Raw genomic sequence first — 114,997 nt, forward strand, 5'->3', positions numbered from 1 at the left:
CCCCAAAACCCGCAGCGGCAAAATCATGCGCCGCCTCCTCCGCGACATCGCCGAAAAACGCGAACTCGGCGACACCTCCACCCTCCTCGACCCGAAGGTGTTCGAATCGATCGCCCGCGGGTAACCACGCAGAGCGGCGGACCCGGCCACGACAGATGAGGGGGTCCGGGTCCGCCGCTCGCCCTCCTCGGCCCGTCCGTACCCTCCCCACCGCGGCCACGACACGCCGGACAGCGACGTTCGAGCACACCGAATTGAACCGCGGGACGGGCCTGCTCCGTTGACGAGACGGAAAGCGGCACCGGCGCAACGCCGGCCGCGCCGCACAGCCGCACCACGGCCTCGTCTTCGGAACGGAACGCGACATGACATTCGACGAACAACTCCGCACCCGGCGCAGGGTGGTCATCGCCGGTGCGGGTATCGCCGCCGCGGCGGCGGTCACCGCCTGCACCGCCTACGGCAAGGGCGATTCCGCGCCGGAAACCGCATCGACCGCTCCGGGAGACCGGCCGATCGAGGCGGATCGACCCGCGAACGCGCTCGCCGAGACCGCCGACATCCCCGTCGGCGGCGGCGTGATCGTCGGCGACACCGTGGTGACCCAGCCCACCGCGGGCACCTTCGTCGGGCTCTCCTCGGTGTGCACGCACGCCGGTTGCAAGGTCGCGACGGTGTCCGGCGGCACCATCAACTGCGTCTGCCACGGCAGCAAGTTCGCGCTGGACGGCACGGTGGTCGGCGGCCCGGCCACGCGTCCGCTCGCGCCGAAGAGCGTCCGGGTCGCCGGTGGTTCGGTGGTCGCCGGATGAGCCGTCCGGCTCAGGAACCACCGAACAAGTCGGCCATCCGGCGGTCCATCTCGTCGGGTGGCACGTCCTCCACATGGGTGGCCACGGTCCACCGGTGCCCCCACGGATCCTCGAAGGCGCCGCTGCGATCACCGTAGAACTGGTCGGTCATCGGTGTGAGTTCCTTGGCGCCCGCGGCCAGTGCGGCGGCGAAGGCGGCGTCGGCGTCCTCGACGTACACGTACAGGTTGACGGGGGTGCCGCCGACCGTCTTGGGATCGAGGAAGTCCATCTCGGGCGCCGGATCGCCGAGCATCACGACGGAATCGCCGAACATCAACTCGCAATGCGCGATCTTGCCGTCCGGACCGGGCATCCGCATGCGCTCGGTGGCGCCGAAGACGTTCTTGTAGAAATCGATCGCCGCCGCCGCGCCGTCGATCGCCAGCCCCGGCGAAACCACCGGGTATCCGTCGGGAACGGGTTTGACATCAGACATGGAAAACCTCCGGTCGAGGCGTTGTGTCGGACCATGCCGAGCCTATTCCGGCGAGGGGCGCAATTGGCCGGATCTTCGGAAATCAGGGACCCGCGACACCCTGCAGGCGGCGCACCTGAGCCGCGGTGAGCGCGCCGAGCACACCGGGGTCCACCGCCTCCGGTGCGGTCACCGCCACTTGTAACAACGTGCTTCCCACCTGCACGATCGCGACCGACGAGCCCAGGGTGAGTCCTTCGCTGGTGGCGCGGACCTGGAAGGCGGTGGCGGCCGCGCCGGTAGCGGGCCGGGCGAGTCCGCCGATCCGGTAGTCCACCGCGATATCGGTGGCGTCGTCCCCGGAATAGCGCGTGCACCGGCGCAGGGTCTCCTGCACAGCCGAGAACGCGCCCGCCAGCGCCTCCTGCGGATAACTCGCCGCATCGATATCGATGCTGGAGAAATTCGGCCCGGCGTATTGCGTGGCGGCCCGGGCGAGTGCGCCGGGGTATTGCGCGCCGAGCGGACTGAGGATTTTCGCGCATTCCGCCGGATTCGTCGCCGACGCGCCGGCCGGGGTGGTCCCGAGATCGGAGCGCGGCGGCAGGGCGGTGAAGCCGGGCGGCAGGTCCGCGTCACCGAGCAGCCGTGCGGCCAACACCCCGGAGTCGGTTTCGGGTGCGGACGTCACCGGGGCAGCGGTCACCGCGGGCCCCAGCGGCGACAGCTCCGGCGCTTTCTCCGCAGACCCGGAGGACCCGCACCCCACCGCGACAGCGACGGACGCCACCACGATCGGCAGGCCGTACGCCCGGTTCACTCGGCCCACGACACCTGCGTATCGATCGTCTGCTGCAGCGTGCTGTCGCTGTTCGGATCGCGGTAGGCCTGGTGACCGCCGACGGTGATGGACCCGGCCACCGGCAGCGGCAGACCGAGATCCACCGTGATGGTGCCCGCGCCCTGCATGACGTAGTCCCGGATGTCCAGCGTGCCCGCGTTGTTCGGCAGGTGCCACACCGGCGACTTGGGCTTCTGGGTGACGTGCAGCTCGATGGTGAGCCGGTCGCCGTCGCGTTTGCTCAGCGTCGCGGTGGTCACCTGGTCGAGCAGGACGCCGCTGCTCACCTCTTGGCGCACCGTCCACACCGCCCCCTCGCCGACGGGCTCGTCAGGGAACGCGATCGACCGGTAGACGGCCTGGTAGAACGCCTGCTCCAGCGCTGCGCGGGCGGTGTTGGACGCGTCCGGCGCCGGCTCCAGACGCAGCGCGGTGATCGCGCCCAGATCGCTGAGGTCGAAGCCCGCGTGCGAGCCGCCGATCTTGGTGAGCGCTTTGGCCATCGTCGGGTCCGGCGAGGTGACCGTGCCCAGGGTCAGGTCGATGCCCTCGGCGGTGGTCTGCGCGGTCATCGGGATGGTCAGCGCGGGGGTGGAGAAGTCGCGCTTTGGTTGTTCGTCGATCTGCTGCTCGATGTGGTGGGCGGTGTAGAGCGTGACCCGCTGCACAGTGCCCGCCGGATACTCCGGCCGCAGCAGCGAGCGGGGCTCCGCGCCGGCCGATTCGACCGTGGCCACCGCGGCCGCGATCGGCACGGTCACTTCCTTGCCGATGCCGAGCGGCTCGGTTCCGTCGGCCTCGCCGGTCGACTCGGCGCCGTCACCGCAACCGACGCCGAAGGCCGAGAGCCCGAGCGCGAGCACCATGAGCAGCACACCCGAGCGCGCGCTCCGTGCGAAGCCGGCGCTCCGATGAAGGCGGGGGGAAGACAACACCGTCACGAGCATCAGGGTACGACCGCTTCCTGAGTGTCAGCTGGGATGTCCGGCTGCGCCCCTCGGCGTGCCCGCGAAGCACGTGCGCCGGGCGGGCAATCGGACGCGCGCACCGGGCCCGATTCCGCTCGAGAGATGATGGTCGGTGTGAGTGACGACCGGCCGCCCGAGGAAAACCCAGCGAACACCGCCGATCCGACGACCACGTCGGCTCCCCCCCAGCGCCTGCGGACGCTGCTCGTCCTCGCCGCGGTGGTGTTCTGGCTGGATCTGCTCACCAAGACCATCGCGGTGGCGAAACTGACACCGGGCGAGCCGGTATTTATCGTCGGCGACTTCGCGCGCCTGAGCCTGGTACGCAACCCGGGCGCGGCGTTCTCCATGGCCACCGGCATGACCTGGCTGCTGACCCTGGTCGCCGCCGCCGTCGTCATCGGTGTGGTGCGCATCGGCCGCACCCTGCGCTCGCTGTGGTGGGCGATCGGACTGGGCATGGTGCTCGGTGGGGCGCTGGGCAACCTGGTGGACCGGCTGTTCCGCGCGCCCGGCCCGCTGCAGGGACACGTGGTGGACTTCGTGGCGGTCGGCTGGTGGCCGGTGTTCAACGTGGCGGACTCCGCCATCGTGTGCGGCGCGATCCTGCTCGTCGTGCTCACCGTGCTCGGCTTCGAACCGAACGGCACCCGGGTGGGCCACGGCAAGACCGGCGGCGCGAGCGAGGGCAGCGCGGCATGAGGGAGACCAGGACCATGCCCGTCCCCGACGGGCTCGACGGCATGCGCGTCGACGCGGGCCTGGCCCGGCTGCTCGGCCTGTCCCGCACCGCGGTGGCCGCGCTCGCCGAGGAGGGTTCGGTGCAGCTCGACGGCATCGCCGCGGGCAAGTCCGACCGGCTGACCGCCGGGGCGTGGCTCGAGGTGATCTTCCCGGAGCCGAAGCGGGAACTGACCATCGAGGCCGAACCGGTGGAGGGCATGAAGATCCTCTACGCCGACGACGACATCGTCGCGGTGGACAAGCCGGTCGGCGTGGCCGCGCACACCGGTGTCGGCTGGACCGGCCCTACCGTCGTGGGCGGCCTCGCCGCGGCCGGCTATCGCATCTCCACCTCGGGGGCCCACGAACGGCAGGGCATCGTGCACCGCCTGGACGTCGGCACCTCCGGAGTGATGGTGGTCGCGCAGTCCGAGCACGCGTATACGGTGCTCAAGCGCGCGTTCAAGCAGCGCACCGTCGACAAGCGGTATCACGCCCTGGTGCAGGGACACCCGGATCCGAGCAGCGGCACCATCGACGCCCCGATCGGCCGGGCCCGCGGCAACGACTGGAAGTTCGCCGTCACCGCCGACGGACGGCCCAGCGTCACCCACTACGACACCGTCGAGGCGTTCCACGCGGCCAGCCTGCTCGACATCCATCTGGAGACCGGCCGCACCCATCAGATCCGGGTGCATTTCTCCGCGATCCGCCACCCGTGCTGCGGTGATCTCACCTACGGCGCCGACCCGCGCCTGGCCGAGCGGCTCGGGCTGCAACGCCAATGGCTGCACGCCCGGTCGCTGGGCTTCCAGCATCCCGCCGACGGCCGCTATCTGGAGATCACCAGCGAGTACCCCGATGACCTGAGACACGCGCTGGACGTCCTGCGCGATGCCTGACCGCCGGGTGCCGCCGTGGCGCGCGATCGTCCTGGGTGCGGCGGCGCTCGCGCTGATCGTGCTGATCTATGCCCTCGGGGCGCTGCAGCCGCCGTATCGCCCCGCGGTGTCCACCGACCGGCTGGGACCCGATCAGGGTGAGCAGGTCGCGGACTACCTCGCCCGATCGCGCGATTCGCTGAACGCGGGCGGCGACGAACCGCGCTGGGCGCTGGTGTCGTTCACCGAACCCCTCGTTCCCGGCCGGATCCCCGCGCACAGCGACGGCTTGCGCGTCGCCCAAGTGCTCTTCCGGGTGCCGATCGACCGTGTGCAGACGCCGCTGGTCGCCGTGCCCGTCCCGGAAGGCGTTGCCGCCGTGGTGGATTCGGCGCGCGACGCGGCCTGGCTGCTCCCCCGCCCCGCCGACGATCGCGCCGCCGCGGTGGTCGCGTTCTCCGCCGCCCGGCTGCGGGACGGTTGCGGCTGTGTCGTCGGGCTCGTCGTCCGCGGCTCCCCGGCGCGGTTGCGGGAACTGGCCGGGCGCGACGGCATCCGCGCGGTCCAGGCGCTGCCCGCCGACGCGGTGGCGGGCGGCTTCGCGGTGGCCCCGCTGCTGCCCGAGTACCGGGACGTCGTCGCGCCCGGCCCTGACGACGGACCGGTCCCACAGCCGTGAGCGCCCGCGCGCTCAGTACGGCAAGGTGACGACGCCGTCGAGGTAGCGGCGGCACCGCCCGAACAGCAGCACCCGCTCGCCCGCCAGTTCGCAGCGCAGGCTGCCGCCCCGGCGCGAGAGCTGCCGGGCCCGCAGTTCGGTGCGCCCGAGCCGCTCACTCCACAGCGGAACCAGCTGCGCGTGTGCGGATCCGGTCACCGGGTCCTCCGGGACACCCACGCCAGGGCCGAAGAACCGGGAGACGAAATCGACCGAGTCGCCGGGCGCGGTGACGATCGCGGCGCGCGGCAGCGCGGGGAACGCCGACAGCACCGGCGCGGCATCGCGCACCTCTTGTTCGGTCGCCACGACGATCACCTCGTCGGTGCCGGAATACGCGCGCACCGGACGCACGCCCAGCGCCGCGACGAGCGCCGGATCGGGCTGCACCGGAATGCTCGGCACGACCGGCAGGTCGAGCACGAACTCGTCGTCGTCGGTGCGGTCGACGTGCAGCCAGCCGCTGCGCGTGTAGAAGCTCACCCGGTCCTCGCCGGGATGCATGTCGACCAGGATCTGCGCGGCGCTGGCCAGGGTGGCGTGCCCGCACAGCGCCACCTCCACCGTCGGCGTGAACCACCGCAGGTGGAAGGCGGGCCACTCGCCCGGCGGCACGCCCGCCTCGGGAGGTAACCGCGAGGTGTAGAACGCGGTTTCGGCGAGGTTGTTCTCCTCGGCCAGCTGTTGCAGCAACGCATCCGGCAGCCACGACGGGAGCGGCATCACCGCGGCCGGGTTGCCCGAGAACGGTGCGTCGGCGAACGCGTCGATCTGGTGCAGCAGTACCTCCATAATCTCCAGAAGGTACTCCAACTCTGAATGCCCGCTTCGCACAAGGCTTCTCGTGGCGCGGCGAGTCAGGCGTCCAGTCTGTCAGACGGCCCCGCCGGGCGAACTGGGCAGCAGTTGCCGCTCGTCGCCGAGCAGCGCCGCGCTCACCCACCACGCGGCCTCGACCAGCACGATGCCCACCACGCCGCAGGCCACCGCCGCGCCGGTGAGCCTGAGGTTGGAGGGGTCGAGTTTGAAGAACTCCTGGGTGAACGGGACGGTGAACAAGAAGACGTACGCCGCCACCGACACCGCGATCAGCACCACCTTCCACCAGACGTACGGCCGCGCGACGATGGCCAGCACCCACACCGCGATCATGATCAGCGTGATGAGCGCGGTGGTGCCCGCCTGGATCTTCTGCTCCTCGGTGGCATCCGGCCCCGCGTAGGCGATCAGATACGCGACGAAGGTGGCCGCGCCGATCACCACGCCCGACGGGATGGCCAACCTCATCACGCGCCCGACGAAGCCCGTGCGGGCCCGCTCGTTGTTGGGTGCGAGCGAGAGGATGAACGCCGGGATGCCGATGGTGAACCAGGCCGCGATCGTGACGTGGCGCGGCAGGAACGGATACCCGATGGGCTCATAGTCGAAGATCTGGGAACCGACTCCGGCGACGCCGACCAAGAAGGCGAGCAGGACGGAATACACGGTCTTGGTGAGGAACAGATTCGAGACGCGCTCGATGTTGCCGATCACCCGGCGCCCCTCGCCGACCACGTACGGCAGCGTGGCGAACTTGTTGTCCAGCAGAACGATCTGCGCTACCGCCCTGGTCGCGGGGCTACCCGAGCCCATCGCCACGCCGATGTCCGAGTCCTTCAACGCGAGCACGTCGTTGACTCCGTCGCCGGTCATCGCCACGGTGTGGCCACGCGACTGCAGTGCCGCCACCATGGCGCGCTTCTGGTCCGGGCGGACCCGGCCGAAGGTGGTGTTGCCGTCCAGCGCGTCGGCCAGTTCGTCGTGGTCCTCCGGCAACTTCCGCGCGTCGATCGGGTGCTCGCCGCCCGGCAGATCCAGCGAGGACGCCACCGCGCCGACCGAGACGGCGTTGTCGCCGGAGATCACCTTGATCGCCACGTGTTGGCTCGCGAAGTAGTCGAGTGTGTCGCGAGCGTCGGGCCGCACCTTCTGCTCCAGCACCACCAACGCGGCGGGCCGGACCACGCCGGGAGCGTCCGCCGCGTCCACCGGACGGTCACCGCGCGCCAGCAACAGCACGCGCAGACCGGAGGCGCCGAGCTCCTCGGCGACCCGCGCGTCCGCGGAGCCCGGATCGAGCAGCACGTCCGGCGCGCCGAGCAGCCAGTCGCCGTGCTCGCCGTAGGAGCAGCCGCTCCACTTCTTGGCCGAGGAGAACGGCGCGACCGCGGTGCGCTGCCAGCCGGGGCCGTCCGGCAGGGCCTCGGCGATCGCCTGCACGCTCGCGTTCGGGCGCGGATCGTCGGCGGCCAGCGCGGCCAGCGCGGTGCGCACCTCGGTGTCGTCGAAGGTGGCCAGTGTCTTCAGGTCCGACAAGCGCATGCCGTTCTCGGTCAGCGTGCCGGTCTTGTCCGCGCACACCACGTCCACCCGGGCCAGCCCCTCGATCGCGGGCAGCTCCTGCACCAGGCACTGACGCCGGCCCAGCCGCACCACGCCGACCGCGAACGCGATCGACGTCATCAGCACCAGTCCCTCGGGCACCATCGGCACCAGCGCGGCGACCATGCCGGTGACGGCGGGCCGCCACGACTCCCCGCTGGAGACCAACTGGTTGTAGATGCTCAGCAAGCCGGCGGGGATCAGCAGGTAGGTGATGAACTTCAAGATCTTGTCGATGCCACTGCGCAGCTCGGAGTGCACAAGAGTGAACTTGCTCGCCTCCTCGGCCAGCCGCGCGGCGTAGGCGTCGCGGCCCACCTTCGTCGCTCGGTACGCACCCGACCCGGACACCACGTAGCTACCCGACATCACCGTGGCGCCTGCGGCCTTGTCGATCGGATCGGCCTCACCGGTGAGCAACGACTCGTCCACCTCGAGCTGCGCGGACTCCTCGACCGTGCCGTCCACCACGATCTGGTCGCCCGGACCGAGCTCGATCAGGTCGTCGAGCACCACCTCGTGCGGCGCCACCTCGACGGCCGTGCCGTCCCGGCGGACGGTCGGCTTGGCCTGGCTGACGATGGCCAGCTGATCCAGGGTGCGTTTGGCGCGGATCTCCTGGATGATGCCGACCGCGCTGTTGGCGACGATCAGCAGGCCGAACATGCCGTCGATGATCGATCCGGTGGCCAGCACCAGCACGAAGAGCACACCGAGGATGGCGTTGATCCGGGTGAAGACGTTCGCGCGCACGATGTCGCGGACCGAGCGGCTCGCCCGGTCCGGGACGTCGTTGGTCAGACCGTCGCGGCGGCGTTGCTCGACTTCGGCCGCCGTCAGTCCGGTGGCGCCGGACGCCTGCACGGTAATCGACATGACCGCAAGGCTACGGGACAACTACGTTCGTGATCGTGCGGCGAAGCAGGTCCATCCCCGGTGTAGCGTTCGGAGCGAGCGCGTACTTCTTGTGGGGACTGTTCCCCGCGTTCTTCGGATTGCTGGCCTTCGCCAGTCCGGGTGAAGTGGTCGCGCAGCGGATCATCTGGACGCTGGTCGTCGTGTTCGCGGTGCTCGCCGTGAGCGGGCGGATCCGCCAGTTGCGCGGTATCGGTGCCCGCGTCTGGCGTCTGGCGGCCGTCGCCTCCGCCGCGATCGCGCTCAACTGGGGCGTGTACGTCTACGGGGTCACCTCGGGCCACGTCGTGGAATGCGCGCTCGGATATTTCATCAACCCGCTGGTCACCGTCGCGTTCGGAGTGGTGCTCTTTCGCGAACGGCTGACCGGCGCCCAATGGGCCGCCCTCGGGCTCGGCGCGGCCGCGGTGGCCGTGCTCACGGTCGACTACGGCAGACCACCGATCATCGCCCTCGCCCTGGCCTGCTCCTTCGCCACCTACGGCCTGGTGAAGAAGGTGATCCCGCTGGACGCGCTGCGCGGCATCGCCGCCGAGGGCATCGTCGCCGCACCCTTCGCGCTGGCGTTCGCGATCGCTCTCGCGCTCGCCGGGCACAGCGAATTCGCCTCCGGCCCCGCGCATACCGCCCTGATGGTGGCGACCGGACCGGTCACCCTGGTTCCGCTCCTGCTGTTCGCCGTCGCGGCCCAGCGCGTCGCGTTGTCCACCATGGGCCTGCTGCAATACCTCACCCCCGCGCTCCAGATGGCCTGGGGCGTCGCGGTCGCGCACGAGCCGATGCCCGCCTCCCGTTGGGCCGGTTTCACCCTCATCTGGGCGGCGCTGGCGATATTCACCGCCGACGCCCTGTTACGCGCCCGGCGTGCGCGGCGCACCTCGCGCACCGCCACCGCAGAATCCGGCGCTCACGCGAACGAAACGCAGTCCGGCATGGCCACCTGACGGCGATGATTGCTACGACTGTAGCAGATGTTCTACGCTTGTAGCATGACTGCGCTACCCGCTCGTGACCTGCGAAATCACACCGCCGAGGTATTACGTCGCGTCGAGGCCGGCGAAGAGATCGAAATTCTCAAAAACAACCGGCCGGTCGCCAAGATCATTCCGATATCTCGGCGGCGTCAGTGGGTGCCCGCCTCGGAAGTTCTTCGCGAACTGGTTCGCCTAGGCCCGGACACCACGGGTCTCCGAGATGAATCACGCGAGACCCTGACCGACACGACGGACGACCTGCCGTGGTGAACAGTCAACGCGCGCTGGCCGATACGTCGATATTCATCGGTCTCGAGGCGAAACGTTTCGATCCGGCACAGTTCGACGGGTACGAATGGGGCGTCTCCGCGGTCACCCTGGGTGAACTGCGCCTTGGCGTACTGCGGGCTTCGAGCCCCGAAGTGTCGGCACGCCGGCTGGCGACCTATCAGCTGGCACAACGATTTCAGCCACTCGAAGTGGATGAGACTGTCGCGGAGCACTGGGCGCTGCTGGTTGCCCGCCTTCGGGCCGCCGGACGCAAAGTGCCGATCAACGAGTGCTGGATCGCCGCGACTGCACTGGCCCATGACATCCCGATCGTCACACAGGACGGCGATTACGACGCGATGCCCGACTTGAAGGTGCACAGACTGTAAAGAGTTCGTCGGAAATGGTCGCAAAAGTGTCGGATCCGACGCTTCTGCGGGCTCAGGCTTCCTCGTAGCGTCGACACATGACCGCGCTCAGACCCCTTCGCCCCCGTACCGACACCGGGCAGCCACCGGCCGAGACCACTCACGACCTGCTCGGCATGACCGGACGGGAAATCCTGCAAGGAACGCTCGACGGACGCTTCCCGAGCGCGCCGATCCTGAGCGCACTCGGTTTCCGGCTGGCCCAGGTCGGCCACGGGACCGTGGTGTTCGAGGGCGAGCCGGGCGATCAGTTGCTCGGCCCGGCGGGCGGGATGTATGGCGGCTTCATGGCGACACTGCTCGAATCGGCCCTCAGCGCGGCAGTGCTGACGCGATTGGCGAGCGGGACTCGTTCCACTTCGGTCAAGATCGGTATCGACATCCACCGTGCCGTGCGCGGCGATGCGCGCAGGCTGCGCTGCACGGGGACCGCGATCCACGTCGGCTCCACCACGGCCAGCGCGGAGGCCCGCTTGATCGGCGCCGAAGACGGCGAGCTGTACGCGCAAGCCACCTCGATGTACGCGATTCTGCGCATGCTCTGACAGCGAGCCGGCGCTGGGGGCGCGCGAATTACTCGTTGCGGCAGAGCATTACGCACAACGACCGGCCGGTCGCCGAGAAGAGCGCGGCGACCGGCCGGTCGAGTGAACTCAGCTGCAGGCCGCCGACTGCTGGCCGAGGTTGGTCAACATGGTGCAGGCCCACTGCTTCTGGATCTTCCACTTGCCGTTGTCGGCGACGAACGGCACGTCGACGATGTTCTCCTGGCCGTTGAGGATGAACTTGGCCTTCGCGTTCACGCTGTCGCCGAACGAGGTGACGTCGGTGACCTCGATCTTCACGTCGGCGCCCGACGCGGCCTGGGACAGGCGGTCCGGCAGCGTCGGATCGGCCTCGGCGCCCTGGACGTTGTCCAGCTTCTCGGCGGCGGGCACCGACGGATCCAGCGCACGGGCGAGGGCGGTGTTCAGCTCCGCGGGCGTGGGGACCGGCGGCAGGTTCGCGCTCGCGGTCGCCGACGCCTTGGCGCTGGTCGACGTCTTGGCGGCGGGCTTGCTGTCCTTGTCGTCGCCACCGCAGGCGGTCAGGCCAAGCGCGGCGACGATGGCCAGCCCGGCGATCGCGATGCGTCCAGTCTTACGAAGCTTCAACTGCTCGTCCTTTGCGTTCGAGAGGTCCGTGTCGGGTTCCACCGTGGCAGCCGCCCCCGAACCGGCGGCGCTGCACGAGGTCCCAGGCTACCGGCACCGGGCGGCGCCGCTCGGATCCACACGGACCGTCGATGGTCGTCGGCAGCGAACGTACGCGCCCGGCCGGGCGATGTCGAGCCGCGGGCTGCGCCCGTCAGAGCAGGCTGCCCAGCGGATCGGCCCGGGTGAGCGCGGCATCGTCGGCGGCGAAGGTGTACGCGGGACCCGGACCGGTGGACCGGGTTTCGAAGCGGACGGTCACGACGCCGAGCCCGGAGCCCTGCACCCAGCCGTGGCCGTGCTCGGGGTGCGTGACGTCCATACCGGGATGCCAGACGGCGACGGGCAGGACCGGCGCGGCAGCGTCGAGGTCGGCGGAGTGCGCCGGCTCGGATTCGGGTTCCACCGTGGCGATCTCGGTGGCCGGTCCGCGATCCAGTTCGGGGAACAGCGATTCCTGCCGGACGGTCGACAGACCGCCGTAGCCGACGCCGACGAGGCGGATCGGACCCAGTTCCCTCGGGTCGAGCGCCGAACGCTGCGCCGCGGCGGCGAGGGTGGCCAGGTCCTCGGTGGCGTAGGGCAGTGTGAAGGAGCGGGTGACGATGCTCATATCGGACTTCTTCAGTTTGAGCACCACGGTGCGCGCCGCACGCCCGTCGCCGGTCAGGCGCCGGTGCGCGGCGGCGGCCATCTCCTCGATGGCCGGACGCAGCTGCGCGAGGCTGACGATGTCGGTCTCGTAGGTGGTCTCCGCGCTGATCTGCTTCGCCTCGGTGCGTTCGGCCACCGGGCGGTCATCGATGCCGCGCGCCAGCCGGTGCAGCGCCGCGCCCACGCTGCCGCCGAGAATCGACATGGCCTCCGCTTCCGGCAGGGCCGCGAAGGCGCCCACGGTCTCGATGCCCAGCGAACGCAACCGGCTCTCCGCGACCGGCCCGATGCCCCACAGTTTGCGAACCGGCAGCCCCGCGAGCAGGCGCGGCTGTTCGACCGGCGATATCACTCGAACCCCATCGGGTTTCGCCAGGCCGGAGGCGATCTTGGCCAATTGCTTTCCGGTGCCCGCGCCCACCGAGGCGGTCAACCCGGTCCGTTCGCGCACCACCGCGCGCAGTTCTTCGCAGAACGCGTGCACCCGGGCGACCGTCGCGCCGGCCAGTTCGGCGGGCTCGCCGAACGCCTCGTCGAACGACAGCGTCTCCAGCACCGGGATCCGGCTGCGCAGCGCGTCGAAGACCTGCCCGCTGACCACGCCGTAGACCGCTCCGCGCGGCGGCACCACCACCGCGGTGACACCCACCAACCGGCGCGCCTGATGCATCGGCATCGCCGACCGGGCGCCGAACACCCGCGCCTCGTAGCTGGCGCCGGCCACGACCCCGCGCCCGCCGATCCCGCCGACCAGCACCGGCCTGCCGCGCAACGTCGGCCGGGTCAGCTGTTCGACGGAGGCGAAGAACGCGTCCATATCTATGTGCAGCACCCAACGCCGAGCGGCGCTGTCCGCGTCGGCGAGCACCGGATGATGCCGCGGAGGCACCGCGCCGTCGCCGCGTGCCGTCCCGGTCCCGGTCGGCCGTGCGATCACCCGCTCGACGATCGGTTTCTCGGTACGCACGGGTGCAATGTACGCCCGTCCACCGACAACCGGAGCAGGCGGCGACGCTGTCGGATGGCTGTGCGCTAGCTGTCGGTTACCTGCCGGTATCGGCGTCGGCTCCGGCTCGGCCGCGGCGGCCCCTTCGCCCCGTCACTACGGCTGTGATCTGCCCCTTTCCCCCGGCGGACCATGTACGCGACAGTCTCGAAACACCCGCCGACGTGCCGTGGGCGCGGAGCCGGGCACGCGGTCCGATATGTGATGATCGGACCCATGAATATCCGCAAGGCCGTCATCCCGGCCGCCGGTATCGGCTCCCGGCTGCTTCCGCTGACCAAGGCGATCCCCAAGGAGATGCTGCCGGTCGGCGACAAGCCGGTCATCGAGCACACGGTCCGTGAGCTGGTCGCTTCGGGCATCACCGACATCACCATCGTGGTCAGCGGCGGAAAATCATTGATCCAGGACCACTTCCGCCCCAACCCCGCCTTGGTGGCCCAGCTGCGCGCGGACGGCAAAACCGCCTTCGCCGACGCGGTCGAGGAGGTCGGCGAGCTGTCCCGGCTCGGCCACATCACCTACCTCGACCAGCACGGGCCGTACGGCAACGGCACCCCCGTGCTCAACGCCGCCCGTAACCTCGGCGACGAGCCGATGCTGGTGCTGTGGCCGGACGACGTGTTCGTCGCCGAGGTGCCGCGCGCCCAGCAGCTCATCGATGCCTACGAGGCCACCGGGGCGCCCGTCCTCGCGCTGATGCCGATGGACCCCGCCGAGTCGCAGCGCTACGGCGTGCCGGTGGTCGCCGACGACCACGGCAGCGGCCTGCTGCGGATCACCGGGCTGCGCGAGAAGCCGAAGCCGAAGGACGCGCCGTCGTCCTTCGCCGCGATCGGCGGCTACGTCGTCACGCCCGGCATCATCGAGGAACTGCGCAGGCAGACCGAAGCGTGGTACGAGCACCGCACCGGTGAGGTGTATCTCACCGACGCGATCAACGTGCACGCGGCGAACAACCCGGTCTTCGGCCAGGTGATCCGCGGCCGGTGGTACGACACCGGTAACCCGGCCGACTACTTGGTGGCGCAATTCGCCTCCGCCCTGGCCCATCCGCAGTACGGACCCTCGCTGCGCGACCTGGCCGACGGCCTCGACCGGTGACCTCAGGGCCGCACCGCCACGGCGACCGAACCGGCAGCGCGGCCCGGCTCGACCGACGGCAACCGCCGCGGGACCGTCCGCCTACCAGGACGGGAGGCCGTCGTCCTCGACGTGACTTCCGGTGATCTTCGGCCGGAGTGCCGGCGGCAGGAATCGCGGCACCACCGAACAGCGGGCTGCCGACCGGCCGCCGCGTTATCCGGCGTCGTCGTGGTCGACTCCTGGTGGTTCAAGCCTCGTGACACGCGGTACGCCGCGAACGGCATCGCGATACTCCGGTGCCACACGCGCCGTGGAGGTCTGGTGCTCGGTCCCGGCCGACGTCGCTCTCGCGCGATTTCGCAGCCGCGCCCGGGCGGACCTGTACCAGGACGACGCGCATCTGGCGTCGACTGTTCGCCGGGCAGCGCCGAGCCGGCACGGCCCCGACCACACTGCTGGTCGGGGCCGTGCCATCCCGGAAGCAGCCGCGATCGCGTCGCCTGCCCTCGACGGGTGCGTGCTCAGAAGCGGCGGATGGCGTAGATGTCGAATTCGTCGAGCGGGGTGTAGCCCACCGGCACGCCCCAGTCGTACGCGTTGAGTACTTGTCCGTTACCCGCGTAGATACCGACGTGCGAGCCATCCCGATTCAGCACCACCACGTCGCCGAGCGACAGCGAGCCCATCGGGACCGGCGCACCCGCCTTGGCCTGCTGCCAGGTGGTCCGCGGAATGCTCACGCCGACTTGGCGGTAGGCCCACTGCACCAGACCCGAGCAGTCCCAGCTGTTGGGGCCGGTCCCGCCCCACTCGTACGGCTTGCCGATCTGCGTCGTCGCCGCGGCCAGCGCGCCGACGCCGAACACACTGGGCACCGGCAGGATGCCCGAGCCGCTGGCGCTGCCGGAGTCGCCACCGGGACCGCTACCCGAGGCCGAACCGGAGGAAGCGCTACCCGGCCCGCTGCCGGAGGCGCTGCCGGTGTCGGCCCAGCCGGGTCCGGCGAGCAGAACGATTGCGATGATCGAGAGCAGGAATCCGAGTGCGATGCGGTGCAACGATTTTCTCGGCACGTGCTCGCCCCTTCCATGGGCGCAGTTGACTTGGCCACCGATCGGCAGCCTGGCTAACACATGGCATCGACAGCGGTCCCCGATACGGAGCCGCGGCCACCCGCGCCGGACCTGTTTCCAGCACGGCCAAATTCCACGTACGACACGCCGAAAAGAGAAACTGCCGCCCCGGAGATCACCTGGGTAACAGCAGCGACATGGCAGATTGTGCCTGGGATATCGGCGATTTGTCGGGAATCAGCAAACTATCAGCATGTGATCTATATCACTAGAAATGCCGAGAGGGCGGCGCGGGAAGTCGATCGCGCCTTGCCATCGATTTGCCCTTCGATAGCGCACGATGCGCGACCGGACCGACGCCACGGACACCTCGAAATGTCGGGGAGCAAGCCGACCGTGTCCGGCCCGGCCGAGGACATCACCTCTGTTAGGCAGGCGCCGCACGACCTTCGCCGATCGCTGCCGCGGTCCGCCCGCGCGGCACAAGGCCGTTCGGAACAGCAATCGGGGCGGAACCCCCCAGGTTCCGCCCCGATTCACCCGGTGCCCGGCGCTCAGGCCTTCGCGATCCTCGCGCGCACACCGCCGACCAGATCGGCAGCCTGCGAACCCGCGTCGCCGAAGGTCAGCGTCGTGGCGAGGATCTCGCCCGCGATCAGATCACGGTGGGTCCGCGCCCACTCGGCCCGGTCCGCGGGAACGTCCAGGACCACGGTGATGCGGTCGGAGACGTCCAACCCGGCGGACTTCCTGGTCTCCTGGAGGTCGCGGATCAGGTCCCGCGCCCAGCCCTCGGCCTCCAGCTCCTCGGTGACCACCGAATTCAGCACCACCAGACCGGCGTTGCCCGGCAGCGCCGCGGTCGACTCCGGTTCGGCCGCGACCAGGCGCTGGGTGTACTCCTCGGGCAGCAGGGCGATGCCGGCCGCCCGGACCGTACCGTCCGCGTCCTCGGACCACTCACCGGCCTTGACCGCCTTGATCACCGTCTGGACGTCCTTGCCCAGGCGCGGTCCCGCGGCGCGGGCGTTGACCACCAGCTCGAAGCGGCCGTGCGTGTCCACATCGGTGGTCAGGTCCACCTTCTTGACGTTGACCTCGTCGGCGACGATGTCGGCGAACGGCGCCAGCCGCTCGGCGTCGGCAGCGGCGATGGTGACCTCGGCCAGCGGCAGCCGCACCCGCAGGTTCTGCGCCTTGCGCAGGCTCAGCACCGTCGAGCACACCACCCGTACCTCGTCCATGGCGGCGACCAGCTCCGGATCGTCCGGCAGCTCCCCCTCCTTCGGCCAGTCGGCCAGGTGCACCGAGTCGCCGCCCGTCAGCCCGCGCCAGATCACCTCGGTGATCAGCGGCAGCAGCGGCGCAGCCAGCCGGGAGACCACCTCGAGCACCGTGTGCAGGGTGTCCACCGCGTCGCGGTCCTCACTCCAGAACCGCGAGCGCGAGCGACGCACGTACCAGTTGGTCAGCGCGTCGGCGAACGAGCGCAGTTCCTCGCAGGCGCCCGCGATGTCGTAGGTCTCCAGCGCCTCGGTGATGACATCCCTGGTGCGCGCCAGCTTCGCCAAGATGTAGCGATCCAGCACGTGCGGCGAATCGGTGCGCCACACTCCGGGCTTCGACGCGTACAGCTGCAGGAACGTCCACGCGTTCCACAACGGGCGCAGCGCGTGGCTCACACCCTCGCGGATGCCGCGCTCGGTGACGATGAGGTTGCCGCCGCGCAGGATCGGCGAACTCATCAGGAACCAGCGCATCGCGTCCGAGCCGTCCCGGTCGAACACCTCGTTGACGTCCGGGTAGTTGCCCTTGGACTTGCTCATCTTCAGGCCGTCGTCACCGAGCACGATGCCGTGCGCGGCAACCGTCTTGAACGCCGGGCTGTCGAAGAGAGCCGTCGCCAGCACGTGCAGCGTGTAGAACCAGCCGCGAGTCTGCCCGTTGTACTCGACGATGAAATCGCCCGGGAAGTGGCTGTCGAACCACTCCTTGTTCTCGAACGGGTAGTGCACCTGGGCATACGGCATCGAGCCCGACTCGAACCAGCAGTCCAGCACCTCCGGCACCCGGCGCATCGTCGACTTGCCGGTCGGGTCGTCGGGATTCGGCCGGGTGAGCTCGTCGATCATCGGACGGTGCAGGTCGGCCGGGCGCACGCCGAAATCGCGCTCCAGCTCGTCCAGCGAGCCGTACACGTCGACGCGCGGGTAGGCCGGGTCGTCGGACACCCATACCGGGATCGGGCTGCCCCAGTACCGGTTGCGGCTGATGTTCCAATCCCGCGCGCCTTCCAGCCACTTGCCGAACTGGCCGTCGCGGATGTGCTCGGGCACCCAGGTGATCTGCTTGTTCAGTTCGACCATGCGGTCGCGGAACTTGGTGACCGCGACGAACCAGGAGGGCACGGCCATGTAGATCAGCGGCTGCCCGGAGCGCCAGCTGTGCGGGTAGGAGTGCTCGATCGTCTCGTGCCGCAACAACTTTCCCGCGGCCTTGAGATCCTTGATGATCACCGGGTTGGCGTCGAACACCATGAGGCCCTCGTAGGGCGGCACCATGGAGGTGAACTTGCCGCCCGGATCCAGCGGCTGCACCAGCTCGATGCCGTGCGCGGAGGCGACGTCCATGTCCTCCTCACCGAAGGCGGGCGCCAGATGCACGATGCCGGTGCCGGAGTCGGTGGTCACGTAGTCGGCGGTGAGCACCCGGTGCGCGTTGGGGTGACCGACGAAGAAGTCGAACGGCGGCGCGTAGGACAGCTCGGCCAGCGCGGCGCCGTCGAACTCGGCGAGCACCTCCGGCTCCTCGCCGAACTCCCGCGCGTAGTGCGAGACCCGTTCGGCCGCGAGCACATAGCGTTTGCCGTCGGCCCCGCGCAGGTGCACGTAGCGGACGTCGGGGTGCACCGCGATCGCCAGGTTGGACGGCAGGGTCCACGGCGTGGTGGTCCAGATCAGCGCGTTGGCGCCGTCGAGTTCGTGCAGCGGATGCTCGGCCGGCACGCGCAACGCCATGTCGACGGTCACGGCCGGGTCCTGGCGCATCTTGTAGGCGTCGTCCAGGCGGGTTTCCTGATTCGACAACGGCGTCTGCTCGTACCAGCTGTAGGGCAGCACCCGGAAGCCCTGATAGATCAGGCCTTTGTCGTACAGCGTCTTGAACGCCCACATCACCGACTCCATGAAGTCGGTGTCCAGCGTCTTGTAGTCGTTGTCGAAGTCGACCCAGCGGGCCTGGCGCGTGACGTAGTCGCGCCATTCCCCGGTGTAGCGCAACACCGACGTTTTGCAGGCCGCGTTGAATTCCGCGAGGCCCATCGCATCGATCTGTGATTTGTCCGTGATACCGAGCTGCTTTTCGGCTTCGATTTCGGCGGGCAGTCCGTGGCAGTCCCAGCCGAATCGCCGGTCGACCCGCTTGCCGCGCATGGTTTGGAAACGCGGAACGAGGTCTTTGACGTATCCGGTGAGCAAATGTCCGTAATGCGGCAGACCGTTGGCAAAGGGCGGCCCGTCATAGAAGACGAATTCCGCTGCGCCGGAACGGTTTTCGATGCTGGCGCGGAAGGTGTCGGCGGCCGCCCACGCGTCGAGCACGCGGCGCTCCATCTCGGGGAACGACGCCCCGTTGCCGACGCTCAGGTCGACGCGCGGGTACGCGCTGTTGCTGGAAGTCTGGTCCGCCATGGCGGATACGTCTCCTCGTGCCGAGTCGTTGGCACGGGGACGACGACGGCGCCCGGTGCGCCGAAACCGCGGTACCACCCCGCTTGTCCGGTGTGGCGGACACCGGACCTCTCATTCCTGAGCTGTGACGGGCTCACCCGTTCGGTTCTACTGAGCGCCCGGCCCGCAGGCCGTGCCGCCGTTCTTCCGAAGACTCCCCGGTGATGGCCGGATCGACGCCGTATTCATGTTTGATTCTAGCCGGAGCGGTCAACTCACTTTGTCAGGCAGGTCAGCGTTTGGCATGACGACCAGGAGGCGGCGGGGAATCACCATCCGGACTCCGCATGGACAAAGCACTCACCAGCAAGAGCATCGCGCCGATGACGCACACCACGATGCAGCCCCACGCCCAGATCACCGATCCGGTGGTGAGCGCGGCCACGAGGAGGGCGAAGCCGATCGCGGCAAGGACGAGTGTCAAGACGAGCATGATGACCCCCAAGGCATGCCGGGCGGCTCGACAGTTCCTCTAACGGTATGCGAACTGCTGTGCTGGGGCGAGACGCGTTACTTGCCGCCCTTGGCGAAGGACGCCGGCGCGAGGTTGTTCGCCGTGTTGGCATCCACGAAGGCGTCGCCGCCGTCGACCGGGACGGCAGAGCCACGGTTCTCCAGCTCCTCGAGCTGCGACTCCAGGTACGACTTCAAGCGCACCCGATACTCCCGCTCGAACGTCTTGAGCTGCTCGATCCGGCTCTCCAGCACACTGCGCTGCTGCGTGATGGTCGCCATGATCTCGGTGTGCTTGCGCTCGGCGTCCGCCTGCAGCGCGTCGGCCTTCTCCTTGGCCTGGCGCAGCTGGCTGTCCGAGCGGCTCTGCGCGTCCGACAACATCGCGTCCGACTTCTGGCGGGCGTCGGCGATCATGGCCTCCGACCGGGTCCTGGCGTCACCGACCAGTCGCTCGGAATTCGCCCGGGCATTCGACAGCAGGCTTTCCGCCTCGGCCTTGGCATCGCTGGTCAGCCGGTCCGCCATCTCCTGGGCGAGGCTGAGCACCTTGGCGGCCTGCAGGTTGGCGTCCGCGCCGGGCGCGTCCTTGGCCACCGGCGCGGCGGGCATCGGAGCGGGCGGCGCGGCGGGCACCGGCGGCTTGATCGGTTCCGGCGGAGGCGGCGGGGCCTGCGGAATCGGCGCCTTCACGGTGTTCGCCACGGCCGGGCCGCGGTTCTTCTTGGCGTCGGCCAGTTCCGCGTCCAGTTCGGCGACCCGCTGGCGCAGATCGGCGTTCTCCTCGATGAGGCGCGAGAGCTCCTGCTCCACGAGATCCAGGAACGCGTCGACTTCGTCCTCGTTGTAGCCACGCTTCCCGATCGGCGGTTTGCTGAACGCGACGTTGTGCACATCGGCTGGGGTCAGCGGCATGGAAGGATCCCTTCACGCGTCTTTTGGAGATCTAGCAGATCTAGCAAGCTGTCTTCACGGCCCATTCTGTCACACCGGAGCTACCGGTTGCCCGAGCCTGCCCACGATCGACATCAGGATGAAGACAATGAAAAGCAGGACCATAATCGACAGATCCAGGCGAATTCCGCCCAGCGACACCGGGGGTATCAACCGCCGCAGCAGTTTCACCGGGGGATCGGTGATCGTGAAGATCACCTCCAGGACGACGACCACGACACCGGTAGGACGCCAGTCTCGGGCAAAGCTACGGATGAACTCGACGATCACCCGGCTGATCAGCAACAGCCAGAAGATGAACAGTACGAAGTACAGCACCGCGAACAAGGCCACCCGTTCACTCTGCCGTAAAAATCGCTTCGCGCAAAATGACCGCGCCGCACAACCGGCGCCAGGTCTGCTCCACCCCCCAGATCACGACCTTATTTCTGGTTGTAGAAGCCGGTTTCCGCGATGCGCCTGCGTTCTTCCGCCGATACGTCGACATCGGCCGGTGAGAGCAGGAACACTTTCGTCGCGACCTTGTCGAACGATCCGCGCAGCGCGAAGGCGAGACCCGCGGCGAAGTCGACCAACCGCTTGGCGTCGGCGTTGCTCAGATCCACCAGATCCATGATCACCGGATTGCCCTCACGGAAGCGTTCGCCGATGATCCGGGCCTCGCTGTAGTCGCGCGGGCGCAGCGTCGTGATCTTGGACAAGGGGCCTCCGTCCTCGAAGATCCCGGGCCGCCGCACCGGGGCGGGCTCGGGACGCACGCGCTCCTCCAGCCTGCGCTCCTCGGCGTCGGGATCGACGGCGAGCGCGCCTCGTGTCGCACCGCGCAGCGGCGGCGCGCTCCCGCCCGCCCGGAACCGGCCCGACGGAGCGGACTCGATCCGCGTGGGCCGCCGGGGCGCGTCGTAGTCGCCGTAGGGCTCGTCGACGTAGTCGTCGCGGCGCGACACCGAGTAACCCGGCTTGTACGGGGACTTGTAGGCGGGCTCGGGGTAGTCGACATCCTCGAAACGGCCTGCGCCGTACCGATCCTCGCCGTAGCGGTCGACGTAGCCGTCGCGGTCGGAGTAGTCACGGGGCCGGGGCCGGCGAGCACCGCGCTCGTCTACGCCTCGGGGGGCGCGATCGTCGACGTAGTCGTCTTCGTAATCCTCGAGCGGAACCATGCCGAAGTACGCCTTGAACTTGTGCAGCGTGCTCATTGGTCGACCTTCCTTCGGCCCCGGTGGCGGCCGGGTGTTGAAGTCTTGCTCAGCCCTCGTCAGATCCCAGCATATGTGTCGAATGTGACTGATGAGGTTTCTTTGCTAGCCCGAGGTTATCGGGCGTATACCCATCAAGGCGGTACCGACACGCACAACCGTCGAACCGTGTTCGATCGCGCATTCCAGATCGCCCGACATTCCCGCGGAAAGCTCTGTCGCGTCCGGATGATCGGCGAGCAACAACGTGTGCAACGTCGCAAGTCGCGCAAATGCGGCATCAGCCTTCGCGTCCAACGGAGGAATGGCCATCAGACCCGACAAACGTAATCCCGGAGCGTCCGCAATCCGTTCGGCGAGCGCGGGAAGATCGCCCGCCGGGACACCGCCTCGGGCCGGGTCGTCGTCCAGGCTCACCTGGAGCAACACCCGCAGCGGCTCGGTGCGCTCGCCCGCCTCCAGCGCGGCCACGGCACCGGCGTCCAGAGCGGTTGCCAGACGTTCGCTGTCGACCGAGTGGACGGTGTGCGCCCAGCGGGCGACACCACGCGCTTTGTTCCGCTGCAACCGCCCGATCATGTGCCAGCGGATGCCGGTGAGGTCTTCCTCACGCAGGGCCGCCACCTTGGCCGCGGCTTCCTGCTCGCGTGACTCGCCGAACTCGCGCCGGCCCAGCCGGTGCAGGATCGCCACGTCCGAGGCGGGGAAGAACTTCGTCACCGGCAACAGACGCACGGAATCCGGCGCCCGCCCGGCCGCGCGACACGCCGCCTCGATGCGGGCGAGAAGGCCCGACAGGTTCTCCGACAGTTCGGCGGTCCGGACCGCGAGCGCACCGTCCACCGCGGTCTTCGCGTCGGCGCTCATGCCCGCACCTCGGCGACGCTCCGCGGCATCGGCCCAGCGGCGGCTCGCGCGCTCATGCTGTATCTCTTGTGGGCACGAGCGGGGCCCTGCGTGGTCACGCTGCGCTGCCGCCTCCGGGCCTGACCGCTCATGCCGTATCTGTTGTCGGCATGAGCGGGGCCCTGCGTGGTCACGCTGCGCTGCCGCCTCCGGGCCTGACCGCTCATGCCGTGGCCTCCATCCAGATCACGCCGCCGATCCGGCCGGTCGGCGCGCCACGGCGATGGCTGAACAAGGTGTGGTCCTCGATGGTGCAGCGCGGGTCGACGGCGATCGCCCCGACGCCCGCCTCGGTGAGCTGCCGGGAGATGCCCGCGCGCAGATCCAGCCCCGGGGTGCCGCGGACCGTGGTGGTCGCGCTTCCGGGCAGGTGCGCTTCGACATCGGCGCGCATCGCCGCCGGGACCTCGTACTGACGGCCGGAGGCGGCGGGACCGAGCAACGCGCCCACCCGCTCCAGCCGGGCGCCGACTGCCACCATCGCCTCGAGCACGCGCGGCACGATGCCGATGCGCGCGCCGATCCGCCCCGCGTGCACGGCGGCGATCACGCCCGCCTGGTCGTCGGACAGCAGGATGGGCACGCAGTCGGCGGTGAGCACGACCAGCGCGAGTCCGGGCACGGTGGTCACGAGCGCGTCGGTGGCCGGGACCGGTTCGGCGCGCGGGCCGTCGACGATCTCCACATTGCGGCCGTGGATCTGTTCCATCCAGACCAGGCGCTCGGGCGGCAGGCCGATGCCCTCGGCCAACCGGTCGCGGTTGCGCCGCACGGCCGCCGGATCGTCGCCGACGTGGTCACCCAGATTGAACGAGTCGTAAGGGGGCGCCGAGAAGCCTCCGGACCTGGTCGTGGTGACCCGTCGGACAGTGATGGTCGGCGCGATAGTCATGGCGACGAGCGTAGTGGCGCTCCGCGAGCGGCGTCGAAATGCCCAGGTAGAGAGCGGAACTTCGGCCGGTGTCGGGACAGTTGCGTCGCATCGGGCACCCGAAGCCCGGTCACCCCCGGCCGGCCCCCGCGCCGGCGTCCCCCGTATTCGTCGCATCGATCGACGGTCGTACTCCGGGACACCACTCCCCATGTCCCTCCGACGCGTCCCGGCGCGGGCCGGGATCGCTCTTTCCAGCTCGGTCCCGGCCTGCGCCGGAACCGGACTCCAGCGCTCAGCCCCTCCGCATGAACGACGGCACGTCGACGTCGTCGTCATCGTCGCCTGCGTCCGGCGGCGTGATGTGCGATCGCGTGTTGCTCGTCACCGTCGGCTCGCCCAGGGTGCGCGGCCGTTCGGTGTCCCGGTAGCTCGGCAGCGTGCCGCGGCCCGCCGTACCGGTAGGAGACGTGCTCGGGGTGCTGTCGCTGCCGCGCGAGGTGATCTCACTGGTGCGGCTCTGCCCGATCTCGCCCGAGCGAGCCGTGCCGATGGTGCCGCGGCCCGCACTCTCGAAAGTGCGCCGGGCCGGGCCGCCGCCGTCGAAGCCCGCCGCGATCACGGTGACCCGGACCTCGTCGCCGAGCGAATCGTCGATCACGGTGCCGAAGATGATGTTGGCCTCGATGTGCGCGGCCTCCTGCACCAGCGACGCCGCCTCGTTGATCTCGAACAGGCCGAGGTCGGACCCGCCCGCGATCGACAGCAGCACGCCGTGCGCACCGTCCATGGACGCTTCCAGCAGCGGCGAATTGATCGCCGCTTCCGCCGCTTTCACCGAGCGTCCCTCGCCGCGCGCCGAACCGATACCCATCAGCGCGCTGCCCGCGCCCGACATCACGCTCTTGACGTCCGCGAAGTCGACGTTGATCAGACCGGGGGTGGTGATCAGGTCGGTGATGCCCTGCACACCGTTGAGCAGCACTTCGTCCGCGGAGCGGAAGGCGTCCATCAAGCTCACCGCCGCGTCGCCGAGCTGCAGCAGCCGGTCGTTCGGGATGACGATCAGCGTGTCGCACGACTCGCGCAGCAGGTTGATGCCGACCTCGGCCTGGTTCCCGCGCCGCTTGCCCTCGAAGGAGAACGGACGGGTCACCACGCCGATGGTGAGCGCACCGAGCTTGCGCGCGATCTGCGCGACGACCGGTGCGCCACCGGTGCCGGTGCCACCGCCCTCACCCGCGGTCACGAAGACCATGTCGGCGCCCTTGAGCACCTCTTCGATCTCGTCCTTGTGATCCTCGGCGGCCTTGCGCCCGACCTCGGGGTCCGCGCCGGCGCCGAGCCCGCGGGTCAGCTCACGGCCGACGTCGAGCTTGACGTCGGCATCGCTCATCAGCAGCGCCTGGGCGTCGGTGTTGACCGCGATGAACTCGACACCTTTGAGTCCCTGCTCGATCATCCGGTTGACGGCATTCACACCGCCGCCGCCGATACCGACGACCTTGATCACCGCAAGGTAGTTGTGCGGGGGCGTCATGGGCTCTCGCCTTCCTTCGATCTAAAGCCTGTCGTTTCCGGATGCTCGGCACGCCGCTGCGCGGCCCGCGCCGGGGGTCGGGTCGCTGCGAGGAGCGAACCGCGGCTCGGGCAAACCCTAAAGCTCAACCATAGGGTTAGCGTTATGTCAAGTATCCGACTGGTGCGGAACGCTATTCGCAGCCGACGCGATACGCGCGCAGGCGCGCCGAAACGAGAGCCAGAATCTTGCGTGATCCCGCTCGTCTCGCCGCTCCACACGTCGTATGGTGAACGGTTGCCCCCCGGCCCCCTTCTCCGCGCCGGAACTACTCCCGGACCGCCGAAAAATATCTGGGCGCAATGGGTGTGGATCACTTTACCGTGACCAGATTGGGACTCGACACATCGAACACCGTTCCGGGGCGCGTCAACAACGGCAACACCACCGCCGCCTTTCGTTCGGCGTCGTCGCTCCCGCCCCAGAGTACCGTGCGGCCGTCCTTCAGATTCAGCGAAATGTCCGAAAGGGACCGCGCCGCAACCTCACTCACCTGAACTGCCAGCGCAGGCGGCACGATGGCGAGCACAGCGACCGCCGCCCTGGTCAGCGGATCGGCGCGGCCGGGATGATCGGTGATCAACTTCGGCACGCCGATCGGCGCGGGCTCGACCGCGAATTCCACGCCATCGGCATCCAGCAGATGCGCGCCGTCCTGACTGTCGTAGAACAACACCGCAGCGCGTTCGACGACCGTCACCCGGACCGTGGACGGAAATATCCGCTGCACCCGTGCCGTGCGCACCTTCGGAATGCTCGCCACCCGCCGCGCCATGGCGTCGGTGTCGATTCTCAGTATCGAGCGGCCGGACGGAATTTCGAGCAGATCCCGCACTTGTTGCTCGGGCACCGCTACCGCCCCGTCGATGCGTACCGTGCGCACCGACAGCGCCGGAGTGAACCACGCGATCGCGGCGACCACTGTAAAGACGCACACGCCCAGCAATCCCCACAGGCGGATCCGGCGCCATTCGATCTCACCGAACCGATCGCCCGCGCGACGCCCGGCCGCGCGCGCCGACCCGACTCCGCGCACCCCCGGTCACCGTCCGTGCTGGGGACGCGCCCGTAATCCGTCGAGAATCTGGCTGCCGAGCATCGTCACGTCGCCCGCGCCCATGGTGATCACCACGTCGCCCGGCAACGCCAACCCCGCGACCTGGCGTCCGACCCGCGACATGTCCGGTTGGTAGTGCACCGGCTTCGTCACCGACTGGGCGACCAGCGCTCCGTTCACGCCCGGCAGCGGCTTCTCCCGCGCGCCGTAGACGTCGAGTACGACGACCTCGTCGGCCAGGCTCAGGGCGGCGCCGAAGTCCTGCGCGAAGGTCGCGGTCCGGCTGTAGAGGTGCGGCTGGAAGACCACGATCACCCGGCCCTGCCTGGAGCGGGCGCCGTCGCGGGCCTCCTGCTGGACCAATTCGGCGGCGGCGCCGAGTACGGCACGCACCTCGGTGGGATGGTGGGCGTAGTCGTCGAACACCCGCACGCCGTTCTCCCGCCCGGCGAACTGGAATCGGCGGTGCACGCCGCCGAACCCTTCCAGGCCTTGGACGATCTCACCCACGTCGGCGCCGGTGGCCTGAGCGGCGAGCAGGGCCCCGAGCGCGTTGAGCGCCATGTGCCTGCCCGGCACCGACAGGCGCAGCGTGCGCGGCGCGGCCTCGTCGGCGAGCTGGAATTGCGCGAGGCCGCCGACGTCCCGCGGTTCCCAGCTGTGCAACCGGGCGCCCACCGGGACCGGCGCGTCCGCGAGGTCGCCGGAGCCGTAACCGAGGACGCGCACGTTCCGCTCGGTCAAGCGCGCGCCGACCCGCTCGGCCAGCGCCCGCGAGCCCGGATCGTCCAGGCACACCACCAGCAGGCCGCCCGCGGCGAGCCGATCGGCGAAGTCGTCGAAGACCTGCACGTAGGCCTCGTCGGAGCCGAAGAAATCCAGGTGATCGGATTCGATGTTGGTGACCACGGCGACGTCCGGGTCGTATTGCAGCAGCGAGCCGTCGCTCTCGTCGGCCTCCGCCACGAAGATGTCGCCGGTGCCGTGATGGGCGTTGGTGCCCGCCTCGTTCAGCTCCCCACCCACCGCGAAGGACGGATCGAGCCCACAGTGCTGCAACGACACGATGAGCATCGAGGTGGTAGAGGTCTTGCCGTGCGTTCCGGACACGAGCAGGGTGCGATGCCCCCGCATGAGCGAGGCCAGCACCGTGGGCCGCAACAACACCGGGATATCCCGCCGCCCGGCCTCGACCAGTTCCGGATTGGTCTTCGGGATGGCCGCGTACGTGGTGACCACCGCGGTCGGGCCGCCGGGTAGCAGATCCAAGGCGGTGGCGTCGTGGCCGATCCGCACCTGTGCACCCCGAGCGCGCAACGCGAGCACGCCCCGGCTCTCCTTCGCGTCCGACCCCGACACGGCGCCGCCGCGAGCCAGCAGGATCCGCGCGATGCCGGACATCCCGGCCCCGCCGATGCCGACCATGTGGACGCGCTCCAGCTCCGGGGGCAGCCCGGTCCGTTCGGCGCCGGTGTCCGGGGCCACCCGGTCGGCGGTGGTGTCGCTCATCGGCGCGCCACCTCCATCGCGATCCGCGCCACCTCGTCGGCGGCGTCACGGTGCCCGGCGCCTGCGGCGGCCCGGCCCATCTCGATCAGCCGTTCGGGGTCCATGAGCAGCGGAATCACCTCATCGATCACGTACTTCGGCGTCAACTCGGAATCGGGGACAATTCTGCCACCGCTCTGGCGCACCACGGGGCGGGCGTTGAGTTCCTGCTCCCCGTTGCCGTGCGGGAGCGGCACGTAGAACGCCGGCAGCCCGACGGCGGAGACCTCGGCGACGGTCATCGCGCCCGATCGGCAGACCACCGCGTCGGCGGCGGCGTAGGCGAGGTCCATCCGGGACAGGTACGGCACCGCCACGTACCGGGCGCCGTCCCCCTCGGCCCGGTCCACGTCGAGGGTGTTCTTGGGGCCGTGCGCGTGCAGCACCGAGATGCCCGCGGCGGCGAGCTGGGCAGCGGCACCGGAAACCGCCTCGTTCAGCGTCCGAGCACCTTGGGAACCGCCGAAGACCAGCAGCACCGGCCCGTCGGCCGGGAGACCGAAGTGCGCCCGCGCCTCGGCGCGCAGCGCGGCGCGGTCCAGTGTGGTGATCGAGGCGCGCACCGGGATGCCCACCACCCGCGCGTCCGGCAGACCGGAGTCCGGGACCGCCGCGAGCACTCGCGCGGCGCGGCGAGCGCCGACCTTGTTGGCGATACCGGCCTTCGCGTTCGCCTCGTGCACCACCACCGGGACCGGACGTCTGCGGCGCAGCACGCCCGCACCCGCCGCCAGATACGCCGGAAGCGCCACGTAGCCGCCGAAACCGATGATCACGTCGGCCTCGACCGCATCGATGATCGAGCGGGTGGCGGCCACCGAGGCCCGCACCCGGCCGGGCAACCGCAGCAGATCGGCGGTGGGTTTGCGGGGCAACGGGACCGGAGGGATGAGCTCGAGCGGATAGCCGCGTTCCGGGACCAAGCGGGTCTCCAGGCCGCGTTCGGTGCCCAGTGCCGTCACTCGGATGCCGTCGTCGAGCCGCCGCAACGCGTCGGCCACCGCAAGCGCCGGTTCGATGTGGCCCGCCGTGCCGCCGCCCGCGACGATTACCGAGATCACCTGGATCTTCCCCGTTCTCTTGCGTGATTGACCGGATAGCTGGGTTCCCAAGCCCGGGTGGCGCGCGCCGAGCTGGTGCCGCGGCTCTCCGGCGAGCGACGCCGCGCCGGTTCCGCGCCGAACCGGCCGCCCCGCCCCCGCGGGAGCGCCGACGGTCCGCGGTCGGCCTGTCGTGGCGCCCGGCCGCGGCGGGCCGCGCTCGCCCGAGCCGGGGCGTACACCTCGGGTTTGGGCAACCGCAACAGCCTACTGAAACGGCCGTCCTGTCCGGCGTGCAGCGCCGCGACGGCCTCCGGTTCGTGTCGCGCGGCGTTCGCGATGAGCCCGAACATGAGCAGGGTGATCGCGAGCGACGAGCCACCGGCCGACACCAAGGGCAGCTGTAGGCCGGTGACCGGCAGCAGACCCACCACGTACCCGATGTTGATCATGGCTTGTCCGGCGATCCACGTCGTCGCGGAGGCGGTCAGCAATTGCAGGAACGGATCAGCCGACCGGGCGGCGATACGCAGTCCGGTGTAGACGAACAACGCGAACAGTCCCAGCACCAGTGCGCAGCCCAGGAACCCCAGTTCTTCACCGATGATCGCGAAGATGAAGTCGTTGTGCGCGTTCGGCAGGTAGCTCCACTTGGCCCGGCTCTGTCCCAGCCCTCTGCCCCAGATGCCTCCGTCGGCAAGCGAATACAGGGCCTGTCGTGCTTGATAATTGTCGCCCTGCGGATCGGAGCCGGGATTGAAGAACGACCGGACCCGATTCGACCGATAACCGGCCGACATCGCGAGCACGCCCGCGGCAACGACACCGGAGATCGCGATCGTCACGAACAGCCGCACCGGCAGACCGCCGAACCACAGCAGGGCACCGAGGATGATGCCCACCGCGACTGTCGTGCTGAGATTCGGCTGGACCACGATCAGCAGGCACACCAGCACGCCCGCCGGGACGAGCGGCACCAGGATGTCCCGCAGACTCGACCCGATCGCGCGCCGGGAAACGAGCAGGTGCGCGCCCCAGACGATCAAGGTCACCTTCACGACCTCCGACGGCTGCACCGAGACGGGGCCCAAGATCAACCAGCGACGCGCACCCTGCACCTGCGTGCCGATACCCGGGATGAGCACCAGGACCAGCGCCAGCACCGACATCGCGAACAGCGGGAACGACGCCTGGCGCAACAGGCGCAGCGGAACCCGCAGGGCCAGGTAGAACAGCACGGCGCCGATCGCCGCGAACAACGTCTGCTGGATGAACAGGGAATACGCCGACCCGCCCTCCGCGTACTCCACGACTCCGGATGCCGACAGGACCATGACCAGCCCGAGCGCCGTCAGCAGCGTGGCGATCGTCACGACCAGATGGAACGACGCGAGCGGCCGCGCCAGCCACGACGCGGGACCTCGTCCCGCCCCGCCGACGCGCGGCGCTTGCGGGCCGGCTTTTCGCGCGGCCGATGTCCGGGCTGCCCTACCGGTCCAACGCCTGCCGTTACCCGAAGTCACGAAACGTTCTCCCGCCCTGCCCGCTGTCGTCGCTCTCGGAGGGCGTCCTGGCCGCGGCCGCAAGCGCGGCGACGGCGTGCACCGCTGTGGCTGCCGCTCGGTGCGGGGAGATGACTGGGCCGACCGGGGCGGGCCTGGACACCGCACCCGCCCCGGTCGGCGGTCACCGCAAACCTCCGGCGTCGGTGGTCCCCATGTCACCGTCTTCCAGGGCGTGCACCGCAGCGGCGAAGCTGCGGCCCCGATGGGTGTAATCCTCGAACATGTCCAGCGACGCGGCGGCGGGGGCCAGCAGCACGGTGTCGCCGCGGCGGGCGAACCCGGCGGCCGCTCGCACCGCACGCGCCATCACGGCGTCGGCCGCGGCGGCTCTCGACGCTTTGTCACCCATCCCTGCATCGTCTCCCGCGACCAGCTCCACCACGGGGACCTCGGGCGCGTGTCGCGCCAGCGCGGCCGCGATCACCGGCGCGTCCGCGCCGATCAGCACCGCGGCGACCAGCCGGTCGGCGACCTCCTCGACGAGATCCTCGACGTGCGCGCCCTTGAGCTGGCCACCGGCCACCCAGACCACCTGCGGATGCGCCAGGATCGATGAACGCGCGGCATGCGGATTGGTGGCCTTGGAATCGTCGACGAACTCGACGCCGGCCAGCTCGCGCACGAACGCCGATCGATGCGGGCCGACCTTGTGCTCGATCAAACCTTCCCGGACGAACTGCGGCGCGACGTCGATCGCCCTGGTCAGCGCGGACGCGGCGAGCGCGTCGGCGACGCCGGCGGGGCCGGGCGGGCTGATGTCGCCGACCTCGGCGAGGATGGCGGCCTTGGTGAACGCGCGATCGAGCAGTTTGCCGTCCACGACGCCGAGCTCGCCGTCGGCGGGCACTCCGACGCGGAAACCCACGGTCCGGCGTGCCTTGGATTTGCGGGCCAGCGAGGCCGCGACCGGATCGTCCAACCCGACCACACCGACCCGGCCGACCAGCGCCCTGGCCTTGGCCGCGGCGTAGGCGTCCAGGCCGCCGTGCCAATCCAGATGATCCTCCGCCACGTTCAGCACGACCCCAGCCTCCGGGCGCACCGACGGCGCCCAGTGCAGCTGGAACGACGACAGCTCGACCGCGAGCACTTGCGGGCCGGGGTTGCGCCGCAGGGCGTCCAGGATGGGAAGGCCGATGTTGCCGCAGGCGACACTGGCGATGCCCGCGGCCCGCAGGATCGCGTGGGTCATCTGCGTGGTGGTGGTCTTACCGTTGGTGCCGGTGACGACCAGCCATTTGCGGACCGGACCGTAAATCCTGGCCTGGTCGACCCACCAGGCGAACTCCACGTCACCCCACACCGGCGTGCCCTCGGCCACCGCCGACGCCAGCACCGGCGAGTCCGGCCGCCAGCCCGGACTGGTGATCACCAGCGCGAACCGGCTCCAGTCCGCGTTCTCCAGCTCCGTGGTGGTGGCCACGTCGAGCCCGAGCCCGGCCGCCTCGGCCAGCGCGGCGGCGCCGCCGTCGGTGACCACCGGGCGCGCGCCGATGTCGAGCAGCGGTTCGACCAGCGAGCGTCCCGACACTCCCCAGCCTGCGACCAGAACGTCGCGACCGCGCAGGAATTCCAGCATCGGGCCAGGTGAGCGCAGGGCCCGCGGCGAATGTTCGACCATCTCGCTCACCCGACCGCGGAGAGGTATTCGCTGTAGAACAGCCCGAGCCCGACGGCGGAGGCCATCGCGGCCAGCAGCCAGAACCTGATGATCACCGTCGTCTCGGCCCACTTGCTGAGTTCGAAGTGATGGTGGAACGGAGCCATCTTGAACAACCGGTTGCGCGTCGTGCGGAAGACCGCGACCTGCAACACCACCGACGCCGTCTCCGCGACGAACAGCGCGCCGATCACGATCATCAGCAGTTCGGTCCGGGTGGTGATGGACAGGCCCGCCAGCAGGCCGCCCAGCGCGAGCGAACCGGTGTCGCCCATGAAGATCTTGGCCGGCGCGGCGTTCCACCACAGGAACCCGACGCACGCCGCCGCGCCCGCGGCGCAGACCAGCGCGAGGTCCAGCGGATCGCGCACGTTGTAGCAGCCGGTCTCGGGCTTGGTCTCGCACGCGTGGTAGTACTGCCAGAACGTGATGATCACGTATCCGCCCAGCACCAGGCTCATCGATCCGGCGGCCAGCCCGTCGAGACCGTCGGTGAGGTTCACCGCGTTGGACCAGGCGACCACCACGAAGCAGACGAACACCAGGAACACGACAACGCCCATGGTCACCGTACTGATGTCGCGCACGTAGGACAGGTGCCTGCTGGCGGGGGTCAACCCGCTCGCGCCGCGGAACTGCAAGGCGAGAAAGCCGAAGATCACGGCCGCGGACAGCTGGCCGATGTACTTGCCCGCCGCGGTCAGACCCAGGTTGCGTTGCTTGCGGATCTTGATGAAGTCGTCGACGAAACCCACCGCGCCCAGGGCCGTGGCCAGGCCGAGCACCAGCAACGCCGACGCCGACGGACCGTCGGCGTCGTAGCCGATGCCGATCAGATGGGAGCCGAGGTAACCGGCCCACATGCCGACCAAGATGGCGACGCCGCCCATCGTGGGGGTTCCGCGCTTGGCCTGGTGGCTGGCGGGTCCGTCGACCCGGATCTCCTGTCCGAAGCCCTGCTTGGCGAACAACCGGATCAGCAGCGGGGTGAGCAGGATCGAGACCGTCAGCGCGATCGCCGCGGCGAAGAGAATCTGCCTCATCCTGCTGCCTCCGTGTCCTGTCCCACCCCGCTGTTCGCCGCGCCGCCACGGGCGGCCGGGTCGGTCAGATGCTCGGCGACCGCCCACAAGCCGACCGACTTCGATGCCTTCACCAGCACCACGTCGCCGGGCGCGACTTCCCGTTCGAGCAGCGCGATCGCCGCGCCGATGTCCGGTACCAGGACCGATTCCTCACCCCAGGACCCTTCCATCACCGCGCCCTGGTGCAGCGCGCGGGCGGGCCGCCCGGTGCCGACGACGACCACCCGGCTGACGTCCAACCGCACCGCGAGCCGCCCGATGGCGTCGTGTTCGATGACGGATTCCTCGCCGAGTTCGGCCATCTCGCCGAGCACCGCCCAGCTGCGCCGCGGCGAGTCGGCCGCGCGCGCCATGCTCACCAGCGCCTTGAGCGCGGCGCGGACCGAATCCGGGTTGGCGTTGTAGGAATCGTTGACGACGGTGACGCCGTCCGCGGTGGTCCGTACGTCCATCCGGCGCGCGGACGCGGCGCGCGCACCGGACAGCGCCGCGGTGACGGTGTCCAGATCGGCGCCGCACTCCAGCGCGACCGCGATCGCCGACAGCGCGTTGCCGACCTGGTGCTCGCCGTGCACGGCCAGGCGCACCGGCGCGCTGCCCGCGGGGGTGTGCACCGTGAACGCGGCCCTGGCCTGGTCGTCGAGCCGGATGTCGGTGGCCCGCACGTCGGCGGTGGCGGCTTGCCCGACGGTCACCACTCGCGCCGACGTGCGCGCGGCCATCGCGGCCACCTGCGGATCGTCGACGTTGAGCACGGCGAGCCCGGTCGGCGGCAACGCCTCGACCAGCTCGCCCTTGGTCTTCGCGATGGCCTCGCGGCTGCCGAACTCGCCGAGATGCGCGGTGCCCACGTTGAGCACCACGCCGATGCCCGGCGGCGCCACCTCGGCCAGCGCGGCGATGTGCCCCGGCCCGCGCGCGGACAGCTCGAGCACCAGGAAACGGGTGCCCGCGTCGGCGCGCAGCGCCGTCCACGGATGCCCGAGTTCGTTGTTGAACGATCCCGGCGGAGCCACCACCGTGCCCAGCGGCGCCAGGACGGCGGCCAGCAGGTCCTTGGTGGAGGTCTTGCCGGACGAGCCGGTGACGCCGACGACGGTGAGCCCGCCCGCGGCGACGAGACGCGACACGCTGGCGCGCGCCAGCGCGGCGAGCGCGGCGAGCACCGCTGCGCCGGAACCATCCGAATCATGGCTGAGCGCAACCGACCTCGACGGTACGGCGCCACGGGTGGGGGTGACCACGATGGCGGGCACGCCCACCGGCCGCGCCGCGAGTACCGCCACCGCACCCGCGGCGATCGCCGCGCCCGCGTAGTCGTGGCCATCGGAGCGCTCGCCCGGCAGTGCCAGGAACAGGTCGCCGGAATCGATTCGGCGCGAATCGAATTCGACCGCGCCGGTCACTCGCACCTCCGGGTCTGCGACGTCGTGCAGCGTGCCGCCGACGACCTCCGCGATCTCCCGCAGTGTCATCTCGATCATGAAACCGTCAAGTCCTCCGCGTGGTCACCTTGCGGACTGCGTCTTTCCAATACGGCCGCGAGTACGTCGCGGTCGTCGAAGGGGTGCTTCACGCCCTGGATCTCCTGCCCTGCCTCATGTCCCTTGCCCGCGATCAGCACCACGTCACCGGGGCGCGCCCACGCCACCGCTGCCGCGATGGCTTCCGCTCGGTCACCGATCTCCCGCACCTCGCCGCGCTCGGCTTCCGGGACCTCCAGCGCACCGGAGCGCACGGCGGCGCGAATGGCCGCCGGGTCCTCGGTGCGCGGATTGTCGTCGGTGATGACCAGCAGGTCGGCCCCGCGCGCGCTCACGGCGCCCATCAGCGGCCGCTTCGCCGCGTCCCGGTCGCCACCCGCGCCGATCACCACCGCGAGCCGTCCCGCGGTGTCCGCCGCGAGATGCCCTCGCAGCGTGGCGATCACGGACTCCAGCGCCGCGGGCTTGTGCGCGTAGTCGACGATCGCCAGGAAGTCTTGTCCGCGCTCCACCCGCTGCATCCGGCCGGGCACGTCCACGGTCGCCAGGGCGGGCGCCGCGACCGACGGCTCGACGCCCGCCGCGGCGCACACCGCCACCGCGAGCAGGCCGTTGGCGACGTTGTAGTGGCCCGGGAGCCGCAGCCGCACCGGGATCTCCCCGTGCGGACCGGCAGCGGTGAAGTCTTGTTCGCCGCCGTGCGCCGCCACCGCGCCGGTGACGCTCCACGCGGCGGTCCTGGTGGTCGCCACGGTGACGGGGTTCGGCAGACCCGCGGCCAGCCGCCGCCCCCACTCGTCGTCCACACAGACCACGGCGGTGCGCGCCGCGACCGGCGAATCCGGTTCGAACAGCTTGCGTTTGGCGGCGAAGTAGTCCTCGAAGTCGGCGTGGAAGTCGAGGTGGTCCTGGGACAGGTTGGTGAACGCGCCCACCGCGAACCGCACCCCGTCCACCCGGCCCAGCGTCAGCGCGTGGCTGGACACCTCCATCACCACCGCGTCCACGCCCTGCTCGACCATCAGCGCGAACATCGCGTGCAACTGCGGCGCCTCGGGCGTGGTCAGCGCGCTCGGCACCCGCCTGCCGCCGATCCTGGTCTCGATCGTGCCGATCAACGCGGTGGACAGCCCCGCCGCGGCCAGGCCCGCCTCCACCAGATAGGAGGTCGTGGTCTTCCCCGAGGTGCCGGTGATACCCACGATGCGCAGCCGCTCGGACGGATTGCCGTAGATCGTCGCCGACAGCTCGCCGAGCACCGCTCTCGGGTTCTCCCGCACCAGCACCGGCACGTCCAGCGGGCCGGCCAGCTCCGCGCCCGCCGCGTCGGTCAGCACCGCGACCGCACCCCGGGCGACCGCGTCCCGCGCGAAGCGCGCACCGTGCGCGCGGGCGCCGGGCAGCGCGGCGAACAGGTCACCGGGCAGCACGGCGTTCGAGCGCTGCTCGATGCCGGTGACCGACACTCCGCGCACAGCCGATTCGGGACTCGTCGCGGCGTCGATGACGGCGGCCAGCGACGCCAGCGGCGTCGACGGCGAACGCTCTGGCCGCAATGCGCGCGGTTGACCGGACTGCACAGAAACCAGGCTCCTTTCGGGGGCGGCGATCGACGTGTCAGGTTACCGGCGACCGGTCACGGCGGGACCATGCGCCCCATCGCAAGGCCGGGGAGGTCGCCCACCGCACCCTACGGGTTCGCCCGCCCGCTCCGGACCGCGCCACGCGGCATCGGGACGCCACCGCACGAGGACGCGACGCGCGCGGCGGTCCTGCGGGCGTCTCCGACCCTCGAATACCGCGCTCACCTGCAATTTCCTCCGCACAGATCCGATGTCTCGCTAGCGATCGCAGCCCCGGCGCACCGGGCGGGACAACCCGTTCATCCCGCCTGCAGGACGAATTGCCGGGACGGCTGCGTGGACGGTGGAATGCGGTCGCGCTGCAGGGCCCACGAGGCGATGTTGTGGAACAGCGGAGCGACCGAACCGCCGCCGGAGCCGTCGGAACTGCGGACCGGCGCGTCGAGCATGAGCCCGATCACGTACCGCGGATTGTCCGCGGGAACCATGCCCGCGAAGGTGATCCAGAACGACGACGTGGAGTAGCACCGGCAAGCGCGATCGACCTTCTGCGCGGTACCGGTCTTGCCCGCCACCTGATAGCCCGTGATGGCCGCGGGCCATCCGGTGCCGTTCTGGTTGGCGTTCATCGGGTCACGCTGCACCACCGCCTGGAACATGGTCCGCAAGGTGGCGGCGGTCTGCCTGCTCACCACGCGCACGCCGTCCGGCTGGATCTCCTCGGTGCGCATGCCATCGGGCGCGACCTTCGCCCGCACGATCCGGGGTGCAATCCGGACGCCGTCGTTGGCGATCGCCTGGTACATGCTCGCCATCTGCAGCGTCGTCATCGAAAGACCCTGCCCGATAGGGAGATTCGCGAAGGTGCCGCCGGACCACTGCTCCCGGTCCGGCATCAGGCCCGCGCTCTCACCCGGCAGGCCGATGCCCGTGCGCTGCCCGAGCCCGAACCGGTGCGCCATGTCGGCGAAGCGATCCTCGCCCACGCGCTGCGCGAGCATCAGCGTGCCCACATTGGAGGACCGGCCGAAAATGCCCGTGGTCGTGTAGGGCTCGACGCTGTGCGACCACGCGTCGTGCACCGTGACGCCCGCCATCTGGATCGCGCCGGGCACCTGATGCACCTCGTCCGGATCGGTCAGGCCGTAGTCGATGGCCGCGGCCGCTGTGACGATCTTGTTCACCGAGCCCGGCTCGAACACGTCCGTGACCGACGGGTTGCTCAATTGGGCGTTGGCCCACTTCTGCGGGCCGAGGCTGGGGTTGAAGGTGTTGTCGTTGGCCATCGCCAGCACCTGCCCGGTTCTGGCGTCCAGGACGACGGCCGAGGCGCTGCCCGCACCCGACACGTCCTTGGCCTGCTGCACCTGCTGCTGCACGTAGTACTGCAGGTCCGAGTCCAGGGTGAGTTCGACGGAGGCCCCATTGACCGCGGGCTGCTCGTCGCGCCAGCTGCCGGGGATGACCGCGCCGTCGGAACCGCGATCGTAGGTGTGCGAACCGTCGGTACCGGCCAGCACCGAGTCCAGCGACGACTCGAGCCCGACCTGCCCGTGGCCGTCCCAGCCGACCGCGCCGACGACATTCGCCGCCAGCGACCCGCCGGGATACACCCGCGGACTCTGCTGATCGGCGCCGACTTGCGGGAACTTCTCGGTGATCTCGTCCGCGATACGCGGGTCGACGTTCTGGGCGAGGAACACGAATTGCTCGTCGCTGTTCAGCTTCGCGAGCAGGTCCGATTCCGCGGGCGCGTCTTTGCCGAGCTTCTCGTGGAGGGTGCGCGCGATGTCGCGCAGCCGCTGATCCGGATCCGGCGCCTTGTCGCTCTTGGCCCTGGCGTCCGCCAATTCCTTCCGGACGGCGACCGGCCGGAAGTGCAGCGCCTTGGCCGAGACGGTGAAGGCCAGCGCCTTGCCGTTGCGGTCGGTGATCGGCCCGCGGGTGGCCGGATCGGGCTGATGGGTGGTGCGCTGGCTGGCCGCTTGCGCGGACAACCCGGGCGCCGCGACGCTCTGCACCCACAGCAATTGCAGCGCCACCACCGCGAGCGCGACGAGCATGACCACCCGGCCGACGCCGAGGCGCAACCGGAGCGGACCGTCCGGGACAGCCGCGGCGGATGGCCGCGGCCTGCCCGTGGCACGGGGTGCCGCAGGCCCGCGTCGCCGGCGCGGCGCGGGCCCGGGATGGGTCACTGCGGCACTCCCTGGGGCGCCTGCTGCGACGCTTCCGGGTCGGTCGAGGTCGCGTCCGCGGGCGGCCGCGGCGCGGCGGGGGGCGGCGTGGGCGCGGGCAGTCCCGCCTGCGGCGGAACGACCGCCGCGGGCGCTGCCGGGACCGGGCCGGCCGGCGCGTTCACCTGGGCGTCGGCCCGCGGCCCGGTGTTCGGCCTGCCCGGTATCGGAGCTCCGGGCGTGGTGGTGACCGGAACCACCCGCTCGCCTTGCGGCGAACGCGCCGACGGCCCCGCGTTCAGCGGTGGCACGGGAGTGCCCTGCGCCGGGGTGGGCTTGCCGATCACGGTGACCGAGCCGTCCGGTCCGATCAGCAGACGGGCCGGGTCCTTGGCGGGGATCATCCCCAGTTCGCGGGCCCGCAGAGCCAGTTCCGGCGCCGAATCGGCAACCTCGACCTCGCGCTGCAGGGCCGCGCGCTCGTCGGCCAGCCGCCGGTTCGTCGCCCGCGCGTCACCGAGCTGGTAGCTGTCCTCGGCGGCGCGGGTGGTCAGCAGCAAGGTGAGCGCGAGGCCGCATCCGAGCAAGGCGATGATGGCCGTGACGAACGGGATGCGAGTGGCCATCGCCGAGCGCCGCACGGTAGGCAGGAAGGTGCTGTCCGACCCGGTCTCGGCACGCATCCGCCGCCGCGCGTAGGCGCGCTGCGCCGCGCCCGATTTCACCCGTTCGGCATCCTGGACCCGCCGGGCGACCCGGCCCGGCGCTTCGACGGTCCGCGTCCGCACGCTCATCGATTCCCCTCCTCTGTCCTCCCGGGACGCCGGATCGGCACAGCGCGCCGCTGTCTCATCCGGCCTCCGCCGGCTGCGCGGGACATCCGCGCCCGGCCGGGGCGGCGGAGCGCCGGGTACTGCTCGCTCACCGCGCCTCCTCGATCCGCTCGGCGGCGCGCATGCGTACCGGAGCCGCCCGCGGGTTGTCCTCGATCTCCTGCTCGGTCGCCTTCTCCGCGCCCCGCGTCAGCATCCGGAACTCCGGTCCCATGCCGGGGAGTTCGACCGGCAGGTCCACCGGTGTCCGGGACGCGGTGTGCGCGGCGAGCTCGTGCTTGACCACCTTGTCCTCCAGCGATTGGTAGGACATGACGACGATGCGGCCGCCCACGCGCAGCGCGGCCAGCGCGGCGGGCAGCGCGGCCCGCAGCGAGTCGAGCTCCCCGTTGACCTCCACCCGCAGCGCTTGGAAGGTGCGCTTGGCCGGATGCCCGCCGGTGCGGCGCGTCGCCGCGGGGATCGTCGCGTACAGCAGTTCCACCAGTTCGGCGCTGGTACGGAACGGTTTGACCTGGCGACGGCGGATCACCTCGGCGGCGATCCGGCCGGCGAAACGTTCCTCTCCGTAGGTCTTCAGCACCCGGGCGAGGTCGCCGTGGCTGTAGGTATTGAGCACGTCGGCGGCGGTGAGCCCGCTGGTGGGGTCCATCCGCATGTCCAGCGGGGCGTCGACGGAATAGGCGAACCCGCGGTCGGCCTCGTCCAGCTGCATCGACGAGACACCGAGGTCCATCAGGATCGCCGAGACCGAACCGGTGGCGGGCAGCCCCGCCTCCCGCAGCGCGTCGGCGATGCCGTCATAGCGGGTGTGCACCAGCGTGATTCGGTCCGCGAAGGGCGCGAGCCGCTCGCCGGCCAGCTGCAGTGCGGTGGTGTCGCGGTCCAGCCCGACCAGATGGAGGCCGGGATAGGTGCTCAGGAAGTGCTCGGCGTGCCCCCCGAGGCCGAGCGTCGCGTCGACGTAGACCGCGCCCGGCTCGGACAAGGCCGGGCCGAGCAGCGCGTCGGCTCGCTCGAGCAGAACCGGAACATGGCGGGGACCGCGCTGTTCACGGTTCACCTCGACCTCCCGGAATCTGCCTCGCGTCGTCGCGCACCGCACACGGGTCGCCTTGATACACAGTGCTTTCGATAGAAGTGCGAATGCCCCGTGGTCTCTGACCGAACTTCGGCACCTGGCGTCGGGGAAGTACGTCAGGGTCCGCGTCCGGGCAGAGACCGCGTGGCACTCGCGCGCCCGCGGCTAGAAGATTCCGCCCAGCGACTCGTCTCTGGCTTGCGAGAAGTCCTCCTCGTGCTCGGCGAGGTAGGACTCCCACGCCTGCTTGTCCCAAATCTCCAGGAAGTCGACCGAACCGATCACCACGCAATCCCTTTGCAGGTTGGCGTAGCGACGATGGTCGGCGGACAACACGATCCGGCCCTGCGCGTCCGGACGCTGCTCGTCCGTTCCGGCCGCGAGGGCCCGGACGAACGCACGGGCCTGCGGATTGCTTCGAGACGCGGCCGCGGCTCGCCGGGCGAGCGCGGTGAACTCCTCTTTCGGGTACACGGCAAGGCTGTGGTCCTGCCCCTTCGTGACCATCAACCCTCCCGCCAGATCGTCTCGAAACTTCGCAGGCAACGTGAGTCGCCCCTTGTCGTCCAAGCGAGGTGTGTAGGTACCGAGAAACATCTCGATACCTCCCTAACGATCACCTCGATGGTCGGCCCTTCAGTACTGCGCGCTCCACATTACCCCACTTTCCCCCACTTTCAATCGAAACAAGCGGTGATCTGGCTCCCGACCCAGACGATTCCGCAGGTCATGCCAGCTATCACCGCCGTGGAGAACTTTCGCGAGTTCTGCCGACACGCGCCACCCCCGCGGACAAAGGCCCGAAAACACCCAGCAAACACCCTGGCGCGCGCAGTGAGGGGGGCGCGGTGGGGGAACTTTGTGGGGAGGTGTGGGGGAAGGCGGAAGCAGGGCCCGAAGATCGTTCACGACACGGGGGCCACATACGCGAACCGGCGACGCCGCACCATTGCGGTGCGGCGTCGCCGGTCTGCTGAAATTGTCAGGCTACGGGCGAGCTACTCCTGCTCGAACCGCCGCCGGAAGCGATCCTCCATGCGCTCGGAGAAACCGCCGGTTTTCCGCTGGCGACCCCGGCTGCCCGAGCCGCCGGACGCCGCCTGGCCACCGGACCGATCGTTCTTGGCGATGCTCTTGGAGGTGCCGAGCAGCAGCAGCACGCCGGCGCCGAACATCACGATGAACCCGATCAGGCTGATGATCGGGAAGCCGCCGGGCTTCACTGGTGCGGCGATGCCTGCGACGAGGAGAAAGAGGCCGAGGACGAACAACGCCGCGGCCTGGAGTCTGCGACGACTCGAGGTCGAACGTAGCCGTCCGCCGCGGACGGACGAGGCGAACTTGGGATCCTCAGCATAGAGAGCGCTCTCGATCTGTTCGAGCATGCGCTGCTCGTGCTCGGAGAGTGGCACGGTACCTCCCCCGGCACTAGGACGTGGCTGTCGTCTCCGGGTAGACGACAGATAGCCGACCTTGGCGGCCATCTGACACCAATGATACGAGTTCGATCAGGGCCAGACCACCTAATGTGCGCAGTCGGACGTAGTCCGTCTTCAGCCCGTTAACTAAGCAGTCATCCCGCCGGACAATCCAGGGGCGGGCCGCAACCGAGCCGATGCCGCGAGGAGATCTTCCACGTCGTGCAGGAATGCCGCCACGCGCGAAGAGAACTCGTCCGCCTCGTTTTCGCCGACATTCCGGTCCAGCCCCGCCTCCAGCGCCGCCCGGAGTTCCGAGCGCGCGCTGAAGTAATCCGCCCACATCACGAATTCCGGCGCGGCGCGCTGCATCAGCACCCACGCGTTGCGTGAGCGCGCCCGGGGTGCGGCATCGGCGCCCGTGAGGGCGATCACCGCGCCCGCCCCGCGCAGCGCCGCCAGGTAGGCGGTGCGGAACCGCTCGCGCGGATCCCGTTCCCCCGCCGCCTGCATGAGCAACCCGTCCGCGCGCTCCAGCAGTTTGCCGGCCCGGCCGGGCCGGCCCGGTTGTTCCACTCGACCAGACATCGCCGTCCCTCCACCATCGCGTACCTTGGCCGGTATCCGCGCTGGAGGCGGCGTGCCCCACCGCTTCCAGCAACCGCCCGGACCGAACAGGTATTCGAACGTTTGAATTGAGCTTCAATATAAAGACGCCCACCGACAAACTTCCGCGTCCGCGCGACCGACGAGAGCCATGACCGCCGTCAAGCCCAATCACACTCCCGCACCCGCCGTCATCGATCTCTCGGTGGCGGCTCTGCGCTCCCGGCTGCACGACGCGCTGGCGGTCTACGTGGCCGCCATGGACTATCCGCGGGGAACCGAGAACCATCGCGCGCCGATGTGGACCGAGCACACCACCAGGCCCGGCTGGCAGGCGGTGGCCGCGGTGCTGCCCGACGACTCCGGCCGGATCGATCTGCGCACCGCGCCGATCGTGGCGATCGCCTATGGCTATCGCGGCGCCGCGCATCAGTGGTGGCACCAGCAGGTGCACAGCGGGATGCGCCGCTCGGGCTGGCCGGAACACTCCGTGCGGGAACTGCTCTCGGACTACTTCGAGCTCACCGAGCTGCACGTGCATCCCGCCGCGCAGGGCCGCGGCATCGGCGGCACGCTGCTGGAACGGCTGCTGCGCGATCGCACGGAGCGCGCCGTGCTGCTGTCGACGCCCGAGGTCGCCGGTGAGGACAACCGCGCCTGGCGGCTGTACCGCAGGCAGGGATTCACCGACGTGGTCCGTAATTTCGTCTTCGCGGGCGACAACCGGCCCTTCGCGATCCTCGGCAGGCGGCTGCCGCTGTGAGGGTCACGTGACGGCGATCGTCGTCGGCTCGGGTCACAACGCCCTGGTCGCCGCGTGCTATCTCGCCCGCGCCGGACACCGGGTCGAGGTGCTCGAACGCGACGAGGTCCTCGGCGGGGCCGTATCGACGGTCGAACGGTTCCCCGGCCATCGCGTCGATCGCGGTTCGTCGGCGCATATCATGATCCGCCACACCGGCATCGTCGAGGAGCTCGAACTCGATCGCTTCGGCCTGCGGTACATCGATTGCGACCCATGGGGTTTCACTCCCGCCCACGGCGGCCGTCCCGCCCTGGTGTTCCATCGCGACCTGGACGCGACCTGCGCGTCGATCGCGGCGGCCTGCGGTCCGCGCGACGCGGACGCCTACCGCCGCTTCGTGCGGGTATGGGGCCCGCGCAGCGCCCGGGTGATGCGGGCATTCGGCGGCGGTCCGACGCCGGGCAGACTGGTGCGGTCGTTCTGGGGTCTGGAGGCGAAGGACGGCGGCAGCGCCCTGTCCAGGGAGTTCCTGCAATCCGGTGACGCGCTGCTGGACGCTTGCTTCGAGGACGAGCGGTTGAAGGCGTCGCTGGCGTGGTTCGGCGCCCAGTCCGGTCCGCCGATGTCGGAGCCGGGCACGGCGCCGATGGTGGGGTTCGCCGCGCTCATGCACACACTGCCGCCGGGGCGCGCGGTCGGCGGCAGCGGGGCGCTGACCACGGCGCTGGTGGCGCGGCTGCGGGCCGACGGCGGGGTGGTGACCGCGGGCGACGCGGTGTCCGCGCTGCGCCGCGACGGCGAGCGCTGGCGGGTGCGCACCGTGTCGGGGCGAGAGCTGCGCGCGGACATCGTCGTCGCGGGCTGCCATGTGCTGACCACGCTGGAGCTGCTGCGCGCCGACGGCTTCGACGGCGCGCTGCTCGACAGTTGGCGCAGGCGCATCCGCGTGGGGCCCGGAATCGGGATGGTGGTGCGGGCCGCCACCACGGCGCTGCCTCGTTATCCCGGCAGCCCGGTCGACCAGTCCGCCCGCGGCCTGCAATTCCTGGTGTCCGATCGCGCGCAGTTGCGGCGAGCGCACGGCGCGGCGCTGGCCGGGGACCTGCCGCCGCGACCGGTCGTCCTGGCCATGAGCTTCAGCGCCCTCGACCCGACCATCGCGCCGCCCGGCGCGCATCAGGTGTCGCTGTGGGCGCAGTGGCACCCCTACCGCCTGTCCTCCGGCGCCGAGTGGGCCGATCTCGCGCAGCGCGAAGGCGAGCGGATCATCGCCGAAGTCGACTCGTACGCGCCCGGTTTCGCGGACACGGTGACGCACACCCACGTGCAGACGCCGGTGGCGCTGGAGCGCGAACTCGGACTCATCGGCGGCAACGTCATGCACGTGGAGATGTCGCTGGACCAGATGATGCTGTGGCGCCCGCTGCCCGAGCTGGCGGGCCAGCGGGTGCCCGGCGCGCGGGGGCTGTATCTGACCGGCGCGTCCACCCACCCCGGCGGCGGCGTCTCCGGCGCGAGCGGCCGCACGGCCGCCGCTCTCGCGCTGCGCGATCTGCACCGGCGCGGCCTGTCGCGATGGCTGCGCCGATGACGGGTCCGGGTGACCCGCCGCCCGCCGCCACGAATCGGGCGGCATCCGGCCGGTCGGCGGACTCCCGGTCCCCGTATCGCTCGGCGGCCTTCTTCCTACCGCTGGTCCTCGTCGTCCTGACGGTTGCCGCGCAGATCGGATATCCGCTGGCCACGGGTAGCGCGCGGGACCGCGTCACCGTGGCGGTCGTGGTGCTCTCCGCCGCCGCCGCGCTGGCGCACGCGACCGCGACCAGGGGCTTGCGCTACGCCGTCGGCTTCCTGGTCATCGTCTCCGGCATCGGGCTCACGGCGGAGGTGATCGGCACCGCGACCGGCGTTCCGTTCGGCTGTTACCAGTACGCGGCCGACCGGCTCGGCCCCGCATTGCTCGAGGTGCCGCTGCTCGTCCCGCTGGCCTGGACCGGCGGGATGTATCCGGTGTGGGTGGTGGCGGGGATGGTGTCGCGCCGCACGGCCGCACGGGTCGTGGCGACGGCGGCGGGCGCGGTGGGCTGGGACCTGTTCCTCGATCCGCAGATGGTGGCCGACGGACAGTGGACCTGGTGCGACACCAGCTCCGGACTACCCGGACTGGAGTGGATACCGGTGACGAACTACCTGGGCTGGTTCGCCGTCGCGCTGCTGATGGGCGGATTGCTCGCGATCTGGGAGCGGGCCGCGCCGGATCCCGCGCCGGCGCGCAGCCGCGCTGTCGCGCTCACCGTCCCGGTGGCCTTGTTCCTGTGGACCTGGATCGGATCCGCGCTGGCCCACGCGGTGTTCCTGGACCTTCCGTCGTCCGCCGGGTACGGCTTCGCCGGCATGGCTCTGCTGGGCGTCCCCCTGCTGGTCGTCCTGGCTCGCGCGCGCCGCTGACCGGGCCCGCATAGCCGCGTGGGGCACGCCGACGCGCGCTGCGACTGGCGCGTTTCATTACCGGCGGTTGGCCTGGCACGATGTCACCCGTGCAGCCGAGTCCCGTCACCACGAAATCCGATGCCACGGACCTCGCGCCGCGGCGGGCCCGACGCCGCCGCGCGCGCGTCGCTTCGGTCCTCCTGCTCGCGGCGATGCTGGTCCCGATGCTCGCAGGCTGCCTGCGGGTGCAGGTCTCAATGGGGGTCTCGTCCAACGACCGGGTGTCCGGACGGATCGTGGCCGCCGTGGTGCCCGCCGACCCCGGCGACAAGGGCCCGCAGCTGAAGGCCCCCGAAACGCTGGCGGCCAAGGTCCGGGTGGAGCAGTACGCCCAAGACGGATACGCAGGCAGCCAGGTCTTCTTCGAGGACTTGACCTTCGGGGAGGTGCAGCAGCTCGGGCAGCTGTCCGAGCAGACCCAGGGCATGTTCCAGTTGCAGTTCCAGCGCACCGGCGACCTGGTCAGCCTGAGCGGGCGGGTCGATCTGAAATCCGTGCCGCCGCACGGCTCGGACGTGCAGTTCACCGTCGCGTTCCCGGCCCGCGTGGCCAAGACCAACGGCAACCGCGAGGGTGACAATGTCGTCTCCTGGAAGCTGCCGTCGGGCGACGTCTCCAAGCTGCACGCCGAGGTCAGCTACGCCGACCCGAATACCCGCTCGTTCGCGGGCTGGGCGGGCATCGCGGGCGGGATCACGCTGGCGGTGGCCGCCATCGTCGCCGCGATGGCGTACATGGACCGCAACCCCGCCGCGCCCGGTGCGCCGGAAGTCGGCTTCTCGCCGAGCCGCTGGTGGCGCTCGGTGACCCAGAATCGCTGAGCGGCGGGTCGGTGTGCCGGGATAGCGTGACCCCATGGTGAGTGCCGACCTGCCGAAGACGTTGCGTGCGAACTCGATTCTGCCTGCCTGCGCGACCGCGGTGGCTGCGCTCGGCGCGGGGTTCGCGCTATACAACCGGCTCACCCTGCGGCGGTTGACGAACACTCCGACGACGGTGATCGAGCCGGTCACCGTCTGCGTTCCGGCGCGCAACGAAGCCGACCGGCTGCCCGATCTGATCGCCGATCTGCGCGCCCAGGTGGGCGTACCGCGCCTGGCGGTACGGATCCTCGATGACGCCTCCACCGACGGCACCGGTGCGGCCGCGGGCGCGGCCATCGATGACGACCCGCGCTTCACCCTGCTGCGCACCGAGTCCGATCCCGTCCCCGGCTGGACCGGGAAGGCCGCCGCCTGCGTACGTCTGGCCGAGGAGGTCTCGACACCGGTGCTGATCTTCTTGGACGCCGACGTGCGGCTGGCGCCGCAGGCGCTCGCGGCGGCGGTCGGCGCGCTGCGCGCGGGACGAGCCGCGCTGGTCTCCCCATGGCCGCTGCAAGTGGCCGCATCCGTGGCGGAGGCCGTCGTGCAGCCCCTGCTGTGCTGGTCGTGGGCCTCGACGTTGCCGGTGGCCGTGGCCGACCGGAGCCTGCGGCCCGCGACGGCGGTGGCCTGCGGTCAGTTCCTCGTGTTCGACAACGCCGCCTACCGCGCGGTGGGCGGTCACACGGCGGTGGCCGGGAGCGTCACCGAAGACCTCGACATCGCCCGTACGCTGCGGCGAGCCGGTCACTCCACCGCGCTGGCGACCGCGGGAGGGCTGGCGCGCACCAGGATGTATCGCGGTGCGGCCGAAGTGGACGCGGGCTACACCCGGTGGCTGTGGTCGGCCTACGACGGCACGATCGCGGGTGGAGCGGCGGTGGGACTCGTTGCGGCGCTTGCATATTGGTCGCCGCCCGTGGCGGCGATCGTCGGCCGGGGCGCGGTCCGCCGGATCGGCCTGATCGGCTGGCTCGCCGCCGTCGCCGGGCGACTGCTGGCCCGGTCGACCGAAACCGGCGGCCCCGTGAGCCGCGCGGATGTGGCGGCCGCCGTGGCACATCCGGTGTCGGTGGCGGCGTATCTGCTGCTGTGGGCGCGTTCGCATCGGGCCCGTCGCCGCGGCACGGCGCGCTGGAAAGGTCGCTCGCTGACCTGAGCGGCCGCGCCGCGGCCCGCGGAACTCACGGCACCGCGGTGATTCCGACCGTCGGCAAGAACATGCAGGACTTGGCGCCGTTGTGCACCGTGCCGAATACCGCGGCGAGAACGGTGCCCTTGCCGGTGTCCACCGGGACCGCGCGCACCCCACCCATCGGGAGGGACGCGACCAGGAAGTCCCGGATCGCCTGCTCGGCCGCGGGCCGCAGGTCCGCGGGAACGGCCGCGGGGATCATCGAGCGGGCGACCTCCGGCAGCGGCCCCATGGCCGCCGTGCCGCCGCGGCCGGTGCTCAGGTTGAGCCATGCCACCTGCATGCCCCCGGTGTTCGAGCCGTCCGGTCCGAGACCGTAGGGCACGAAGGTGAACATGGCCTGCCCCGCTTTGACGGCGCTGAGGTCTTGGCCGGGAATCTGCACGGTGTTCTTCGGCCAGGGCCCCGGGATGGCGCCCGCCACGGCAGGAGCCAGACCGGCCGTGGTGTTGTCGAGGCAGAATGCCGACGCGCTCGGATAGGCGAAGGGCTGGATACCGAGGGCGCGCAGCGCGTCGATCGCGGCTTGGTAGGCGCCGAACAGGTCACCGGGGGCGGCGACCGGCACGGAGTGTTCGGAGAACGCGGGAAGCGCGGCATCCGGAGCCGCGAACGCGGTGGCCGGGCCGGCGAGCGCGAAGACGATGGAACTGGTCGCGACAGCGGACAACTGGGTCAGACGGCGCAATATGGTCACGAAACCTCCTCATCGGCGGAACGATCGAGGGGCACAGTACTCCGGCAAACGCCTCCAACAGCCCGGATTTGGCATAGCAATTTCTTGGCGAGTCCTGTTTGCCCGGAACGAACTTCCGCGTGCCCGACCGGCGTTCCCCGGCGCTGGCGATAGTCGTATGCTGCATCGGGCCGCCGGATCCCGCCACCGCACGCTCGCCTCCGCGACGCGACCAGGCCCCACGCCGCCCGCGAGCGATCAGCGTATCCCTGGTTACTCCCAAGATCCGAGGCATCGGCGTCGGCAAGGTCTACGCTCACGCTGATTACTTCCCTTGTTCCGGCCTTCCCTTGCTGGGCATCATGATTCGGCTCGCCCCCGACATTCGTTGCCGAGGGTTCGGCGCCAACCATCCAGAGCGACCGAGAGACCTGGCTCGTCGACGTCGCAGCAACCCCCCGGTCACCGGGTGCGGGTGCTTCCGCCGGGATCGATGGAGGAACGAAGTGATCATCGAGGACCCGTCGTGAGCGCGTCCACGGCACCTGACGCCGCCCCCGAAACCCGCGCGCCCATGGAGCCGGACCAGGCCGCCGCCCCGTCCCCGCGTCCGCCCATTCCGGCACGACGCCCACACACCAAGAAGGGCAACGGGCTGATCACCGCCGTGCAGCACGCGCTGGCCCACGCCATCGAGCACGGCGCCTACCAGCAGGTGATCGACCGCTGGGGCCTGCGGAGCGAGACGGTCACCGAATCGCGGATCAACCCGCCCGGACTGCCGAAGAAGCGCTGAGCCGATGACACACCCCGCCCAGGGCGAGCCGTTCGCCCGCACCGAAGTATCTGGAGTTGCCCCGTGACCCGAACCCGTCACCGAATCGTCGCGCTGGCCTGCGCGCTCGCCGCGGCCACCACCGTGGCCGCCTGCGGCAGTGATTCGGCCGCGCCCGGCGGCGACGCGGGCCCGCCCCAGCCCGGCGGCACCCTGCGCTACGGCCTGTCCCAGGCGCCGACCTGCTCGGATCCCGCCCAGGCGGGCACCAACCAGACGCTGTACGTCACCCGGCAGATCGTGGACTCGCTGACCGACCAGGACCCGGCCACCGGCGAGCTGAAGCCGTGGCTGGCCCAGAGCTGGGAGGCGAGCCCCGACGCGAAGGTCTTCACCTTCCATCTCGTCGACGGCGTCACCTTCAGCGACGGCACGCCGCTCACCGCCGAATCAGTGCGCAACACCTTCGACTCGGTCGTGAAGCTCGGCTCGGGCAAGGCGCCGCTGGGCAGCAGCTACCTCACCGGCTACGTCGGCACCACGGCCGTGGACCGGCTCACCGTCCGGGTGGAGTTCAGCAAGCCCAACGCACCGTTCCTGCAGGCGTCCTCGACCGCCGCGCTCGGCATCCAGGCCGACGTGACCACGGCCGAGCCGGCCGAGCAGCGCTGCCTCGGCGACAACGTGGGCAGCGGACCGTTCACCTACGCGGCCTACCGCCAGGACGCTTCGGCGACGCTGGTCAAGCGCACCGGCTACCGCTGGGGTTCGGCGGTGTTCGCCCACCGCGGCGAGGCCTACCTGGACAAGATCGAGTTCACCGTGGTGCCCGAATCCGGGGTGCGCACCGGCAGCCTCGCTTCCGGGCAGCTGGACGCGATCAGCGACGCGCTGCCGCAGGACGCCCCGCAGATCGAGGCGGCGGGCGGCCGGGTGCTCAGCACCGCCAACCCGGGCGTGCCGTTCGGTCTGCAGCCGAACGTCACCCGCGGGCCGTTGCGCGATCCGGCGGTGCGCCAGGCGCTGCTGCCCGCGATCGATCGCAGGCAACTGGTGGACACCGTCCTCGGCCCGCAGTTCAAGCCCGCCACCAGCACGCTGGCCGGCACCACCCCCGGCTACACCGACCTCTCGGCACGCCTGGCCTACGACCCGGCGAAGGCGCGCACCATCCTCGACCAAGCCGGGTGGGTCCCCGGCGCGGACGGCATCCGGGCGAAGAACGGTGCGCGATTGTCGTTCTCGGTGCTGTTCAGCCAGGTGTTCGCGGGCAACCAGGCGATCCTCGAACTGGTGCAGCAGCAGCTGCGGCAGGTCGGCGTCGAGTTGAAGCTGGACCTGGTATCGGTGGCCGAGACCACGGCGCGGCAGAACAGCAAGGACTTCGACACCTCCTACGGCAACACCACCCGCGCCGACGGCGACATCCTGCGCACGTCCTTCGGCCTCGACGGCCGCAATCTCAACGCGCGCGGCCCCATCCCCTCGTTGGACGACGCGCTGAACGGCCAGGTCAGCACCACTGACACCGCGACACGCAACAGGCTCATCCGTACCGCGCAGGAACAGGTGCTCGACGCCGGACTGCAGATTCCGACCGTCGAGCTGTCCCAGGCGATCGGGGCGGGCGCGAACACGCGGGATCTGAAGTTCGAAGCCTCGGCGCGATTGCAGTTCTTCGACACCTGGCTGAGCGGACGCTAGCCATGGCACGCTATCTGGCCCTGCGGGCCTTGCAAGCGGTCTGGGTGCTGTGGGCGGCGTTCACGCTCTCGTTCGTGGTGCTCTACCTGCTGCCCGCCGACCCGGTCTCGATCGCGGCCGACGGCGGCGGCTCGGGCACACCGGTGGACAAGGCCGCCATCGCCGAGTTGCAGGCTCGCTACGGACTGGATCGGCCGCTGTGGGACCAGTATTGGACCGCGCTCGCGCACGCCGCGCGCGGCGATCTCGGACATTCCATCGCCACCGGGCAGCCGGTCACCGGCGCGATCGGCGACGCGCTGCCCGCCACCCTCGCACTGACCGGCGCGGCGCTGCTCTTCGCGGTCGCCGGAGGCGTGGCGCTGGCGGTCGCGGCCACCCAGACCCGGCGGCCGTGGCTGCGTAACGCCTTGGCCGCGCTGCCGTCGCTGGGCGTCGCGGTGCCGACCTTCTGGACGGGACTGCTCCTGCTGCAGGTGTTTTCGTTCCAGTTGCGGCTGGCGCCCGCGTTCGGCGGGCACGGGTTCGCCGGCACGGTGCTGCCCGCGCTCACCCTGGCCCTGCCGATCGGCGCGGTCATCGCGCAGGTGCTCACCGCCGGACTCGAAGCAACCTGGCGGCAGCCGTTCGTGGACGTGGCGCTGGCCAAGGGCGGATCGCGCTGGTGGGTGCAACGCACGCACGTGCTGCGGCCGGCCAGCGTGCCCGCGTTCACCATCGCGGGAGTCCTGGTCGGCAACATGCTCGCCGGATCGGTGGTGGTGGAGACGGTGTTCGCGCGCCAAGGCGTCGGCAGGCTGACCCAGACCGCGGTGCTGGCGCAGGACATCCCGGTGGTACAGGGCATCGTGCTGCTCACCTCGGTGGTGTTCGTCAGCGTGAATCTCGCGGTCGACCTGCTGTATCCGCTGCTCGATCCGCGCATCGCCGCCCGCTCCCCGGCCGTGAGCGGCGAGTCCGAGCAGGCTGCCGCCGACACCGCCGAGGAGGCGATCATCCGTGCCTGACGTCACTTTCGTCAGCCCTGCCGCCGGATCGGGGAACGGCGCGCCGTTCACCGAGGAGGTGTGGATTCGTGGTTGACGTCACCGAGGAACAGCGCCGCGCGGTGCTGCCCGGCTTGCGGCGGCCCACCGTGAGCTGGAAGCGGGTGCGCGGGAACGCGGGCGTGCTGGTCGCGAGCGCCGTCGCACTGCTGGCGCTGGGGTGGGCGCTCGCACCGTCGGTCTTCGCCGGCGGCGACCCGCTGACCGGCGTGCCCGCGCAGAAATTGCAGGGCCCCGGCGCCGAACACTGGTTCGGCACCGACAATCTCGGACGCGACCTGTACACCCGGATGGTGCACGGAGCCGGTCTCTCGCTGACCGCCACCCTGGCCGCCGTCGGCATCGCGCTCGTCGCCGGGTCGCTGCTCGGGCTGCTGGCCGGCGCGATCGGCGGCGTGGTCGACGCCGTCGTCATGCGGCTGGTCGACGTGCTGCTTTCGGTGCCCGCGCTGCTGCTGTCGCTCGCGCTGGTCACCGCGCTCGGCTTCGGCACCGGCAACGTGGCGGTCGCGGTGGGCGTTTCGCTGGTGGCCAACTTCGCGCGCGTGATGCGCTCGGAAGTGCTGCGGGTCCGTCAGGCGGTGTACGTGGAGGCGGCCCACGCCGCGGGCGTGCGCTGGTACACGGTGCTCGCCAGGCACGTGCTGCCCAATTCGGTCCAGCCCGTCCTCGCCTTGGCCGCGGTCGAGTTCGGCATGGCGGTGCTGGCCGTGTCGGCGCTGAGCTTCCTCGGTTACGGCGCGAAACCGCCCACCCCCGAGTGGGGCACGTTGATCTCCGAGGGCCGCAACTACCTCGCGACCGCGTGGTGGATGACCACCCTGCCGGGCTTCGTCATCATCGCTGTCGTGCTCGCCGCCCAGCGCCTCGGCCGCGCCATCGGGAACGGAGCACCCGCGTGAGCGCCCCGGCGGCACCGCTGCTGCACGTGGCGGACCTGCGGGTGCGATACCGGTCCGCGGCAGGCCCGGTCACCGCGCTCGACGGTGTATCACTCACCGTGGCCCGCGGCGAGGTGGTGGCGCTGGTCGGCGAGTCCGGCTCCGGCAAGTCCACGCTCGCCCACGCCGTAATCGGCCTGCTCGGCGCGCATGCCGAGATCACCGGCGGAACCGTGACCTTCGACGGCGCCGTCGTCGACACCGGCTCCGAACGCGTGCTGCGACGGCTGCGCGGAGCCCGCATCGGATTCGTCCCGCAGGACCCCGGTCTGTCGCTCAACCCCGTCCGGCGCGTCGGCGACCAGGTGGCCGAAGCGCTGCTGGTGCACGGGCTGGCCGACCGCAAGACGGCGCGGGCGCGGGCGATCGAACTGCTGGCCGACGCGGGGCTGGACCGGCCGGAACTGCGTGCCGCCCAGTATCCGCACGAGCTGTCCGGCGGGCAGCGCCAGCGGGTGCTCATCGCCGCGGCCCTGTCCTGCGCACCGGACCTGATCATCGCCGACGAGCCGACCAGCGCCCTGGACGCGACCGTCGCGCGCCGGGTGCTGGACCGGCTCGCCGAGCAGATCGCGGCGCGCGGCACGGCGGTGCTGTTGATCACCCACGATCTGGCCGTCGCCGCCGAACGCGCGGACCGGCTCGTCGTACTCAACGGCGGCGAGCTGGTGGAGACCGGCCCGACCGCCGAACTGCTGGCCGCCCCCCGGCACCCGTATACCAAGCGCCTGCTCGCCGCCTCGCCGAGCCTCGCCCCGGCGGGCGGTTACCGCGCGCCCAAGCCCCGGGACGGCGAACCGCTGCTGGTTCTGCGCGAGGTGCACAAGACATTCCGCGCGCACGGAGGCGACAGCGTGACCGCGGTGGCCGGAGTCGGCTTCGAACTCGGCCGCGGCGAAACCCTCTCGCTGGTCGGTGAATCCGGCTCGGGCAAGTCCACCACCGCGCGGATCGCGTTGCGGCTCATCGAAGCCGACCGCGGCGAGGTCGTCTTCGACGGGCAGCCGCTGTCGGAGGCTCGCGGGTCGCGACTGCGCGCGCTGCGCAAGCGCTTCCAGGTGGTGTACCAAAACCCCTACGCTTCGTTGGATCCGCGCTGGCGGGTGGGGGCGATCGTCGAAGAACCGCTGCGCGCGTTCGGCGTCGGGAAGCGCGCACAACGGCGCGACCGGGTGGCGGAGCTGCTCGCACAGGTCGCGCTCCCGGCGGAGTTCGCGCAGCGCAGGCCCGCGGAATTGTCCGGCGGACAACGTCAGCGCGTCGCCATCGCCCGCGCTCTGGCGCTGCACCCCGAACTGCTGGTGCTCGACGAGCCGGTCTCCGCGCTGGACGCCTCGGTGCAAGCTCAGATCCTCGAACTGCTGGATCGTCTGCAAGGCGAGCTGTCGCTGAGCTACCTGTTCATCTCGCACGACCTGGCGGTGGTGCGCCGCATCAGCGACCATGTCGCGGTGCTGCGGCACGGCCGCATCGTCGAATACGGCCGCACCGCCGCAATCTTCGGCGACCCGCGGCACGAGTACACCCGCGAGCTGTTGTCGGCCATCCCGGCCCCCGCCGTCGCGAAAGGGGTGTCGTGACGCCGAATCAGACCTACCGCCACAGCCGGGTGCTGAACCGGCAGCAGCGCAGGGCCCCGTGCCGCAGCCGCCCGGAACCCGTTGCGTCCTCCGCGATCACCCCTCTCCGCTCACCGGAGCCCACCACCGGCCACGAGCCGACCACGTGGTGGCACCGACCGAAAAGGATCGTCCTGATGGTGTACTCCGCCTTCAACCGGAAACCGGCCGCCGCCGAATCGACTCCGGCGCCGGAAGTTCCCGCGGCCCCCGTCGCCTTCGGACCGGACCCGGCCCGATGGTGGCGCACCCGACTGCGCGCCCCACGCGCCGCCGATACCTCCGGCAACGCGCGGCTGCACGCCGTCGCCCCGGCCCGCGGCGAGCGCGACCGCCGCGTCATCCGATCCTCGCCCGGCGCGCACGCCGCGCTGTGGCGGCAGGCGCTGCTCCTGGCGCCCGACGTCGCCGCCGCGGGAACACACCCGGCGCTGCGGAACCGGATCGACGCGGAGGGAACCGCCTGATGCCGCTCTCCACCCGCTTGCGCGACCACCCCGGCCTGCGCCATCCGCACCGTCGCACCACCGCCCACGAAGGAGCCCGAGCGTCATGACCACGAGCATCACCAGCGTTTTCGAGACCGAGTGGGCGCAGTGGCACCACACGCGAGAAGACCAGATGCGCGACCCGCTCGGCTTTCTCAGCCTGACCGGGCTGCACTGGCTCACCGACCGCCCCGAGCGGCTGCCGGACGTGCCCGGCACCTGGTGGGTCACCGACGAGAAGGTGTTCATCACCGCCCAGCCCGCCGACCGGCTGGAATACGACGGGCTCGGCATCGCGGGCGTGCAGATCGTCACGCCCACCGAAGGCACGCCCGGCCTACACGTCCGGCAGGAGCGGCGGGTGCTCGAGGTGATCCGCCGCACCGGCCGCTACGCCGTCCGAGTGCACGACCCGGCCGCGCCCGCCCTGCTGACCTTCGACGGCATCCCGGCCTACCGGCCCGACCCGCGCTGGGTGGTCCCCGGGCGGTTCACGCCGTTCGAGCAACAGCAAACGGTGGTCACCGGAGCTGTGCTGGAGGGCCTCGAACACCACCACAGCGCCGCGGGCACCATCGACTTCCGCATCGGCGAGGTGACCGAGCGCGTGGTCGCCTTCGGCGACCGGGACCACCTGCGAGTGCTGTTCACCGACGCGACCAGCGGCGTGACGACCTACCCGGCGGCGCGTTCACTCGCCGTCGGCGCACCGGACGCGGACGGCACGGTGCTGCTCGACTTCAACCGCGCGGCGAATCTGCCCTGCGCCTTCACCGATTTCGCGACCTGCCCGGTCGCGCCCGCGCAGAACCGGCTGCGCGTCGCGATCGAAGCGGGCGAGCAGGATCCGCGGCAGGGGCGGGCGGCATGAGCGGCCGTGCTGTTCCCCTCTCGATCCTGGACCTCTCGCCGATCAGCGCCGGCTCGACGGCGCAGCAGGCCCTGCGCAACACCGTCGACCTGGCCCAGCACGCCGAACAGTGGGGCTACCACCGATACTGGCTGGCCGAACACCACTTCGTGTCGGTGGCCAGTTCCTCCTCGATCACGCTGATCGGCTTGGTCGCCGCGGCCACCGCGCGCATCCGGGTGGGTTCTGCGGCCGTGCAGGTGGGTCATCACACCTCCGCCTCGATCGTGGAAGCGTTCGGCACCATCGACGCGCTGTACCCGGGCCGGCTCGACCTCGGCCTCGGCCGGTCGGGTCATCGGCGCGGCCAGTTCGGGGCGGAAGCCGCGCGGGCCGAGAGCGGCAAGCCGGTGGCCGACGCGGTGACCGGGCGCACCGAGATCCGCGACGGCGTGGTCGTTCCGCCGCCGTTCGACCCCGGCCGCATCACGGACAAGTCGCGGTTCATCGCCTCGGTGAGCGCGTTGCAGCAGCGCGGCGCGCAGCCGCTGGACTTCGCCGAACAGGTCGACGAGGTGCGCGACCTGCTCGCGGGCACCTTCGTCAGCCCGGAAGGCGTTGCGCTGCACGCGGTCCCCGGTGAGGGCGCGCAAGTGCGATTGTGGCTGTTCGGCAGCACCGCGGGTGAGAGCGCGGAGCTGGCCGGGCGGCTGGGGCTGCCGTTCGCCGCGGCCTACCACGTCTCGCCCGGCACCGCGCTGGACGCGATCGAGACGTATCGCGCGGCGTTCCGCCCTTCTGCCGAGCTGGCCGAACCGTACGTGGTGATCTCCGCCGACGTGGTCGTCGGTGAGGACGACGCGACCGCGCGGCGGCTGGCGGCGGGTTACGGTCACTGGGTCTACAGCATCCGCAGCGGCGCGGGCGCGGCCGCGTACCCCGATCCGGCCGCTGTCGCCCCGCTCACCGCGGAACAACGGCGGCTCGTCGACGATCGCCTGGCCACCCGGTTCGTGGGATCGCCCGGCACCGTCGTGGAGCGCCTGGCCGCACTGCAACGCGTCAGCGGGGCGGACGAACTGCTGGTCACCACGATCACCCATCGGCACGCCGACCGCCTGGAATCGCACCGGCTGCTCGCCGACGCCTGGGGGTCGCGCGCCGCCCGCGCGGCCTGACCCGAGTCCGGCCGGTGCACCCTCGCACCGGCCGGCGTGCTCGTCGCGAGCCGTGCCACCGATCGGCGGCGTGCTCGTCCTGGACCCGCTCGGAGGTACCGCCGCCGGCGGCAAGATGAAACTGCCACCGGTCACGGCGTCGGAGCAGCACACCCGGCGCCGCGCGTGACCGGAGAGTTCAGACGCCGACCGGTGTGGCCGTGACGCCGTAACCGAGGTTGGTCAGCACCTCGCTGGTCGCCTTGGCGAAGTTCAGCGTGATGAAGTGCAGGCACGGCGCGCCCTCGGCGATCAGCCGCTGGGCGATCTCGGTGGCGATCTCGATCCCCGCCGCGCGCACCGCAGCGGTGTTCTCCTCGCCACCGTCGCCCGCCGCCTTGCGCAGCCGCGCCATGACAGGGGGAGGCAACGGCCTGCCGCACAGCTCCTCGGCGCGCTGCACCGTGCGCAGCGACGTGATGGGCATCAGCTCCGGAATGATCGGCTTGGCGCCTTCGATCGGGTCCAGCGCCACGAGCCGATCCCGCAGGCGCAGGTAGTGCTCCACGTCGAAGAACATCTGGGTGATCGAATACTCCGCTCCCGCACGCAGTTTCGCGGCGAGGAACGCGGTGTCGGTCGCCAGGTCCGGCGAGCGGTGATGCCCCTGGGGGAACGACGCCACGCCGACATGGAAGTCGCCGAGATCTCGCACGATGCGCACCAGTTCCTCGGCGTAGGACACGCCGTCGGGGTGCTTGGTCCACTCGCCCAGCGGGTCACCGGGCGGGTCGCCGCGCAGCACCAGGATGTTGCGGATCCCGGAGTCGGCGTACGCGCCGACCAGCGAGCGCAGTTCGGCGACGCTGTGCCCCACCGCGGTCAGGTGGGCGACCGGCAGCAGCGTGGTCTCCTGGGCCAGTTCCCCGGTCACGCGTACGGTGCGGTCGCGCGTGGAACCGCCGGCACCGTAAGTCATCGACACGAACGCGGGATGCATGCACTCGAATTGCCGCACGGCGCGCCACAGCCGCGCCTCGGCGGCGGCGTCGCGGGGCGGATTGAACTCCACGGAGAAGGGCACCGCGTGCCCCGTGTGAGCCCCCAGACTCTGAACGACCGAAGGTGTGCCAGAGACGTTCGGGTGCGTCCGGGACGGCCGGCCAGGGGTCGAGCTTCCCCGCACGTTGTCGAAAGTCACCGGTTCAGTGTAGAGGTGGCAGGTGGCGGCCCCGTCGGGTCGCTCGGACGCCCCGCGTATTCTTCGCATCGGGCGACCTGGTCGCCACGCCGAGCGACACGCGCGACAGCCTCCGCTCGGCCCCGAATCACCCGCAGCGCCCGGGCACCGTCGCGACCCCGTGCGTCCACCATCCGCACGACCTTGGAGGCTCCCCTGTCCGCCGCAACCGGGACTCAGACGCCGCGCCCCGCGGTGCCGCAGCCGGGCACCCCCGCCTTCGTCACCGCCGTGGAAGACGCCCTGACCAGTTTCTTCGCCACCCGCCGTCCGACGACCGAGCGCCTCGGCCCGGTCTTCTTCGAGGCCACCGACGCGCTCGAGCAGTTCGTGCTGCGCGGCGGGAAACGCACCAGGCCCGCGTTCGCCTGGACCGGGTGGCTCGGAGCAGGCGGCGATCCGCACACGCCCGAGGCCGGCGCGGTGCTCACCGCGTGCTCCGCGCTCGAGCTCGTGCAGGCCTGCGCGCTGATCCACGACGACATCATCGATTCCTCCCGCACCCGCCGCCGCTTCCCCACCGTGCACGTCGACTTCGAGCAGCGGCATCGCGACCGCGGGTGGTCCGGCGACGCGGCGCACTTCGGCGCCAGCGTGGCCATCCTGATCGGCGATCTGGCGCTGTCCTGGGCCGACGACATGGTGCACGCGTCCGGTTTGGCGCCCGCCGCCATCGCCCGGTTCGCGCCGGTGTGGGCCGACATGCGCACCGAGGTGCTCGGCGGCCAGCTGCTCGACGTCAGCGGAGAGGCGGGCGGCGACGAATCGGTCGAGGCCGCGCTGCGCATCAACCGCTACAAGACCGCCGCCTACACCGTGGAACGCCCGCTGCACCTCGGCGCCGCCATCGCCGCCGCCGACCATGGGCTGATCGAGGCGTACCGCCGGTTCGGCACCGCCATCGGGATCGCCTTCCAGCTGCGCGACGACCTGCTCGGCGTGTTCGGCGATCCGGCGGTGACCGGCAAACCCTCCGGCGACGACCTGCGCGAAGGCAAGCGCACCGTGCTGCTGGCCGAGGCGCTGCGCCGCGCCGACGAGTCCGATGCCGCCGCGGCCGCGCTGTTGCGCTCGAGCATCGGCACCGATCTGGACGCGCAGCAGGTGCAGCGGCTGCGCGCACTGCTCGTCGAACTCGGCGCGGTCGACGAGGTGGAACGCCGGATCACCGAACTCACCGACAGCGGCTTGGCCGCCATCGAGACCAGCTCGGCGACCGCGGTGGCCAAGGAACGACTGCGCGCCATGGCGCTGGCGGCGACCGAACGCACGGCGTGAACACGGCAGTGCGCGCCGTCCGCCGGACGGCGAGGAGGTGAATCGGGTGCGAACCGTTGCGGGACCGACCGATCGCGTCGTGGTGGTCGGCGCGGGACTGGCCGGCCTCTCGGCCGCCCTGTACCTGACCGGTGCGGGTCACACGGTGACGCTGCTCGAGCGCGCCGATCATCCCGGCGGCCGGGTGGGGCGCTATCGGGGCGCGGACTACGACATCGATTCCGGCGCCACCGTCCTCACGCTGCCCGAGCTGATCACCGACGCGCTCGCCGCCGTCGGCCGCGCCCCGGAGACCTGCGTGCCTCCGCTGCGCATCCACCGGATGGCGCCGGGCTATCACGCCCGGTTCGCCGACGGCGCCGAGATCAGGGTCTTCGCCGATCCGGACGCGATGGCCGCGGAAGTCGAGCGGATCGGCGGTCCGGCCGAGGCACGGGGATACCGTCGCCTGCGCGACTGGCTGGCGCGCATCTACGCGGCCGAGTTCACCGAGTTCATGGACACCAACTTCGACTCGCCGCTGGATATGGTGCGCAGCCCCGAAAAGCGCCGCGCACTGGCCGAATTGGTGCGCCTCGGCGGCTTCGGCAGGCTCGGGCCCCGGGTGCGTGGATTCCTGCGCGATCCGCGGCCGGCGCGACTGTTCACCTTCCAGGCGCTGTACGCGGGCATGCCGCCCGCTGAGGCACTCGCGGTCTACGGCGCGATTCCGCATATGGACACCTCGCTGGGCGTCTACTTCCCCGAGGGCGGTATGCGGGCGATCGCCGCGGCGCTGGCGCAGGCGTTCACCGAAGCGGGCGGCACGCTGGAACTGAACACCGAAGTGGTCGGGATCGACTACGCGGGCCGGCGCGCCCGGCGCGTGCGCACCGCCGATGGGCGTTCGTTCGACTGCGACGCGCTCGTGCTCACCGCCGACCTCGGCTCGCTCGATCGATTCGGGGTGCGCGTCCGGCGCGGGTTGCGCGCCTCGCCATCGGCGGTCGTGGCGCACGGCACGATCCCCGCCGCCGTCGCGGCGGACTGGCCGGTGCAGGCGCACCACACCATCGAATTCGGGCAGGCGTGGGACCGGACATTCGCCGAGATCACCGCCCGCCGGGGCCGCGGCACGCTGATGAGCGACCCTTCGCTGCTGCTGACCCGGCCCGCCCTGACCGATCCGAGCCAGTTCATCGCACGCCAGGACGGATGCCACGAGCCGTTCTCCTTGCTGGCGCCGTGCCCCAATCTCACGTCGGCCCCGCTGGATTGGCCGCGGCTGGGACCGGCCTATCTCCGAGAGCTGCTCACCGTGCTGGAAGCACGCGGCTACCGGGGCATCGCCGAGCACTTCGCCGTCGACCGGCTCGACACGCCCCAGACCTGGCACGACCGCGGCATGCTGGCGGGCACACCGTTCTCCGCGGCCCATCTCTTCCGCCAGACCGGCCCCTTCCGGCCGAGCAATTTCCCCCGCTCCAGCGACAATGTGGTTATCGCCGGTTGCGGCACCACGCCAGGTGTGGGCGTGCCGACCGCCCTGCTTTCCGGGAAACTGGCGGCAAACCGTATCGTCGGCGAGATCGGGCGCGCTCCGCGTGCGACCCCGCGCACCAGCCGGATAGTGTTCGAGGCGACGCCGTAAACTAAGCGCCGACCTATTCGCTCGCGGTTGCGACCGCCGACCATTCGGGGGGACCGACACCAGATGGCATCCCCCGAAACGCGCACCGCAGAGGCCGCCTCCGCCGGTGACGTCCGCACCTCGTCACTCGCCTCCGCACGTCGCGAATCGGCCGCTCCCCGTGGTTTCCTGTGGTGGATGCGCACCTGCGCCGACTTCGCCAGGAGCCCGGAGGGCCATGCCGCCCTGCTCGGCTTCTTCGGCGCGATCATGATCATGTTCGGCGGATTCGGCGCGGGCAGCGTCCGCAAGCGCGATCCGCTGCTCGAGGCCATGCACCTGTCCTGGCTGCGGTTCGGGCACGGTTACGCGCTGTCGACGATCTGCATTTGGATCGGCGTGCTGCTCATGATCACCGCCTGGGTCCGGCTCGGCCGCGCCACGATCGGGACGGGCGATCGGATCGGCGCCGAGGTGACGCTCAACGAGCTACGCGCCATCGTCGGCATCTGGATCGCGCCGCTGCTGTTCGCGGTGCCGATGTTCAGCCGCGACGCCTACTCCTACCTCGCCCAGGGCGCGCTGCTGCGCGACGGCTTCGACCCCTATCGGGTCGGACCGGTCGCCAATCCCGGTGTGCTGCTGGACAACGTCAGCCCCGTGTGGACCACCACCACCGCCCCCTACGGGCCGGTCTTCCTGCTGCTCGGACGCGCGATCACCGCCGTCACCGGCGACAACGTGGTGGCGGGCACCATCGCGATGCGCCTGGTCATGCTGCCCGGCCTGGCGCTGATGATGTGGGCGGTGCCATACCTGACCAAGCACCTCGGCGGCAAGCCGACCGTCGCGCTGTGGCTGGCGGTGCTCAACCCGCTGGTGCTGATCCATCTGATCGGCGGCGTGCACAACGAGATGCTGATGGTCGGCCTGATGTGCGCGGGCATCGCGCTCGTGCTGGAGCGCCACCACGTGGCGGGCATCGTGGTCGTCGCGATCGGGGTGGCCATCAAGGCGACCGCGGGCGTGGCGCTGCCGTTCCTGGTCTGGATCTGGATGCTGCACGAACGCGAGCGCCGCGCGGCGCAGCGGGTCGGACACGATCCGGCGCACCTGCCCGCGGGCGAGCGACCCGGTGACGCCGCGGAGCCCACCGAGGACATGCCGCATCCCGCGCTCGTGTTCGGCAAGATCGCGGGGCTCGGTCTGAGCGTGTTCGCCGTCGTCTTCGTCGCCGCTTCGGCCATCGCGGGCGTCGGCATCGGCTGGCTCACCGCGCTGTCCGGGTCCAAGAAGATCATCAATTGGCTGTCGCTGCCCACCGTGATGGCGCACGCGGTCACCTGGATCACCCCGTTGCGCCTGGAATCGGTGCTCGAGGTGACCCGCGCGCTGTGCGCGCTGGCGCTGGTCGCGGTGCTGGCCTTGACCTGGTGGCGGTTCCGGCACAGCGAGCGGGAGGCGGTGCTCGGCATCCTCATCGCGTTCGTCGCGATCGTCATCCTCTCACCCGCCGCACTGCCCTGGTACTACTCCTGGCCGCTGGCGCTGGCCGCCGGGTTCGCGTTGTCCACCACCACGCTGATGGCGCTGGTCGGCGTGTGCACTTGGCTGATGCTGGTCTTCCAGCCGGACGGCTCGATCGGCCTGTACAACTTCTGGCACGTCGCCGCCGCCACCTTCGCCGCGGGTGTGGCGGCGCTGTCGCTGCGCACGGTGGACCCGCTGCGCCTGCGCGCCGCGCCGCCGAGCACCGTCGCGGCCACACCCGGCAAGGCCACCGCTTCGTCCGCCGCCCCATGACCGGAGATCGGCTGCCCGATTCCGCTCTGCTTCCGCTCGCGTATCGCGAGTGCAGGCAGATCGCCGCCACGCACGGCCGCACCTATTTCCTGGCCACCCGGCTGCTGTCGGCCGAGCGACGGCCCGCCGTGCACGCACTGTACGCGTTCGCACGCATGGTGGACGACGTCGTCGACCGGGCGGACAGTCCCGCCGGGGCGTCCGATCGCGCCCCCGCCGCGGAACTCGACCTGATCGAGCGGGACCTGCGGGCCGCACTCCAATCCCCCGTGGGCCGGACCGCGAGCCCACAGCCACGTGCCCTGGTGCTGGCCGCCGTCACCCACACCATCCACCGCTACGGTATTGCGGCGCAGCACTTCTGGACGTTCCTGGATTCCATGCGCATGGACGCGCCCGGTACCCCGGCCTTCCGCAATCGCTACGCCACCATGGCTCAGCTACGCGCATACATGCGCGGCTCGGCGGCCGCGATCGGATTGCAGTTGCTACCCGTGCTCGGCACGATCGTCCCGGTGCGTGAGGCCGAGCCCGCCGCCGCCGCGCTGGGCGAGGCGTTCCAGCTGACCAACTTCCTGCGCGATGTCGCCGAGGATCTCGACCGCGACCGGGTCTACCTGCCCGCCGATGCCCTCACCGCGTTCGGCGTCGACGAGGAACTGCTGTTCGAATGCCGCCGCACCGGCCGGACCGATCCACGCGTGCGCCGCGCCCTCGCCCATCTCATCGCCGTCAACCGGGATCTCTACCGCCGCGCCGAACCGGGCATCGACCTGCTCGAACCACGGGTCCGCCCCGCCATACGCACCGCGGCCACCCTGTACGCCGACATCCTCCGGCACATCGAAAGCAGCGACTACGCCGTCTTCGGCCACCGCGCGGTCGTCCCCCACCATCACCGCCTCCGCATCGCCGCCACCGAATTCACCACCGCCACCCTCCGCAGCCGCCGCACACGCTGACGGCTGATTGCGTCGGTCCCATCCGACAGGAGGAACTCGAGAAAGGGCGTCAAAGCCCGGCGACCACCGCAAAGGAGCCTCCGAAACGGCGAGCTACGGGCCGCAAGGTTCATCTCCGCCGCGCCCAGCTCACCGCAACCACGTCTTTCGAGCGAAGCGAGACCCAGCATCCGCCGTTCGCGAGCCACAAAGGGGCCGCGAACACCCAGCGCCGAAGGCGCTGGAAATTAAAACGGCTCCGCGGCGGCCCGGCGCAGGACTTCCCGGGCGAGCGGCCCGTGCAGGGCGTCGATCGGCTTGCCGGGCAGGGTCTCGTCTTCGGTGAAGATCCACTCCAGGATCTCCGCGTCGGTGTACTTGGCATCGCGCATCACCGTGATCAGGCCCGGCAGCGGCTTCACGACCGCGCCCGTGTCGTCGAAGAAGCGCTCGGGGACGCCCGCCACGCCGCCTCGGCGGACCGCGATCAGCTGGTGATCGCGCAGCATCTGGTGCACCCGGGTCACCACCAGCCCGAGTCGCTCGGCCACCTCCGGCAGCGGCACCAGGGCCACCGACTGCGGAAGGACGTCGTCACTGCAGGGAAATGCACTCACCCGGACAACGGTAGACGGTCGGGCGCCGCACGTCGTGAGACACCCGGGCTGGTGGGAGTCGATACCATCGTGGGGGCCGCACGGAGCGGCTGACTATGTGAAAGCCGGAGGACTTCTCTTGATCGGCCAGATGCTGGAAGGGCGCTATCGGATCGATGCGCCGATCGCCCGCGGCGGAATGTCGATGGTCTTCCGCGGGGTCGACACCCGCCTGGACCGGCCGGTCGCCATCAAGGTGATGGATCCGAAGTTCGCCGGCGACCCGCAGTTTCTCTCGCGGTTCGAGTTCGAGGCGCGCGCCGTCGCCAAACTCAAGCATCCTTCGCTGGTCGCGGTCTACGACCAGGGCGTCGACGGCGATCACCCCTTCCTGATCATGGAACTGGTGGAGGGCGGCACCCTGCGTGAGCTGCTGCGTGAACGCGGCCCGATGCCCCCGCACGCGGTACGCGCCGTCGCCGAGCCGGTCCTCGCGGCGATCGGCGTCGCCCACTCCGCGGGCCTGGTGCACCGCGACATCAAACCGGAGAACGTACTGATCTCGGACGCGGGCGAGGTCAAGATCGCCGACTTCGGCTTGGTGCGCGCGGTGGCGGCGGCGAACACCACGTCGGCGAGCGTCATTCTCGGCACCGCCGCCTACCTCTCTCCGGAGCAGGTCACCAGTGGCTCCGCCGACTCCCGCAGCGACGTCTACTCCTTCGGACTGCTGATCTTCGAACTGCTCACCGGCCGGGTGCCGTTCACCGGCGACACGTCGATCTCGGTGGCGTATCAACGCATCGAGAACGATGTGCCCAGCCCGAGCGGCTTCATCTCCGGGGTACCGCCGGAATTCGACGAACTGGTCGCCAAGGCCACCGCGCGTGAACCCGCGCACCGGTTCGCGGACGCGAACGAGATGGCTACCGCGCTGCGGCGGATCGGCGCCGCGCTACACCTGCCCCCGTATCGGGTGCCTGCGCCGCAGGAGTCCGCCGAGCATCTCAGTGCGAGCTACCGGGCTGTTGCGCCGGCTCCGGACGACCGGCCGGGCTTCGCCGGGGCGTCGGCCCATGAGCCGCACGCGCCGCAGCCGCTGCAGCACACCAGAGTGGTCACCGCGCAGCGGCCCCGCGTCGATCATGGTCCGGAGGCTTACGACCCGCCGCAACCGGTGCGGCAGGCTCACCCCGCACCGCCGTACTCGCCCTACGCCGACGAACTCACCCGGTCCCGGCGCACCGTGTGGCTGTGGGTGGCCATCGTCGCGGTTCTCACGTTGCTGGTGGGTATCGGCGGCTGGTGGCTGGGTGTCGGCCGTTACTCGCCGGTGCCGCCGATCGCCGGTCTGGACACCGACAAAGCGGTCGCCACGTTGCAGAACGCCGGGTTCGAGACCGAGATCCGGCAGAAGGCGTCGGACACCATCCCGGTCGGCGGCGTGGTCGGCAGCGACCCGTCCGCCGGATCCAAGATCACCAAAGGGTCCACGGTCGCCGTCCTGGTCTCCAACGGCAAGCCCAAGGTGCCGGACGTCAAACCGGGTGACCAGGTGTCGAAGGTCAACCAGTTCATCCGGGACAACGGCCTGCAACCGGTGGACGCCGGTGAAGAGGGCAGCACCGCGCCGAAGGGAACGGTCGCCAGGGTGGAGCCCAGGCCCGGCACCGTGCTGCCGCTCGGCGCGCAGGTGAAGGTCTACCGCAGCAAGGGATCCCAGCCGGTGAAGGTTCCCGACGTCCGCGGTAAGTCGACCGACGAGGCCACCAAGATCCTCAGCGACGCAGGCATCGCGATACGCGAGACCAAACCCCAGTTCGACCGCACGATCGAGGCGGACAAGGCCATCGGCACGCAGCCGGGCGCGGGCGCCACCATCCAATCCGGCGACGGCGTCGTCCTGTTGATCTCCAACGCGTTGAAGATGCCGGACGTGCGCGGATGGACCGTGGCCAACGCCCGCGCCAAACTGGAGAGCCTCGGTCTGCAGGTCGAGGTGAAGCAGTTGGCCCGGGCGGACAGCTCGCTGGTGGTCTCGCAGACCCCGGCCATCGGTGTCAACCTCGAGGCGGGCGACACCGTCACCATCGTGGCCCTCCCCTAGCGGACCGGCCCGCGGATCGGCGACGACCACGCGGCCCGGATGCGGGAACTCAGCGCAGCATCTCGGCGACGAGGAACGCCAGTTCCAGCGACTGCTGGGTGTTCAGCCGGGGATCGCAGGCCGTCTCGTAGCGGCCGGACAGGTCCAGGTCGGAGATGTCCTGTGCGCCGCCGAGGCATTCGGTGACGTCCTCACCGGTGAGCTCGATGTGCATGCCGCCGGGGTGCGTGCCGAGCGCGTGGTGCACCTCGAAGAAGCCCTGGACCTCGTCGACGATCCGGTCGAAGTGGCGGGTCTTGAATCCGGTGGACGCCTCGTGGGTGTTGCCGTGCATCGGGTCGCACTGCCAGATCACCTGGTGACCGGTGGCCTGCACCTTCTCGATGATGGGCGGCAGCACGTCGCGGACCTTGCTGTGCCCCATGCGGGACACGATGGTCAGCCGGCCCGGCTCGTTGTTCGGATCGAGCCGCTCCACGTATTCCACTGCCTGGTCGGGCGTGGTGGACGGGCCGATCTTCAAGCCGATCGGGTTGGCGACCAACTCCGCGAACGCGATGTGCGCGCCGTCCAGCTGGCGGGTGCGCTCACCGATCCAGAGGAAGTGCGCCGACAGGTCGTAGAGCACCGGCTCGCCGATCGCGTTCTCGCTCAGCCGCAGCATGGCGCGCTCGTAGTCCAAGACGAGCGCCTCGTGGCTGGCGTAGATACGAGCCGCTTTCAGGCTCGGATCGTTGACCCGGCACGCGGTCATGAAAGCCAGGCCGCGGTCGATCTCCTCGGCCAGCGCCTCGTAGCGTGCACCGGCCGGCGACTTGGCCACGAAGTCGCGGTTCCAGTCGTGCACTTTGTGCAGGTCGGCCATGCCCGCGCCGGTCAGCGCGCGGACCAGGTTCATCGCGGCGCTCGCGTTGGCGTAGGCGCGGACCAGGCGCGACGGGTCGTGCTCGCGCAGCGCCGCGTCGGCGGCCAGCGAGTTCACCATGTCGCCGCGGTAGGACTTGAGGCCGAGCGAATCGGTGTCGGAGGAACGCGGCTTGGCGTACTGGCCCGCGATACGCGCGACCTTCACCACCGGCAGGCTCGCACCATAGGTGAGCACGACCGCCATCTGCAGCAACGTGCGGATGTTGCCGCGAATGTGCGGCTCGGTGTTGTCGGCGAAGGTCTCCGCGCAGTCGCCACCCTGCATGAGGAACGCCTCGCCGCGCGCGACCTCGGCCAGCTGGGAGCGCAGCTCCTCCACTTCGGCGGGCACGCAGATCGGCGGCACGCTCTCCAACACCGTGCGCATCTTGGCCGCCTGCTCCGGATCCCAGGACGGCTGCTGCAGCGCAGGTCGCGCGAGCGCGTCGTCCAACCGCCTGCGCAGCTCGGCGGGCAGCGGCGGCAGTTCCGGCAGGCGATCGATGGGTACGTCGACGGTCCAGTTCACGACTTCAGAATACGGACCGTCCACCCCGTGGGGATAGCCGGTAGTAGTGGTCGAGTCCGGCACCAAGGTGGTGGAAATCTCCACCGTATGGACCCTTGCGCGACGCTCGGCGCACGTCACCATAGGGTTGCCGGGGAACCCTTCACCTGCCGCGACGGCACCGGAAGTCGAGGAGAGACCGATCTCGCTGCGATATTTTTATGACTGCGAATTCATCGAGGACGGTGTGACCATCGATCTGGTCTCCATCGGCGTCGTCTGCGAGGACGGCCGGGAGTACTACGCGGTGTCCACCGAATTCGATGCCCGACGCGCCGGGCCCTGGGTGCGCAAATTCGTGCTGCCCCAGCTGCCTTCGCCTTCCTCGCCGCTGTGGCGCAGCCGCGACCGGATCCGGGACGAGCTGTACGCGTTCCTGGTGCCGCGGCCGACGGTGCAACCGGAACTGTGGGCTTGGGTCTCCGCCTACGACCACGTCGCCCTGTGTCAGCTGTGGGGTTCCATGGTGGACCTGCCCAACGCGCTGCCGCGCTACACCAACGAGTTGCGCCAGCACTGGGAGGCGCACGGCCGCCCGGAACTCCCGCCGATCCCGCCGGACGCGCACGACGCGCTAGCCGACGCCCGGCACAATCTCGCCAAGTTCGAAGCCATCGAGGCCGCACGACGGGCCGCTCCCCGCCTGTGACACCCGCGGCATGACGCACGACGGCCCCGAGTCGGATCGACTCGGGGCCGTTCGCGTTTGACGGGCGTCAGTGGCCGTTCTTGCCGTTCGCCGCCTCTTGCACGCGCTGCAGCACCTTCAGCTGCTTGTGCTCTTCCGCGTGATCGATCTCGAAGTGCCGGTCGCTCTCCTCCTGCGGGTCGGGCCGCAGGAAGCTGCCGGTGCCGGGGCTGCCGGCCGAACCGAGCTGGTTCATCTTCTTCGGGACCGGAGCACCCTGGTACTCCAGCGGGATCGGGTGGCCGTGGTCGTCGACCGGGCCGAGCGGCTGGTGCACCTCGATGTACTCACCGTGCGGCAGACGCTTGATCACGCCGGTCTCGATGCCGTGCTCGAGCACCGCGCGGTCGCTGCGCTGCAGCCCGAGGCAGAACCGGTAGGTGAGGTAGTACGCGACCGGCGGCGCGATCAGCAGGCCGATGCGGCCGATCCACGTGGTCGCGTTCAGCGAGATGTCGAACTTCAGCGCGATGATGTCGTTGACACACGACAGCGTCAGGACCAGGTAGAACGCGATGGCCATCGCGCCGATCGCGGTGCGGACCGGGACGTCGCGCGGACGCTGCAACAGGTTGTGGTGCGCGCCGGTGTCGCCGGTCAGCCGCTTCTCGATCCACGGGTAGGCGATCAGCACGGTGAATACCAGACCCATGATCAACGCGACCCAGAACACCGCCGGGACCGTGTAGTTGCCCAGGTAGAGCTCCCACGGCGGCATCAACCGGGCCATGCCGTCGGTCCACATCATGTAGAAGTCCGGCTGCGAACCCGCCGACACCTGCGACGGGTTGTACGGCCCCAAATTCCAGATCGGATTGATCTGGAACACGCCGCCCATGATGCCCACGATGCCGAGGGTGAAGGCGAAGAACGCGCCCTGATCGGCAGCGAACACCGGCACGATCCGCGCGCCCACCACGTTGTTCTCGGTGCGGCCGGGGCCGGGGAACTGGGTGTGCTTCTGGTACCACACCAGCGCCACGTGCGCCGCGATCAGCGCCAGGATGATGCCGGGGAACAACAGCACGTGCGCGATGTAGAGCCGCGGGATGATGATGTCGCCGGGGAAGTCGCCGCCGAAGATCAGCCAGTGCATCCAGGTGCCGATGATCGGGATGCTCATCGTGATACCGCCGAACGCGGCCCGCAGGCCGGTGCCCGACAGCAGGTCGTCGGGCAGCGAGTATCCGAAGAACCCTTCGAACATCGCCAGGATCAGCAGCAGCGAACCGATCACCCAGTTCGCCTCACGCGGCTTGCGGAACGCGCCGGTGAAGAAGATGCGGAACAAGTGGATGATGATCGACGCCGCGAACAGCAGGGCCGCCCAGTGGTGGACCTGGCGGACGAACAGGCCGCCGCGCACCTCGAAGGTGATGTTGAGCGCCGTCTCGTACGCCCGCGACATGGTCACGCCGCGCAGCGGCTGGTAGGCGCCGTTGTAGACGACCTCGCTCATCGACGGATCGAAGAACAGGGTCAGGTAGACGCCCGACAGCAGCAGGATGATGAAGCTGTAGAGCGCGATCTCGCCGAGCAGGAACGACCAGTGTGTCGGGAAGACCTTGTTGATCGACCGCTTCATGAAGGCGGCGGCGCGGTAGCGCTCGTCCGCCTCGCTGGCTTGGGCTGCGACTGAAGGACTCATGAACGGCGCTCCCAGTAGGCCGGGCCGAGCGGCTCGATGAAGTCGCCGTTGGCGACCAGGAAGCCCTCAGCGTTGACGGTGATCGGCAGCTGCGGCAGCGCGCGAGCGGCGGGACCGAAGATCGGCTTGCCCCACTCGGTCGCGGAGAACTGCGACTGGTGGCAGGGGCACAGGATCCGGTTGGTCTGCTGCTCGAACAGCGAGGTCGGGCAGCCGAGGTGGGTGCAGATCTTCGAGTAGGCGAAGTAGTCGCCGTAGTTGAAGCTCTCCTGGCCCTTGCGCTTGATCGCCTTCTGCGCGTCTTCGGTGCGCAGGCGGATCAGCATGACCGCGTTGCGGATGCCGCGCAGCGATTGAAGGGTCGCGTGCTCGTCACCGCGCCACTTCTCTTTCCAGGGGAACACCGTCTCCATGGCGCCCGCGTCCAGATCCTCGGGGCGCACCAGCACCACGTCCTCCGGGCGACCGGTGTCGCGACGGATGTAGATGGTCTCGCCCGGGAAGTCCGGAGTCCAGCCGGAGACCCACAGCGGCGACTTGTCGCCCTTGGCCCACGGGTTCTTGATCAAGCCGCCGACGAACACCAGCAGCGCGCCGACGCCGAGCACGCCGACGCCCGCGCCCGCGGTGCGGGTGATCATCTTGCGACGCCCCAGCGTGGAGGTATCCAGCGCGTCCTGCAGTTCGGCGACCAGAGTGCGTCGCTCGACCTCCGGCGACGGACCGTCATGCCGCTCCTGGATGGACAGCTCGGCGGGGATGAACAGCTTGCGGATCAGCACCACCGCGACGCCGATGACCAGCACCGAGATGCCGAAGGTGAGGCCGACCAGGGGGGTGAACAGGGAGTAGAGCCCGTGGCCCTCCTCGTCCTTGCCCTTGAACTCCCACGGCCAGAACAGGAACACGCCGACCAGCGCCGCGGCCGCGATGCCGGACACGGCGAACCAGAAGGTCACCGCGCGCTCGGCGCGCTTCTCCGCCCGGGTGCCCGGGATCGGGAAGCGCTCGCGGCGGTAGGCGACGTCGACGCCGTCGCGCTCGGTACCGAGTTTGACCAGCTCGTCGCGCGACATCTTGTCGAGGTCCGCCTCGGTCGGCTCGGCCGGGTTGGCGTTCACCGACTGCTCCTTCGACAGATGCGCGTCGTGGCCTTCATCCGGCCGACCCATGTCGTCTCGCTCCTTCTCGCTATTGCTCATGACCGGGATCCGATCCACATCGCCGCGCCGACCACGAGCGTGATGCCGACCACCCAGATGGCCAGGGCCTCGGTCGCGGGGCCGAACCCGCCGAGATCCCAGCCGCCCGGGGCGCGCTCCTCGGTCGCGTTCTTGACGTAGGCGATGATGTCGCGCTTTTCCTCCGGGCTCAGCTGGCGGTCGGAGAACTTCGGCATGTTCTGCGGGCCGGTGAGCATCGCGTCGTAGATCTGCTGCTCGCTGGCCGGTTCCAGCGGCGGAGCGAACTTACCGGAGGACAGCGCGCCGCCGCGCCCGGTGAAGTTGTGGCAGGACGCGCAGTTCATCCGGAACAGCTCCGAACCGCGGGCGATGTCGCCACCGCGCAGCGACTCCTGGGCGATCTCGCCGTCGGCGTCGCGGATCACGCTCGGGCCGCCGCCGTTGGCCGCCACGTACGCGCCGAGCGCGTCGATCTGATGGGCGTCGAACTTCGGCGGCTTGCGCTCGGCCTGGGCCTCGTTGCGCGCCATCGGCATGCGGCCGGAGGAGACCTGGAAGTAGACCGCGGCCTCGCCGACGCCGATCAGGCTGGGACCGCGGTCGGCGACACCTTGCAGGTTCGCGCCGTGGCAGGTGATGCAGGACGTGTCGTAGAGCTGCTGACCCTCGCGGATGAGCGCGGACTGGTCCTCGTGCGCGGTGGCGCGCTGCGGGTCCGGCGTGAGGGCCGATGCCAGGAAGCCTGCTCCGACGAGGCCCACCAACAGCGCAAGCCCGCCCGCGATGCGACGGCGAACGCGGCGCTGCCTGCGCGTCTTGCTGGCCTGGCCGTTCCCGGGGCTGGCGGGCTCTGGCGCTGACGGGGGAGATGAACTCATCTGTGTCCCTTTGGAGTAGACGGAACCGACTTCTGCGAAAGATCCTGGGTCGCACCGCGCGCGCTCGGCAGCGCGGCGTCCACGATCAGCGGACGAAATAGATCGTGGCGAACAGCCCGATCCACACGATGTCGACGAAGTGCCAGTAGTAGGAGACGACGATCGCCGCGGTGGCCTGCGCCGGGGTGAACTTGCTGACCTTGGTGCGCACCAGCAGGAACACGAACGCGATCAGACCGCCGATGACGTGCAGACCGTGGAAACCGGTGGTGATGTAGAACACCGAACCGTAGGAGCTGCTGGAGATCGACGTGCCCTCGTGCACCAGGTTCATGTACTCGTAGGCCTGGCCGCCGACGAAGAACGTGCCCATCAGCAGCGTGACGACATACCAGCGGCGCAGGCCGAACACGTCGCCCTTCTCCGCGGCGAACACGCCCATCTGGCAGGTGAACGACGACGCGACCAGCACGGCCGTGACCGGCACGGCCAGCTTCAGGTTCAGTTCGGTCGGCTCCGGCGGCCAGTTACCGTTCGCCTGGGCGCGGGCGACGAAGTACATCGCGAACAGGCCGGCGAAGAACATCAGCTCGCTCGACAGCCAGATGATGGTACCGACGCTGACCATGTTGGGCCGGTTCAGCGAATGCACACGCTGGGTAATGGCCGATCCTGGGGTCCCTACTGCGGTCGTCACGGGGGTAAGTATGACTCGTCGTAGTACGACGGCCGTACCCGGGTACGAAACTGGTTCCTCCGTGTCGGAAAACCCAGGAAACGACCGGCGCTGGACCAGCGGGCGGCCTCGGGCGAGTGGTGTGCGCGACGCTGGAACGGGTCGCATGCGGACGAACGCCCGGCCAGCATGACAGCCGAGGGTAAGGAGAAGCTGAGATGAAGGTTCGGGTTCCACTGTGGCGGCGGCTGTGGCGGCGGGGCCGGGATATCGGCCTGGACCCGGACCGAGCCGATCTTGTCGTGGTCGCGTCCGGCTTCGACGACGCCGAGGCGTGTTCGGCCGCGTTGGCGCGCGCGACCGGGCTGACACCCGACGCGCCCGCGGTGCTGCGCCATCACCTGCGTATCCCGCCCCAGCATGTGCAGACCGTCTGCGCGATCGCCGCGCAGGACGGCTACTCCCCCGCGCCGCAGGTCGGCGGCCCGGGCACCGGCGCGCTCGAAACGGTCGTCCTCCAGCGCGTCCAGCTGCTCGACGCCCTGCACTGCTCCCAGGAGCGCTCCCGCATGGCGGGCCTGGCCCAGCGTCACGACGGCATCGCCGACGGCTGGGACGCCCTGCAACCGGGACCGTTGACATAACCGGTCGCGCACTAGGCTGCAGGCAACCAAACTGGTGCGGGAACCGGTGTCGACGGGAGAAGTGTGGAATGAGCGTGCGCAGCTGGCCCCAGGTGCTCGGAATCCTCGCCGACGGTGGCGACCTGGCCGCGGACGACACGGCATGGGCGATGAACGAGATCATGTCCGACAACGCCACCCCCGCCCAGATCGCCGCGTTCGGCGTCGCCATGAAGATCAAGGGCCCCACGCCCGCCGAGCTGACCGGACTGGCCACGGGCATGCTCGAGCACGCCCGGCTGGTGCGGATCGACGGCGACGCGGTCGACATCGTCGGCACCGGCGGTGACCGCTCCGGGTCGGTGAACATCTCCACCATGTCCTCGATCGTGGTGGCCGCGGCGGGGGTTCCCGTGGTCAAGCACGGCAACCGGGCCGCGTCGTCCAAGAGCGGCGGCGCCGACGTGCTGGAAGCGCTGGGCGTCAAGCTCGCACTCGGCCCCGAGAGTGTGGCGCGTTGTGTGCGGGAGGCAGGCATCGGTTTCTGCTTCGCCGCCGTATTCCATCCCGCCCTGCGGTACGCGGGTGCGGCACGCAGCCAGATCGGCATCCCGACCGTCTTCAACGTGCTGGGGCCGCTGACCAACCCCGCGCAGCCGCGCGCCGGGCTGGTCGGCTGCGCGTTCGCCGATCTGCTGCCGGTGATCGCGGGCGTGTTCGCCGAACGCGGCGCGAGCGCGCTGGTGGTGCGCGGCGACGACGGCCTCGACGAGATCACCACCTCCGACACCACCGAAGCCTGGATCGTCTCGGGCGGACGGACCCGCCGGACCACCATCGACCCGACCCGCATCGGGATTCCCCGGGTCGAATTGGACGCGCTGCGCGGCGGCGACGCCGAGGTGAACGCGGGCGTGGCCCGCGACGTGTTCGCCGGTAACGGTGGCGCGGTCCGCGACGCGGTGCTGCTGAATTCGGCCGCCGCGATCGTGGCCTACGACTGGTCGCGCGGGGCGGGCGATCCGGACGCCGATCTGCACGCCGCGCTCGCCGCGGGCATCGAGCGCGCCGCCGCGGCGATCGACACGGGCGCTGCGACCGCACTGCTGGAGCGCTGGGCGAAGCTGACGCAGACCCTCGGCGACAGCTGACGCCTGCCGCCGCGGGCCGACACGCTGAGCTGGACGAAGGCCCTGGTGGAGCCGGGCCGGTAACGTCGGGCGAGCAATCCGGCGCATGCCGAGTTCGCCGGGCCCCGCGCCGACCGGTTCGACCGACGAGGAGCACAGCCATGCGACCCACTGTCCCGGCGCTACTCGCCGTCCCCGCCGTCGCGGGCATCATCGCCGCCCCGACGGCGAATGCGGCCGACGGCGTCTTGTTCGCCGACGACGTCGCCTATGAGAACCCGGCCGGCTGCCTCGAGGTCGGCGACGGGTCCGACGTGGAGATCCGCAACCGCACCGACGTCGTCGTCCACCTGCACGACGCGCCGGGATGCTCGGGCGACGTCGTGGCACTGGCGCCCGGCGACGCCGCCTATTTCGCGGTGCGCAGCGTCCGGGTCGAGGACTGAGCGGGACTACTCGCCCAGCGAGAAACCGGCCTCCACTTCGGCGCGCGAGTACGACTTGAACGCGATGTGCGTCGTGGTGCGCTCGACGCCCGGTGTCTTGTCGATCCGGCCGGTCACCACCTCGGCGATCTGCTCGTGGTCGCGCACCCGCACGATCGCGATCAAGTCCACGTCACCGGCGCAGGAGTAGACCTCGGCGACGCCCTCGGTGTCCGCGACCGCCTGCGCGGTCTCGGGGATGCGGCCGTTGTCGGCGTGAATCAAGACGATCGCGGTAATCATGTCGCTCAGCCTAAGCGGTCGAGATAGCCCTGCTCGGTCGGTTGCGCGCGGACCGCCGCGTCGGCCAGTTCCGCCCAGCCCAGCCAGCGCGCCGCGCCGAGCGCCGGCTCGTGATACCCGTCCGTGGTGCGCACGATTCGCACCCCGGGCCGCGCCAGCCAGCGGGCGATCAATGCCACCTCCTCGGGTGCGGCGCCCCGCAGTGGCGGGGCGTCCTCGACCGCAGCGCTCTCCCCGGATTCCCGGATCGCCGCCTCTCGCTCCGGAAGCGAACCCTCGGCGTGCGTGAAAATACCTGTCGCAACCACGGTTTCGGCGGAGGCGACGATCTGGTCCACGATCGGCATCGGCGGCGTGCCGCGCGGCGCGGTGCCCGAACCGGCCAAGCGGCCGTACCGGATGACGGCGAACTCCCACCCGCCGTCGCCGTCCGGATGCGCGGCGATCAGTTCGGCGATACGAGCCACGGCGGCCAGTCGCTGCGTTCGATGCAGCGCGCGCACCACCCGCGCCGTCCGGTCGCGCAGCCGCGCGGCGGCCTCGAAATGTTCGGCCCGGGAACATGTTTCGATGCGATCGAGCATGGATCGGATCGGCGCGTCGCTGTGCCCGGCGAACAACGCGCGCACGAGCGCGGGCACGGGGGCGTACTCCGTCATGGTCGACGGCCTGCCACCGGCGCCCGCCGGACACCCGCCGACGAGCGCGGGCGGGCACTCGTGCGCCGCCCGCCGGGACAATCGCGTCGTACAGGTTCGCAGACCGGTGAACTCGGCGATGATCACACCCAGATCGGTGGCATCGTTGCGGGAATGGAACGGCCCCAGCGCGTCCCTACCGGCCTCGCGCACCACCGAGAACCGCGGGAACGGCTCGTCGGTCAGGGTGAGCCACCAGGCCCGCTTCGGGAATTTCGACCGGCGATTGTAGGGCGGGGTGTGCGCCACCAGCAGACGCAGTTCACGGACCCCGGCCTCGAGCGCGTGCGCGCACACCACATGGTCCACCCGCGTCGCCAGTGACACCATCTCCTTCATCCGGCCACGGGTCTCCGAACCGGTGAAGTAGTTCCGGACGCGGCGGCGCAGGTTCACGGCCGTCCCTATATATAGGGCTTCATCGGAAGGACCGCGGAACAGATACACCCCCGCAGCGGCGGGGAGGTCGGCCGCGAGGACACGTTTCGAACGCTGCCGGGGCGTGACGTCGGGGAGATAGTCGAGCAGCTCGGTCAGACTGTGGACGCCCTGATTGCCCACTCGGCCGATCAGCGCGTGCAGCACGTCGACGGTGGCGCGGGCGTCCTCCAGTGCACGGTGCGTCGGCTGCGTGGCGGCGCCGAGCAACCGGGCCAGCGAACTCAGCCGGACGGAGGGCGCCTCGTCGCGCCCGAGCACCCGCCGCGCCAGCTTCACGGTGCACAACACCTGCGCCGGCGGCCACGGGGTGTCGCACTGGGCCGCGGCTGCGCGCAGGAACGCCATGTCGAATCGGGCGTTGTGTGCGACCAGCACCGCGCCGGCCGCGAATTCCAGGAAGCCGGGCAGCACCGCCTCGATGCGGGGCGCGGCGTAGACCATCGCGGTGGTGATGCCGGTGACGTGCACGACCGCGGGCGGGATCGTCCGTCCGGGGTTGACCAGCGTCGCGAACTCGCCGAGCACCTCCCCGCCGCGCACCTTCACCGCGCCGATCTCGGTGATGGCGTCGGCCCCGGGGCTGGTCCCGGTGGTTTCCAGGTCCACCACCACGAATGTCGTGTCGTACAAAGGGGTGTCGAGCTCGTCGAAAGCCAGCTGGTGGGCGGGCGGGCGCGGCGCGGGGTCGGACACGGCGTGCAGCGTATGGCCAGGGTCCGACAGGAACCGGGCGCGCGGACACCACACGAAATGTCCGAATGACACCGTGGGGATTCCGGGGCGATACCCGGCAAATGATCTAGAAATGCGATAAAGAGACTCAGATCACAAAAGTTCGAAAACTGTATCAAACATTGCCGCGAGTCGGGCGAAAAGCGACAGCCTCGCGCCGAGCGAATCGACAAGCCGTGACTCTACGGTGCACGAACGCGACCACCATATTGATCACTACGGCTCATTTTGCGTATCTACCTGCGAAGATGATCCGAGAGACGATCCCCGACCCCCGTGCGGTACTGGCCAGTTCTCTCGGCTGCCGAAGCCTGTGCGGTGCTGGGAATACGCTGCCGTTATCTGTTCGTGATTCCATGGGACACATCTCACACCGATTCGCCGGTGAAATTGTTGAGCGAGCGCTTTTCGCTTTGTCGACGCTTTACAAATCACCGTGATGTGTTCGTAACCTTTTCGAGACCTCACGGAGTCCGCCGCGCCGATCGGTGCGGCCCCGACGCAGTCCGCGGCACCACCGGGTGCGGCGTCGTGAGGCAGATTGGGAGTACCGCATCATGACGACCAACGCCGTCAAGCGTCACGCACAGCGCGCTGTTGCCGCCGGGGCCGTCGGCGCTGCCACCATCGGCGCGTTCCTGCTGCCCGCAGCCCCCGCGTCGGCCCAGCCGGTGACCATTCCCGGCGTGGGAACCTTCGAGGTTCCGAACGAAGTCCCGGTGCCGCCGGGTGTGCCGGGCCTCGAACTGCCCGGTCCGGCCCCCCTCCCCTTCGTCGCCCCCAAGAGTTCCGGCGACATCGCCCTGGACGCCGCGCTGAGCAAGGTCGGCTCGCCGTACGTCTACGGCGCCGCGGGCCCCAACGCCTTCGACTGCTCCGGCCTGGTCCAGTGGTCCTACCGCCAAGCCGGCGTCGAGCTGCCCCGCACCAGCGGCGCGCAGCTCGCCGCGGGCAGCCCGGTGTCCCTGGACGATCTGCGGCCGGGCGACCTCGTCTCCTTCTACGGCGGCGGCCACTCCGGCCTCTACGCCGGTGACGGCAACGTCGTGCACGCGTCTACTTCCGGCCAGCCCGTGAAGGTGGCGCCCATCTCCTCGATGCCGGTCGCGGGCGCTCGCCGCTTCTGAGAAGCAGCTGGTCGGGCCGCGAGGCCGCGGCCCGACCGCAGGACGGCTCCGTGATCGTTTCGTGCTCTGCTGGACATCGACCCGGGCCGTTCCGTAACCTAACCGAGACCTTCGATCGATTACCCTCGGTTCGCCCACCGCAAACCCCGGGTCGGACGAAGACCTCCGCGTCGGTTTCGCGAGAGAACGCTTCACGAGAGAACGGGGCACCTCCGGCTGTGGCCGCACATCACCGCAGACAGCAGACCAAACGCCTGATGGGCGGGACGCTGGCAGCCGGAATCCTGGCCGCGGGCCTCTACAGCGGCGGTCCGGCCGGAGCGGATCCCGTAGCGCTTCCCACGAACGCCACCGAGGCCGTGCAGCGGATGATCGATCTGTCTCATCAGTCCGAGCAACTCAACCAGCAGGCCCTGGGAGCGGAAGCCGAACTGGAGGCCAAGCTCGCCGTCCAGCGTGATGCCGACGCCCGGCTGGCCGCCAGCACCGACATGGTCGACCGCGCCCGGGACGAGGTGCGCCGCTACCAGCCGGTCATCGACCGCACCGCGATCGCCGCCTACCAGGGCGCCCGCACCAACCGCTTGTTCGCCGTGCTGGTCAGCGATTCGCCGCAGCAACTGCTGGACCAGATGTCCACGCTGGACGTGGTGTCCGCGCAGACCTCCGAACAGCTCCACCACTACGACAAGGCCACCGCCGCCGCCACCGCGGCCGAATCGGCGGCCCGCACCGCCGCCGACGCCGCCCGCGCCGCCGCGCAGAAAGCCGACGCGGTGCGCATCGATCTGGAACACAAGCGCAGCGATCTCGGCGGCGCCATCGCCGAGGTGGTGCAGGCTTGGAGCGCGCTGTCGGCCAAGGACAAGTCGGCCCTCGCCGGATCGCCGTTCCCGCCCGGATTCGACCGCGACACCCTCTTGCAGGGCCTCGTTCCCGGCAGCGGCACCAGCGCGCTGGCGGCCGGGCTCACCCGAGTCGGCGACCCCTATGTCTGGGGCGCCACCGGTCCGAACCAGTTCGACTGTTCCGGCCTGGTCCAGTGGGCGTTCAAACAGGTCGGCAAGAACGTGCCCCGGACGAGTTCGCAGCAGGCCACCTACGGCACCCCCGTGGCCAAGGACGATCTGCAGCCCGGCGACGTCGTGTTCTTCTACTCCGACATCTCGCACGTCGGCATCTACGCGGGCAACGGGCTCATGCTGCACGCCTCCACCTTCGGCGTCCCCGTCGCGGTCGCCCCCATGAGCTCGACACCGTTCCATTCGGCTCGGCGATACTAGAGGCCGTGAGCGAGCCAACCAGCGGCACCGCACGACCCACGACAGCACCGACCGGCGACGGCCGATCGTGAGCGACCCACGCAGGCGAGGCGGCGCGTCCGTCACCGCACGGCCCCTCGGCGCCGCAGCCCCGTCCGAGGTCCGTCGGTGAGCGGTTCGAGAAGACTGCGTGCGTGGTGGTCGGCGCGGCGGCGATTGGAGTTCTGCCTCACCGTCGCGATGGTGGTGGCGCTCACCGGCGTGTGCGTCGCGCTGCTCATGATGCCGAACACGGTGCTGCCGAAACTGCGAGCCGCGGAACCGGGCGCGGCCGAGGCGGTGGGTCAGGCGGCGGCCGCCGATCCGAGACTGGCCGAGGTGCGCCGCATCGTCGAACCGTTCGGATCGATCATCGCCCGCCAGGTGCCGACCGGAGACGCGCGGCAGTCCCTGGTCGTCGGTCATCCCGACCAGCGAATCGAAATCGATGTGCTGGAACGCGAGCTCGCCGACGCCACCGCCGCCGTGACCGACGTGTGGGGTCCCGGCTGGGCGCAGTCCGCGCTCGTCGTCGTCGCCTCGTCGCCCTCCGAGTTCGCGGCTCTGCTGCGTTCGCCGAGCCTCCTGCCCGCCGAAGTCGCCGCCGCTTCCATCGCCGATCCGTGGTCGCCGGGCAGCCAGCCCACCGGTCAGCGTGTCGTCTTCGGTCCCGACACCGGGCGCCGTCTCGATCCCGAGGGCATGGCCGCCCTGCTGCGGCACGAACTCACCCACATCGCCGCGCGCGCCGAGACCGTCGACGGCGCCCCGCTGTGGATGCTGGAGGGCTTCGCCGACTACACCGCTCACCATCGCGAGGGCCAGCGCTTCGCCGACATCGCTCCTACGCTCACCGCGCATGCCCACGCCGGGCGGATCCCCGACGACCTGCCCACCGACGCCGAGTTCTCCGGCCCCGACGCCGCCTTCACCTACGAGAAGGCCTGGTCCGTCTGCGCCTTCGTCGCCGAGAAATACGACCGGTCCCGCCTGGTCCAGCTTTACCGCCGCATCGCGGCGGGCACGCAGGATCCGGCCACCGAAGACAGCATCCTGCGCGAAGTCCTCGGCACCACCCGCGCCGATTTCGTCGACGACTGGCGCGAGTGGCTCCACACCCGAACCGCCTGACCCCGCAACCGGCCCGACATCGCGTTGTCGTCGCCGCTGCGTCTCGGCCTGAGCTGCCGACCGAGACACGTGGCGCAATCGCGACAACCACGACGATCGCGGCGGCCCCATCGCGGCAACGCCCCGGGTTCCTGTCCGCCACCACGGTCACCTCACCAACGGCGGCGAAAGCATCGGCGTCTTCGTCGCGGCTGCCCCAGTTCGCATCCGTACGACCGCGGCGTTGACGATCGCCACCGAATATCGCCCCACCCACACCATGCACCGCGTCCCGAACCCAGCTCCCTCCCGCCCAGGACGAGCAGATGATCAGGCTCGCGTTCGCGCGGCCGCCGCGTACGCGACGAAGGAGCAAGCGGCGGTCGCGCGAACGCGAGCCACAAGGGGCCGCGAACACGCCGCGCCGAAGGCGCGGCAAAACAAACACAGTATTTTGTTGCGCATGGCCCGAACTTTGCTGGTTACCAATGATTTCCCGCCGCGGCCGGGCGGTATCCAGTCCTATCTGCAGGCTTTGGCCGGTGAGCTGCCGCCGGATGACCTGGTGGTCTACGCTCCGCGCTGGCGTGGCGACAGCCATCTGAAGTTCGACGCCGAGCAGAAGTTCCAGGTGATTCGCCATCCGACGACGCTGATGCTGCCGACGCCGCTGGTGCTGCGCCGCGCCGCGCGACTGCTGCGGAGCGAGAAGTGCGACACGGTGTGGTTCGGGGCGGCGGCGCCGCTGGCGCTGATGTCGCCCGCACTGCGACGCGCGGGCGCCGAGCGCATTCTGGCCAGCACCCACGGCCACGAGGTGGGCTGGTCGATGTTGCCCGGCGCCAGGCAGGCGCTGCGGGTCATCGGCGAGCACGCCGACGTGGTCACCTACGTCAGCCGCTACACCCGCCGCCGTTTCGCATCCGCGTTCGGAGCGGATGCGGCGCTGGAATACCTGCCGCCGGGCGTGGACACCGAGGTGTTCCGTCCGGATCCGGCGGCGCGGGCCGAGCTGCGCGCGCGTTACGGTCTGGGGGATCGCCCGACCATCTTGTGCCTGTCGCGACTGGTGCCGCGCAAAGGACAGGATGCGCTGATCGTGGCGATGCGGGATATCCGGGAGCGGGTGCCGGGCGCGGTCCTGGTGATCGCGGGTGGCGGCCCCTTCGAGGAGAAGTTGCGCGCTCTCGCGGTCGCCATGGGCGTCACCGACGACGTGGTGTTCACCGGCCGCGTCCCGTCCGGTGAGCTGGCCGCGCATCACACGCTGGCGGACGTGTTCGCGATGCCTTGCCGGACCAGGGGCGCGGGCCTGGACGTGGAGGGCCTGGGCATCGTCTACCTGGAGGCGTCCGCGTCCGGCGTTCCGGTGGTGGCGGGCAATTCCGGTGGCGCCCCGGAGACCGTGATCGAGGGCAAGACCGGGCGGGTCGTGGACGGCCGTTCCGTGCAGCAGATCGCCGACGCGCTGGTGGAGATCCTGTCGGATCGGGAGGCGGCCGCGCGGATGGGCGCGGCGGGGCGCGCGTTCGTGGAGCAGCAGTGGCGCTGGGACAGCCTGGGCGCGCGCCTGCGACAGCTGCTGCGGTGATCCGCGTCGCATCTACTACGCTCAGCGGAGTGAGCAGTATCCAGGTCGCAGATCAGACCTTCGTCGCCGCATCGGGGGCCGCCGTGGCCGACTTGCTGTCCGCGCCGAACCAGTGGCGCCGGTGGTGGCCGGACCTGGACCTGGAGGTCCGGGAGGACCGGGGTGAGAAGGGAATCCGCTGGTCGGTGGCCGGGGCGCTGACCGGAACCATGGAAGTGTGGCTGGAGCCCTCGCTCGACGGAGTGATCCTGCACTATTTCCTGCACGCCGAGCCGCAGCCCGCGCTGCCGGTGGGCAAACTGGCCGCCGCCAACCGCGCACGCCGGGTCGCGGGCAAGAGCATGTCCTTCGAGCTGAAGTCCCGGCTGGAGGCGGGTCGCGCGGCCGGTGTCGCTCCCGCGCCCCAGTCTTGATCTACCAGCACCGACGCTGAAAGGAATCGCTGTCCGCATGGCCGACAGGACCCAGAGATCGATCGTCATCGCGGCCCCGTCGCAGCAGGTGATGTCCGTCATCGCCGATCTGGAGTCCTACCCGGAGTGGGTGTCGGCGGCGAAGTCGGTGGAGGTGCTGGAGGTGGGGCCGGACGGTTTGGCCGAGACCGCGCGGTTCGTGCTGGACGCGGGGGTCGTCAAGGACACCTATGTGTTGTCCTACGACTGGCGCGCCGACCGCAAGGCGGTCAGCTGGCGGCTGCTCAGCGGCGAGTTGCAGAAGGCGCAGAACGGCACCTACGAGCTGATCGATCGGCCCGACGGGGGCACCGAGGTGGTCTACACGCTGACCGTGGATCTGAACATCCCCATGATCGGCATGTTCAAGCGCAAGGCCGAGAAAGTGATCACCGACACCGCGCTGAAGGAACTGAAGAAACGGGTCGAAGGCTGACCGCGCACAAGACCCGGGTCGAACTGTTCATCGGCAAGGGCGGGGTGGGCAAGACCACGCTCGCCTGCGCCACCGCCGTGGCCGAGGCCAGGTCGGGCCGTCGCGTGCTGATCGCCTCACTCGATCAGGCGCACTCGCTGGGTGACGCGCTCGGCTTCCGTTTCCCGCACGACCCGGGCACCGTCACCGGTGTCGCCACCGTGCAGCCCGGCTTGGACGTGATCGAGATCGATTCGCTGGCGCTGCTCGAGGACCGTTTCCGCGACGTGGCGCGGTTGCTCTCGACCGGCCGCGGGCACCGGCACGGCCTCGATCTCGCCGCGCTGGATCCGGCCGAGCTGACCGGTCTGCCCGGCGTGCAGGAACTGCTGATGCTGGTGGAGATCACCCAGTTCGCCGCCGACGACGACTGGGATCTCATCGTCGTCGACTGCCCGCCCTCGGCGGACATGCTGCGCCTGGTCACCGCGCCCGGCACCTTGCTCGGTTACCTGGAACGGATCTGGCCGCCGCACGAGCGCGCGATGAGTGCCACCGGCACCGACCTGCACCGCGCCGTGCTGGCGGCGACGGTCGAACGGATCGTCAAGGCGGTCACGGAGGTTCGCGATCTGCTCGCCGACCACCGGCGTACCGGCGCACGGCTGATCACCGTGGCCGAGCGGGTCGCGGTGGCCGAATCGGAGCGGGTGCGTTCGGCCGCGACGCTGCTCGGCCTGCGGCTGGATGCCGTGGTGGTGAACAAGGTACTGCCCGACCTTCCGGCGCCCACCGCGCCCGGCGGAGCCGAACATCCGGCGGTGCAGTGGTATTCGAACCGGCGCGGCGAGCAATCGGATGTCATCGGCGCGTTGCGGAGCAGGATGCGGGGTATCCCGGTGGTGATCGCGCCGCATGCCGGGCCCGAGCCGATCGGGCTGAACTCGCTGGCCGCGCTGTCGCGCGCGATGGAGTCGGCGGGCGACACCGGCGACGCTGCGCTTATGCTGAGCGACAATCAGACGGAGGTCGACGCGAGTTCCGGCGAACCGCTGGTTCTCCGGGAATCCGGCACCGGATTGCAGTCGGTGTACGCGCTGCGCATGCACTTGCCGGTGGTCGACGCCGCCACGTTGCGCCTTGGCCGAGTGGAGGACGATTTGATCGTGGGAGCGGACGGGGTCCGGCGCCGGGTGCGCCTGGCGCCGGTATTGCGGCGGTGCACGGTCGACGGCGCCGAACTCGCGGACGAGTACCTGGTGGTCCGGTTCCGGCCCGATCCGCGGATCTGGGCGCACACGTCCGAAAGTCACGACCATGACCGGTGATCCGCAGGAGCCGCACGGCGACGGAACCGGCCACACCGCGCCGGACGGTCTCGGCGAGTTCGCCGAGGAGTTGAAACTGCTCGCCGAGGCGGTGCTGGAACGGGTGGAACCGGTGCTGCGGCGCGCCGCCGACGGGCAGGCCGAGTGGGCGAGCTGCAGCTGGTGCCCGGTGTGCGCGGCCGCGGCGCTGGTGCGCGGGGAGCACCACGACGTGCTGGCCGCGATCGCCGACCACGGCACCGCGATCGTCACCGTGCTGCGCGAGGCGCTGGCGGGGGTGCCGGTCGACCCCGTCATGCCCACCGACGCCGACCCGGAAACCGGTGCGCCGCATCGCCACGGTCCACCCGAGGACGGCGACGGCCCGCGCTACGTCGACATTCCCGTGACGATCAAGGTATGACGCATCAGATGGCCGGCACACGACCGCTGACCGTCGGAATAGACGTCGGCGGCACCAACATTCGGGCGTCCGTGATCGATGACAGCGGCGAGGTGCTGGACACGGTCCAGGCGCCGACGCCGCATTCGGCCCGGGCCTTGGAGGACGCGCTGGACCGGGCCGTGCGCGACCTGTCCGGTCGGCATGCCATCTCCGCGGTCGGCCTCGCGGTGGCCGGTTTCATCAACGGCGATCGCTCCACCGTCCGGTTCGCCCCGCACCTGCCGTGGCAGGACGCGCCGGTCGCGCAGCGGCTCACCGAGCGGCTGGACCTGCCGGTGATCCTGGAACACGACGCCAACGCGGCGATGTGGGCCGAATACCGGTTCGGCGCCGCCGCGGGCGGGCACAACGTGGTGCTGGTCGCGATCGGCACCGGGATCGGCGCCGCCCTGCTCATCGACGGCCGGCTCTACCGGGGCACGCACGGCGTCGCGCCGGAACTGGGTCATCTGCAAGTCGTTCCGCAGGGGCGGCCCTGCCCGTGCGGCAAACACGGGTGCTGGGAGCGCTACTGCAGCGGAACCGCGCTGGCCGAGACCGCGATCGAGATGCTGGCCAGCGACACGGTGCACTCCGTGCTGGCCAGGGACGTGGCGCGCGATCCGGGCTCGCTGACCGGACGGCGGGTCGCGGGCGCGGCGCAGGACGGCGACCCGCTCGCGTCGCGGGTGATGGCCGACTTCGCGCGCTGGCTCGGGCTCGGACTGGCGTTCGTCAGCGACATCTTCGATCCGGACCTGGTGGTCATCGCGGGCGGGGTCAGCAGTTCGGCGCCGCTGTTCCTGGACGAGGCGCGCGAGGAGTACGCGCGCGCGATCACGGGTGCGGGACACCGGCCGCTGGCCCGCATCCGGACCACCCAGCTCGGCGAGGCCGCGGGCATGATCGGCGCCGCCGATCTCGCCAGGGCCGCACTGTCCTCCGGCGCGCGCAAGTCCGCGCGCGTGGCACGGACCAGCCGGTGACGGCACCGGCCACGACCCTCGTGGCCTGCCGCGACACGCCGATCGCCGCCATCGGTCGGCGTCGGGGCCGAAGTGTGGTGAGATTCGCCGCCGCGGTTGGATGTGATCTTGCACCAGCGGTAAAGTCGGCAATTGAAGCAGGTGCCCGCAACTATCCCGGTCCCGGGGGAAGGACGTCATGTTCTACTGGCTGCTGAAGTTCGTGCTGCTGGGACCGTTCATCCATCTCTACAATCGGCCTACGGTCGAGGGTGTGGAGAACATTCCGGCGGACGGGCCGGCCATCATGGCGGGTAATCACCTCTCCTTCGCCGACTGGCTGTTCGCTCCGTTGCTGAGCCCGCGGCGGATCAACTACCTCGCCAAGGCCGAGTACTTCACCACTCCGGGCATCAAGGGCCGGTTCCAGAAGTTCTTCTTCAGCGCCACGGGGCAGTACCCGATCGACCGCAGCGGCGCAGACGCCGCCGAGGACGCGCTCAACGCCGCCCGCAAGCTGCTCGATCAGGGCCGCTTGGTCGGCCTCTACCCGGAGGGCACCCGCTCCCCCGACGGCCGCCTGTACAAGGGCAAGACCGGCTTGGCCCGCTTGGCGCTGGAAACCGGCGTCCCCGTCATCCCGGTCGCCGTCATCGGCACCGACGCGGTGAGCCCGCCCGGACCTTTCCGCTGGCGCCGCAGGAAGGTGACCGTCAAGTTCGGCGAGCCCATCGACTTCTCCCGTTACGAGGGCATGGGCGGCAACCGCTTCGTCGAGCGCGCCGTCACCGACGAGGTCATGTACGAGCTCATGCGGCTCACCGGCCAGGAATACGTCGACGTCTATGCCCACAGCCTGAAGAAGGGCGTCCCCAGCGGCAGCCGCTCCGATACCGCTTCCGTCCGCATCCCGGACACCGCCGCGGGCTGAGCCACCCTCACGTCCGCACGGGAGGGCTGGGCGCAACCGTCGACCGTTCGGACGAAGATCTGAGGCATCCGGATCCGAGGCCGACCTGCGCACAGGCGCCAGACGCGATCGGATTCCGCTCGGGTGTCACGCATGTCGGCGGGGATGCGCTCGATCGGCGGCGCGCCGTGATCCGAACGCCGCACGACCGGTCCGTCAGCGCCGCCGCAGTCAGCGCGATGGCCGAGTTCGATCGTCCCGTGGCGCTCGCCGGTGGCGTCACGTCCGCTCCGATATCCGCCGCTATCCGACAGACCGCCCGTAGGCCGTCGATACCGACAGCAGCGCGGAAATCCTTGGGCGATGAAGATTCCGCTGCTTGCGCCGCCTTCGTCGCCGCGACTCGATCGACGTCAGGACCAACCGCGCCGGCGCTGCCGCGTCCGCCGGTGCCATAGACTCGGCCGAGTCGTCCGGAGCGACAAGGTGATGACAAGTCTTCGGTAAGGCGACGCGGCGAAAGTACGAGCATGTTCAAGAAGTTGCTGGCGGCGGCCGGGGTCGGTGGGGCCGAAGTGGAGACCGAGTTGTTCACGCCGGGCGTGCAGCCCGGGGGCACGGTGCAGGGCGTGATCCGGTTGCGAGGCGGGGCGGTGGCTCAGGACATCGCCCATGTCGCCGTCGAGTTCGTCACCAGGGCCGAGCAGGAGTACGAGGATCACGAAGGCGTGCGGGACATCCCCTTCGGCCGTACCGGGGTGCACGGACCGTTGCACCTGCCCGCGGGTGCGGTGCCGGAATTCCGCTTCGCGGCCCGCGCGCCGATGGAAACGCCGATCACGTTCTACAACGGCAGGCACCTGCCCGGGACGGTGGTCTCGCTGCGCACGATCGTGGAGATCCACGGCGCGGTGGACGCCGCCGACACCGACCCGATCGGCGTCGGCGCACTGCCGGCGCAGCACGTCGTGCTGGAAGCCGTCGAGCGCTTGGGTTTTCACCTGCGCAGCGCGGACGTGGAATCGGGCCGGGTGCACAACACCCCGCAGACGCTGCCGTTCTACCAGGAGATCGAATTCGCCGGTGCGCCGCGCTACCCGCGCCTGAACCAGCTCGAGGTGACGTTCGTCCCCACCGAGACCGGCATGAGCGTGGTCTTGGAGGCGGACAAGCGCGGCGGTTGGATCTCCGAAGGCCGCGATGTCTTCGACGCGCTCTGGGTGGACTACCAGCATCTGGACGGCGTGGACTGGGCGGGCGAACTGCACCACCGGCTGGAGCGCTTGGCGCACTGAGCTTGTTGGCCGCCCGGACCCGGCCTGTTCACGTGGCGTTGAGGTAGTTGCGGCAGGGTTGCCTCATGAGCGGCTCGGCCTCAGGACCATCCCGGCGCACCGTCTTGCGCGCTTCCGCGCTCGGACTGGTGGCGGCCCCGGCGGCGGCGTGCTCCCCGGACAGCGGCCCGGCGCTGGTCCGGCCGCGACCGGTGCTCACGCACGGTGTGGCGGTGGGTGATCCACGCCCCGACGGTGCGTTGATCTGGGCCCGCTCCGATCGCCCCGCCACCTTGATCGTGGAAACAGCTGCCACGGAATCGTTCACCGATGCCAGGCGTTTCACCGGTCCGCTGCTCACCCCGGATTCCGACGGCACCGGCCGCGTGCGGGTCAACGGCCTGCCCGCGGGCCTGCAGGTGCACTACCGGGTGACGCTGCGCGACGAGGACGGCGCCACCTCCGAACCGGTCACCGGTCTCTTCCGCACCGCCCCCACCGCCGCGGCGGACATCCGGCTCCAGTGGTCCGGCGACGTCGCGGGTCAGGGCTACGGTATCAACCCCGAACTGGGCGGCATGAAGATCTTCGCCACGATGGCCGCCCGCGACCCCCACCTGTTCCTGCACTCCGGCGACTCGATCTACGCCGACGGACCGTTGCAGCAGTCGGTCACCCTGCCCGACGGCCGGATCTGGCGCAATGTCGTGAGCGAGGCGAAGAGCGCCGTCGCACAGACCCTGGATCAGTTCCGCGGCAACTACGCCTACAACCTGACCGACGGGAACTACCGCCGCTTCAACAGCTCGGTCGCCCAAGTGGTGCAGTGGGACGACCACGAGACGGTGAACAACTGGTACCCGGGCGGGCTGGTCGCCGAAGCCAAGGGCTACACCGAACGCCGCATGGACACCCTCGCCACCCGCTCCTGGCAGGCCTTCCACGAATGGATGCCGCTGGAGCCGAGGGAAGCGGTGGACGGCAGACTGTATCGCAAGATCGCCTACGGACCGCTGCTCGACGTCTTCGTGCTCGACATGCGCGCGAACAAGGACACCAACAACGCCAACAACGGATCCGACGGTCATATTCTCGGTCCGGCACAGACGAAGTGGCTCATCGACAGCCTGCGCGCATCCACCGCCACGTGGAAGATCATCGCCAACGACCTGCCGCTGGGCCTGATCGTCCCGGACGGCGAGCAGAAGAACACCACCGCCTACGAGGGCCCCGCCAACGGCGATCCGGGCGCGCCGTCGGGTCGGGAACACGAGATCGCCCAGGTGCTGTCGTCGATCCGGGCGAACAAGGTGACCGACGTCGTCTGGCTCACCGCCGACGTGCACTACACGGCGGCGCACCGCTATTCGCCGGAGCGCGCGGCCTTCACCGATTTCGACGAGTTCTGGGAGTTCGTCTCGGGTCCGCTGAACGCGGGGGCGTTCGGCCCGAACCGGCTCGACGGCACGTTCGGCCCGGAGGCGGTCTACGTGCACGCGCCGCCGGTGCAGAACAGCTCGCCCTTGGACGCCTTCCAGCATTTCGGCGAGGTGCGCATCGACGGAAAATCCGGGGAACTGACTGTCGATCTGTGCGATGCCGCCGGATCCGTCCTGTTCAGCAAGAGCCTTGCGCCCGCGTCGCGATGACACCCGACTTCGGGGGAGCGGCGGGGGCCGCGCTGTGGTTAGCTTTTCTGCCATGAGCACGCCGCACACTGTCTCCAACGCCGAGGAATACCTCCCCCGCGATACCGCCGATGTCGTTCGCACGGTGCGGGATTCCCGAGGGCGAACGGAACGGCTGATGGTGCGCGGCGGCGAGCTGCTCGACGAGGGGCTCACGCTGCCCGCGCAGCCGACCGTGGTATCGCTGCGCCGGATGAATCAGGTGCTGGACATCAATCTGGGCCGTCGCACCGTCCGGGTGCAAGCGGGCGCCAAGCTCTCCGACGTCGACCGCAGGCTCGGCGCACACGGCCTCGGCCTGCCCGTCGTCGGGGACCACCGCGACATCACCGCGGGCGGCTTCGCCTCGGTCGGCGGCGTCAGCGCGGCCTCGCACAAGCACGGCCTGTTCATCGACCAGATCGTCGATCTGGAGTACGTGGACACCGACGGGCGCATCGGCACCTGCGGGCGCACCCACCACACCGAGCGGTTCCAGCGCATCCTGGGCGCGGGTGGCCGGGCGGGCATCATCACCGCGCTCACTTTGGATGCGATCGAGGTCGACAAGGACCACACCTGGCTGACCACCCACGCCGACCGGTTCCTCGACTTCGACTCGTTCGTCGAGCACGCCCACGCGGAGATCGCGCGGCCAGGCAACGCCGAACTGCAGGTGGGCCGCTGGGTCGACACGGCGCCGCTGAAGGTGGCGCGTCCGGTCGGTACGGGCCATGTGCAACTGGGCACCGTGCGCTTCGGTCAGTGGTCGAGCCTCTACCCCACCGCGCCCACCCGAGGACTGCGCGCCCGCCGCGAGGTCGGGTCGCGGGCCCGGAAATCGCTGGGCGCCATCGCCTCCGCCGCGCCCGGTAAAGCGGGCATGCCGGTGCGCAACGCGGCGGCGGGCGCGGTGCTGTTCGCGCCGAAGGTCCAGACCCTGCGCGATGCCGAGTATCTGGCCGATACAGCGCTCAGCTCGTCGGAGCGCGGTCCCGCCTACCGGGTGGGCGTTTTCGCGCCGCTGTCGAGCTATTCGTCGGTGTTCTACCGCCTGCACGATCTGTTCTCGGGGCACCGGGAACGCACGGGCTGCTTCACTGTCATCTCCGCGATGACCTACGGCGTGCGCTCGCGCTACTTGCGCGCGGAATCCGCCGCCCGCGGCCTGCCGCCCGAGGACCACGGCCTGATCACCTTCACCTGCCGCCTGCGCCCGGCCGCACTGCCCTCGGAACTGCTGCGCGACATCGTCTCCGGCATCGAAGAGATCTGCCGCTCGGAGAACGCGCTGCGCTACGAGGCGGAGTAGGAGACGCCTGAAAACGCGCATATGACAGTGCGTTTCGATGCTCTCTCCGAAAACGGGGGTTGACCGCTACATCGCTCCACAGTAACTTCTCCTATACGGGGCGGGGAGTTCGCTCCGTTCTCAGGGAGGGAATGCAATGACCGCACCAACCGATATTTCGCCTGTTCGCGGCTCGGAGAACGGCAATATCGTCAGCCTGGCGACGGAATTGACTTCGGATCAGTTCGAGAAGCTGTTCGCTCTCGAGCTCCGTCGGCCGGTTGCGGTGTCCGACGCGGACACTGCGGACTAGGGAAACAGCGTCAACGGGGGCGGAATCCTGCCCCCGTTGACGGGTTCCGATGCACATGCGGACGCTGCATGTATTCACAGGACCGACGATCAGTCCCGCGGAAGTTCTCGAAATAGCACCGCGCGCCCGAATCAAAGGCCCGATCGCGCACGGCGATTTATTCGATTCGTCGATTCGTTCCGGGGATATCGTTTTGATCGTCGACGGGCTTTTTCATCACTCTGCGACCATCCGGCACAAGGAAATCATCGGCGCACTGGACGGCGGCGTCGTCGTAGCCGGCACCGCGAGCATAGGGGCTTTGCGGGCGGCAGATCTGGAGCCGGTGGGGATGATCGGATACGGCGAGGTTTTCGCAGCCTATCGAGACGGGACGATCTGGGACGATGCCGAGGTAGCGGTCGTGCACGCGCCCGACGGCGACCAGCGAGCGCAGACGGTTCCGCTGGTCAATGCCCGGGCCATGCTCGCATCAGCGGTGGCCGAGCGCATCATGCCACCCGAGGACGCGGAACCCGCCTTGGCCGCGATTCGCGATATCTACTACGCCGAACGGACTGTGGGTCACATGGTGCGGGTGCTGACCGCCGCCGGATTCGACGAACTCGCCCGCTGGCTCGGCCGTCGCCTCGATGACGACCCAGAGTTCGGCGACGTCAAGAAGCGGGATGCGGTGGCGGCCCTACTCGCCTGCGAAGGCGCGCCTGCGGCCGTCCGGCCCGTGCCGCGCGACTGGATCACATCGTTCTACCGTGACTGGCGCAACTTCTTCATCGAGGATCCGGCCGGCCCGGGCATCCGCTATCTGGATCGGGTGCGATATCAGCAGATCTTCCATCCGGATTTCCCCCGGGTGTGGCGGGAATTCCTGACCTACAGTTCGCTCGAACCGGCGGACGGGACAGTAGGCGTCGCGCTCGGAGAACGCATCCAACGGCTCGGTGCGAGCGCGCTCGACCCGGCTGTCGTCTTCTCCCCCAGGTTCGATGTGGCGAACCCGGCGCATCGCGCGGTGCTTCTGGCCGATGAGACAGAACACGATCGGGCGGCGGTGGCCGCGTACCGCGCGGCCCATTCCTCGTTCACGGCGCAGCATGCCGCGGTCGACCCGCGAGCGCTGCATCGGTCGGTCGGGCGATCGGTGCTGAGCGCGCTGTGGAACGTTCCGGTGGAGGGTCTGACAACCGAATACGCACGCCGCGGCCTTCGTTCCGAGCACGACGCGGTGGAGGCGCTCGCTCTGTTCATCGTCGGCTATCTGCGGGATGTCGCCGCCGAACGCAACGAGGCAGGTCTCCGTGCCTGATACCCGCGTGGACCTCCACGGCACCTACCGGGCACGGGAGCCCGAGCAGACATGGGAGTCGATCGCCCCGTTGCTGCCGGAGTTCGGCATCACTCGAGTGGCCGACGTGACACACTTCGATTGCATCGGAATACCGGTCGTCATGGCGACCAGGCCGCGGTCGGAGACCCTCGTCGTCTCGCAGGGCAAGGGTTCGACTCCGCTGCTCGCGCGTCTCTCGGCAGTGATGGAATGCATCGAACTGGACCACGCCGAACGCCCTGCGGCAGAGGCGTTCTCGGCTCGTGCCGATGAGCTGGCAATGACCTACGACGTCGCCGACCTGCAGCTCCGCGTGGACGCGCACGTCGTCCGGCAACTCGATCTCCAGTGGTACCACGCGACAACGCTGGTCAGCGCCACGCCGAGCATGGTTCCGCGTGGGCTCGTCGATCTGACGTTCGGCAACGGTTACGACTGGCGTCCGGGAGTCTTCCGCACCAGCAGTACCGGCCTGGCCTCCGGAAACACCCGGGACGAGGCCTTGCTGCATGCGCTGTACGAGTTGATCGAACGAGACACCGTATCGTCGCTGTCATCGGTGACGGCCGACTGCCGCCGAGTGATCGACGTGTCCACGGTCGACAGCGACCACTGCCAAGAGCTGTTCGAGAAGTTGCGCCGCGCCGGTGTCCAGTTCGAAACAGCGATGGTGCCCAATCCTTTCCGGGTACCCACCGCCGTGGCCTTCATATGGTCGGAGGATTTCGCGCTCACCTGCGCCGGCTCCGGCGCGCACTCCGATCCCGCGGTAGCACTGTCGCGTGCGGTGACGGAAGCAGTGCAGTCCCGACTGACCGAGATCGTCGGCACCAGAGACGACATACCCTCCGACGGAGCTCCCGCAATCGACGCGCGTCCTCCGGTACCCGCGCTCGACGCGAGCGGAATACCCTGGGCCGAAGCCGTGGGCGAGGAAGGTCTGCACGAGGATTCCTTCGCGGACGAGCGCGCCGCCGTAGCGGAGCGCATCTCCGCACATACCGGTCGTGAACCGATCTGGATCGATCTGTCCACACATCCCGATGTCTTCTCCGTGGTGCGAGCCTTCGCGCCGGGCCTGGTCTACAGCGCCCGGGGACATGTCCCGCGATGAGCGGCGTCCTGCCCACCCGGCCCGGAACCGATGTCCGGGTGGTGCGCGAATCGACCGAACAGCACATCACCGGTAGCTCGCGTCTGCACGAGGTAGCGGCACGGACACCGGAAGGGTACGAGCTGCGCTTTCTGATCCGCAGGCCCGCCGCGATTCGCGACCGCTACTTGCATATTTTTGTCCACGGTCAGGCCAAGCGGGAGAAGTACAACCCTCCGGTCTTCTACCGCCAAGGCAGCTCACGCAGGCTCGGTGCGGTGTGCGTTTTCCTCTGCGACCCGATTCTGCTGTACTCGACCGACTGCTCGATCGGCTGGCATCTGCTCGGCGACGACAAATTCTGGCCCGTTGTCACAGATTTGGCCGATTCGCTGATCCGGGACGACGACCTGCGAGGTGTGGTGTGGCACGGCTCCTCCGCCGGCGCCTACGCGGCAATTCGCAACGCCTTGCGGTGGACCGGCCCCTCCCTCACCATCGCCGTCGCGCCACAGAACGACCCCACGACGTTCTATTACTGGCCGGAATTCGCGCCGTACTCTCGACTGGCGCATACAGCACCACCGGAGCGATTGGACCGATTACTGGAACAGCATCCCGTGCCCAGCCTCTCCCGAATACATGTCATGGTGAACAACAAAGATACGTATCACCTTCTGGAACATGTGAGGCCCCTGCTCGCGCATGCCGACACAAGCCCCAACATCACCGTGCGAATGATCCACAACGAGATGGGCCACGAACGAATCGGAGAGATGGACTACTGGTCTAATTATGAGCTGGCGGAGCGCCGATGGCGTGACTGTCAACCATAGTAGGGAAGACGCAGATCACGCGACAGGATCGGGGGGTGTCGAAAAATCCCCCGTTTCGGAAGATCGGCAGCGCCGGGGTCATCCGGAACGAACAGCATTCGATCCCTGTCGAGCCGCGCACGCCGCACGACAATGCGCCCAGGAGCCAGCCTCTGCAACTCTGCCGCCATCGCAGCGCTGAAGACCGAAGTTCGGTCCGAGATCTTGCTGCGAAGATGGGCCGGAGTTTCGATCGAGGCGATCACGTCGGACGGCACGATCACGTGAAAGTAAGTTTCGCGCCAGGGAACCGGAACTCCCGCTATCCGACCGGTCCAGAAGGGACGCGTGTTCGAGAACATCGAGAACGCCCATTCGGACTTGACACCGATGAGGAGAAGCCCGAAATTGAGTCCTCCTAGCACGATCGGTGCCACTGCGGCCGCGTGCGCTACCGGGGCGGAGGGATGTGCCGTTCCGACTATTCCCACGCAGACCGCGCCGTAGGCGGCTCCTAGCGTCGCGTTCACCCCTCGCCCGGCGCGGCGGTGTGAGAACACCTCGGCCGAGGTGAGGAACCAGCCACAGAGCCCACCGGCGATCACGGACACGACCGTTGCGGCGATCACCGCCTCGTCTAGGCGACCATCCGCGGAAAGCGCCAGCGCCCACGGAGCCAGCACCAACAGCGAGAAGTGAAAGTTCCCCAGCATGCCGAAGGCCAGATGCACGACAGCCGCCAGCGCGAAGGCCGGCCAGAGTCCACCCGGCGTGAGAACGAGAACACCGATCCCGGTCTCGCTCAGCACGGCTATCCACGGAGCAATCCGCACGACCGGCTCGGGGGCCGCGAAGCCCATCCGGGCGGCATACCTGCGCAGCATGAATTTGGCCGCACTCACCTCGGCTGACAAGAACTCTCGGTTGACTTTGATCGCCGCTGCCGAGAGATACAGGATCGCCAGCAGCCACCGCATCGCCGTGGCGGGCTCGGACGCGGCGAAGATCAGCGAGGTCAATGCCATCCAGGACAACGCCAAGTGGTTCGAAAGCCGGTGCGGCTGACACATCAGCCACGCAGTGAACACCAGCACGGCCGCGATAGAGGCCGGAACTGTTCCCACCCACACCGCCCCGAAGAGCACTACAGGAGCAACGACGTGGCAGACGCTGTTCAGGGGGGAAGGTATCCGCACCCCCAATGCCGGTGCGAATGTCGAACGTAGATGGCCCGGTCCGTCACGAACGACGTAATAGGCGATGTGCCCGGTAATTCCGATCAGCAACAGGATCGCAAAATATTCGCGCATTATCGGCCGGCCGAATGTCAACCACCGGCTACCGCGCACAAGATGGTTACCGTCGCTCCGGGCCGAATCGGAGCGGCCACACCACCGAGCGCGCGCGCGTCTTCATCTTCCACGTACACGTTGACGAAACGCCGGATGTCGTTTTCCCCCGTCGTGATACGCGTCTTCAAAGCGGGATGTTGACGAATCAGCGAGTCCAGAACTTCCCCGACAGTCGAGCCGCTGCACAACACTTTCGAATTACCTGCCGCATGTGGCCGTAGCATCGTCGGCAACACGACAGTCGCACCGATTTCCCTGTCCACCCCGTTACTCCCCTCCCCGCTGGATATAGGGACGGTACTTCGGTAAGTTTCCCGCCCGTGTGGAGCATACATCGGATGCGCTTGCGGGGGGTACTCGCGGAGCCGGATTTCCGGGCGTTGTGGGTGGCGAATGCGTTCGGGGACATCTCTTCCAACACGACGGTGGTGGCGCTGAGCGTCACATCGGTCGTTGTCCTGCACGCGAGCCCGTTCCAAGTCGGCGTGATCGCCGCCCTGTCCCGCGCCGCGTATCTGGTGGTGGCGCTGCCCGTCGGCGTATGGGTCGACCGGTGGAGCCGCAAGCGCGTCCTGCTCGTCTCGGATCTGGTCCGGTTGGCCGCTGTCATGTGCATCCCACTCGCCTACTTCCTCGGTGTGCTCGCGATCTGGCAGCTGATGCTGGTGGGAGCGGTGGTCAGTACGGCCAACGTCTTCTTCGACGTGGCACACACCGCGATCCTGCCGAGCCTGGTGGGACGCAAACGGGTTTCGGATGCGTCGGCTCGCCTGCAATCCGTGGACACCGTCACGAGCGCGACGATTCCGGCCGCCGCCGGAAAGTTGATCGCCGCCACCTCCGCGGCGGTGGCGTTCCTGGTCGCGGGGGCCGTCAGCCTCGTCTCCACGCTGTTCGTCTGGCGGATCACCGAAGGCCGCTCGGACAAGACCGGCGCGAGCGAACCGGCCGGATTCGGCACGGCTGTGCGCGAAGGTCTCCGGTACGTCGCGGGACACCGCATCCTGCGCGCGACGGTCACAGCCGGAGTGCTGCTGAACTTCGGCGCGGGTATGTACAACGCGGTGATCGCGGTCTACGTGTTGCGTGAATGCGGACTCTCCGCCGGCCAGTACGGGTACGCCCTCGCGCTCGGTTCGACAGGAGGCTTCGTCGGATCGCTGGTCGGCCAGCACATCGGACGGGCACTGGGCGAGATCCGCACGCAGGTGACCGGCTATTTCGCCATGGCAGCCGCGCTGGCCGCGCCGGCGCTCGCGCCACATCTTCCGGTCCCGGCTTGGATCTCGTACGCCGCCGCGGTGTTCCTGCTGTCGTTCCTCCTGGTCGTCATCAGTGTGAATACTTCCGGGATGCACGCTCGCCTGACACCGCATCGGCTGCTCGGCCGTGTCAGCGCTTCCCGGCGGTTCGCGACCCTGGGCATCGTTCCGATCGGCGCGCTCGCCGGCGGCCTGGCGGCGAGCCACCTCTCGGCCGCGACGACGCTGTTGATCGCCGCGGCCTTCCCGGCCTCGACTCTGATCGTCTTCGCGTGCTCACCCGTGATCGGAATGCGCGTGCTCCCAGCGGAACTCGAAGTCAATGACGAGACAGAGACCGTGCTCTCGGAGGAAGCGGCAACCGCCGCAGCCTCGACCGGCGCGCCCGATGGTGCGCAGGCACTGCGACCCGCGGCCGTCCCGCTTCCGCCCGCACGCTCTTGACCTGCGCCTACCGAACGGATTACGGAAACGCCAGCGACGCAGGGCCGTGTCCGACATAGTGGTAAACACTCGCGTTCCCTACTTACGCGCGGGCGTACCCCACTCCATGTTCGTGATCGGATCAGACTTCATGAGGACGAGCACATCCGCCGCGGCGGTCGGCGCAATCGCTGTCACAGCCCTGGTCGCGGGAACCGCGGCCGGTTTTCCCGGAGCGGCCTATGCCGACACCACACCGGAGGGAGATCCGCCGAGTGTGATCACGGTGGACAGCACAGCGGACGAAGCGGCGGCCGATCCCGGAAACGGGCGATGCCGCACGCCTTCGGGCGCCTGCACACTGCGCGCCGCGGTGCAGACCGCCAACGCTCATCCCGGGAGCACGATCGTGGTTCCCGCCGGGCGATACGTCCTGACGATCGGCCCCGACCAGCGGAAGGTGCAGGGCCGCAACCCGGACGCCACCACAGGAGACCTGAACCTCACCGCGCCGACGACGTTGCGCGGCGCAGGCCGCGAGCGAACAGTGCTGGACGCGAACGGAATCGACCGGGTGCTCAGTATCGCCGCACCCACGACGGTGACCGGATTGACGGTGACCCGCGGACGCACCGCCCAGCACGAGATCCCCTTCTACGACACCGGCGGAGGCGGCATAGCGAATTCGTCGGATCTCGTACTCGACGACGTCGTGGTCCGGGACAACAGCGCCGGGTACGGCGGCGGCATCTTCAACGTGCCGGGCTCGGACCTGCACACGCGGAATACGGTGATCACCGGCAACTCCTCCGGCGAGGCGGGCGGTGTGCGATGCGACAACACCTGTACCTTCACCGACTCCACGATCTCCGACAACCGCGTGGTCGATCCCGGAGTCTGGTATCGCCCAGGGGGCTTCGCCGGACGCGGCGGCGGCGTCGATGTCCGGGGCCGGGGCGTGGTGACCTTCGACCGCGTCACGCTCACCGGGAACACCGCCTCGGACGGCGGCAGCGGCATCAACGTGGCGCCTGCCTACCTCGACACCCTGCCACGCCAGGTGACCGATCTCATCGATATCCCGGTGGGCCGAGTCGTCCTGCGCAACTCCACCGTGCTGGGCAACAGATCCGGCGCCGCGGTGGTCAACTGCGTCGAGGTCTTCGCGACGATCGTGTCGGAAGGCGGCAACACCAGCGACGACGCTTCCTGCAACCTCACCGGGGCCGGCGACAGGGTCGTGTCCTAGTCGGCGGACGCCGCCGGCCCGAGCAACGCGAGATGGATGTGCACGATGGCGTCTTCGAGGTCCAGCAAGTCGCCTCCGGCACGAAGGGTGCGGCGAACGGCCTCGTTGGTCGCGTCGGTCACCGCCAGGTACGCGTAGTCGGGGACCGCGGGATCGGCGGGGCCCGCCTCCGCACGCCACGAGCGCAGGAACCCGGCGAACCAGCGCTGGCATCGTTCGAACGACTCGAGCGCGCGCGACCCGGCGACCGCGGTCTCCAGATAGAACGCACGGGCGAACGACGACTCGTCACGCAACAAGGTGAGGTACTCGCGAATGCCGCGGCGGAGCGCTTCCCGTGGCTGCACCGATTCCGACCGGATCTGCCGCATGACCTGCCGGAGATGGTCGATCATCAGATCGCGACCGGCGTCGGCCGCCGCGAGAAAGCAGGCTTCCTTGTCCGGGAAGTGCTGGTAGAACGTCCGACGCGAAACCTTGGCCGACGCGGCGATGTCCGCGACCGTCGCGTCGAGATAGCCGCGGTCGGCGACGACGACCGTCACGCCGAACAGCAGCCGCTCACGCTGCGACCCCGTAACGAGGTCGCGCGCGAGACCGTGCGGCCCGTGCGGTAAAGCCTGCAGAGTCGGCTCCAGCAACTTCTTACGTCCCACCCGCACCTTCTTATCAGGTGCGGCCCCGGGCCCCCCGGATCGACCACCACACACGCGAAACGGCCCCACCGGATCATCCGATGGGGCCGTTTCGGCAAGTCTTCGGCTCAGTGCTTTTCCGGGCCGAGGTAGTACTCGAACACCAGACCGGCGGCCGCGGCGAGGATGCAGACGACGCCGATGCCGATCAACCAGAACTGGAAGAACGCCAGGCCCAGGGCGGTCACCGAACCGGCGGCGGCCAGGGTGATCGGCCAGAAGCTGCCGGGCGAGAAGAAGCCCAGGTCACCGGCGCCGTCCACGATCTCGGCGTCCTCGTAGTCCTCCGGGCGCAGGTCGAGACGACGGGCGACGAATCGGAAGTAGGTGCCGATGATCAGCGACAGGCCCGCGGTCAGCACTGTGGCCGTGGTGCCCGCCCATTCGACGCCGGTGCGCGACTGGCCGGTGAAGAAGCCGTAGACCACGGCCACGATGATGAAGAACACCGTGAGCAGTTCGAAAATCCGCGCTTCGATCTTCATGTCAGATCAAATCCTCACTTGCTCTCGGCCGAGGCCGCGCTCTTGACGTCGCGCCTGGTGTTGAACGGCGTGGTGGACGTGGCCACGGGGGACTCACCGATGGACTCCAGCGCCTCGGCGTTGGTCTTGCCCGCCTGGCGCGCGTCCAGGTACTTGGTGAACTTCTCCGGCGTGACCGCGCGGACCTCGAAGTTCATCATCGAATGGAAGGTGCCGCACATCTCGGCGCAGCGGCCGACGAACGCGCCTTCCTTCTCGATCTTGGTGATCTGGAAGACGTTGTCGGAGTGGTTTTCCTTCGGGTTCGGCATCACGTCGCGCTTGAACAGGAACTCCGGCACCCAGAAGGCGTGGATCACATCGGCGGCGGCGAGCTGGAACTCGATGACCTTGCCGGTCGGCAGCACCAGGACCGGGATCTCGTTGCTCGAGCCGATCGTCTCGACCTTGTCGTAGTGCAGGTAGGAGAGGATGTCGTTCTCCGGCTTGCCGTGCACGGGGCCCGGCTGCGGGTGACCGTCCTTGGTCCGCTCCTCGTACGCCTCGAGCTGCTCCTGGCTCAGCGCCTCACGCGAGGCGTCGATGCCGTCGAATTTGTAACCGTCTTTGAAATCGACGTTGCGGTAGCCGAACTTCCAGTTCCACTGGAAGGCGGTCACGTCGACGGTGACGTCGGGGTTGTCCACCTTCTCGTGCACGTAGTTCTGCACCACCACAGTGAAGTAGAACAGCACGGCGATGATGACGAACGGGATCGCCGTGTAGGTCAGCTCCAGCGGCACGTTGTAACCGGTCTGGCGCGGGAACTCCGGGGAGTCGGCCTTCTTGCGGTGGAACGCGACGGTCCAGAAGGTCAGGCCCCAGACCAGCACGCCCATCGCCAGCGCGGCGACGACCGACCACGTCCACAGCTCCCGCATCCGGGTGGCCTGCGGCGTGATGCCCGACGGCCAGCCGAACCGCAGCCAAACATTGTCGATCGAGCAGCCCGAGACGAGCAGCGCGGTGATCCCCAAGGACACCGCCAGCCCGGCCCGCCGAAGGATGCGGCCCTGCCGTACCCGGGCGGGTCGTGCCCCGATCTCTTCGCTCGCCTTGTGCGCCACGCTCACGCCTTCCTGGTCGCCACACATTCCGACAGTGCATCATGCGGGGCTGCGATCGGCCCCGACGATACGTCCTAAGCTCGTTTCAGGGCACCCTCCGGGCCAGCGCGTTCCGCGCGGGTCGCCTGAGAGAGACCTGAGTACTACGCAGCGTAGACCAAACGCACCCCCCGTTCGTCGTCGGGTCGGCTTCGACACCTCGCCGAGCCCGCCGCGCTCACCGTCACCAGCGATTCCGCCCGGGTCGTGATGCGCACGACGCGCGGACGCCGGTGGTGCGGCATACTCGGACACTAGATTTCGTCCCTTGGCGCCCCACCCGGTGGGCGCGTATCCCGACTGTGAGAAATGAGGTTGCCGACGCCGTGTGTGGACTGCTCGGATTCCTGGCATCTGACGAGGCGGCACCTGGCACGGTGGAGCAGGTCTACGAGGCCTTGCACTGTGTGCGTCACCGCGGCCCGGACGAGCGCGGCACCTGGCACGACGACCATGTGATCTTCGGCTTCAACCGCCTGTCGATCATCGACATCGAGCACTCGCACCAGCCGCTGCGCTGGGGCCCGCCGGGGCAGCCCGAGCGCTACGCGCTCACCTTCAACGGCGAGATCTACAACTACCTGGAGCTGCGCGCGGAGCTCGCCGAGGCACACGCCGCCGAGTTCCCGGACGGCAAGATCTTCCAGACCGAAGGCGACAGCGAGGCCATCGTCGCGGCGTTCCACTACTGGGGTCCGGAGGCGGTGCGGCGGCTGCGCGGCATGTTCGCCTTCGCGATCTGGGACACCGAGACCCAGGAGCTGTTCCTGGCCCGCGACCCGTTCGGCATCAAGCCGCTGTTCCTGGCCACCGGGCCCGGCGGCACCGCGTTCGGCAGCGAGAAGAAGAGCCTGCTGGAACTGCTGCCCGCGCTGGAGCTGAGCGACGCGCTCGATCCGCGAGCGCTGGAGCACTACACGGTGCTGCAGTACGTGCCGGAACCGGAGACACTGCACAAGGACGTGCGCAGGCTGGAATCGGGCAGTTACGCCACCGTGCGTCCCGGCGCGGTTCCGGCCGTCACCCGGTACTTCACTCCGAAGTTCCCGGTGCGCCCGTTCACCCCCGGATCGGCGAACGCGCGCTACCGGGAGATCGCCGCGGCCCTCGAGGACTCCGTCGCCAAGCACATGCGCGCGGACGTGACGGTCGGCTCGTTCCTGTCCGGCGGCATCGACTCCACCGCGGTCGCGGCGCTGGCCATGCGGCACAACCCGAAACTGATCACGTTCACCACCGGGTTCGAGCGCGAGGGCTACTCGGAGGTGGACGTGGCCGCCGAGAGCGCGGAGGCGATCGGCGCGCGCCACGTGGTGAAGGTCGTCTCTCCCGCCGAGTTCGCGCAGGCGATCCCCGAGATCGTCTGGTACCTCGACGACCCGGTGGCCGACCCGGCGCTGGTGCCGCTGTACTTCGTCGCCAAAGAGGCCCGCAAGCACGTCAAGGTCGTGCTCTCCGGTGAAGGCGCCGACGAGTTGTTCGGCGGGTACACCATCTACCGCGAGCCGCTGTCGCTGAAGCCCTTCGAGAAGCTGCCCCGCGGCTTGCGCAGGCTGGCGGGCAAGCTGTCGGACCGGATTCCGGACGGCACCAGGGGCAAGAGCCTGCTGCACCGCGGCTCGCTCACCCTGGAAGAGCGCTACTACGGCAACGCGCGCAGCTTCAACGACGCCCAGCTGCGCGCCGTGCTGCGCGAGTTCCGGCCGGAATGGACCCACCAGGACGTGACCGCGCCGCTGTACGCGCAGTCGCGCGGCTGGGACCCGGTGGCCCGGATGCAGCACCTGGACCTGTTCACCTGGCTACGCGGCGACATCCTGGTCAAGGCCGACAAGATGACCATGGCCAACTCGCTGGAGCTGCGCGTGCCGTTCCTGGACGCCGAGGTGCTGAAGGCGGCCGAGGGTCTGCCGTTCGACCAGAAGATCACCAAGGAGACCACGAAGTACGCGCTGCGTCAGGCACTGGAGGGCATCGTGCCGCCGCACGTGCTGCACCGCGCCAAGCTCGGCTTCCCCGTCCCGCTGCGGCACTGGCTGCGCGGCACCGAGCTCTACGACTGGGCGCAGCAGCAGATCGCCGAATCGCAGACCGATCACCTGCTGAACAAGGCCGCGATCAGCGAGATGCTGGTCGCGCACCGCGCCGGGACCGCCGATCACAGCCGCAGGCTGTGGACCTTGCTGGTGTTCATGGTCTGGCACGGCATCTTCGTCGAGGACCGGATCAAGCCGGACATCCAAGAGCCCACGTATCCGGTTTCGCTGTAGGGGCCGGAACGACCGAAGGCGCGCACCCGGCCGGATGCGCGCCTTCGGTCGATGATTATCGATCAGAGCAGCGTCTTGATGTCCGCAGCGGCCTCGGGGCCGTAGGCCTGGGTGAGGCGCTCCAGCGCGGACTCCTTGTTCAGCGTCCACTCCTGCGTGCCCATGGTCTCCAGCACGAGCACGGCGATCAGCGATCCCAGCTGCGCGGAACGCTCCAGGCTCAGCCCGGCGGTGTGCGCGGTGAGGAAGCCGGCGCGGAAGGCGTCCCCGACGCCGGTCGGCTCGACCTTCTCCGCCTCGGGTACGACGCCGACGGTGACCTCGGTGCCGTCGCGGTCCACGATCCGCACACCCTCCGCGCCCAGCGTGGTGACGCGGACGCCGACCTTCTGGGCCACCTCTTCCTCGCTCAGACCGGTCTTCTGCAACAGCAGCGCCCACTCGTACTTGTTCGTGAACAGGTACGCGGCGCCATCGATGAGCTGCACCGACTGATCGCCGTCCAGACGGGCCAACTGCTGGGAGGGGTCGGCGGCGAACGGAATGCCGAGCTCACGGCATTCGGCGGTGTGCCGCAGCATCGCCTCCGGGTCGTTCGCGCCGACCAGCACGAGGTCGAGCGCCCGGCTCTCGGCCAGCTCGGCGATGGAGATGTCGCGGGCCTCGCTCATCGCGCCCGGGTAGAACGACGCGATCTGGGCCATGTCGTCGTCGGTGGTGCAGACGAAACGCGCGGTGTGCGCGCGATCGGACACCAGCACGGTGGAGCAGTCGACCCCGTGCTTCTCCAACCAGGCGCGGTACTCGCCGAAGTCCGCGCCGACGGCGCCGACGAGCAGGGGGGTGCGATTGAGCAGGCCCATGGCGTAGGCGATGTTGCCGCCGACGCCGCCGCGACGGATCTGCAGATCATCGACGAGAAAGCTCAGAGACACATGGTCGAGCTGATCGGCCAGCAGTACGTCGGCGAACCGTCCGGGGAAACGCATGAGGTGATCGGTCGCAATGGACGCGGAAACGGCGATGGACACGTGGCTGAGCCCCTTCAACGGTAGGCGGCAGGCGGTGCAGACCGGGACGCGAGTCCCGATCTCACCGTAGCTGATGCCGCCTCTCCGGGTCTTCAGGCCGTACTAGTTGAGCGACACCGGATTTGCGTTCAGGTCTTGCGTCAGTGCCGCTCGGGTCCTGGGCGTTCCCGACGAGTTACCCATGTCCTCACGAGATCAGTTGTTCCGTTCGAACACGGCCGACCTCCGCGGCCGCGCCGGAAGGCGATTACCTCAGTTGAAGGAGTCGCCGCAGGCGCAGGAGCCGGTGGCGTTCGGGTTGTCGATGGTGAAGCCCTGCTTCTCGATGGTGTCGACGAAGTCGATCGAGGCGCCCTGCACGTACGGCGCGCTCATCCGGTCGACGGCCAGCGTGACGCCACCGAAGTCGACGGTCAGATCGCCGTCGAGCGAGCGGTCGTCGAAGAACAGCTGGTAGCGCAGGCCCGCACAACCACCCGGCTGCACCGCGATCCGCAGCGCCAGGTCGTCGCGACCTTCCTGGTCCAGCAGTGCCTTCGCCTTCGCGGCGGCGGCGTCGGTCAGAGTCACACCGTGGGTGGCGGTCTCGTTCTGCACAGTCATGAACTCTCCTCGAGGAACCTGTGGTCAACCCGTGAACAGCGCACGGGTCGTGTCGGTCAACACCACTCGGCAGGCTGCTATTCCTCCATCTTGCCACCAGCCGGTCCGTAGGGACACGCAACCTCCGTGACCCCGCACACTCCCGGCGAATCGGACCGCATTTCTCGCCGCGCTGCCCATCGAATAGCCTGGTCGGTGTGAAGTTGTTCCGTCGCGGCGAGTCCAGCACCACCGACGCGACCGCCGAATCGACGGTGGTCACGAACGGTGACTCGGCCGCGGGCACCACCCGCGCGGCGGCCACGGCCACCGCGGGCAAGGGCCGTCCCACCCCGAAACGCCGTGACGCCCAAGGCAAGCGCCGCGGCCCGGTAGCACCCGCTCCGCTCACCGCGAAGGAGGCCCGCGCCCGGCGCAAGGCCGCGCGGGGCACCAGAGCGGAGCGCAAGGCCGCGGCCGCTCGACGACGCGAGGCCGCCGCCGATCGCCGCGAGCGCATGCTCGCGGGCGAGGACAAATACCTGCCGCAGCGTGACCAAGGTCCGGTCCGGGCGTTCGTCCGCGACATCGTCGACGCCCGGCGCAACCTGGTCGGCCTCTTCATGCCGATGGCGCTGGTGCTGATCCTGTCGATGTTCGTCGCGCCCGCGCTACAGACCATCGTGACCCTCGCCATGCTGGTGATGATGCTGTTCATGGCCGTCGAGGGTTTCCTGCTCGGCCGCGTCGTGAACAACCGGGTCAGGGAGCGTTTCCCGGAGACCACCGACCTCGGCTACCGGCTCGGCTGGTACGCCTTCGTCCGCGCCTCCCAGATCCGCAAGATGCGCGCCCCCAAACCGCGCGTCGGCCCGGGCGACGCTGTGTGATCTTTGCCGCGCCTTCGGCGCGGCGTGTTCGCGGCAATGCCCGGTCTCGCTTTGCCCGAAACCGGAGTTGAGCTGGCGTTATTCCGGTAGGCAGCGTCTGAGACCCCGCGTACGCGGTCTTGCCCCTTGGCCAGAGGGGGTCTGCCGGGATGCAAAGCACAGTTCGACATGGGCGAGGTGTTCGGACGCGGTGTGCGCTCTGCGCGCTCGGCGGCGGACGCTGCCCGGGCAGTGCTGCCATGAGCACGGACCCGGTGTCCCATCGGTCAGCGGTGGTGGGTGTTGCGGCCGAGCATCGCCGTCAGTTCCGAGTGCAGTCGCTCCGCGTCGCGGTCGATCACGTTCGAGGAGCCCGCGCGGGCCGTGCCGCGCGCGATGACTGTGGCGAAAGCCACGAGGACCGCCAGGGTGATGAGGAAAGTAGCCATGGCAGTAATTTTTCGCTCACTCATTTACCGCCGAAAGTGGCGGTACTGACACAGTTCGTAAAAATTCGGCCACTAGACTGGTGGCATGCTGTCGAAGGTCGCCGTGGTGCTGTCCGAACGCATGGCCATGTTCGAATTCGGGGTGGTGTGCGAGGTTTTCGGTCTCGATCGCACGGCCGACGGGCTGCCCGGCTTCGATTTCCGGGTGTGCGGGGCCGAGCCGGGCCTCCCACTGCGCTCGACGAGCCCAGGGATCACGATCACACCGGAATACGGCCTCGCGGAGCTCGCGACAGCCGATCTGGTCGCCATTCCCGCCGCCGCGGCGGACCACGGATTCGACCCGCGGGTCGTCGCTGCCGTCCGCGACGCGGCGGCAGCCGGAGCGACCGTGCTCACGGTCTGTTCCGGAGCCTTCCTGGCCGGGGCGGCCGGGCTGCTCGACGGCCGCAAATGCACCACGCACTGGCGTCATGTGGAGCAACTCGCCGCCGCGTATCCGGCGGCGACCGTCGATCCGGACGTGCTGTTCGTCGACGAGGGCGATCTGATCACCAGCGCGGGCACCGCCGCGGGCATCGACGCCTGCCTGCACCTGGTGCGGCGCGAACTCGGCAGCGGCGTGGCCAACGCGATCGCGCGGCGCATGGTGGTGCCGCCACAGCGTGACGGCGGGCAGCGCCAGTTCATCGAACGCCCCGTCGCCGCCTGTACCTCCGACAGTCTCATTCCCACCCTGGAGTGGATGAACGAGCACCTCGACCTGCCGCACACGGTCGAAGACCTGGCCACGCGCGCCAACATGTCCACCCGCACCTTCGCGCGCCGCTTCGCCGCCGAGACCGGGACCACCCCGGTGAAATGGCTCACCAACCAGCGCGTGCTGCTGGCCAAGCAACTGCTCGAGGAGACCGACTTCGGGCTCGAACGCATCGCCGCACGCTGCGGTTTCGGCTCCGGCGCCCTCCTGCGCCACCATTTCCAGCGCCTCGTCGGCATCGCCCCCACCGAATATCGTCGCCGCTTCGGCCGCAGTCCCGAAGCGGCGGGCTGACCGCTCGCGCCGCGAGACCCGGCACGCCTCGGGAGCCGCGTGGTGACCCGCCGCTGGTTGATAGCGTGCACCCGTGTCCGAACCCCCCTCGTCCGCAGCGCCACGTAGCATCCTCGTGCTCGGTGGCGCGCGGTCCGGGAAGTCGGCGTTCGCGGAGGACCTCGCGGTCCGGGCGGGCGGCCCGGTGCGCTACCTCGCCACCGCGGTACCCGATCCCGGCGACCAAGACTTCGCCGAACGCATCGCCGGGCACCGCGGCCGACGCCCCGCGGGCTGGTCGACCGTCGAAAGCGCCGATCCGGCGGAGATCCTCACCGCACCGACGCCGACGCCGCCAGTCTTCACGCTGATCGATGACATCGGCACCTGGTTGACCGCCCGCATCGATGCGCGCGAGGCGTGGGACGCCCCGCGCGGCACGATCTCCCCCGACACCGACGCGCTGGTCGCCGCCGTCGCGGCCTACACCGGCGATCTGGTGATCGTCACCCCGGAAGTGGGCATGGGCGTCATCCCGGCCACGCGCTCCGGCCGCTTGTTCCGCGACGAGATCGGCACCCTCAACCAGCGGCTGGCCCAAGTCTGCGACGAGGCGTTCTTCGTCATCGCCGGTCTCCCGGTCCGCCTCAAATAGCGTCCGAGCACGTCTTCCTCCCAGCGAGACTCGCGCCGGTCGGCCGCCTCGCGATTTCCTTGACCCGCAATCGTATTCGTGTGAGCGACGCCGATTCTGGACGTCGACCGCCCTGTCGCCTCAGCCGGTCACCCCGGCTCCTCTCCCGTGCGCCGCGTGGCACACGCCGACCTCGCCTCGGGCGATGCGGCTTCCCTCGACATCCGGACGACTCGGCGAGGCCGCGGGCGCGGCGAACCGGTGCGGCGAGGTCCGGTCACGGCCCCACGATGCGACGGGGCAATGGCAAGATTGGGCGGCGTAGTGGGCGGAACCGCCATGACCGAAAGGCTCGATAGTGACGCACGGATTCGGACCGGTAGCGCCTCCGGACGCACAATCTCGTGCGGCGGCCGAACAGCGCCAAGCGCAGCTGACCAAACCCGCCGGCGCGCTCGGCCGTTTGGAGCTCCTCGGCAACTGGGTGGCGGCCTGTCAGGGCGCCTGCCCGCCGAAGCAGTTCGAGCGTGCGCGAGTCGTGATCTTCGCCGGGGATCACGGCGTCGCCCGGCATGGGGTCTCGGCGTATCCGAGCGAAGTCACCGCGCAGATGGTCGCGAACTTCCTGGCGGGGGGCGCCGCGGTGAACGCGCTCGCGGCGGTGGCGGGCGCGACGGTGCGGGTTGCGGACATCTCCGTCGACGCGGACACCGACCCGCAAGTGTCCAAGCACAAGGTGCGCCGTTCCAGCGGGGTGATCGACCGCGAGGACGCGCTCACCGCCGAGGAGGTCCGGGCGGCGATCGAGGCGGGCCGCGCCATCGCCGACGAGGAGATCGACGCAGGCGCCGATCTGCTGATCGCGGGCGACATGGGCATCGGCAACACGACGCCGGCCACCGTGCTCGTCGCGAGCCTCACCAAGACCGAACCGGTCGCCGCCGTGGGCCGCGGCACCGGCGTCGACGACGCGGGATGGATTCGCAAGGTCGCCGCGATCCGCGACGCGATGCGCCGCGCCCGCCCGGTGGTGAAAGACCCTGTCGAGCTGCTCCGGGTGGCCGCGGGCGCCGACTTCGCCGCGATGGCCGCGTTCCTCGCCCAGGCCGCCACCCGGCGCACGCCCGTCCTGCTCGACGGCGTCGTCGTCACGGCCGCGGCCATGGTCGCCGAAGACCTCGCCGCGGGCGCGACCGCCTGGTGGCTGGCCGGTCACCGCTCGACCGAACCGGCGCACGACCTCGCGCTGCGACACCTGCGCCTGGACCCCCTGATCGACCTGACCATGCGCCTCGGCGAAGGCTCCGGAGCCCTGACCGCCCTGCCCGTCCTCCGCTCGGCGGTGGCCGCGCTCGCGGAGATGTCCACCTTCGGTGAAGCGGGCGTCAGCACCGCCGACGCCGAACCGGCGAATACCGCGCCCGACCTGCGCAAGTGAAGTCTTCCCGCCCCCGCGACGCCGTCCTCCACCCGCCGCCGCCGAGCGGGCGACAACCGCTGCCCGCGGCTCCCGGCTCCGCGACGTGCGGGCCGACAGCCGCACCACAGCCGGTCATCGACCGGGTCTGCGGCACAACGCGCGCAACGCCGCCGAGGACACGAGGTTCGGCGTGAACGGCGTCCGGTTGGCGATCTCCTGGCTGACGGTGCTGCCGGTGCGCGGCCCGGATGCCGTGGACCGCGCGACGGCGGGCCGCGCGATCGTGCTGGCACCGCTGGTCGGCGCGCTGCTCGGCGCGGGGGCCGCGGGCCTGCTCTACGCTCTCACCCGGGCCGGGGCGAGCGCCGCGCTGGCCGGGCTGCTGGTGGTCGGCGCGCTGGCGCTGATCACCCGGGGTATGCATCTCGACGGCCTTGCCGACACTTTGGACGGACTCGGCAGCTACGGACCGCCGGATCGGGCCAGGCAGATCATGAAGAGCGGCGGGGCAGGCCCCTTCGGTGTCGCGGGCCTCGCATTCGCCATCGGGGTGCAGGCGTTTGCGTTCGCGGCGCTGGCCGACTCGGGCAGATGGCTCGCCGTCGCCCTTGCCGTGGCGACCGGCCGCGTCGCGGTGATCCTCGCCTGCCGCGGTGTCCCCGCCGCGCCGGGGACCGGGTTCGGCGTGCTGGTCGCGGGCACACAGTCGGCCGTCGCGGCGGTGTGCTGGCCGGGAGCCGCGGTCGCTGTCGCGCTGTTCGCCGTCCCGGGGCGGCCGTGGCTCGGGCCTCTCGCCGTGGCGCTCGGTCTGGCCGCCTCGGCGATCCTGGTCCGGCACTGCGCCCGCCGCTTCGGAGGGCTCTCCGGTGACGTCCTCGGCGCCGCCGTCGAGACCACGGTGGCGCTCACGGCGGCCGTGCTGTCGCTTACCGTCCAGCCCGGCTGACCGGCCGCGGCCGCCGATTCGGGTGTTTGCCCGGTACCGACCGGGAGCGAGAGTCTGAGTCACTGGAATTTTTCCGGCCGTGACGCGCGGGTCGTCTGGGTCGGGCAATAAGGTGGGCGGTATGTCTTCTGAGCGCCTGTATTTTCGCCAGCTGTTGTCGGGACGCGACTACGCCGTGGGCGATCCGATCGCGACGCAGATGCGCAACTTCGCCTATCTCATCGGCGATCGGGACACGGGCGAGTGCGTGGTGATCGATCCGGCCTACGCCGCGGGCGATCTGGTCGACATCGCCGAGGGCGACGGCTTGCGCCTGCGCGGCGTGCTCGCCACCCATCACCACCCCGATCACGTGGGCGGCACGATGCTCGGCTTCACCCTGCGCGGCGTGCGCGAACTGCTCGAGAAGACAAGCGTCCCAGTGCACGTCAACGCCACAGAGCTGCCCTGGGTAGCCAATGTCACCGGCATCGCGGAGAGCGAGCTGACCGGGCACGAGCACGGCGACAAGGTCAGCGTCGGAGCCTTCGACATCGAGTTACTACACACGCCAGGCCACACCCCGGGCAGCCAATGCTTTCTGTTCGACAACCGCCTGATCGCCGGCGACACGTTGTTCGTCGACGGCTGCGGCCGCACCGACTTCCCCGGCGGCGATTCGGACGAAATGTTCCGCAGCCTGCGCTACCTGGCCGGACTTCCCGGTGACCCGGTCGTGTACCCGGGTCACTGGTATTCGCAGGAACCCAACGCCGCGCTGTCCACTGTCCGGGACAAGAATTACGTCATGCGTCCGCAGACGTTGGAACAGTGGCACATGCTGATGCCGGGCTGAGTCACATCGGCCGCATCCACCCGTGCTTGTCCGCGAAGGTGCCGCGCTGGATGCCGGTGAGGGTATCGCGCAGAGCCATGGTGACCGCGCCGGGCTCGCCGCCGCCGATGGTGAATTCGCCCGCCTCGGAACGGACCCAGCCGACCGGCGTGATCACAGCGGCGGTGCCGCACGCGAAAACCTCGGTGATCTCCCCGGATTCGGCGCCCTTGCGCCATTCCTCCACCGAGATCTTGCGCTCCTCGACCGGGAAGCCGGAGTCGGCGGCGAGGGTGAGCAGCGAGTCCCTGGTGATGCCCGGCAGCAACGAGCCGGACAGCTCCGGGGTGACCAGCCGCGCCTCGGAGCCGGAACCGAAGACGAAGAACAGGTTGTTGGTGCCCATTTCCTCGACGTAGCGGCGCTCACACGCGTCCAGCCACACCACCTGGTCGCACCCCTTGGCCGATGCCTCGGCCTGCGCGAGCAGTGACGCCGCGTAGTTGCCCGCGACCTTCGCCTCGCCGGTGCCGCCCGGCGCGGCGCGCACGTATTCGGTGGACAGCCAGACCCGCACCGGCTTCACGCCCCGCGGGAAGTAGGCCCCCGCCGGGGAGCCGAGCAGCAGGTACTTGTACGCCGCGGCGGGCTTCACGCCCAGCCCGGCCTCGGTGGCGAACATGAACGGCCGCAGGTACAGCGAATCCTCGCCGCCCGCCGCGGGCACCCAGTCCCGGTCCACCTCCAGCAGTTGCCGCACCGACTCGACGAACAGCTCGTCGGGCAGCTCGGCCATCGCCATCCGGCGAGCCGACCGGCGGAAACGCGCGGCGTTGGCGTCGATGCGGAAGCAGGAGACGCTGCCGTCGCTCTGCCGGTAGGCCTTCAGTCCCTCGAAGATGGCCTGGCCGTAGTGGAACACCATGGTCGCCGGGTCCAGCGCGAGCGGCCCGTACGGCTCCACCCGCGCGTTGGTCCACGTGCCGCCGACGTAATCGATCGAGACCATGTGATCGGTGAAGTGGCGCCCGAACCCCGGCTCCGCCAGTACCTCTTGCCGCCGCTGCGCCGGAAGCGGCGCGGGATGCGGAACACGGGTGAACTGTGCGGCAGCGGTCATGCCGACGATCCTATCCGGCCCGATTCCGGCCATTTCGCCATGGTCCTCCCCGCACCCGGCGGCTCGTGGGCGCGTCCGTCACTTGGTATTGGTCCGGACGAACGGAGGGCGGACGGTTTCGCAACGCAGACGGCGGCCGCGCACATCCACCTCGACCTCGACCCCGGGTTCGATGCCGGCCGAGGTGTCGAGCAGGGCCAGCGCGATGCCGAGTTTCAGCGTGGGCGAGAAGGTGCCGGACGTGGTTTCGCCGACCGGCTCGCCCTCGCGCAGCACGGTCTGCCCCTGCCGGAGCACACCTCGGTCGAGCGCCTTGAGCCCCAGCAGGATTCGGCGCGGACCGTCCGACTTCTCCTGCTCCAGAGCGGCCTTGCCCCAGAACTCCGGTTTCTGCCAGCCGACCGCCCAACCGCAGCGCGCCTGCACCGGGGAGATGGCGGGCGAGAGCTCGTGCCCGTGCAGGGGATAACCCATCTCGGTACGCAGGGTGTCGCGGGCGCCCAGCCCGGCCACCTGACCCTCGGCGGCGCGCACTTGCTCGACCAAGGCTCGGAACAGTGGTTCGGCGTCGGCCCAGCGGGGCAGCAGCTCGTAGCCGTGCTCGCCGGTGTAGCCGGTGCGGCAGACCCGGACGGGGCGGCCGTCCCAGTCCGCGTCGGCATAGGCCATGTACTCGAGACCGGTGGGCAGGCCGAGCGCGTCGAGCACCTGGGCGGAGCGCGGCCCCTGCACCGCGAACACGGCGTAGTCGCGGTGCTCGTCGGTCACCGTGACGCCGTCCGGCGCGGCCTTGCGCAGCTCGGCGACGACCGCCGCGGTGTTGGCGGCGTTCGGCACCAGAAAGATCTCGTCGTCGCCGACGTAATAGGCGATCAGGTCGTCGATCACGCCGCCCTCCGGGGTGCAGCACAGGGTGTATTGCGCCTTGCCCGGACCGATGCGGCCCAGATCGTTGGTGAGCGCCGAGTTCACGAACGCCGCGGCGCCCCGGCCGCGCACCGTCGCTTTGCCCAGATGACTGACGTCGAACAGCCCGACCGTCGTACGGACCGCTTGGTGCTCGGTCACCGTGCCCGCGTAGGACACCGGCATCTCCCAGCCGCCGAACGGCGCGAAGGTGGCGCCCAGCTCGACGTGCACGGCGTGAATGGGTCCTTGCAGGAGGCTCGTCTCGGTCACCAGCCGAGCTTATCCGGGACCGCGGCGGCGCAAGCCCGCCCCGCGCACGCTACGGCCGGAACCACATCGGGATGAGTGTCGGGCCGTTCTCCGGCAGCGTGTGGGTCGCTGTGGTCGGCACGAATCCGCAGCGGCTGTAGAGGCGGGCGGATCGTTCGGTGCTGGCTTCGAGAAACGCAGGGACGTCCGCTTCGGACGCCGCTTTCACGCGGTCGGCGAGGATCACCGCGCCCGCCCCCTTGCCGCGGTGCTCCGGCAGCGTGACGATCACTTGCAGATAGCGGTGCGGCAACTCGCGGGGGTGTTCGCGGGCGAGCAGGTCGGTGAGATACGCCAGCCGCTGCGCCACGCGCAGACCGGGAGCCTGTTCGAGCATGGTCCGCGCCTCGGCGGCTTCGTCGGCGAATCGCTCGACCGAGGTGACGTGCTGCCAGATCGACATCGACCAGACCTCCTCGCCCGGCCCAGCTACCCAGATCTCGTCGTCGCGCAGCGCTCGATCGACCAACCCGGGCACGAACGCGGTACGGAAAGCCGGATCGGACTGCCCGTCCAGCACCCACTCCGTCACCACCTCGTCCGCGCTGGCGATGCCGAACGCGTCGATCAGCGTGTCCCGGTCGCGCCGACCCGCCTGGCGCACAGTGATCTCCATCCGCGCCCCTTCCTGTGAACACCGTTTCGGTCATCGAATCTAGGCAGGTCAAAGGCATGTCGCTACCATTTCGTCACACCTGTTCGTGTGTCGAAATGGAACGACCGATGACGTGTGCGGTCTGCCGCAAAGAACTCGCTCAGCCCGCCAGGGGCCGACGGCGCAAGTACTGCTCGCGCTCCTGCCAGGCGCGCGCCTACCGCGCGCGCCGCGCGTCGATCCCGGTACGCCGCCCGAGCCGCCCGGCGCGGCTCACCGCGGTCGGCATCGCGCGGGCGGCGGTGCAACTGGCCGACCGCGACGGAATCGACGGACTCACCATGCGCCGCCTGGCCAGTGCGCTCGGGGTCGCGACCGCCACCCTCTACCGCCACTTCCCCGACCGGGAAACGCTGCTGGCGAGCATGGCCGAGCTGGTGCTCGACGAGATCCCGCCGCCTGCGGCCGGATGCGCGGGCCTGCGCCGACGGCTGCGGCACGAAGCGCACGAGGAGTGGCGCCTCTACCGCAGGCATCCGTGGATGCTGCCGCTGCTGGCACGCACCCGTCCCCCGCTCGGCCCGGCCCTGCTGGACGTCCTGGAGCGGAACTTCGCCGCGCTCGATCGTCCCGGCCTGACCCGGCGCGCGGGTTTCGCGATCTACCTCGCGCTCTCCGGTCTGGTCCAAGGCCTCGCGCTGTTGTGGACTTCCGAGCGCGCCGACCGCCTCG

Annotated in this window: 109 protein-coding genes and 1 riboswitch (1 of these 110 cut by a window edge); of the genes, 58 read left to right on the forward strand and 51 right to left on the reverse strand. The window is 69.8% G+C overall.

Annotated features, from left to right (window positions below):
* Positions 1–365: 365 nt before the first annotated feature.
* The gene (locus ACWEKR_RS14810) at positions 366–812 is read left to right on the forward strand and encodes a Rieske (2Fe-2S) protein (RefSeq protein ID WP_452354921.1); all 447 of its coding nucleotides are present in this window, start codon (positions 366–368) and stop codon (positions 810–812) included.
* A 10-nt stretch (positions 813–822) separates the two neighbouring features.
* Here the strand turns inward: ACWEKR_RS14810 and ACWEKR_RS14815 are convergent, their stop codons facing one another.
* From ACWEKR_RS14815 to ACWEKR_RS14825, 3 genes are all read right to left on the reverse strand, one after another.
* Positions 823–1,290, reverse strand: coding sequence for a VOC family protein (locus ACWEKR_RS14815; protein ID WP_195090696.1), 468 nt, complete (start codon positions 1,288–1,290; stop codon positions 823–825).
* Positions 1,291–1,372: 82 nt separating this feature from the next.
* Complete coding sequence (locus ACWEKR_RS14820; protein ID WP_452354922.1) at positions 1,373–2,098, reverse strand: hypothetical protein; 726 nt, start codon at positions 2,096–2,098, stop codon at positions 1,373–1,375.
* Positions 2,086–3,057, reverse strand: a complete 972-nt coding sequence (locus ACWEKR_RS14825) for a hypothetical protein (protein WP_452354923.1) — start codon at positions 3,055–3,057, stop codon at positions 2,086–2,088. Before ACWEKR_RS14825 ends, ACWEKR_RS14820 begins: the two co-directional genes overlap by 13 nt.
* 123 nt (positions 3,058–3,180) lie before the next feature.
* Here ACWEKR_RS14825 and lspA point away from each other — a divergent pair, with 123 nt between their 5' ends.
* Genes lspA through ACWEKR_RS14840 form a run of 3 tightly spaced genes read left to right on the forward strand, consistent with a single transcriptional unit; the run spans position 3,181 to position 5,361 of the window.
* Positions 3,181–3,780, forward strand: a complete 600-nt coding sequence (gene lspA, locus ACWEKR_RS14830; protein ID WP_452354924.1) for a signal peptidase II — start codon at positions 3,181–3,183, stop codon at positions 3,778–3,780.
* Positions 3,777–4,703 carry an RluA family pseudouridine synthase gene (locus ACWEKR_RS14835; RefSeq protein ID WP_159840413.1) on the forward strand — a complete coding sequence of 309 codons (927 nt, stop codon included), beginning with the start codon at positions 3,777–3,779 and terminating at the stop codon, positions 4,701–4,703. Before lspA ends, ACWEKR_RS14835 begins: the two co-directional genes overlap by 4 nt.
* The gene (locus ACWEKR_RS14840) at positions 4,696–5,361 is read left to right on the forward strand and encodes a hypothetical protein (RefSeq protein WP_452354925.1); all 666 of its coding nucleotides are present in this window, start codon (positions 4,696–4,698) and stop codon (positions 5,359–5,361) included. Before ACWEKR_RS14835 ends, ACWEKR_RS14840 begins: the two co-directional genes overlap by 8 nt.
* A 12-nt stretch (positions 5,362–5,373) precedes the next feature.
* Here the strand turns inward: ACWEKR_RS14840 and ACWEKR_RS14845 are convergent, their stop codons facing one another.
* Positions 5,374–6,192, reverse strand: coding sequence for a PhzF family phenazine biosynthesis protein (locus tag ACWEKR_RS14845; protein ID WP_452354926.1), 819 nt, complete (start codon positions 6,190–6,192; stop codon positions 5,374–5,376).
* An 81-nt stretch (positions 6,193–6,273) separates the two neighbouring features.
* On the reverse strand, positions 6,274–8,697 hold the full coding sequence (locus ACWEKR_RS14850; protein ID WP_452354927.1) for a cation-translocating P-type ATPase: 2,424 nt from the start codon (positions 8,695–8,697) through the stop codon (positions 6,274–6,276).
* 32 nt (positions 8,698–8,729) lie between these two features.
* Between ACWEKR_RS14850 and rarD the strand changes: the two genes are divergently transcribed.
* The 4 genes from rarD (at position 8,730) to ACWEKR_RS14870 (ending at position 10,953) form a co-directional block, all read left to right on the forward strand.
* Positions 8,730–9,680, forward strand: a complete 951-nt coding sequence (rarD, locus tag ACWEKR_RS14855) for an EamA family transporter RarD (RefSeq protein WP_452355127.1) — start codon at positions 8,730–8,732, stop codon at positions 9,678–9,680.
* Positions 9,681–9,725: 45 nt separating this feature from the next.
* Positions 9,726–9,980 (forward strand): type II toxin-antitoxin system Phd/YefM family antitoxin, encoded by a 255-nt coding sequence (locus ACWEKR_RS14860; RefSeq protein ID WP_452354928.1) that lies wholly within the window; start codon positions 9,726–9,728, stop codon positions 9,978–9,980.
* Positions 9,977–10,369, forward strand: a complete 393-nt coding sequence (locus tag ACWEKR_RS14865; protein WP_452355128.1) for a PIN domain-containing protein — start codon at positions 9,977–9,979, stop codon at positions 10,367–10,369. Before ACWEKR_RS14860 ends, ACWEKR_RS14865 begins: the two co-directional genes overlap by 4 nt.
* Before the next feature lie 77 nt (positions 10,370–10,446).
* A complete protein-coding gene (locus ACWEKR_RS14870) occupies positions 10,447–10,953 on the forward strand; it encodes a PaaI family thioesterase (RefSeq protein ID WP_452354929.1) in 507 nt (168 codons plus the stop codon).
* A 108-nt stretch (positions 10,954–11,061) separates the two neighbouring features.
* Here ACWEKR_RS14870 and ACWEKR_RS14875 read toward each other — a convergent pair whose 3' ends face one another.
* Together ACWEKR_RS14875 and ACWEKR_RS14880 are read right to left on the reverse strand one after the other, a co-directional pair.
* Positions 11,062–11,562 (reverse strand): hypothetical protein, encoded by a 501-nt coding sequence (locus tag ACWEKR_RS14875; protein ID WP_195090679.1) that lies wholly within the window; start codon positions 11,560–11,562, stop codon positions 11,062–11,064.
* Positions 11,563–11,755: 193 nt separating this feature from the next.
* Positions 11,756–13,072, reverse strand: a complete 1,317-nt coding sequence (locus tag ACWEKR_RS14880) for a DNA polymerase IV (RefSeq protein ID WP_452355129.1) — start codon at positions 13,070–13,072, stop codon at positions 11,756–11,758.
* 405 nt (positions 13,073–13,477) lie between these two features.
* Between ACWEKR_RS14880 and ACWEKR_RS14885 the strand changes: the two genes are divergently transcribed.
* Complete coding sequence (locus ACWEKR_RS14885) at positions 13,478–14,365, forward strand: UTP--glucose-1-phosphate uridylyltransferase (RefSeq protein ID WP_201297972.1); 888 nt, start codon at positions 13,478–13,480, stop codon at positions 14,363–14,365.
* Positions 14,366–14,868: 503 nt separating this feature from the next.
* Here ACWEKR_RS14885 and ACWEKR_RS14890 read toward each other — a convergent pair.
* The 23 genes from ACWEKR_RS14890 to ACWEKR_RS15000 all read right to left on the reverse strand — a co-directional run bounded on the left by ACWEKR_RS14890 (position 14,869) and on the right by ACWEKR_RS15000 (position 42,229).
* Entirely contained in the window at positions 14,869–15,420 is a 552-nt protein-coding gene (locus ACWEKR_RS14890; RefSeq protein ID WP_452354930.1) for an NlpC/P60 family protein, read from the reverse strand.
* Positions 15,421–15,974: 554 nt separating this feature from the next.
* Positions 15,975–19,109 carry an isoleucine--tRNA ligase gene (gene ileS, locus ACWEKR_RS14895; protein ID WP_452354931.1) on the reverse strand — a complete coding sequence of 1,045 codons (3,135 nt, stop codon included), beginning with the start codon at positions 19,107–19,109 and terminating at the stop codon, positions 15,975–15,977.
* Positions 19,110–19,380: 271 nt separating this feature from the next.
* On the reverse strand, positions 19,381–19,581 hold the full coding sequence (locus ACWEKR_RS14900) for a hypothetical protein (protein ID WP_084488747.1): 201 nt from the start codon (positions 19,579–19,581) through the stop codon (positions 19,381–19,383).
* A gap of 77 nt (positions 19,582–19,658) precedes the next feature.
* Positions 19,659–20,516, reverse strand: a complete 858-nt coding sequence (wag31, locus tag ACWEKR_RS14905; RefSeq protein ID WP_159840403.1) for a DivIVA-like cell division protein Wag31 — start codon at positions 20,514–20,516, stop codon at positions 19,659–19,661.
* A gap of 69 nt (positions 20,517–20,585) precedes the next feature.
* Complete coding sequence (locus ACWEKR_RS14910; RefSeq protein WP_039797136.1) at positions 20,586–20,888, reverse strand: YggT family protein; 303 nt, start codon at positions 20,886–20,888, stop codon at positions 20,586–20,588.
* Between the two features lie 89 nt (positions 20,889–20,977).
* Positions 20,978–21,754, reverse strand: a complete 777-nt coding sequence (locus tag ACWEKR_RS14915; RefSeq protein ID WP_195090677.1) for a cell division protein SepF — start codon at positions 21,752–21,754, stop codon at positions 20,978–20,980.
* Between the two features lie 105 nt (positions 21,755–21,859).
* Entirely contained in the window at positions 21,860–22,621 is a 762-nt protein-coding gene (locus ACWEKR_RS14920) for a YggS family pyridoxal phosphate-dependent enzyme (RefSeq protein ID WP_195090676.1), read from the reverse strand.
* Between the two features lie 202 nt (positions 22,622–22,823).
* Complete coding sequence (gene pgeF / locus ACWEKR_RS14925; RefSeq protein ID WP_452354932.1) at positions 22,824–23,552, reverse strand: peptidoglycan editing factor PgeF; 729 nt, start codon at positions 23,550–23,552, stop codon at positions 22,824–22,826.
* A gap of 274 nt (positions 23,553–23,826) precedes the next feature.
* A complete protein-coding gene (gene ftsZ, locus ACWEKR_RS14930) occupies positions 23,827–25,071 on the reverse strand; it encodes a cell division protein FtsZ (RefSeq protein WP_452354933.1) in 1,245 nt (414 codons plus the stop codon).
* Between the two features lie 352 nt (positions 25,072–25,423).
* Positions 25,424–26,146 carry a cell division protein FtsQ/DivIB gene (locus ACWEKR_RS14935; RefSeq protein ID WP_416382612.1) on the reverse strand — a complete coding sequence of 241 codons (723 nt, stop codon included), beginning with the start codon at positions 26,144–26,146 and terminating at the stop codon, positions 25,424–25,426.
* A 6-nt stretch (positions 26,147–26,152) separates the two neighbouring features.
* Positions 26,153–27,676: a UDP-N-acetylmuramate--L-alanine ligase gene (gene murC, locus ACWEKR_RS14940; RefSeq protein ID WP_452354934.1), complete on the reverse strand. Its 1,524-nt coding sequence runs from the start codon at positions 27,674–27,676 to the stop codon at positions 26,153–26,155.
* Positions 27,673–28,776, reverse strand: a complete 1,104-nt coding sequence (gene murG / locus ACWEKR_RS14945) for an undecaprenyldiphospho-muramoylpentapeptide beta-N-acetylglucosaminyltransferase (RefSeq protein ID WP_452354935.1) — start codon at positions 28,774–28,776, stop codon at positions 27,673–27,675. The genes murC and murG overlap by 4 nt, the downstream gene beginning before the upstream one ends.
* On the reverse strand, positions 28,773–30,278 hold the full coding sequence (gene ftsW, locus ACWEKR_RS14950) for a putative lipid II flippase FtsW (protein WP_452354936.1): 1,506 nt from the start codon (positions 30,276–30,278) through the stop codon (positions 28,773–28,775). Before ftsW ends, murG begins: the two co-directional genes overlap by 4 nt.
* 163 nt (positions 30,279–30,441) lie before the next feature.
* Entirely contained in the window at positions 30,442–31,899 is a 1,458-nt protein-coding gene (gene murD, locus ACWEKR_RS14955) for a UDP-N-acetylmuramoyl-L-alanine--D-glutamate ligase (RefSeq protein ID WP_452355130.1), read from the reverse strand.
* 47 nt (positions 31,900–31,946) lie between these two features.
* Positions 31,947–33,023: a phospho-N-acetylmuramoyl-pentapeptide-transferase gene (gene mraY, locus ACWEKR_RS14960; RefSeq protein ID WP_452354937.1), complete on the reverse strand. Its 1,077-nt coding sequence runs from the start codon at positions 33,021–33,023 to the stop codon at positions 31,947–31,949.
* Positions 33,020–34,549, reverse strand: a complete 1,530-nt coding sequence (locus ACWEKR_RS14965; RefSeq protein ID WP_452354938.1) for a UDP-N-acetylmuramoyl-tripeptide--D-alanyl-D-alanine ligase — start codon at positions 34,547–34,549, stop codon at positions 33,020–33,022. Before ACWEKR_RS14965 ends, mraY begins: the two co-directional genes overlap by 4 nt.
* Entirely contained in the window at positions 34,546–36,129 is a 1,584-nt protein-coding gene (locus ACWEKR_RS14970) for a UDP-N-acetylmuramoyl-L-alanyl-D-glutamate--2,6-diaminopimelate ligase (RefSeq protein ID WP_452354939.1), read from the reverse strand. The genes ACWEKR_RS14965 and ACWEKR_RS14970 overlap by 4 nt, the downstream gene beginning before the upstream one ends.
* 302 nt (positions 36,130–36,431) lie before the next feature.
* Positions 36,432–38,330 (reverse strand): peptidoglycan D,D-transpeptidase FtsI family protein, encoded by a 1,899-nt coding sequence (locus ACWEKR_RS14975; RefSeq protein WP_452354940.1) that lies wholly within the window; start codon positions 38,328–38,330, stop codon positions 36,432–36,434.
* Positions 38,327–39,103, reverse strand: a complete 777-nt coding sequence (locus ACWEKR_RS14980) for a hypothetical protein (RefSeq protein WP_452354941.1) — start codon at positions 39,101–39,103, stop codon at positions 38,327–38,329. Before ACWEKR_RS14980 ends, ACWEKR_RS14975 begins: the two co-directional genes overlap by 4 nt.
* A 127-nt stretch (positions 39,104–39,230) precedes the next feature.
* On the reverse strand, positions 39,231–40,205 hold the full coding sequence (gene rsmH / locus ACWEKR_RS14985) for a 16S rRNA (cytosine(1402)-N(4))-methyltransferase RsmH (protein WP_159840392.1): 975 nt from the start codon (positions 40,203–40,205) through the stop codon (positions 39,231–39,233).
* A 183-nt stretch (positions 40,206–40,388) separates the two neighbouring features.
* Complete coding sequence (gene mraZ, locus ACWEKR_RS14990) at positions 40,389–40,820, reverse strand: division/cell wall cluster transcriptional repressor MraZ (protein WP_039797118.1); 432 nt, start codon at positions 40,818–40,820, stop codon at positions 40,389–40,391.
* A gap of 401 nt (positions 40,821–41,221) precedes the next feature.
* Positions 41,222–41,635, reverse strand: coding sequence for a DUF3040 domain-containing protein (locus ACWEKR_RS14995; RefSeq protein ID WP_452355131.1), 414 nt, complete (start codon positions 41,633–41,635; stop codon positions 41,222–41,224).
* Positions 41,636–41,788: 153 nt separating this feature from the next.
* Entirely contained in the window at positions 41,789–42,229 is a 441-nt protein-coding gene (locus tag ACWEKR_RS15000) for an SAV_6107 family HEPN domain-containing protein (RefSeq protein ID WP_452354942.1), read from the reverse strand.
* A gap of 169 nt (positions 42,230–42,398) precedes the next feature.
* Here ACWEKR_RS15000 and ACWEKR_RS15005 point away from each other — a divergent pair, with 169 nt between their 5' ends.
* The 5 genes from ACWEKR_RS15005 (at position 42,399) to ACWEKR_RS15025 (ending at position 47,504) form a co-directional block, all read left to right on the forward strand.
* Positions 42,399–43,010 carry a GNAT family N-acetyltransferase gene (locus ACWEKR_RS15005; RefSeq protein WP_452354943.1) on the forward strand — a complete coding sequence of 204 codons (612 nt, stop codon included), beginning with the start codon at positions 42,399–42,401 and terminating at the stop codon, positions 43,008–43,010.
* A 7-nt stretch (positions 43,011–43,017) separates the two neighbouring features.
* Positions 43,018–44,583, forward strand: coding sequence for a phytoene desaturase family protein (locus ACWEKR_RS15010; RefSeq protein WP_452354944.1), 1,566 nt, complete (start codon positions 43,018–43,020; stop codon positions 44,581–44,583).
* The gene (locus ACWEKR_RS15015; RefSeq protein ID WP_452354945.1) at positions 44,580–45,440 is read left to right on the forward strand and encodes a carotenoid biosynthesis protein; all 861 of its coding nucleotides are present in this window, start codon (positions 44,580–44,582) and stop codon (positions 45,438–45,440) included. Before ACWEKR_RS15010 ends, ACWEKR_RS15015 begins: the two co-directional genes overlap by 4 nt.
* Positions 45,441–45,520: 80 nt before the next feature.
* Positions 45,521–46,303, forward strand: coding sequence for an LppM family (lipo)protein (locus tag ACWEKR_RS15020; protein ID WP_452354946.1), 783 nt, complete (start codon positions 45,521–45,523; stop codon positions 46,301–46,303).
* A gap of 34 nt (positions 46,304–46,337) precedes the next feature.
* Complete coding sequence (locus ACWEKR_RS15025) at positions 46,338–47,504, forward strand: glycosyltransferase (protein WP_452354947.1); 1,167 nt, start codon at positions 46,338–46,340, stop codon at positions 47,502–47,504.
* Positions 47,505–47,529: 25 nt separating this feature from the next.
* On the opposite strand, the gene ACWEKR_RS15030 is transcribed toward ACWEKR_RS15025, so the two are convergent.
* A complete protein-coding gene (locus ACWEKR_RS15030; protein WP_452354948.1) occupies positions 47,530–48,237 on the reverse strand; it encodes a hypothetical protein in 708 nt (235 codons plus the stop codon).
* A 385-nt stretch (positions 48,238–48,622) separates the two neighbouring features.
* Positions 48,623–48,716: riboswitch (SAM riboswitch) on the forward strand.
* A 26-nt stretch (positions 48,717–48,742) separates the two neighbouring features.
* Here ACWEKR_RS15030 and ACWEKR_RS15035 point away from each other — a divergent pair.
* The 8 genes from ACWEKR_RS15035 (at position 48,743) to ACWEKR_RS15070 (ending at position 56,817) form a co-directional block, all read left to right on the forward strand.
* Positions 48,743–49,012, forward strand: a complete 270-nt coding sequence (locus ACWEKR_RS15035) for a hypothetical protein (RefSeq protein WP_452354949.1) — start codon at positions 48,743–48,745, stop codon at positions 49,010–49,012.
* 63 nt (positions 49,013–49,075) lie between these two features.
* Complete coding sequence (locus ACWEKR_RS15040; RefSeq protein ID WP_452354950.1) at positions 49,076–50,695, forward strand: ABC transporter substrate-binding protein; 1,620 nt, start codon at positions 49,076–49,078, stop codon at positions 50,693–50,695.
* 2 nt (positions 50,696–50,697) lie between these two features.
* Entirely contained in the window at positions 50,698–51,702 is a 1,005-nt protein-coding gene (locus ACWEKR_RS15045) for an ABC transporter permease (protein ID WP_452354951.1), read from the forward strand.
* Positions 51,703–51,845: 143 nt separating this feature from the next.
* Positions 51,846–52,643, forward strand: coding sequence for an ABC transporter permease (locus ACWEKR_RS15050; RefSeq protein WP_452355132.1), 798 nt, complete (start codon positions 51,846–51,848; stop codon positions 52,641–52,643).
* A complete protein-coding gene (locus ACWEKR_RS15055) occupies positions 52,640–54,262 on the forward strand; it encodes a dipeptide ABC transporter ATP-binding protein (protein ID WP_452354952.1) in 1,623 nt (540 codons plus the stop codon). The genes ACWEKR_RS15050 and ACWEKR_RS15055 overlap by 4 nt, the downstream gene beginning before the upstream one ends.
* A gap of 176 nt (positions 54,263–54,438) precedes the next feature.
* The gene (locus ACWEKR_RS15060) at positions 54,439–54,768 is read left to right on the forward strand and encodes a hypothetical protein (RefSeq protein ID WP_195090639.1); all 330 of its coding nucleotides are present in this window, start codon (positions 54,439–54,441) and stop codon (positions 54,766–54,768) included.
* Positions 54,769–54,853: 85 nt separating this feature from the next.
* Positions 54,854–55,660 (forward strand): DUF1684 domain-containing protein, encoded by an 807-nt coding sequence (locus tag ACWEKR_RS15065; RefSeq protein WP_452354953.1) that lies wholly within the window; start codon positions 54,854–54,856, stop codon positions 55,658–55,660.
* Positions 55,657–56,817: an LLM class flavin-dependent oxidoreductase gene (locus ACWEKR_RS15070; RefSeq protein WP_452354954.1), complete on the forward strand. Its 1,161-nt coding sequence runs from the start codon at positions 55,657–55,659 to the stop codon at positions 56,815–56,817. The genes ACWEKR_RS15065 and ACWEKR_RS15070 overlap by 4 nt, the downstream gene beginning before the upstream one ends.
* A gap of 178 nt (positions 56,818–56,995) precedes the next feature.
* Here ACWEKR_RS15070 and ACWEKR_RS15075 read toward each other — a convergent pair whose 3' ends face one another.
* Positions 56,996–57,997 (reverse strand): methylenetetrahydrofolate reductase, encoded by a 1,002-nt coding sequence (locus ACWEKR_RS15075; RefSeq protein ID WP_195090633.1) that lies wholly within the window; start codon positions 57,995–57,997, stop codon positions 56,996–56,998.
* A gap of 183 nt (positions 57,998–58,180) precedes the next feature.
* Here ACWEKR_RS15075 and ACWEKR_RS15080 point away from each other — a divergent pair, with 183 nt between their 5' ends.
* The 4 genes from ACWEKR_RS15080 (at position 58,181) to ACWEKR_RS15095 (ending at position 63,688) form a co-directional block, all read left to right on the forward strand.
* Entirely contained in the window at positions 58,181–59,314 is a 1,134-nt protein-coding gene (locus ACWEKR_RS15080) for a polyprenyl synthetase family protein (protein ID WP_452354955.1), read from the forward strand.
* 46 nt (positions 59,315–59,360) lie between these two features.
* Complete coding sequence (crtI, locus tag ACWEKR_RS15085; RefSeq protein ID WP_452354956.1) at positions 59,361–60,944, forward strand: phytoene desaturase family protein; 1,584 nt, start codon at positions 59,361–59,363, stop codon at positions 60,942–60,944.
* A 63-nt stretch (positions 60,945–61,007) separates the two neighbouring features.
* Complete coding sequence (locus ACWEKR_RS15090) at positions 61,008–62,726, forward strand: alpha-(1->6)-mannopyranosyltransferase A (protein WP_452354957.1); 1,719 nt, start codon at positions 61,008–61,010, stop codon at positions 62,724–62,726.
* Positions 62,723–63,688 (forward strand): phytoene/squalene synthase family protein, encoded by a 966-nt coding sequence (locus ACWEKR_RS15095; protein ID WP_452354958.1) that lies wholly within the window; start codon positions 62,723–62,725, stop codon positions 63,686–63,688. Before ACWEKR_RS15090 ends, ACWEKR_RS15095 begins: the two co-directional genes overlap by 4 nt.
* Before the next feature lie 227 nt (positions 63,689–63,915).
* Here the strand turns inward: ACWEKR_RS15095 and ACWEKR_RS15100 are convergent, their stop codons facing one another.
* Positions 63,916–64,284 carry an Rv2175c family DNA-binding protein gene (locus tag ACWEKR_RS15100; RefSeq protein WP_159840345.1) on the reverse strand — a complete coding sequence of 123 codons (369 nt, stop codon included), beginning with the start codon at positions 64,282–64,284 and terminating at the stop codon, positions 63,916–63,918.
* Positions 64,285–64,402: 118 nt separating this feature from the next.
* On the opposite strand from ACWEKR_RS15100, the gene pknB reads away from it, so the two are divergent.
* A complete protein-coding gene (gene pknB, locus ACWEKR_RS15105; protein WP_452354959.1) occupies positions 64,403–66,370 on the forward strand; it encodes a Stk1 family PASTA domain-containing Ser/Thr kinase in 1,968 nt (655 codons plus the stop codon).
* A gap of 49 nt (positions 66,371–66,419) precedes the next feature.
* On the opposite strand, the gene ACWEKR_RS15110 is transcribed toward pknB, so the two are convergent.
* Complete coding sequence (locus ACWEKR_RS15110; protein WP_195090623.1) at positions 66,420–67,805, reverse strand: class II 3-deoxy-7-phosphoheptulonate synthase; 1,386 nt, start codon at positions 67,803–67,805, stop codon at positions 66,420–66,422.
* A 187-nt stretch (positions 67,806–67,992) separates the two neighbouring features.
* On the opposite strand from ACWEKR_RS15110, the gene ACWEKR_RS15115 reads away from it, so the two are divergent.
* Entirely contained in the window at positions 67,993–68,493 is a 501-nt protein-coding gene (locus tag ACWEKR_RS15115) for a polyadenylate-specific 3'-exoribonuclease AS (protein WP_067800586.1), read from the forward strand.
* A 67-nt stretch (positions 68,494–68,560) separates the two neighbouring features.
* On the opposite strand, the gene qcrB is transcribed toward ACWEKR_RS15115, so the two are convergent.
* The 4 genes from qcrB to ctaE all read right to left on the reverse strand — a co-directional run bounded on the left by qcrB (position 68,561) and on the right by ctaE (position 72,939).
* The gene (gene qcrB / locus ACWEKR_RS15120; protein ID WP_452354960.1) at positions 68,561–70,180 is read right to left on the reverse strand and encodes a cytochrome bc1 complex cytochrome b subunit; all 1,620 of its coding nucleotides are present in this window, start codon (positions 70,178–70,180) and stop codon (positions 68,561–68,563) included.
* Positions 70,177–71,352, reverse strand: a complete 1,176-nt coding sequence (gene qcrA / locus ACWEKR_RS15125) for a cytochrome bc1 complex Rieske iron-sulfur subunit (RefSeq protein WP_159840372.1) — start codon at positions 71,350–71,352, stop codon at positions 70,177–70,179. The genes qcrB and qcrA overlap by 4 nt, the downstream gene beginning before the upstream one ends.
* A gap of 26 nt (positions 71,353–71,378) precedes the next feature.
* Positions 71,379–72,242 carry a cytochrome bc1 complex diheme cytochrome c subunit gene (gene qcrC / locus ACWEKR_RS15130; protein ID WP_195090619.1) on the reverse strand — a complete coding sequence of 288 codons (864 nt, stop codon included), beginning with the start codon at positions 72,240–72,242 and terminating at the stop codon, positions 71,379–71,381.
* 85 nt (positions 72,243–72,327) lie between these two features.
* Positions 72,328–72,939 (reverse strand): aa3-type cytochrome oxidase subunit III, encoded by a 612-nt coding sequence (gene ctaE, locus ACWEKR_RS15135; protein WP_452354961.1) that lies wholly within the window; start codon positions 72,937–72,939, stop codon positions 72,328–72,330.
* A gap of 197 nt (positions 72,940–73,136) precedes the next feature.
* Between ctaE and ACWEKR_RS15140 the strand changes: the two genes are divergently transcribed.
* The 3 genes from ACWEKR_RS15140 to ACWEKR_RS15150 all read left to right on the forward strand — a co-directional run bounded on the left by ACWEKR_RS15140 (position 73,137) and on the right by ACWEKR_RS15150 (position 75,117).
* A complete protein-coding gene (locus ACWEKR_RS15140; protein ID WP_452354962.1) occupies positions 73,137–73,562 on the forward strand; it encodes a hypothetical protein in 426 nt (141 codons plus the stop codon).
* A 68-nt stretch (positions 73,563–73,630) separates the two neighbouring features.
* Positions 73,631–74,692, forward strand: a complete 1,062-nt coding sequence (gene trpD / locus ACWEKR_RS15145; protein ID WP_452354963.1) for an anthranilate phosphoribosyltransferase — start codon at positions 73,631–73,633, stop codon at positions 74,690–74,692.
* Between the two features lie 140 nt (positions 74,693–74,832).
* A complete protein-coding gene (locus tag ACWEKR_RS15150) occupies positions 74,833–75,117 on the forward strand; it encodes a hypothetical protein (RefSeq protein WP_452354964.1) in 285 nt (94 codons plus the stop codon).
* Between the two features lie 6 nt (positions 75,118–75,123).
* On the opposite strand, the gene ACWEKR_RS15155 is transcribed toward ACWEKR_RS15150, so the two are convergent.
* On the reverse strand, positions 75,124–75,399 hold the full coding sequence (locus ACWEKR_RS15155) for an Lrp/AsnC family transcriptional regulator (RefSeq protein WP_063020259.1): 276 nt from the start codon (positions 75,397–75,399) through the stop codon (positions 75,124–75,126).
* A 5-nt stretch (positions 75,400–75,404) separates the two neighbouring features.
* Positions 75,405–77,231, reverse strand: coding sequence for a DEDD exonuclease domain-containing protein (locus tag ACWEKR_RS15160; protein WP_452354965.1), 1,827 nt, complete (start codon positions 77,229–77,231; stop codon positions 75,405–75,407).
* A 596-nt stretch (positions 77,232–77,827) separates the two neighbouring features.
* Between ACWEKR_RS15160 and ACWEKR_RS15165 the strand changes: the two genes are divergently transcribed.
* From ACWEKR_RS15165 to ACWEKR_RS15245, 17 genes are all read left to right on the forward strand, one after another.
* Positions 77,828–78,397 (forward strand): C40 family peptidase, encoded by a 570-nt coding sequence (locus tag ACWEKR_RS15165; RefSeq protein ID WP_452354966.1) that lies wholly within the window; start codon positions 77,828–77,830, stop codon positions 78,395–78,397.
* A 218-nt stretch (positions 78,398–78,615) separates the two neighbouring features.
* The gene (locus ACWEKR_RS15170; protein WP_452354967.1) at positions 78,616–79,680 is read left to right on the forward strand and encodes an NlpC/P60 family protein; all 1,065 of its coding nucleotides are present in this window, start codon (positions 78,616–78,618) and stop codon (positions 79,678–79,680) included.
* Between the two features lie 147 nt (positions 79,681–79,827).
* Positions 79,828–80,829, forward strand: a complete 1,002-nt coding sequence (locus ACWEKR_RS15175) for a hypothetical protein (protein ID WP_452354968.1) — start codon at positions 79,828–79,830, stop codon at positions 80,827–80,829.
* 442 nt (positions 80,830–81,271) lie between these two features.
* Positions 81,272–82,399, forward strand: a complete 1,128-nt coding sequence (locus tag ACWEKR_RS15180; protein ID WP_195090601.1) for a glycosyltransferase family 4 protein — start codon at positions 81,272–81,274, stop codon at positions 82,397–82,399.
* A 29-nt stretch (positions 82,400–82,428) separates the two neighbouring features.
* Positions 82,429–82,812, forward strand: a complete 384-nt coding sequence (locus ACWEKR_RS15185) for a polyketide cyclase / dehydrase and lipid transport (protein ID WP_452354969.1) — start codon at positions 82,429–82,431, stop codon at positions 82,810–82,812.
* A gap of 37 nt (positions 82,813–82,849) precedes the next feature.
* On the forward strand, positions 82,850–83,287 hold the full coding sequence (locus ACWEKR_RS15190) for an SRPBCC family protein (RefSeq protein WP_195090597.1): 438 nt from the start codon (positions 82,850–82,852) through the stop codon (positions 83,285–83,287).
* Positions 83,288–83,310: 23 nt separating this feature from the next.
* Positions 83,311–84,594 carry an ArsA family ATPase gene (locus ACWEKR_RS15195; RefSeq protein WP_452355133.1) on the forward strand — a complete coding sequence of 428 codons (1,284 nt, stop codon included), beginning with the start codon at positions 83,311–83,313 and terminating at the stop codon, positions 84,592–84,594.
* On the forward strand, positions 84,584–84,997 hold the full coding sequence (locus tag ACWEKR_RS15200; protein ID WP_452354970.1) for a hypothetical protein: 414 nt from the start codon (positions 84,584–84,586) through the stop codon (positions 84,995–84,997). The genes ACWEKR_RS15195 and ACWEKR_RS15200 overlap by 11 nt, the downstream gene beginning before the upstream one ends.
* A complete protein-coding gene (locus ACWEKR_RS15205) occupies positions 84,994–86,004 on the forward strand; it encodes an ROK family protein (RefSeq protein WP_452354971.1) in 1,011 nt (336 codons plus the stop codon). The genes ACWEKR_RS15200 and ACWEKR_RS15205 overlap by 4 nt, the downstream gene beginning before the upstream one ends.
* Positions 86,005–86,182: 178 nt before the next feature.
* The gene (locus ACWEKR_RS15210) at positions 86,183–86,914 is read left to right on the forward strand and encodes a lysophospholipid acyltransferase family protein (RefSeq protein WP_452354972.1); all 732 of its coding nucleotides are present in this window, start codon (positions 86,183–86,185) and stop codon (positions 86,912–86,914) included.
* A 509-nt stretch (positions 86,915–87,423) separates the two neighbouring features.
* Positions 87,424–88,188: a sporulation protein gene (locus tag ACWEKR_RS15215; RefSeq protein WP_452354973.1), complete on the forward strand. Its 765-nt coding sequence runs from the start codon at positions 87,424–87,426 to the stop codon at positions 88,186–88,188.
* 65 nt (positions 88,189–88,253) lie between these two features.
* Entirely contained in the window at positions 88,254–89,816 is a 1,563-nt protein-coding gene (locus tag ACWEKR_RS15220; RefSeq protein WP_452354974.1) for an alkaline phosphatase D family protein, read from the forward strand.
* A 52-nt stretch (positions 89,817–89,868) separates the two neighbouring features.
* Complete coding sequence (locus ACWEKR_RS15225) at positions 89,869–91,146, forward strand: FAD-binding oxidoreductase (RefSeq protein WP_452354975.1); 1,278 nt, start codon at positions 89,869–89,871, stop codon at positions 91,144–91,146.
* Between the two features lie 136 nt (positions 91,147–91,282).
* Complete coding sequence (locus tag ACWEKR_RS15230; RefSeq protein WP_452354976.1) at positions 91,283–91,438, forward strand: hypothetical protein; 156 nt, start codon at positions 91,283–91,285, stop codon at positions 91,436–91,438.
* 193 nt (positions 91,439–91,631) lie between these two features.
* Complete coding sequence (locus ACWEKR_RS15235; RefSeq protein WP_452354977.1) at positions 91,632–92,744, forward strand: TfuA-like protein; 1,113 nt, start codon at positions 91,632–91,634, stop codon at positions 92,742–92,744.
* Positions 92,737–93,879, forward strand: coding sequence for a YcaO-like family protein (locus ACWEKR_RS15240; RefSeq protein WP_452354978.1), 1,143 nt, complete (start codon positions 92,737–92,739; stop codon positions 93,877–93,879). Before ACWEKR_RS15235 ends, ACWEKR_RS15240 begins: the two co-directional genes overlap by 8 nt.
* 38 nt (positions 93,880–93,917) lie before the next feature.
* On the forward strand, positions 93,918–94,694 hold the full coding sequence (locus ACWEKR_RS15245; RefSeq protein WP_452354979.1) for a hypothetical protein: 777 nt from the start codon (positions 93,918–93,920) through the stop codon (positions 94,692–94,694).
* On the opposite strand, the gene ACWEKR_RS15250 is transcribed toward ACWEKR_RS15245, so the two are convergent.
* Complete coding sequence (locus ACWEKR_RS15250; RefSeq protein ID WP_452354980.1) at positions 94,685–95,983, reverse strand: hypothetical protein; 1,299 nt, start codon at positions 95,981–95,983, stop codon at positions 94,685–94,687. The genes ACWEKR_RS15245 and ACWEKR_RS15250 overlap by 10 nt on opposite strands.
* A gap of 17 nt (positions 95,984–96,000) precedes the next feature.
* A complete protein-coding gene (locus tag ACWEKR_RS15255; protein WP_236566729.1) occupies positions 96,001–96,288 on the reverse strand; it encodes a MoaD/ThiS family protein in 288 nt (95 codons plus the stop codon).
* Between the two features lie 75 nt (positions 96,289–96,363).
* On the opposite strand from ACWEKR_RS15255, the gene ACWEKR_RS15260 reads away from it, so the two are divergent.
* On the forward strand, positions 96,364–97,731 hold the full coding sequence (locus ACWEKR_RS15260) for an MFS transporter (protein WP_452354981.1): 1,368 nt from the start codon (positions 96,364–96,366) through the stop codon (positions 97,729–97,731).
* A gap of 130 nt (positions 97,732–97,861) precedes the next feature.
* Entirely contained in the window at positions 97,862–98,959 is a 1,098-nt protein-coding gene (locus ACWEKR_RS15265; protein ID WP_452354982.1) for a CSLREA domain-containing protein, read from the forward strand.
* Here the strand turns inward: ACWEKR_RS15265 and ACWEKR_RS15270 are convergent.
* From ACWEKR_RS15270 to ctaC, 3 genes are all read right to left on the reverse strand, one after another.
* A complete protein-coding gene (locus tag ACWEKR_RS15270) occupies positions 98,956–99,615 on the reverse strand; it encodes a TetR/AcrR family transcriptional regulator (protein WP_452354983.1) in 660 nt (219 codons plus the stop codon). The genes ACWEKR_RS15265 and ACWEKR_RS15270 overlap by 4 nt on opposite strands.
* Before the next feature lie 107 nt (positions 99,616–99,722).
* A complete protein-coding gene (locus tag ACWEKR_RS15275; RefSeq protein ID WP_063020277.1) occupies positions 99,723–100,139 on the reverse strand; it encodes a cytochrome c oxidase subunit 4 in 417 nt (138 codons plus the stop codon).
* Between the two features lie 14 nt (positions 100,140–100,153).
* A complete protein-coding gene (gene ctaC / locus ACWEKR_RS15280; RefSeq protein WP_195090702.1) occupies positions 100,154–101,245 on the reverse strand; it encodes an aa3-type cytochrome oxidase subunit II in 1,092 nt (363 codons plus the stop codon).
* Between the two features lie 365 nt (positions 101,246–101,610).
* On the opposite strand from ctaC, the gene asnB reads away from it, so the two are divergent.
* Positions 101,611–103,554, forward strand: coding sequence for an asparagine synthase (glutamine-hydrolyzing) (asnB, locus tag ACWEKR_RS15285; RefSeq protein WP_195090700.1), 1,944 nt, complete (start codon positions 101,611–101,613; stop codon positions 103,552–103,554).
* A 62-nt stretch (positions 103,555–103,616) separates the two neighbouring features.
* On the opposite strand, the gene ACWEKR_RS15290 is transcribed toward asnB, so the two are convergent.
* Complete coding sequence (locus tag ACWEKR_RS15290; protein ID WP_195090343.1) at positions 103,617–104,585, reverse strand: carbohydrate kinase family protein; 969 nt, start codon at positions 104,583–104,585, stop codon at positions 103,617–103,619.
* A 252-nt stretch (positions 104,586–104,837) separates the two neighbouring features.
* Positions 104,838–105,188: a HesB/IscA family protein gene (locus ACWEKR_RS15295; protein ID WP_039797033.1), complete on the reverse strand. Its 351-nt coding sequence runs from the start codon at positions 105,186–105,188 to the stop codon at positions 104,838–104,840.
* Between the two features lie 197 nt (positions 105,189–105,385).
* On the opposite strand from ACWEKR_RS15295, the gene ACWEKR_RS15300 reads away from it, so the two are divergent.
* Positions 105,386–106,057: a DUF3043 domain-containing protein gene (locus ACWEKR_RS15300; protein ID WP_452354984.1), complete on the forward strand. Its 672-nt coding sequence runs from the start codon at positions 105,386–105,388 to the stop codon at positions 106,055–106,057.
* A 266-nt stretch (positions 106,058–106,323) separates the two neighbouring features.
* On the opposite strand, the gene ACWEKR_RS15305 is transcribed toward ACWEKR_RS15300, so the two are convergent.
* Complete coding sequence (locus ACWEKR_RS15305; RefSeq protein ID WP_195090341.1) at positions 106,324–106,485, reverse strand: hypothetical protein; 162 nt, start codon at positions 106,483–106,485, stop codon at positions 106,324–106,326.
* Between the two features lie 85 nt (positions 106,486–106,570).
* On the opposite strand from ACWEKR_RS15305, the gene ACWEKR_RS15310 reads away from it, so the two are divergent.
* The 5 genes from ACWEKR_RS15310 to ACWEKR_RS15330 all read left to right on the forward strand — a co-directional run bounded on the left by ACWEKR_RS15310 (position 106,571) and on the right by ACWEKR_RS15330 (position 111,353).
* On the forward strand, positions 106,571–107,539 hold the full coding sequence (locus tag ACWEKR_RS15310) for a helix-turn-helix domain-containing protein (protein ID WP_452354985.1): 969 nt from the start codon (positions 106,571–106,573) through the stop codon (positions 107,537–107,539).
* Between the two features lie 73 nt (positions 107,540–107,612).
* Complete coding sequence (locus ACWEKR_RS15315) at positions 107,613–108,173, forward strand: bifunctional adenosylcobinamide kinase/adenosylcobinamide-phosphate guanylyltransferase (RefSeq protein WP_324198365.1); 561 nt, start codon at positions 107,613–107,615, stop codon at positions 108,171–108,173.
* A 337-nt stretch (positions 108,174–108,510) separates the two neighbouring features.
* Positions 108,511–109,590: a nicotinate-nucleotide--dimethylbenzimidazole phosphoribosyltransferase gene (gene cobT / locus ACWEKR_RS15320; RefSeq protein ID WP_452354986.1), complete on the forward strand. Its 1,080-nt coding sequence runs from the start codon at positions 108,511–108,513 to the stop codon at positions 109,588–109,590.
* Between the two features lie 172 nt (positions 109,591–109,762).
* Positions 109,763–110,518, forward strand: coding sequence for an adenosylcobinamide-GDP ribazoletransferase (locus ACWEKR_RS15325; RefSeq protein WP_452355134.1), 756 nt, complete (start codon positions 109,763–109,765; stop codon positions 110,516–110,518).
* Between the two features lie 121 nt (positions 110,519–110,639).
* Positions 110,640–111,353 carry an MBL fold metallo-hydrolase gene (locus ACWEKR_RS15330; protein WP_195090336.1) on the forward strand — a complete coding sequence of 238 codons (714 nt, stop codon included), beginning with the start codon at positions 110,640–110,642 and terminating at the stop codon, positions 111,351–111,353.
* A 1-nt stretch (position 111,354) separates the two neighbouring features.
* On the opposite strand, the gene ACWEKR_RS15335 is transcribed toward ACWEKR_RS15330, so the two are convergent.
* The 3 genes from ACWEKR_RS15335 to ACWEKR_RS15345 form a co-directional block, all read right to left on the reverse strand.
* Positions 111,355–112,452, reverse strand: a complete 1,098-nt coding sequence (locus ACWEKR_RS15335) for a branched-chain amino acid aminotransferase (RefSeq protein ID WP_195090335.1) — start codon at positions 112,450–112,452, stop codon at positions 111,355–111,357.
* A 78-nt stretch (positions 112,453–112,530) separates the two neighbouring features.
* The gene (gene gcvT, locus ACWEKR_RS15340; RefSeq protein ID WP_452354987.1) at positions 112,531–113,631 is read right to left on the reverse strand and encodes a glycine cleavage system aminomethyltransferase GcvT; all 1,101 of its coding nucleotides are present in this window, start codon (positions 113,629–113,631) and stop codon (positions 112,531–112,533) included.
* Between the two features lie 49 nt (positions 113,632–113,680).
* Positions 113,681–114,286, reverse strand: coding sequence for a GNAT family N-acetyltransferase (locus tag ACWEKR_RS15345; RefSeq protein WP_195090330.1), 606 nt, complete (start codon positions 114,284–114,286; stop codon positions 113,681–113,683).
* 107 nt (positions 114,287–114,393) lie between these two features.
* Between ACWEKR_RS15345 and ACWEKR_RS15350 the strand changes: the two genes are divergently transcribed.
* Positions 114,394–114,997, forward strand: the 5' portion of a protein-coding gene (locus ACWEKR_RS15350) for a TetR family transcriptional regulator (RefSeq protein ID WP_452354988.1). 200 nt of this gene lie beyond the right edge of the window; the window shows 604 of its 804 coding nt (coding positions 1–604); its start codon is at positions 114,394–114,396; its stop codon lies off the right edge, out of view.

The sequence above is a fragment of the Nocardia sp. NPDC004573 genome, assembly GCF_053602135.1.

Bases quoted from the DNA above. Each gene is read 5' to 3' on its own strand.
- ACWEKR_RS15045 (WP_452354951.1), top strand. From the start codon at position 50,698: ATGGCACGCTATCTGGCCCTGCGGGCCTTGCAAGCGGTCTGGGTGCTG.
- ACWEKR_RS15230 (WP_452354976.1), top strand. From the start codon at position 91,283: ATGACCGCACCAACCGATATTTCGCCTGTTCGCGGCTCGGAGAACGGC.
- ACWEKR_RS15200 (WP_452354970.1), top strand. From the start codon at position 84,584: ATGACCGGTGATCCGCAGGAGCCGCACGGCGACGGAACCGGCCACACC.
- ACWEKR_RS14845 (WP_452354926.1), bottom strand. From the start codon at position 6,192: ATGGAGGTACTGCTGCACCAGATCGACGCGTTCGCCGACGCACCGTTC.
- ftsZ (WP_452354933.1), bottom strand. From the start codon at position 25,071: ATGACGCCCCCGCACAACTACCTTGCGGTGATCAAGGTCGTCGGTATC.
- ACWEKR_RS15305 (WP_195090341.1), bottom strand. From the start codon at position 106,485: ATGGCTACTTTCCTCATCACCCTGGCGGTCCTCGTGGCTTTCGCCACA.
- ACWEKR_RS15260 (WP_452354981.1), top strand. From the start codon at position 96,364: ATGCGCTTGCGGGGGGTACTCGCGGAGCCGGATTTCCGGGCGTTGTGG.
- ACWEKR_RS14900 (WP_084488747.1), bottom strand. From the start codon at position 19,581: ATGCTCGTCTTGACACTCGTCCTTGCCGCGATCGGCTTCGCCCTCCTC.
- ACWEKR_RS14880 (WP_452355129.1), bottom strand. From the start codon at position 13,072: ATGGACGCGTTCTTCGCCTCCGTCGAACAGCTGACCCGGCCGACGTTG.
- ACWEKR_RS15265 (WP_452354982.1), top strand. From the start codon at position 97,862: ATGAGGACGAGCACATCCGCCGCGGCGGTCGGCGCAATCGCTGTCACA.
- ACWEKR_RS15025 (WP_452354947.1), top strand. From the start codon at position 46,338: ATGGTGAGTGCCGACCTGCCGAAGACGTTGCGTGCGAACTCGATTCTG.
- ACWEKR_RS15205 (WP_452354971.1), top strand. From the start codon at position 84,994: ATGACGCATCAGATGGCCGGCACACGACCGCTGACCGTCGGAATAGAC.
- ACWEKR_RS15000 (WP_452354942.1), bottom strand. From the start codon at position 42,229: ATGTCTGGTCGAGTGGAACAACCGGGCCGGCCCGGCCGGGCCGGCAAA.
- ACWEKR_RS14835 (WP_159840413.1), top strand. From the start codon at position 3,777: ATGAGGGAGACCAGGACCATGCCCGTCCCCGACGGGCTCGACGGCATG.
- ileS (WP_452354931.1), bottom strand. From the start codon at position 19,109: ATGGCGGACCAGACTTCCAGCAACAGCGCGTACCCGCGCGTCGACCTG.
- ACWEKR_RS14870 (WP_452354929.1), top strand. From the start codon at position 10,447: ATGACCGCGCTCAGACCCCTTCGCCCCCGTACCGACACCGGGCAGCCA.
- trpD (WP_452354963.1), top strand. From the start codon at position 73,631: ATGAGCGTGCGCAGCTGGCCCCAGGTGCTCGGAATCCTCGCCGACGGT.
- ACWEKR_RS14825 (WP_452354923.1), bottom strand. From the start codon at position 3,057: ATGCTCGTGACGGTGTTGTCTTCCCCCCGCCTTCATCGGAGCGCCGGC.
- ACWEKR_RS15065 (WP_452354953.1), top strand. From the start codon at position 54,854: ATGACCACGAGCATCACCAGCGTTTTCGAGACCGAGTGGGCGCAGTGG.
- ACWEKR_RS15250 (WP_452354980.1), bottom strand. From the start codon at position 95,983: ATGCGCGAATATTTTGCGATCCTGTTGCTGATCGGAATTACCGGGCAC.
- ACWEKR_RS14860 (WP_452354928.1), top strand. From the start codon at position 9,726: ATGACTGCGCTACCCGCTCGTGACCTGCGAAATCACACCGCCGAGGTA.
- ACWEKR_RS14815 (WP_195090696.1), bottom strand. From the start codon at position 1,290: ATGTCTGATGTCAAACCCGTTCCCGACGGATACCCGGTGGTTTCGCCG.
- murC (WP_452354934.1), bottom strand. From the start codon at position 27,676: ATGAGCGACACCACCGCCGACCGGGTGGCCCCGGACACCGGCGCCGAA.
- ACWEKR_RS15015 (WP_452354945.1), top strand. From the start codon at position 44,580: ATGACGGGTCCGGGTGACCCGCCGCCCGCCGCCACGAATCGGGCGGCA.
- ACWEKR_RS15335 (WP_195090335.1), bottom strand. From the start codon at position 112,452: ATGACCGCTGCCGCACAGTTCACCCGTGTTCCGCATCCCGCGCCGCTT.
- qcrA (WP_159840372.1), bottom strand. From the start codon at position 71,352: ATGGGTCGGCCGGATGAAGGCCACGACGCGCATCTGTCGAAGGAGCAG.
- ACWEKR_RS15150 (WP_452354964.1), top strand. From the start codon at position 74,833: ATGCGACCCACTGTCCCGGCGCTACTCGCCGTCCCCGCCGTCGCGGGC.
- mraZ (WP_039797118.1), bottom strand. From the start codon at position 40,820: ATGTTTCTCGGTACCTACACACCTCGCTTGGACGACAAGGGGCGACTC.
- ACWEKR_RS15220 (WP_452354974.1), top strand. From the start codon at position 88,254: ATGAGCGGCTCGGCCTCAGGACCATCCCGGCGCACCGTCTTGCGCGCT.
- ACWEKR_RS15005 (WP_452354943.1), top strand. From the start codon at position 42,399: ATGACCGCCGTCAAGCCCAATCACACTCCCGCACCCGCCGTCATCGAT.
- ACWEKR_RS14850 (WP_452354927.1), bottom strand. From the start codon at position 8,697: ATGTCGATTACCGTGCAGGCGTCCGGCGCCACCGGACTGACGGCGGCC.
- ACWEKR_RS15330 (WP_195090336.1), top strand. From the start codon at position 110,640: ATGTCTTCTGAGCGCCTGTATTTTCGCCAGCTGTTGTCGGGACGCGAC.
- ACWEKR_RS15060 (WP_195090639.1), top strand. From the start codon at position 54,439: ATGGTGTACTCCGCCTTCAACCGGAAACCGGCCGCCGCCGAATCGACT.
- wag31 (WP_159840403.1), bottom strand. From the start codon at position 20,516: ATGCCGCTGACCCCAGCCGATGTGCACAACGTCGCGTTCAGCAAACCG.
- ACWEKR_RS14885 (WP_201297972.1), top strand. From the start codon at position 13,478: ATGAATATCCGCAAGGCCGTCATCCCGGCCGCCGGTATCGGCTCCCGG.
- mraY (WP_452354937.1), bottom strand. From the start codon at position 33,023: ATGAGGCAGATTCTCTTCGCCGCGGCGATCGCGCTGACGGTCTCGATC.
- murD (WP_452355130.1), bottom strand. From the start codon at position 31,899: ATGCTGGAATTCCTGCGCGGTCGCGACGTTCTGGTCGCAGGCTGGGGA.
- ACWEKR_RS14980 (WP_452354941.1), bottom strand. From the start codon at position 39,103: ATGAGCGTGCGGACGCGGACCGTCGAAGCGCCGGGCCGGGTCGCCCGG.
- ACWEKR_RS15140 (WP_452354962.1), top strand. From the start codon at position 73,137: ATGAAGGTTCGGGTTCCACTGTGGCGGCGGCTGTGGCGGCGGGGCCGG.
- ACWEKR_RS15215 (WP_452354973.1), top strand. From the start codon at position 87,424: ATGTTCAAGAAGTTGCTGGCGGCGGCCGGGGTCGGTGGGGCCGAAGTG.
- ACWEKR_RS15070 (WP_452354954.1), top strand. From the start codon at position 55,657: ATGAGCGGCCGTGCTGTTCCCCTCTCGATCCTGGACCTCTCGCCGATC.
- ACWEKR_RS15180 (WP_195090601.1), top strand. From the start codon at position 81,272: ATGGCCCGAACTTTGCTGGTTACCAATGATTTCCCGCCGCGGCCGGGC.
- ACWEKR_RS15225 (WP_452354975.1), top strand. From the start codon at position 89,869: ATGAGCACGCCGCACACTGTCTCCAACGCCGAGGAATACCTCCCCCGC.
- pgeF (WP_452354932.1), bottom strand. From the start codon at position 23,552: ATGACTATCGCGCCGACCATCACTGTCCGACGGGTCACCACGACCAGG.
- ACWEKR_RS14920 (WP_195090676.1), bottom strand. From the start codon at position 22,621: ATGAGCGCCGACGCGAAGACCGCGGTGGACGGTGCGCTCGCGGTCCGG.
- ACWEKR_RS15310 (WP_452354985.1), top strand. From the start codon at position 106,571: ATGCTGTCGAAGGTCGCCGTGGTGCTGTCCGAACGCATGGCCATGTTC.
- ACWEKR_RS15190 (WP_195090597.1), top strand. From the start codon at position 82,850: ATGGCCGACAGGACCCAGAGATCGATCGTCATCGCGGCCCCGTCGCAG.
- ACWEKR_RS15295 (WP_039797033.1), bottom strand. From the start codon at position 105,188: ATGACTGTGCAGAACGAGACCGCCACCCACGGTGTGACTCTGACCGAC.
- ACWEKR_RS14810 (WP_452354921.1), top strand. From the start codon at position 366: ATGACATTCGACGAACAACTCCGCACCCGGCGCAGGGTGGTCATCGCC.
- ACWEKR_RS15210 (WP_452354972.1), top strand. From the start codon at position 86,183: ATGTTCTACTGGCTGCTGAAGTTCGTGCTGCTGGGACCGTTCATCCAT.
- ACWEKR_RS15155 (WP_063020259.1), bottom strand. From the start codon at position 75,399: ATGATTACCGCGATCGTCTTGATTCACGCCGACAACGGCCGCATCCCC.
- lspA (WP_452354924.1), top strand. From the start codon at position 3,181: ATGATGGTCGGTGTGAGTGACGACCGGCCGCCCGAGGAAAACCCAGCG.
- ACWEKR_RS14965 (WP_452354938.1), bottom strand. From the start codon at position 34,549: ATGATCGAGATGACACTGCGGGAGATCGCGGAGGTCGTCGGCGGCACG.
- ACWEKR_RS15095 (WP_452354958.1), top strand. From the start codon at position 62,723: ATGACCGGAGATCGGCTGCCCGATTCCGCTCTGCTTCCGCTCGCGTAT.
- ACWEKR_RS14915 (WP_195090677.1), bottom strand. From the start codon at position 21,754: ATGAGCACGCTGCACAAGTTCAAGGCGTACTTCGGCATGGTTCCGCTC.
- ACWEKR_RS15090 (WP_452354957.1), top strand. From the start codon at position 61,008: ATGGCATCCCCCGAAACGCGCACCGCAGAGGCCGCCTCCGCCGGTGAC.
- ACWEKR_RS15165 (WP_452354966.1), top strand. From the start codon at position 77,828: ATGACGACCAACGCCGTCAAGCGTCACGCACAGCGCGCTGTTGCCGCC.
- ACWEKR_RS14840 (WP_452354925.1), top strand. From the start codon at position 4,696: ATGCCTGACCGCCGGGTGCCGCCGTGGCGCGCGATCGTCCTGGGTGCG.
- ACWEKR_RS15275 (WP_063020277.1), bottom strand. From the start codon at position 100,139: ATGAAGATCGAAGCGCGGATTTTCGAACTGCTCACGGTGTTCTTCATC.
- ACWEKR_RS15020 (WP_452354946.1), top strand. From the start codon at position 45,521: ATGTCACCCGTGCAGCCGAGTCCCGTCACCACGAAATCCGATGCCACG.
- ACWEKR_RS15345 (WP_195090330.1), bottom strand. From the start codon at position 114,286: ATGGAGATCACTGTGCGCCAGGCGGGTCGGCGCGACCGGGACACGCTG.
- qcrB (WP_452354960.1), bottom strand. From the start codon at position 70,180: ATGAGTCCTTCAGTCGCAGCCCAAGCCAGCGAGGCGGACGAGCGCTAC.
- qcrC (WP_195090619.1), bottom strand. From the start codon at position 72,242: ATGAGTTCATCTCCCCCGTCAGCGCCAGAGCCCGCCAGCCCCGGGAAC.